The 111,866-nt window shown below is 63.0% G+C and carries 111 protein-coding genes and 1 pseudogene (2 of these 112 only partly in view); 55 read left to right on the top strand and 57 right to left on the bottom strand.

Annotation, left to right across the window (positions count from 1 at the left end; all coding sequences use genetic code 11):
• The 5 genes from ACG0Z6_RS01520 to ACG0Z6_RS01500 all read left to right on the top strand — a co-directional run.
• A protein-coding gene (locus ACG0Z6_RS01520) for a type II secretion system F family protein (protein ID WP_394458184.1) crosses the window boundary here: on the top strand, positions 1-1,136 show its 3' portion. The gene continues 97 nt to the left of window position 1, outside the view; only the last 1,136 of its 1,233 coding nucleotides appear in the window; its start codon lies off the left edge, out of view; its stop codon occupies positions 1,134-1,136.
• A gap of 2 nt (positions 1,137-1,138) precedes the next feature.
• Positions 1,139-2,065, top strand: a complete 927-nt coding sequence (locus ACG0Z6_RS01515) for a prepilin peptidase (protein ID WP_394458796.1) — start codon at positions 1,139-1,141, stop codon at positions 2,063-2,065.
• A 15-nt stretch (positions 2,066-2,080) separates the two neighbouring features.
• Positions 2,081-2,695, top strand: a complete 615-nt coding sequence (coaE, locus tag ACG0Z6_RS01510) for a dephospho-CoA kinase (RefSeq protein WP_394458182.1) — start codon at positions 2,081-2,083, stop codon at positions 2,693-2,695.
• Between the two features lie 97 nt (positions 2,696-2,792).
• Positions 2,793-3,548 (top strand): cell division protein ZapD, encoded by a 756-nt coding sequence (gene zapD, locus ACG0Z6_RS01505; protein WP_394458179.1) that lies wholly within the window; start codon positions 2,793-2,795, stop codon positions 3,546-3,548.
• Positions 3,545-3,760, top strand: a complete 216-nt coding sequence (locus ACG0Z6_RS01500) for a DNA gyrase inhibitor YacG (protein WP_394458176.1) — start codon at positions 3,545-3,547, stop codon at positions 3,758-3,760. The genes zapD and ACG0Z6_RS01500 overlap by 4 nt, the downstream gene beginning before the upstream one ends.
• 7 nt (positions 3,761-3,767) lie before the next feature.
• On the opposite strand, the gene ACG0Z6_RS01495 is transcribed toward ACG0Z6_RS01500, so the two are convergent.
• The 3 genes from ACG0Z6_RS01495 to tal are packed head-to-tail and all read right to left on the bottom strand — an operon-like array spanning position 3,768 to position 6,975.
• Complete coding sequence (locus tag ACG0Z6_RS01495) at positions 3,768-4,388, bottom strand: HAD family hydrolase (RefSeq protein WP_394458174.1); 621 nt, start codon at positions 4,386-4,388, stop codon at positions 3,768-3,770.
• Positions 4,385-6,028 (bottom strand): glucose-6-phosphate isomerase, encoded by a 1,644-nt coding sequence (gene pgi / locus ACG0Z6_RS01490; protein ID WP_394458171.1) that lies wholly within the window; start codon positions 6,026-6,028, stop codon positions 4,385-4,387. Before pgi ends, ACG0Z6_RS01495 begins: the two co-directional genes overlap by 4 nt.
• The gene (gene tal / locus ACG0Z6_RS01485; RefSeq protein WP_394458168.1) at positions 6,028-6,975 is read right to left on the bottom strand and encodes a transaldolase; all 948 of its coding nucleotides are present in this window, start codon (positions 6,973-6,975) and stop codon (positions 6,028-6,030) included. Before tal ends, pgi begins: the two co-directional genes overlap by 1 nt.
• A 174-nt stretch (positions 6,976-7,149) precedes the next feature.
• On the opposite strand from tal, the gene zwf reads away from it, so the two are divergent.
• Together zwf and ACG0Z6_RS01475 are read left to right on the top strand one after the other, a co-directional pair.
• Positions 7,150-8,595, top strand: coding sequence for a glucose-6-phosphate dehydrogenase (gene zwf, locus ACG0Z6_RS01480; RefSeq protein WP_394458165.1), 1,446 nt, complete (start codon positions 7,150-7,152; stop codon positions 8,593-8,595).
• Positions 8,596-8,600: 5 nt separating this feature from the next.
• Positions 8,601-9,461 (top strand): MurR/RpiR family transcriptional regulator, encoded by an 861-nt coding sequence (locus tag ACG0Z6_RS01475; RefSeq protein WP_394458795.1) that lies wholly within the window; start codon positions 8,601-8,603, stop codon positions 9,459-9,461.
• Between the two features lie 10 nt (positions 9,462-9,471).
• On the opposite strand, the gene ACG0Z6_RS01470 is transcribed toward ACG0Z6_RS01475, so the two are convergent.
• The 6 genes from ACG0Z6_RS01470 to ACG0Z6_RS01445 form a co-directional block, all read right to left on the bottom strand.
• Positions 9,472-9,777, bottom strand: coding sequence for an STAS domain-containing protein (locus ACG0Z6_RS01470; protein ID WP_394458163.1), 306 nt, complete (start codon positions 9,775-9,777; stop codon positions 9,472-9,474).
• Between the two features lie 4 nt (positions 9,778-9,781).
• The gene (locus ACG0Z6_RS01465; protein ID WP_394458160.1) at positions 9,782-10,414 is read right to left on the bottom strand and encodes an MlaC/ttg2D family ABC transporter substrate-binding protein; all 633 of its coding nucleotides are present in this window, start codon (positions 10,412-10,414) and stop codon (positions 9,782-9,784) included.
• Positions 10,415-10,524: 110 nt separating this feature from the next.
• A complete protein-coding gene (locus tag ACG0Z6_RS01460; RefSeq protein ID WP_394458157.1) occupies positions 10,525-11,370 on the bottom strand; it encodes an MlaA family lipoprotein in 846 nt (281 codons plus the stop codon).
• Between the two features lie 2 nt (positions 11,371-11,372).
• Positions 11,373-11,849 carry an outer membrane lipid asymmetry maintenance protein MlaD gene (gene mlaD, locus ACG0Z6_RS01455; protein WP_394458154.1) on the bottom strand — a complete coding sequence of 159 codons (477 nt, stop codon included), beginning with the start codon at positions 11,847-11,849 and terminating at the stop codon, positions 11,373-11,375.
• A 15-nt stretch (positions 11,850-11,864) separates the two neighbouring features.
• On the bottom strand, positions 11,865-12,647 hold the full coding sequence (gene mlaE, locus ACG0Z6_RS01450) for a lipid asymmetry maintenance ABC transporter permease subunit MlaE (RefSeq protein ID WP_394458151.1): 783 nt from the start codon (positions 12,645-12,647) through the stop codon (positions 11,865-11,867).
• A complete protein-coding gene (locus tag ACG0Z6_RS01445; protein ID WP_394458148.1) occupies positions 12,644-13,525 on the bottom strand; it encodes an ABC transporter ATP-binding protein in 882 nt (293 codons plus the stop codon). The genes mlaE and ACG0Z6_RS01445 overlap by 4 nt, the downstream gene beginning before the upstream one ends.
• Before the next feature lie 209 nt (positions 13,526-13,734).
• Here ACG0Z6_RS01445 and ACG0Z6_RS01440 point away from each other — a divergent pair, with 209 nt between their 5' ends.
• Genes ACG0Z6_RS01440 through ACG0Z6_RS01415 form a run of 6 tightly spaced genes read left to right on the top strand, consistent with a single transcriptional unit; the run spans position 13,735 to position 20,902 of the window.
• Entirely contained in the window at positions 13,735-14,196 is a 462-nt protein-coding gene (locus ACG0Z6_RS01440; protein ID WP_394458145.1) for a type IV pilin protein, read from the top strand.
• Complete coding sequence (locus tag ACG0Z6_RS01435) at positions 14,190-14,777, top strand: pilus assembly FimT family protein (protein ID WP_394458142.1); 588 nt, start codon at positions 14,190-14,192, stop codon at positions 14,775-14,777. Before ACG0Z6_RS01440 ends, ACG0Z6_RS01435 begins: the two co-directional genes overlap by 7 nt.
• A 50-nt stretch (positions 14,778-14,827) precedes the next feature.
• Complete coding sequence (locus ACG0Z6_RS01430; RefSeq protein WP_394458140.1) at positions 14,828-15,238, top strand: type IV pilus modification PilV family protein; 411 nt, start codon at positions 14,828-14,830, stop codon at positions 15,236-15,238.
• A gap of 8 nt (positions 15,239-15,246) precedes the next feature.
• Positions 15,247-16,407 (top strand): PilW family protein, encoded by a 1,161-nt coding sequence (locus tag ACG0Z6_RS01425; RefSeq protein WP_394458137.1) that lies wholly within the window; start codon positions 15,247-15,249, stop codon positions 16,405-16,407.
• Positions 16,404-17,033 (top strand): hypothetical protein, encoded by a 630-nt coding sequence (locus ACG0Z6_RS01420; RefSeq protein WP_394458134.1) that lies wholly within the window; start codon positions 16,404-16,406, stop codon positions 17,031-17,033. Before ACG0Z6_RS01425 ends, ACG0Z6_RS01420 begins: the two co-directional genes overlap by 4 nt.
• A gap of 29 nt (positions 17,034-17,062) precedes the next feature.
• A complete protein-coding gene (locus ACG0Z6_RS01415) occupies positions 17,063-20,902 on the top strand; it encodes a pilus assembly protein (protein ID WP_394458131.1) in 3,840 nt (1,279 codons plus the stop codon).
• Between the two features lie 64 nt (positions 20,903-20,966).
• Here ACG0Z6_RS01415 and ACG0Z6_RS01410 read toward each other — a convergent pair whose 3' ends face one another.
• The 12 genes from ACG0Z6_RS01410 to ACG0Z6_RS01355 all read right to left on the bottom strand — a co-directional run bounded on the left by ACG0Z6_RS01410 (position 20,967) and on the right by ACG0Z6_RS01355 (position 38,658).
• Complete coding sequence (locus ACG0Z6_RS01410) at positions 20,967-22,454, bottom strand: glutamate synthase subunit beta (protein WP_394458128.1); 1,488 nt, start codon at positions 22,452-22,454, stop codon at positions 20,967-20,969.
• A gap of 23 nt (positions 22,455-22,477) precedes the next feature.
• Positions 22,478-27,331, bottom strand: coding sequence for a glutamate synthase-related protein (locus ACG0Z6_RS01405; RefSeq protein ID WP_394458125.1), 4,854 nt, complete (start codon positions 27,329-27,331; stop codon positions 22,478-22,480).
• Positions 27,332-27,451: 120 nt separating this feature from the next.
• On the bottom strand, positions 27,452-28,153 hold the full coding sequence (locus tag ACG0Z6_RS01400) for a transposase (RefSeq protein WP_394458123.1): 702 nt from the start codon (positions 28,151-28,153) through the stop codon (positions 27,452-27,454).
• A gap of 46 nt (positions 28,154-28,199) precedes the next feature.
• The gene (locus tag ACG0Z6_RS01395) at positions 28,200-29,330 is read right to left on the bottom strand and encodes a deoxyguanosinetriphosphate triphosphohydrolase (RefSeq protein ID WP_394458121.1); all 1,131 of its coding nucleotides are present in this window, start codon (positions 29,328-29,330) and stop codon (positions 28,200-28,202) included.
• A 6-nt stretch (positions 29,331-29,336) separates the two neighbouring features.
• Complete coding sequence (gene aroB, locus ACG0Z6_RS01390; protein WP_394458119.1) at positions 29,337-30,440, bottom strand: 3-dehydroquinate synthase; 1,104 nt, start codon at positions 30,438-30,440, stop codon at positions 29,337-29,339.
• A gap of 34 nt (positions 30,441-30,474) precedes the next feature.
• Positions 30,475-31,047 carry a shikimate kinase gene (locus ACG0Z6_RS01385; protein WP_394458117.1) on the bottom strand — a complete coding sequence of 191 codons (573 nt, stop codon included), beginning with the start codon at positions 31,045-31,047 and terminating at the stop codon, positions 30,475-30,477.
• Between the two features lie 7 nt (positions 31,048-31,054).
• A complete protein-coding gene (locus ACG0Z6_RS01380; RefSeq protein WP_394458115.1) occupies positions 31,055-33,448 on the bottom strand; it encodes an Ig-like domain-containing protein in 2,394 nt (797 codons plus the stop codon).
• A 36-nt stretch (positions 33,449-33,484) separates the two neighbouring features.
• Positions 33,485-35,656 (bottom strand): type IV pilus secretin PilQ, encoded by a 2,172-nt coding sequence (locus ACG0Z6_RS01375; protein WP_394458113.1) that lies wholly within the window; start codon positions 35,654-35,656, stop codon positions 33,485-33,487.
• A complete protein-coding gene (locus tag ACG0Z6_RS01370) occupies positions 35,653-36,201 on the bottom strand; it encodes a pilus assembly protein PilP (RefSeq protein ID WP_394458111.1) in 549 nt (182 codons plus the stop codon). The genes ACG0Z6_RS01375 and ACG0Z6_RS01370 overlap by 4 nt, the downstream gene beginning before the upstream one ends.
• Positions 36,198-36,908, bottom strand: coding sequence for a type IV pilus inner membrane component PilO (locus ACG0Z6_RS01365; protein WP_394458109.1), 711 nt, complete (start codon positions 36,906-36,908; stop codon positions 36,198-36,200). The genes ACG0Z6_RS01370 and ACG0Z6_RS01365 overlap by 4 nt, the downstream gene beginning before the upstream one ends.
• A 2-nt stretch (positions 36,909-36,910) precedes the next feature.
• Positions 36,911-37,420 carry a PilN domain-containing protein gene (locus ACG0Z6_RS01360; protein WP_394458107.1) on the bottom strand — a complete coding sequence of 170 codons (510 nt, stop codon included), beginning with the start codon at positions 37,418-37,420 and terminating at the stop codon, positions 36,911-36,913.
• A gap of 161 nt (positions 37,421-37,581) precedes the next feature.
• Positions 37,582-38,658, bottom strand: a complete 1,077-nt coding sequence (locus ACG0Z6_RS01355; protein WP_394458105.1) for a pilus assembly protein PilM — start codon at positions 38,656-38,658, stop codon at positions 37,582-37,584.
• A gap of 315 nt (positions 38,659-38,973) precedes the next feature.
• Between ACG0Z6_RS01355 and ACG0Z6_RS01350 the strand changes: the two genes are divergently transcribed.
• The gene (locus ACG0Z6_RS01350; RefSeq protein WP_394458103.1) at positions 38,974-41,289 is read left to right on the top strand and encodes a penicillin-binding protein 1A; all 2,316 of its coding nucleotides are present in this window, start codon (positions 38,974-38,976) and stop codon (positions 41,287-41,289) included.
• 24 nt (positions 41,290-41,313) lie between these two features.
• On the opposite strand, the gene cyaY is transcribed toward ACG0Z6_RS01350, so the two are convergent.
• Entirely contained in the window at positions 41,314-41,667 is a 354-nt protein-coding gene (gene cyaY, locus ACG0Z6_RS01345; protein WP_394458101.1) for an iron donor protein CyaY, read from the bottom strand.
• Positions 41,668-41,698: 31 nt separating this feature from the next.
• On the opposite strand from cyaY, the gene lptM reads away from it, so the two are divergent.
• The gene (lptM, locus tag ACG0Z6_RS01340; RefSeq protein ID WP_394458099.1) at positions 41,699-41,905 is read left to right on the top strand and encodes an LPS translocon maturation chaperone LptM; all 207 of its coding nucleotides are present in this window, start codon (positions 41,699-41,701) and stop codon (positions 41,903-41,905) included.
• 32 nt (positions 41,906-41,937) lie between these two features.
• On the opposite strand, the gene ACG0Z6_RS01335 is transcribed toward lptM, so the two are convergent.
• From ACG0Z6_RS01335 to ACG0Z6_RS01305, 7 genes are all read right to left on the bottom strand, one after another.
• Positions 41,938-42,933, bottom strand: a complete 996-nt coding sequence (locus tag ACG0Z6_RS01335) for an ABC transporter ATP-binding protein (protein ID WP_394458097.1) — start codon at positions 42,931-42,933, stop codon at positions 41,938-41,940.
• Positions 42,930-43,898, bottom strand: coding sequence for an ABC transporter ATP-binding protein (locus ACG0Z6_RS01330; protein WP_394458095.1), 969 nt, complete (start codon positions 43,896-43,898; stop codon positions 42,930-42,932). The genes ACG0Z6_RS01335 and ACG0Z6_RS01330 overlap by 4 nt, the downstream gene beginning before the upstream one ends.
• An 18-nt stretch (positions 43,899-43,916) precedes the next feature.
• Positions 43,917-44,825, bottom strand: a complete 909-nt coding sequence (locus tag ACG0Z6_RS01325; RefSeq protein ID WP_394458794.1) for an ABC transporter permease — start codon at positions 44,823-44,825, stop codon at positions 43,917-43,919.
• A 117-nt stretch (positions 44,826-44,942) separates the two neighbouring features.
• Positions 44,943-45,920 carry an ABC transporter permease gene (locus tag ACG0Z6_RS01320; RefSeq protein WP_394458093.1) on the bottom strand — a complete coding sequence of 326 codons (978 nt, stop codon included), beginning with the start codon at positions 45,918-45,920 and terminating at the stop codon, positions 44,943-44,945.
• A 164-nt stretch (positions 45,921-46,084) separates the two neighbouring features.
• Positions 46,085-47,161: a porin gene (locus tag ACG0Z6_RS01315; RefSeq protein ID WP_394458091.1), complete on the bottom strand. Its 1,077-nt coding sequence runs from the start codon at positions 47,159-47,161 to the stop codon at positions 46,085-46,087.
• Between the two features lie 196 nt (positions 47,162-47,357).
• Positions 47,358-48,341 (bottom strand): porin, encoded by a 984-nt coding sequence (locus ACG0Z6_RS01310; RefSeq protein WP_394458088.1) that lies wholly within the window; start codon positions 48,339-48,341, stop codon positions 47,358-47,360.
• A gap of 376 nt (positions 48,342-48,717) precedes the next feature.
• Complete coding sequence (locus tag ACG0Z6_RS01305) at positions 48,718-49,140, bottom strand: OsmC family protein (RefSeq protein WP_394458793.1); 423 nt, start codon at positions 49,138-49,140, stop codon at positions 48,718-48,720.
• 240 nt (positions 49,141-49,380) lie between these two features.
• Between ACG0Z6_RS01305 and ilvA the strand changes: the two genes are divergently transcribed.
• Both ilvA and ACG0Z6_RS01295 read left to right on the top strand, forming a co-directional pair.
• On the top strand, positions 49,381-50,949 hold the full coding sequence (ilvA, locus tag ACG0Z6_RS01300) for a threonine ammonia-lyase, biosynthetic (RefSeq protein WP_394458086.1): 1,569 nt from the start codon (positions 49,381-49,383) through the stop codon (positions 50,947-50,949).
• 64 nt (positions 50,950-51,013) lie between these two features.
• Positions 51,014-52,108, top strand: coding sequence for a nicotinate-nucleotide--dimethylbenzimidazole phosphoribosyltransferase (locus tag ACG0Z6_RS01295; protein ID WP_394458084.1), 1,095 nt, complete (start codon positions 51,014-51,016; stop codon positions 52,106-52,108).
• 24 nt (positions 52,109-52,132) lie between these two features.
• Here the strand turns inward: ACG0Z6_RS01295 and ACG0Z6_RS01290 are convergent, their stop codons facing one another.
• Positions 52,133-52,609: a hypothetical protein gene (locus ACG0Z6_RS01290; RefSeq protein ID WP_394458082.1), complete on the bottom strand. Its 477-nt coding sequence runs from the start codon at positions 52,607-52,609 to the stop codon at positions 52,133-52,135.
• A gap of 174 nt (positions 52,610-52,783) precedes the next feature.
• Between ACG0Z6_RS01290 and gspG the strand changes: the two genes are divergently transcribed.
• From gspG to ACG0Z6_RS01225, 13 genes are all read left to right on the top strand, one after another.
• The gene (gene gspG / locus ACG0Z6_RS01285; protein ID WP_394458080.1) at positions 52,784-53,221 is read left to right on the top strand and encodes a type II secretion system major pseudopilin GspG; all 438 of its coding nucleotides are present in this window, start codon (positions 52,784-52,786) and stop codon (positions 53,219-53,221) included.
• Positions 53,222-53,240: 19 nt separating this feature from the next.
• Entirely contained in the window at positions 53,241-53,684 is a 444-nt protein-coding gene (locus tag ACG0Z6_RS01280) for a prepilin-type N-terminal cleavage/methylation domain-containing protein (RefSeq protein ID WP_394458077.1), read from the top strand.
• Positions 53,681-54,049 (top strand): type II secretion system minor pseudopilin GspI, encoded by a 369-nt coding sequence (gene gspI, locus ACG0Z6_RS01275; protein ID WP_394458075.1) that lies wholly within the window; start codon positions 53,681-53,683, stop codon positions 54,047-54,049. Before ACG0Z6_RS01280 ends, gspI begins: the two co-directional genes overlap by 4 nt.
• 1 nt (position 54,050) lies before the next feature.
• Positions 54,051-54,653 carry a prepilin-type N-terminal cleavage/methylation domain-containing protein gene (locus tag ACG0Z6_RS01270; RefSeq protein ID WP_394458073.1) on the top strand — a complete coding sequence of 201 codons (603 nt, stop codon included), beginning with the start codon at positions 54,051-54,053 and terminating at the stop codon, positions 54,651-54,653.
• A complete protein-coding gene (gene gspK, locus ACG0Z6_RS01265) occupies positions 54,650-55,690 on the top strand; it encodes a type II secretion system minor pseudopilin GspK (protein WP_394458071.1) in 1,041 nt (346 codons plus the stop codon). Before ACG0Z6_RS01270 ends, gspK begins: the two co-directional genes overlap by 4 nt.
• Positions 55,691-55,788: 98 nt before the next feature.
• Positions 55,789-57,012: a type II secretion system protein GspL gene (gene gspL, locus ACG0Z6_RS01260; RefSeq protein ID WP_394458069.1), complete on the top strand. Its 1,224-nt coding sequence runs from the start codon at positions 55,789-55,791 to the stop codon at positions 57,010-57,012.
• Complete coding sequence (gspM, locus tag ACG0Z6_RS01255; protein ID WP_394458067.1) at positions 57,009-57,530, top strand: type II secretion system protein GspM; 522 nt, start codon at positions 57,009-57,011, stop codon at positions 57,528-57,530. Before gspL ends, gspM begins: the two co-directional genes overlap by 4 nt.
• On the top strand, positions 57,527-58,351 hold the full coding sequence (gspN, locus tag ACG0Z6_RS01250) for a type II secretion system protein N (RefSeq protein ID WP_394458064.1): 825 nt from the start codon (positions 57,527-57,529) through the stop codon (positions 58,349-58,351). Before gspM ends, gspN begins: the two co-directional genes overlap by 4 nt.
• Position 58,352: 1 nt before the next feature.
• Positions 58,353-60,668, top strand: coding sequence for a type II secretion system secretin GspD (gene gspD, locus ACG0Z6_RS01245; RefSeq protein WP_394458062.1), 2,316 nt, complete (start codon positions 58,353-58,355; stop codon positions 60,666-60,668).
• Between the two features lie 9 nt (positions 60,669-60,677).
• Positions 60,678-62,114: a type II secretion system ATPase GspE gene (gene gspE / locus ACG0Z6_RS01240; protein WP_394458060.1), complete on the top strand. Its 1,437-nt coding sequence runs from the start codon at positions 60,678-60,680 to the stop codon at positions 62,112-62,114.
• Positions 62,115-62,140: 26 nt separating this feature from the next.
• Entirely contained in the window at positions 62,141-63,349 is a 1,209-nt protein-coding gene (gene gspF / locus ACG0Z6_RS01235) for a type II secretion system inner membrane protein GspF (RefSeq protein WP_394458058.1), read from the top strand.
• A gap of 21 nt (positions 63,350-63,370) precedes the next feature.
• Complete coding sequence (locus tag ACG0Z6_RS01230) at positions 63,371-64,270, top strand: 5'-nucleotidase (RefSeq protein WP_394458056.1); 900 nt, start codon at positions 63,371-63,373, stop codon at positions 64,268-64,270.
• Positions 64,271-64,307: 37 nt separating this feature from the next.
• Positions 64,308-67,673: a S41 family peptidase gene (locus ACG0Z6_RS01225; RefSeq protein ID WP_394458054.1), complete on the top strand. Its 3,366-nt coding sequence runs from the start codon at positions 64,308-64,310 to the stop codon at positions 67,671-67,673.
• 80 nt (positions 67,674-67,753) lie between these two features.
• Here ACG0Z6_RS01225 and ACG0Z6_RS01220 read toward each other — a convergent pair whose 3' ends face one another.
• Complete coding sequence (locus ACG0Z6_RS01220; RefSeq protein ID WP_394458053.1) at positions 67,754-68,839, bottom strand: LysR family transcriptional regulator; 1,086 nt, start codon at positions 68,837-68,839, stop codon at positions 67,754-67,756.
• Here ACG0Z6_RS01220 and ACG0Z6_RS01215 point away from each other — a divergent pair.
• The gene (locus ACG0Z6_RS01215) at positions 68,826-69,731 is read left to right on the top strand and encodes an SDR family oxidoreductase (RefSeq protein WP_394458051.1); all 906 of its coding nucleotides are present in this window, start codon (positions 68,826-68,828) and stop codon (positions 69,729-69,731) included. The two genes, ACG0Z6_RS01220 and ACG0Z6_RS01215, sit on opposite strands and share 14 nt — an antisense overlap.
• 65 nt (positions 69,732-69,796) lie before the next feature.
• Positions 69,797-69,964 carry a hypothetical protein gene (locus ACG0Z6_RS01210; protein WP_394458049.1) on the top strand — a complete coding sequence of 56 codons (168 nt, stop codon included), beginning with the start codon at positions 69,797-69,799 and terminating at the stop codon, positions 69,962-69,964.
• 234 nt (positions 69,965-70,198) lie between these two features.
• On the opposite strand, the gene ACG0Z6_RS01205 is transcribed toward ACG0Z6_RS01210, so the two are convergent.
• The 6 genes from ACG0Z6_RS01205 to ACG0Z6_RS01180 form a co-directional block, all read right to left on the bottom strand.
• Positions 70,199-70,543, bottom strand: a complete 345-nt coding sequence (locus tag ACG0Z6_RS01205) for a TehB family protein (protein ID WP_394458047.1) — start codon at positions 70,541-70,543, stop codon at positions 70,199-70,201.
• Positions 70,544-70,561: 18 nt separating this feature from the next.
• Entirely contained in the window at positions 70,562-71,878 is a 1,317-nt protein-coding gene (gene hisD / locus ACG0Z6_RS01200) for a histidinol dehydrogenase (protein ID WP_394458044.1), read from the bottom strand.
• Positions 71,879-71,904: 26 nt separating this feature from the next.
• Positions 71,905-72,555 carry an ATP phosphoribosyltransferase gene (gene hisG / locus ACG0Z6_RS01195; protein ID WP_394458041.1) on the bottom strand — a complete coding sequence of 217 codons (651 nt, stop codon included), beginning with the start codon at positions 72,553-72,555 and terminating at the stop codon, positions 71,905-71,907.
• A gap of 107 nt (positions 72,556-72,662) precedes the next feature.
• Positions 72,663-72,929 (bottom strand): BolA family protein, encoded by a 267-nt coding sequence (locus ACG0Z6_RS01190; protein ID WP_394458039.1) that lies wholly within the window; start codon positions 72,927-72,929, stop codon positions 72,663-72,665.
• Positions 72,930-72,946: 17 nt separating this feature from the next.
• Positions 72,947-73,705 (bottom strand): ABC transporter permease, encoded by a 759-nt coding sequence (locus tag ACG0Z6_RS01185; RefSeq protein ID WP_394458037.1) that lies wholly within the window; start codon positions 73,703-73,705, stop codon positions 72,947-72,949.
• Positions 73,705-74,649 (bottom strand): ABC transporter ATP-binding protein, encoded by a 945-nt coding sequence (locus ACG0Z6_RS01180; RefSeq protein WP_394458035.1) that lies wholly within the window; start codon positions 74,647-74,649, stop codon positions 73,705-73,707. Before ACG0Z6_RS01180 ends, ACG0Z6_RS01185 begins: the two co-directional genes overlap by 1 nt.
• An 86-nt stretch (positions 74,650-74,735) precedes the next feature.
• On the opposite strand from ACG0Z6_RS01180, the gene ACG0Z6_RS01175 reads away from it, so the two are divergent.
• Both ACG0Z6_RS01175 and ACG0Z6_RS01170 read left to right on the top strand, forming a co-directional pair.
• Complete coding sequence (locus ACG0Z6_RS01175) at positions 74,736-75,401, top strand: TetR/AcrR family transcriptional regulator (protein ID WP_394458033.1); 666 nt, start codon at positions 74,736-74,738, stop codon at positions 75,399-75,401.
• Positions 75,402-75,423: 22 nt separating this feature from the next.
• A complete protein-coding gene (locus tag ACG0Z6_RS01170) occupies positions 75,424-75,678 on the top strand; it encodes an acyl-CoA-binding protein (RefSeq protein ID WP_394458031.1) in 255 nt (84 codons plus the stop codon).
• 15 nt (positions 75,679-75,693) lie between these two features.
• Here the strand turns inward: ACG0Z6_RS01170 and ACG0Z6_RS01165 are convergent, their stop codons facing one another.
• On the bottom strand, positions 75,694-77,772 hold the full coding sequence (locus ACG0Z6_RS01165) for a molybdopterin-containing oxidoreductase family protein (RefSeq protein ID WP_394458028.1): 2,079 nt from the start codon (positions 77,770-77,772) through the stop codon (positions 75,694-75,696).
• 71 nt (positions 77,773-77,843) lie between these two features.
• Here ACG0Z6_RS01165 and ACG0Z6_RS01160 point away from each other — a divergent pair, with 71 nt between their 5' ends.
• The 14 genes from ACG0Z6_RS01160 to ACG0Z6_RS01095 all read left to right on the top strand — a co-directional run bounded on the left by ACG0Z6_RS01160 (position 77,844) and on the right by ACG0Z6_RS01095 (position 90,886).
• Entirely contained in the window at positions 77,844-79,040 is a 1,197-nt protein-coding gene (locus tag ACG0Z6_RS01160; protein ID WP_394458025.1) for a M20 aminoacylase family protein, read from the top strand.
• Positions 79,041-79,112: 72 nt separating this feature from the next.
• Positions 79,113-79,682, top strand: coding sequence for a DUF1415 domain-containing protein (locus ACG0Z6_RS01155; RefSeq protein WP_394458023.1), 570 nt, complete (start codon positions 79,113-79,115; stop codon positions 79,680-79,682).
• A gap of 110 nt (positions 79,683-79,792) precedes the next feature.
• Positions 79,793-79,987 (top strand): type II toxin-antitoxin system VapB family antitoxin, encoded by a 195-nt coding sequence (locus ACG0Z6_RS01150; protein WP_394458021.1) that lies wholly within the window; start codon positions 79,793-79,795, stop codon positions 79,985-79,987.
• Positions 79,984-80,385, top strand: a complete 402-nt coding sequence (gene vapC, locus ACG0Z6_RS01145) for a type II toxin-antitoxin system VapC family toxin (protein ID WP_394458019.1) — start codon at positions 79,984-79,986, stop codon at positions 80,383-80,385. The genes ACG0Z6_RS01150 and vapC overlap by 4 nt, the downstream gene beginning before the upstream one ends.
• A gap of 176 nt (positions 80,386-80,561) precedes the next feature.
• Positions 80,562-81,122 carry an isochorismatase family protein gene (locus tag ACG0Z6_RS01140; RefSeq protein ID WP_394458017.1) on the top strand — a complete coding sequence of 187 codons (561 nt, stop codon included), beginning with the start codon at positions 80,562-80,564 and terminating at the stop codon, positions 81,120-81,122.
• Positions 81,123-81,144: 22 nt separating this feature from the next.
• Complete coding sequence (locus tag ACG0Z6_RS01135) at positions 81,145-82,158, top strand: GlxA family transcriptional regulator (protein ID WP_394458014.1); 1,014 nt, start codon at positions 81,145-81,147, stop codon at positions 82,156-82,158.
• Positions 82,159-82,269: 111 nt separating this feature from the next.
• Complete coding sequence (locus ACG0Z6_RS01130; RefSeq protein ID WP_394458012.1) at positions 82,270-84,270, top strand: S41 family peptidase; 2,001 nt, start codon at positions 82,270-82,272, stop codon at positions 84,268-84,270.
• A gap of 218 nt (positions 84,271-84,488) precedes the next feature.
• Complete coding sequence (gshA, locus tag ACG0Z6_RS01125) at positions 84,489-86,009, top strand: glutamate--cysteine ligase (RefSeq protein WP_394458010.1); 1,521 nt, start codon at positions 84,489-84,491, stop codon at positions 86,007-86,009.
• A gap of 60 nt (positions 86,010-86,069) precedes the next feature.
• Positions 86,070-86,852 carry an SDR family oxidoreductase gene (locus ACG0Z6_RS01120; protein WP_394458008.1) on the top strand — a complete coding sequence of 261 codons (783 nt, stop codon included), beginning with the start codon at positions 86,070-86,072 and terminating at the stop codon, positions 86,850-86,852.
• Between the two features lie 3 nt (positions 86,853-86,855).
• Positions 86,856-87,251 carry a dihydroneopterin aldolase gene (locus ACG0Z6_RS01115; protein WP_394458005.1) on the top strand — a complete coding sequence of 132 codons (396 nt, stop codon included), beginning with the start codon at positions 86,856-86,858 and terminating at the stop codon, positions 87,249-87,251.
• A 22-nt stretch (positions 87,252-87,273) separates the two neighbouring features.
• Complete coding sequence (gene ttcA, locus ACG0Z6_RS01110) at positions 87,274-88,215, top strand: tRNA 2-thiocytidine(32) synthetase TtcA (protein WP_394458003.1); 942 nt, start codon at positions 87,274-87,276, stop codon at positions 88,213-88,215.
• A gap of 104 nt (positions 88,216-88,319) precedes the next feature.
• Positions 88,320-88,964: a DUF4136 domain-containing protein gene (locus ACG0Z6_RS01105; protein WP_394458001.1), complete on the top strand. Its 645-nt coding sequence runs from the start codon at positions 88,320-88,322 to the stop codon at positions 88,962-88,964.
• A gap of 33 nt (positions 88,965-88,997) precedes the next feature.
• Positions 88,998-90,371, top strand: coding sequence for a bifunctional UDP-N-acetylglucosamine diphosphorylase/glucosamine-1-phosphate N-acetyltransferase GlmU (gene glmU / locus ACG0Z6_RS01100; RefSeq protein WP_394457998.1), 1,374 nt, complete (start codon positions 88,998-89,000; stop codon positions 90,369-90,371).
• Positions 90,372-90,478: 107 nt separating this feature from the next.
• On the top strand, positions 90,479-90,886 hold the full coding sequence (locus ACG0Z6_RS01095) for a hypothetical protein (protein WP_394457995.1): 408 nt from the start codon (positions 90,479-90,481) through the stop codon (positions 90,884-90,886).
• 73 nt (positions 90,887-90,959) lie between these two features.
• Here ACG0Z6_RS01095 and ACG0Z6_RS01090 read toward each other — a convergent pair whose 3' ends face one another.
• Entirely contained in the window at positions 90,960-91,805 is an 846-nt protein-coding gene (locus ACG0Z6_RS01090; protein ID WP_394457993.1) for a transposase, read from the bottom strand.
• Positions 91,806-91,975: 170 nt separating this feature from the next.
• On the opposite strand from ACG0Z6_RS01090, the gene ACG0Z6_RS01085 reads away from it, so the two are divergent.
• The 4 genes from ACG0Z6_RS01085 (at position 91,976) to ACG0Z6_RS01070 (ending at position 97,472) form a co-directional block, all read left to right on the top strand.
• A complete protein-coding gene (locus ACG0Z6_RS01085; protein ID WP_394457991.1) occupies positions 91,976-92,908 on the top strand; it encodes a DUF808 domain-containing protein in 933 nt (310 codons plus the stop codon).
• Between the two features lie 63 nt (positions 92,909-92,971).
• Positions 92,972-93,574, top strand: a complete 603-nt coding sequence (locus ACG0Z6_RS01080) for a UPF0149 family protein (RefSeq protein WP_394457988.1) — start codon at positions 92,972-92,974, stop codon at positions 93,572-93,574.
• Between the two features lie 62 nt (positions 93,575-93,636).
• Positions 93,637-95,190: a M48 family metalloprotease gene (locus tag ACG0Z6_RS01075; RefSeq protein WP_394457985.1), complete on the top strand. Its 1,554-nt coding sequence runs from the start codon at positions 93,637-93,639 to the stop codon at positions 95,188-95,190.
• Between the two features lie 110 nt (positions 95,191-95,300).
• Positions 95,301-97,472, top strand: coding sequence for a C1 family peptidase (locus tag ACG0Z6_RS01070; RefSeq protein ID WP_394457983.1), 2,172 nt, complete (start codon positions 95,301-95,303; stop codon positions 97,470-97,472).
• Between the two features lie 158 nt (positions 97,473-97,630).
• Here ACG0Z6_RS01070 and ACG0Z6_RS01065 read toward each other — a convergent pair whose 3' ends face one another.
• The 3 genes from ACG0Z6_RS01065 to ACG0Z6_RS01055 form a co-directional block, all read right to left on the bottom strand.
• Positions 97,631-97,993, bottom strand: coding sequence for a DUF1304 domain-containing protein (locus ACG0Z6_RS01065; RefSeq protein WP_394457981.1), 363 nt, complete (start codon positions 97,991-97,993; stop codon positions 97,631-97,633).
• A gap of 205 nt (positions 97,994-98,198) precedes the next feature.
• The gene (locus tag ACG0Z6_RS01060; RefSeq protein ID WP_394457977.1) at positions 98,199-98,687 is read right to left on the bottom strand and encodes a GrpB family protein; all 489 of its coding nucleotides are present in this window, start codon (positions 98,685-98,687) and stop codon (positions 98,199-98,201) included.
• Between the two features lie 415 nt (positions 98,688-99,102).
• Positions 99,103-99,744 (bottom strand): DUF998 domain-containing protein, encoded by a 642-nt coding sequence (locus ACG0Z6_RS01055; protein WP_394457979.1) that lies wholly within the window; start codon positions 99,742-99,744, stop codon positions 99,103-99,105.
• Positions 99,745-99,864: 120 nt separating this feature from the next.
• Between ACG0Z6_RS01055 and ACG0Z6_RS01050 the strand changes: the two are divergent.
• Positions 99,865-100,008, top strand: a pseudogene (locus tag ACG0Z6_RS01050) (IS110 family transposase); the annotation flags it as partial.
• 147 nt (positions 100,009-100,155) lie between these two features.
• Here ACG0Z6_RS01050 and ACG0Z6_RS01045 read toward each other — a convergent pair.
• From ACG0Z6_RS01045 to ACG0Z6_RS00980, 14 genes are all read right to left on the bottom strand, one after another.
• Positions 100,156-100,644, bottom strand: a complete 489-nt coding sequence (locus ACG0Z6_RS01045) for a GrpB family protein (protein WP_394457977.1) — start codon at positions 100,642-100,644, stop codon at positions 100,156-100,158.
• A 430-nt stretch (positions 100,645-101,074) separates the two neighbouring features.
• A complete protein-coding gene (locus ACG0Z6_RS01040; protein WP_394457975.1) occupies positions 101,075-101,578 on the bottom strand; it encodes an ankyrin repeat domain-containing protein in 504 nt (167 codons plus the stop codon).
• 183 nt (positions 101,579-101,761) lie between these two features.
• Positions 101,762-102,532 carry a hypothetical protein gene (locus ACG0Z6_RS01035; protein ID WP_394457973.1) on the bottom strand — a complete coding sequence of 257 codons (771 nt, stop codon included), beginning with the start codon at positions 102,530-102,532 and terminating at the stop codon, positions 101,762-101,764.
• 198 nt (positions 102,533-102,730) lie between these two features.
• Positions 102,731-103,267 (bottom strand): GNAT family N-acetyltransferase, encoded by a 537-nt coding sequence (locus ACG0Z6_RS01030; RefSeq protein WP_394457971.1) that lies wholly within the window; start codon positions 103,265-103,267, stop codon positions 102,731-102,733.
• 66 nt (positions 103,268-103,333) lie between these two features.
• Positions 103,334-103,618, bottom strand: a complete 285-nt coding sequence (locus tag ACG0Z6_RS01025; RefSeq protein WP_394457969.1) for a hypothetical protein — start codon at positions 103,616-103,618, stop codon at positions 103,334-103,336.
• A gap of 68 nt (positions 103,619-103,686) precedes the next feature.
• The gene (locus ACG0Z6_RS01020) at positions 103,687-103,992 is read right to left on the bottom strand and encodes a hypothetical protein (protein ID WP_394457967.1); all 306 of its coding nucleotides are present in this window, start codon (positions 103,990-103,992) and stop codon (positions 103,687-103,689) included.
• Between the two features lie 54 nt (positions 103,993-104,046).
• Positions 104,047-104,601 (bottom strand): DUF6714 family protein, encoded by a 555-nt coding sequence (locus ACG0Z6_RS01015; protein WP_394457965.1) that lies wholly within the window; start codon positions 104,599-104,601, stop codon positions 104,047-104,049.
• Positions 104,602-104,674: 73 nt separating this feature from the next.
• Positions 104,675-105,220 carry a DUF2314 domain-containing protein gene (locus tag ACG0Z6_RS01010; protein WP_394457963.1) on the bottom strand — a complete coding sequence of 182 codons (546 nt, stop codon included), beginning with the start codon at positions 105,218-105,220 and terminating at the stop codon, positions 104,675-104,677.
• Positions 105,217-105,504, bottom strand: a complete 288-nt coding sequence (locus tag ACG0Z6_RS01005; protein WP_394457956.1) for a DUF2695 domain-containing protein — start codon at positions 105,502-105,504, stop codon at positions 105,217-105,219. The genes ACG0Z6_RS01010 and ACG0Z6_RS01005 overlap by 4 nt, the downstream gene beginning before the upstream one ends.
• 79 nt (positions 105,505-105,583) lie before the next feature.
• Positions 105,584-105,847 carry a hypothetical protein gene (locus ACG0Z6_RS01000; protein ID WP_394457961.1) on the bottom strand — a complete coding sequence of 88 codons (264 nt, stop codon included), beginning with the start codon at positions 105,845-105,847 and terminating at the stop codon, positions 105,584-105,586.
• Between the two features lie 45 nt (positions 105,848-105,892).
• The gene (locus ACG0Z6_RS00995) at positions 105,893-106,315 is read right to left on the bottom strand and encodes a hypothetical protein (protein ID WP_394457959.1); all 423 of its coding nucleotides are present in this window, start codon (positions 106,313-106,315) and stop codon (positions 105,893-105,895) included.
• Positions 106,316-106,383: 68 nt separating this feature from the next.
• Positions 106,384-106,692, bottom strand: a complete 309-nt coding sequence (locus tag ACG0Z6_RS00990; RefSeq protein ID WP_394457957.1) for a hypothetical protein — start codon at positions 106,690-106,692, stop codon at positions 106,384-106,386.
• A gap of 57 nt (positions 106,693-106,749) precedes the next feature.
• Positions 106,750-107,037 carry a DUF2695 domain-containing protein gene (locus ACG0Z6_RS00985; protein WP_394457956.1) on the bottom strand — a complete coding sequence of 96 codons (288 nt, stop codon included), beginning with the start codon at positions 107,035-107,037 and terminating at the stop codon, positions 106,750-106,752.
• A gap of 69 nt (positions 107,038-107,106) precedes the next feature.
• Positions 107,107-107,583 carry a hypothetical protein gene (locus ACG0Z6_RS00980; RefSeq protein WP_394457954.1) on the bottom strand — a complete coding sequence of 159 codons (477 nt, stop codon included), beginning with the start codon at positions 107,581-107,583 and terminating at the stop codon, positions 107,107-107,109.
• Between the two features lie 233 nt (positions 107,584-107,816).
• On the opposite strand from ACG0Z6_RS00980, the gene ACG0Z6_RS00975 reads away from it, so the two are divergent.
• Positions 107,817-108,860 carry an integron integrase gene (locus tag ACG0Z6_RS00975; protein WP_394457952.1) on the top strand — a complete coding sequence of 348 codons (1,044 nt, stop codon included), beginning with the start codon at positions 107,817-107,819 and terminating at the stop codon, positions 108,858-108,860.
• 78 nt (positions 108,861-108,938) lie between these two features.
• Here the strand turns inward: ACG0Z6_RS00975 and ACG0Z6_RS00970 are convergent, their stop codons facing one another.
• Entirely contained in the window at positions 108,939-111,608 is a 2,670-nt protein-coding gene (locus ACG0Z6_RS00970) for a S9 family peptidase (protein WP_394457950.1), read from the bottom strand.
• A gap of 141 nt (positions 111,609-111,749) precedes the next feature.
• On the opposite strand from ACG0Z6_RS00970, the gene ACG0Z6_RS00965 reads away from it, so the two are divergent.
• Positions 111,750-111,866 carry the 5' portion of a hypothetical protein gene (locus ACG0Z6_RS00965; protein ID WP_394457948.1) on the top strand. Its footprint extends 111 nt past the window's final position, so the window shows 117 of its 228 coding nt (coding positions 1-117); its start codon is at positions 111,750-111,752; its stop codon lies off the right edge, out of view.

Below are 111,866 nucleotides of genomic sequence, written 5' to 3'. Positions count from 1 at the left end.
GGGAGTTGCGCGCAGCCAGTGAGGCCGTGGTCAGCGCCACGCTCAGGCGCCAGGGCATTTTGGTCACCAAGATCAAAAAGCGGCGCGTCAGCGGTGGCAAATCCATCAAGCAAAAAGACATCGCCATCTTCACGCGCCAGCTCGCCACCATGATGCGCGCTGGCGTGCCCCTGCTCCAGGCTTTTGACATCGTGGGGCGCGGCAGCACCAACCCGCGCCTGACCCGCTTGCTGTCTGACATACGGCAGGACGTCGAGACCGGCACCAATTTGTCTGCCGCGTTTCGCAAGCACCCGATGTACTTTGACGCGCTTTACTGCAACTTGGTCGAAGCCGGTGAAACCGGCGGCATTTTGGAGACCCTGCTCGAGCGCTTGGCCATCTACCAAGAAAAGACCGTGGCCATCAAGGCCAAAATCAAATCCGCCCTGACCTACCCCATCGCCGTGCTGGTGGTGGCTTTTGTGGTCACGGCCGTGATCATGATCTTCGTCGTGCCCGCCTTCAAAGACGTGTTCACGTCCTTTGGCGCCGACTTGCCTGCGCCTACGTTGATGGTCATCGCCATCTCTGAGTTCTTCGTCAGCTACTGGCCCGTCATCTTCCTGGGTATTGGCGGGGGCTTGTATTTCTTCTTCCAGGCTTGGCGGCGCTCAGAGAAGATGCAAAAGGGCATGGACCGGCTGCTCTTGAAAGTCCCCGTGTTTGGCCAGCTCCTCTACAAATCGGCCGTGGCGCGCTGGACACGCACGCTGGCCACCATGTTTGCTGCGGGCGTGCCCCTGGTCGAGTCGCTGGACTCTGTGGGCGGGGCCGCGGGCAACGCCGTGTTCCTGGAAGCCACCGAGAAGATTCAGCGTGACGTCGCGACCGGGGCCACTCTGACCAACTCCATGCAAAACACCAACATCTTCCCCGCCATGGTGCTGCAGATGGCCTCCATTGGCGAAGAATCGGGCTCGCTGGACCACATGCTGAGCAAGGCGGCAGACTTCTATGAAGATGAAGTTGACGAGGCCGTGAAGTCGCTGTCTGCGCTGATGGAGCCCTTCATCATCGTCTTCCTCGGGGTTTTGATCGGCGGCATCGTGGTGTCCATGTACCTGCCCATCTTCAAGTTGGGACAAGTGGTTTGAGCATGGTTGCAGAACTCGATTTTTGGTTGTCGCCCTGGGTGCTGGGTTTGCTGGGCCTTTGCATTGGCAGCTTTTTGAACGTCGTCATTCATCGCCTGCCGCGCATGATGGAGCGACAGTGGCTGCACGATTGCGCCGCACAGCTGCAAGACGATGCGTCCTTGCAAAACACAGGCCTGTCCCCAGCCGCCTGCGCGGCACTCAAGACCCAGGCCGAGCAGTTGCAAACCGCGCTGGAAGGTCAGCCGCGACTGGGGCTGGCCATGCCGCCCTCGCGCTGCCCCCAATGCCAGCACCAGCTGCCGTGGTACCAGAACATTCCCGTGCTGTCTTGGCTGCAGCTCAGGGGCAAATGCGCCTCCTGCCGCACCCCTATCGGCATGCGCTACCCCTTGGTGGAACTGCTCACGGGAGCGCTGTTTGCCGCACTGGCCGTGCTCATGGGCCCCAAGCCCGAGCTGCTGCTGTGGTGCGGCTTTGTCACAGCTCTGGTCGCCCTGGCAGGTATTGACTGGGACACCACCTTGCTGCCGGACGACATCACCTTACCCTTGCTCTGGGCCGGGCTGCTGGCAGCCTGGGCAGGTTGGACCTTGCCTCTGAGTGAGGCCCTGCTGGGCGCTGTCGTGGGCTATCTGTCGCTGTGGACGGTGTTTTGGCTCTTCAAGCTGCTCACCGGCAAAGAAGGCATGGGCTATGGCGACTTCAAACTGCTGGCCGCGCTGGGCGCGTGGCTGGGCTGGCAGATGATTCTGCCCATCGTGCTCATGGCCTCCATCATCGGCGCTGTTGTGGGCTTGGTCATGAAGCTGCGCTCAAGCCTGCGTGAAGGCCGCTACGTGCCCTTCGGGCCTTTTTTGGCCGGTGGCGGCTTGGTCGTACTTTTGGCTGGCAACCAGCGCGTGCTGGGCTGGCTGGGCTGGGCCTGACACCGCGGTCGCGGCATGAGCAATTCAGCAAGACGCATCGGGCTGACCGGTGGCATTGGCAGCGGCAAAAGCACCGTGGCGCGCCTGCTGACGCAGCTCGGCGCCCTGCTCATCGACACCGACGCCATTGCCCGCAGCCTCACGCAAGCCGGAGGGGCGGCCATTGCACCGCTGCGCGAGCAGCTGGGTGAGCGCTTTATCGCGCCCGACGGCGCACTGGACCGCGCCGCCGTGCGTGAACGGGTGTTCCAAGATCCGCAAGCCAAGCGCCAACTCGAAGCGGTGTTGCACCCCCTCATCTTGGCCGAGTGCGATGCGCGCGCGGCTGCTGCGCCGGCCCATCAGCGCTTGGTGTTTGATGTGCCCCTGTTGGCCGAATCCGTGCAGCGCTGGCGTGCACGCGTAGACCGCATCGTGGTGGTGGACTGCAGCGAGGCCACCCAGGTGCAGCGGGTCATGGCGCGTTCAGGCTGGACTCAAGACGCTGTGCAGGCCGTGATCGCCCAGCAAGCCAGTCGTGCACAGCGGCTGGCCATCGCCGACGATGTGATTGCCAACGACGGCCTCAGCCTCGACGCTTTGCAGGCGCATGTCCTGGCGCTATGGCAGCGCTGGAATCTCAACAACTGAGTACATCACCGAAGGGCGCAATGCCGCGCGCCTGTGGAACAATTGAGCCCAGCGCGCACGCCCCTGGCGCGTCTCACTCGCACCTGGGATACCCCAATTGGTCCTGTACGAATACCCGTTCAACGAGAGCATACGCACGATGCTCCGCCTGGAGCACCTGTTTGACCGGCTGGGCCAGTTGATGGCCCGAGAGTCCGCGCTGGACCACCACTTCGCGCTGCTCACTGTTTTCGAGATCATGGACGTGGCCGCGCGGGCCGACCTCAAGTCCGACTTGCTCAAAGAGTTGGACCGCCACCGCACCCAGCTCAGCGGCTACCGGGGCAACCCCGCCATTGCTGAGGCCGTGCTGGATGAGGTGATTGGCCGCATCGACCACGCCTTCCAGCGCCTCAACAGTCTGGCGGGCAAGGCCGGGCAGTCGCTCACCGCCAATGAGTGGCTGATGAGCATACGCAGCCGCATCTCCATCCCAGGCGGCACCTGCGAATTCGACTTGCCCGCCTACTACCACTGGCAGCAACACCTGCCGGTGCGCCGACGCAATGACTTGGCTCAATGGACCCAACCCTTGATGCCCTTGGCTGAAGCCTTGAACGTGCTGCTGGGCTTGCTGCGCGACAGTGGTTCACCACAGAAAGTAGCGGCCGTGGCCGGGCACTTCCAGCTCAGCCTGCCGCAGCACCGCAGCTTTCAGCTGCTGCGCCTGCGCATCGACCCCAGCCTGGGTTTCATCCCGGAAATCACCGGCCACCGCCTGATGGTGTCGGTGCGCCTGATGCGCCAAGACGAAGATGGGCGCCTCAGACCCGCCCAACAAGACGCCAGCTTTGAGCTGACCCTGTGCTCATGACCTCCCCTGCCGCACCCCAACCGGCCGCTGGCGCGGCACGCCAAGTGCCCTGCCCCACCTGCGGCGGGCCCAGCCTGTTTGCGCCCACCAACACCTGGCGCCCTTTTTGCAGCCAGCGCTGCCGCCAGATCGATCTGGGCGCCTGGGCTGAAGAACGCTTTCGCGTGCCAGCGCCGCCGCCGGACCCCGACAGCGGCAACGACGGCCACTGAATAGGGCTCAGCCGCCGAGCAGCCCGCGCGCGCGCAGCAGGGGTCGCAGCGCATCAGCGCTGGTGAAGAGTTCGGCCTGCCAGCCCAAGGCACGTGCCGCCTCCACATTGGCCGGGTGATCGTCCAGAAACAAGCACTCCGCTGCCGGTGCGCCAATGCGGCGCAGGGCCTCGTCAAAAATCGGCTGCTGGGGTTTGGACTGCTTCACGCGGCTGGAAAACACACCGCTGACAAACCACTCCTGCAAGGGGTAGGCGCGCTCCAGGTGGTCGGCATAGGGCTGCGGCATGTTGGAGAGGTAGTGCAAACGATGGCCCGCCGCTTTGAGGTCCAACAGCAGCGCCACGGTTTGCGGCACGGCCTGCAGCTCTTCAGGCACCTCGGCCATCACCTGCTGCACTTCGGCCAGCGGCCAGCCGGTGCGCTCGGCGATGCGCCCAGCCGTTTCATCGGCGTCAGCCAAACCCTGGTCAAACGCCCCCCAGTCACCCGTGTAAGCCTGGAAGAACTCGCGCGCCACGGCCTCCGCCTCCTGGGCATTGCGCACGCGATGCGGCCAGACACGCGCCAAAAACGTGGGCGGGTGCCAGTGAAACAGCACTCCGCCAAAGTCAAAAACAATATTCATGCCTGTGAGTGGGAAGAATCCAGGAGATAGCGCATCAAGCCCGCCGTGGAGGCATCAAGCCCTGCCACGTCGACGCTGCCGAAGCGCGGCAACAGGCTGTTGCACAGGGCTTTGCCCAGTTCCACACCCCATTGGTCGAAGCTGTTGATGCCCCACAGTGCGCCGCTGACAAACACGCGGTGCTCGTACATGGCAATCAAGGCCCCCAGCGCACGCGGCGTGAGCTGATCCAACACCAGCGTGGTGCTGGGGCGGTTGCCTGGGAAGCTGCGGTGGCGCGCCAGCACGTCGGGGTCCAGCGTGGGCGAGGCCGTGGGCGCCGCTTCACCACGCGCCTGCGCGGTGGACTTGCCCTGCATCAGTGCTTGGGACTGCGCCAGGCAGTTGGCCAGCAACTTGCGGTGCTGGTCGTCCAGACGCTGGCGCAGCTCGCCCTGGGGCGCGTCGCCGTAATAGGGCTGGCGCACCGCGATGAACTCCACAGGGATCACATCCGTGCCCTGGTGCAGCATCTGGAAATAGGCGTGTTGGCCATTGGTACCGGCCTCGCCCCACACCACCGGGCTGGTGGCGTAAGACAGCTCATGGCCCTCACGGTCCACGCGCTTGCCATTGCTCTCCATCTCCAGCTGCTGCAGATAGGCCGGCAGGCGACGCAGCCCTTGGTGATAGGGCGCGACGGAGCGGCTGGTGTAGCCGTGGAAGTTGCGGTACCAAACATCGAGCAAACCCAGCAACACCGGCAGGTTGTGTCGCAGCGGCGTGCGCCGGAAATGCTCGTCCATGGCACGAGCACCAGCCAGCAGCTCCTCAAAGCGCTGCGCGCCAATGGCAATGGCAATGGGCAGGCCGATCACCGACCACAGCGAGTAGCGCCCGCCCACCCAGTCCCAAAAACCAAAGGTGGTACTGATGCCGAACTCGGCTGCAGCCGCCACATTGCTGGTGGTGGCCACAAAGTGGCGCGCCACATCGCTGCCACCACGCTGCACAAACCAGGCCCGCGCGGCCAGTGCATTGGCCAGGGTTTCTTGCGTGGTGAAGGTCTTCGAGGCAATCACGAACTGCGTGCTGTGCGGTCGCAGCTGGCGCAGCACCGCGAACAGGTCGTGCCCGTCGACGTTAGAGACAAAGTGCAAGCGCAAATGCGGCGCCACAAAAGGCTGCAGGGCTTGCACCGCCATGGCCGGGCCCAGGTCTGACCCTCCAATGCCGATGTGCACCACGTCGGTGATGCCGCTGCTGGGGTCGCGCAGCGCATCGGCATAAGCCAGCATGCGCTGCAGCGAGGCAGCCACCTCGGCGCCTACCGGGCTGGCCTGCGCAGGCGCACGCAGCGCCGTGTGCAAGACCGCGCGACCTTCGGTGAGGTTGATGGGCTCGCCCGTGAACATGGCCTCGCGCTGCGCTTCCAGCCCGCAGTCCCTGGCCAAGGCCAGGAGCAGCTCCAGCGTCGCATCGTCGATGCGATTCTTGGACAGATCCGCCAGCAGCTCAGGCGCTTTGAAAGACCAGCGCGCAAAACGCTGCTCGTCGTTAGCAAAGGCTTGGCGCACGTCAAATTGCGCGCCGTGGTTGCGGTAGTGGGTTTGCAGCGCAGCCCATACGGGGCTGGCGTCGCAACGCAGAGGCAGTGACATCAAAGGCTCTCGATCATCTGATCCAGCTTGCCCGAATCGACGGCAAACAGGCGGATGCCTTCGGCCAGTTTTTCAGTGGCCATGGCGTCCTGGTTGAGGGCAAAGCGGAAGGCCGCTTCGGTGAAGGTGACTGGGGGCAGATCCATGCGTCGGGCAGCGTCGGCGTCGAGCTGGCGCTGCAGGGGCGCCTCGCTGGCTTGCAGTTGGGCCAGCAAGTCGGGGCTGATGGTCAGCAAGTCACAACCGGCCAGAGCTTGGATTTGACCGATGTTGCGGAAGCTCGCACCCATCACCTCGGTGGCAATGCCGTGGCGCTTGAAGTAGTGGTAGATGGCCGTCACCGACTGCACGCCAGGGTCGTTCACGCCCGCACGCGCAGCCTCGTCCCAGGCGCTGCCTGCGGACTTTTTGTACCAGTCGTAGATGCGGCCCACAAAGGGCGAAATCAGCTGCACACCGGCCTCGCCGCAGGCCACGGCCTGGCAGAACGAGAACAGCAAGGTGAGGTTGCAATGGATGCCGTCGCGCTCGAGTTCGCGTGCGGCTTGAATGCCTTCCCAGGTAGCGGCAATCTTGATCAGCACGCGCTCGCGGCCAATGCCCGCAGCTTCGTACAAGGCCACCAGGCGCCGCGCGCGAGCCACAGTGGCTTGGCGATCAAAGCTCAGGCGTGCATCCACCTCGGTGGACACGCGGCCGGGCACCACCTTCAGGATTTCCAGACCAAAGCGCACCAGCACATGGTCGACGATGTCCGCCAGCGGCTGCCCGCGCTGGGCTTGCACGGTTTCTTTGAGCAAAGGCGCGTAGTCGGGCGACTGCACGGCCTTCAAGATCAGCGAGGGGTTGGTGGTGGCGTCGCGCGGCGTGAACTGCGCCAGCTGCAGGAAGTTGCCGGTGTCAGCAACCACCGTGGTCAGGGCCTTCAGTTGTTCGAGCTGGTTCATGAGAGACATCCGAAATAGGGAGAAATTGCAGCCCGTATTAGAACCGCGGTCACCGCACCAATGCCTCGAATCTGGATTGACCGGCCGAAGAAACTGATGCATCATAAATCCCGTAACTTCGTTACATCAAGAGATCAACCAACCTCACGCCTCCCCTGAAGAGGCCACAGCCGCATGTCCTTTGATCTGGTGTTTTTCGGTGGAACCGGCGACCTGACGTGGCGCAAGCTCATGCCCGCCCTCTTCCAGGCGTTTCGTCATGGCAAGTTGCCTGAAGGTGGCCGCATCCTGGCTGTCGCGCGCGACGAGATGCCCGACGAGCGCTACCGCGAGTGGCTCAAAGAACGCTTCCGCGAAGTCGATGGTTCCAAGCGTCCCAGCGACGAAGAGTTCGAGCGCTTCGCGGCCATGGTGTTCTACCGCCGCATGGACCTCTCCCAGCCCGAGCACTACCAGCGCCTCAAGGACTGGCTGCAAGAGCGCCAGGCCGACACCGTGGTGCTGTACCTGGCCACCAGCCCGCACCTATTCACGCAGATTTGCGAACAGCTCGGCGCCGCCGGGCTGAACGAAGCGCGTGTGCGCGTGGTGCTGGAAAAGCCGCTGGGGCACGACCTGCGCAGCGCCCAGCAAATCAACAAGGTGGTGCGCTCGGTATTCAGTGAGAGCCAGGCCTATCGCATCGACCACTACCTGGGCAAGCCCTCGGTTCAGAACCTCATGGCCCTGCGCTTTGGCAATGCCTTGTTCGAACCGCTGTGGCGGCGCGAGAGCATTGCCAACATTCAGATCACGCTGGCCGAGGGCCTGGGCGTGGGCACGCGCGGTCCGTTTTACGACGGCACGGGGGCCCTGCGCGACATGGTGCAAAACCACGCGCTGCAGCTGCTGACCATGATTGCCATGGAAGCCCCTTCGAGCAACGACGCCGACGCCATCCGCGACGAGAAGCTCAAGGTGCTGCGCGCACTCAAGCCCTTCACGCCCGAAAGCGTGGAGCGCGACGTGGTGCGCGGCCAATACCGTGCCGGCACGGTCGATGGCAAAGCCGTGGTGGGCTATTTGGACGAAGCCAAAGTACCCCAGGACAGCCGCACCGAAACCTTTGTGGCGCTGCGCACCGAGGTGCAGAACTGGCGCTGGGCAGGCGTGCCCTTCTATCTGCGCACAGGCAAACGGCTGGCGGCGCGCGACGCGCAAATCGTCGTCAACTTCCGCCCCGTGCCTCACCCCATCTTCCCTGGCGCCAACCGGCCCAACCAGCTCATCATCAAGCTGCAACCCGAGGACGGCCTGGAGCTGCGTCTGCAAGCCTCCAAAGGCAGCGCCACGGGCGAGGCGCTGTCTTCGGTGTCTTTGGATCTGGACTTCGACAAGGCCTTTGCCGCCAACCGCGTGGGCGCTTACGAGCGCCTATTGCTGGACGCCATTGCTGGGCGCTTGAACCTGTTCGTGCGCAGTGACGAGCAAGAGCAAGCCTGGCGCTGGGTGGAGCCCATCCTCGACGCCTGGGCGCAAGACGCAAGCGGGCCACGCACCTATGTGGCGGGCAGCTGGGGGCCACCCGCGGCCAGCGCATTGGTCGCGCGCGAAGGTTTTTCCTGGGCTGAGGAGAGCTGATGAGCATGCTTGAGCGCATCAAAGCAGCCCTGCCCGCGCTGCCGCCAGCCGAGCAGCGCGTGGCCAAGCTGCTGCTGGCCGATGCCCGCGCTTTTGCCAATTTGCCCGTGAGCGAGCTGGCCGACCGCGCCCATGTCAGCAAGCCCACGGTGGTGCGCTTTTGCCGCAGCGTGGGCTATGACGGCTTGGCCGACTTCAAGCTCAAGCTCGCAGGCAGCGTCAACGAAGGCGTGCCCTTTGTGCACCGCGCCGTGGACGAAGGCGACAAGCCCGCTGGCCTGATTGTGAAGGTGGTGGACAACGCCGTTGCGGCTCTGCTTCAGTACCGCAACGACGCCACCAGCCACGCTTTTGAGCGCGCCATCACGGCGCTGGCCGAGGCCTGTGCACAGAGCAAGCGCATTGAGTTTTACGGCGTGGGCAACTCAGGCATCGTGGCGCAAGATGCGCAACACAAATTCTTTCGCCTGGGCGTGAACACCATTGCCTGCAGCGACGGGCATGTGCAGCTCATGAGTGCCACCATGCTGGGGCCGGGCGACTGCGCGGTGGTGATCTCCAACTCCGGCCGCAGCCGCGACCTCATGGACGCCACCGAGATTGCGCGAAAAAAAGGGGCGACCACCATCATCATCACCACCAGCGGCTCGCCGCTGGCGCAGATGGGGCAACTGCCAGGCCAGGTGCTGCTCGCGGTGGACCACCCCGAGGACTACGACCGCTACAGCCCCATGGTGTCGCGCCTGCTGCACCTCACCACGGTGGACATTCTCACCACGGGTGTGGCGCTGCGCATGGGCCAGCAACTGCGCCCCATGCTGCAGGAAATCAAGCGCAATTTGCGCAGCAAGCGCTACACCAGCTGAGCGCCAATCATCAGGGCCACAGCAGCTGCTGCAGGCCGTAGACGCGCGCCAGCTCCTGCAAGCGCGGCGCGGCGTTGAGCAACAGCAGCTGACGCTGCTGTTGCTGGCACCAGCGCTGGGTCTGCAGCAAGAGGCTTAGGGCGCTGGAATCAAACTGCTGCAGCGGCGCCAAGTCCAGCACCACCGGGGTGGCGCTGACGGTCTGCGCTTGCAGATGCTGGCGCAGGCTGGCTTCCAGCGCCAGCCAAGCCTGGGGCTGGTCGTCCATCACCAGGCGGCTGGGCAGAGGCAGGGCAGCTGCAGTCACAGTCGTCATGGGTTCAGGACTTGGTCTGAGCGGCTTTTTGATTGCGCTCGGCCAAAGACTTGATCAAGCCATCAATGCCCTTGGCATTGATTTCCTGAGCAAAGCTGTTGCGGTACTGATCGGCCAGCCAGATGCCCAGCACGTTCATGTCGTAAATGCGCCAGCCCTGCTCGCTCTTTTCCAGGCGGTAGTCCAGCTGGATGGGTTCACCCTTGCCGCGCACTTCGGTCTTGACCACCACTTCCTTGTCCTCGGGGCTGGCACGCAAGGGCTTGAGCGCCACTTGCTGGTCCTTCACCTGCGCCAGTGCGCCAGAGTAGGTGCGCAACAGCAGGGTTTTGAATTCGTCCTGCAGGCGCTGGCGCTGCTCGGGCGTGGCCTGACGCCAGAAGCGCCCGACGGCAGAAGCCGTCATGCGCTGGAAGTTCACGTGGGGCATGACCTTGGCGTCGACCATGGTCATCACGCGACCAACGTCGCCAGCCTGGATGGCTTTGTCCGTCCGCACAGCGTCCAGGGTTTCTTGCGAGAGCTGGCGGATGAGCAGGTCTGGCGCGGAGTTGTCAGCTGCGTGTGCCGTGACCCAAGGCAGTGCCACTGCGGCGCTCAAGAGCGCTTGAATCAACCAACGTTTGCTTGCTTTCATTGCTTAGTCCTTAGATGGGGCCACATGCGGCGTGGCTCGAGCACGCCGACTTATGGCTGTGGCCTGCCACTACAACGCGGCAGATCAGGTTTTGGTTCACAACGCCAGCATCAGCGCGCTGGCGGGGGTGCGCTGGCCGGTGCCGAAGCAGCACTGGCCGCTACTGGTGCCGTTTCAACGAGTTCGTAGTCGTCTTCATCGTCAGCGGCCTGCACTTTACGGCGCTGCAAATAGGCATCACGCACAAAGGTGTATTTATCCAGTGCAATGCCGTCGAGCATGTCGGTGACCCGTAGCAAATTGGCCCGCACGTTGACCAACTGCAGTGAGAACACGCTGGCTTTGTAGGCGCCATCCTGATAAACAAAAGACGGCGAGACCGACAGATTCAACGGCAAGGCCACGGTATCGCGCAGCGTCGACGGACCCAGCAAGGGCAGCACCATATAGGGCCCGCCATCAAAGCCCCAGCGCCCCAGCGTCATGCCGAAGTCTTCGCTTTGCTTTTCGATACCGGCCGCCGATGAAATGTCGATCAAGCCGCCCAACCCCAATACGGTGTTAAACACCACGCGAGCTGACTGCTGCACACCGGCTTTGACGCGCCCTTGCAGCAGCAGGTTGACGGCTGACCATGCGTCCCCGAAGTTGCCAAAAAAATTGTCAACAGCCGTGCGCGCTGGGCTGGGAACAAAGCCGCTGTAGGCCTCAGCCACAGGCCTCAAAAGCGTGGCGTCGAGCTTTTCGTTGAAGCGAAACACCTTGCGGTTCCAACGCTCCCAAGGGTCTTGCTTGTGCCGGACGTTGGGCAATGGAAACTCATCCTCGACGCCCTCAGCCACTGATTCCTGGGCATGGGCCACGGACCCCACACTGGCCACACCCAACAGGAAGGCCAGCGCCCATACCTTGCCGCGCGAGGCAGTTGGCGCGCTTGGAGGCAATGTCCTGCCCATGCTCACTTCTCCGTGTTCGAGGCGTCAGCGGCCTTGTTGTAGAGGAATTGCCCAATCAGGTTTTCAAGCACCACGGCCGATTGCGTGCGGCTGATGCGGTCACCCTCGGTCAAGTTGTGCTCGTCAGCACCGGCCTCCAGGCCGATGTACTGCTCCCCCAACAAGCCCGAGGTGAGGATCTTGGCCGAGCTGTCTTTGGGGAAGGCCGCGGCGCTGTGCAGCTTCAGCACCACGTGGGCTTGATAGCTCTTGTCGTCGAAGCGGATGGACTCCACACGCCCCACCACCACACCGGCGCTTTTCACTGCGGCGCGCGGCTTGAGGCCACCGATGTTGTCGAACTGCGCGCTCACCGTGTAGGTGGGCTCACCCCAGTTCAGGCTTAGAAGATTGCCCGCCTTGAGTGCCAAAAACACCAAGGCTGCTGCACCCAGCAGCACAAAGGCACCGACCCATGTGTCATAACGGGAAGCTTGCATGCTCCACTCCAAATTTCAAATCGAAAACATCATGGCGGTGAGCACAAAGTCCAGGCCCAGCACCGCCAGAGAAGAAAGTACAACCGTGCGCGTTGTGGCTGCAGCCACGCCCTCGGGCGTGGGCTTGCAGGTCCAGCCCTGCAGCAGCGCGACGAAGTTCACCGTCAGGCCAAACACAACGCTTTTGACAACGCCGTTGCCGACATCGCCCCAAACGTCAACGCCGCCCTGCATTTGCGACCAGAAAGAGCCGCCGTCAACGCCGATGAGCGGCACTGCCACCAGCCAGCCGCCCAAAATGCCGACCGCCGAAAACACAGCGGCCAGCAGCGGCATGACCAAAGCGCCGCCCCAGAAGCGAGGAGCGAGCACGCGCCGCACGGGGTCCACAGCCATCATCTCCATGGCCGTGAGCTGCTCGCCCGCCTTCATCAGGCCGATCTCCGCCGTCAGCGACGTGCCCGCTCGCCCGGCATACAAGAGCGCGCACACCACGGGGCCGAGTTCGCGCACCAAGCTCAGCGCCACCAGCAGGCCCACAGCCTCGGCCGAGCCATAGCGCTGCAGCGTGTAATAGCCCTGCAGGGCCAGCACAAAGCCCACAAACAGGCCCGACACGCCGATCAAGGACAGCGAACGGTTGCCCAAGTAATACATCTGCTCGCGCACCAGCGCCATGCGCATCAGGGCGGCAGGCAGCAGCCCCAAGAGGCGCGCAAAGAGTCGCGCGGCGTAGCCGTAGTCGGCCAGTTTCAGGCGCAGATTGCGGCCCAGGGATGTGGCCAGGCGCTGCATCATGCCTGCCCTCCAGCAAAGCCAAAGTCATGGGCCACATCGGGTGCGGCCATGTGAAAGCGCACCGGGCCATCGGCCTGCGCGCCCACAAACTGCACCACCAGCGGGTCGGTGCTGTTGCGCAACTCATCGGGACTGCCCTGCGCCACGATGCGGCCATTGGCCACCATCACCACATGGTCGGCAATGGCAAAGGTTTCATGCAGATCATGCGACACCACCACGCTGGTCAAACCCAGTGCGTCGTTGAGGTCCCGAATCAAGCGTGCAGCCACCCCCAGCGAGATGGGGTCCAGGCCTGCGAAGGGCTCGTCATACAAGACCAGCTCGGGGTCCAGCGCAATGGCTCGCGCCAGCGCCACGCGCCGCGCCATGCCACCCGAAATCTCCGCCGGCATGAGGTCGCGCGCGCCGCGCAGGCCCACGGCGTTGAGCTTCATCAGCACCAAGTCGCGAATCATGGATTCCGGCAAGCGCGTGTGCTCGCGCAGCGGGAAGGCCACGTTTTCAAACACCGACAAATCGGTGAACAGCGCTCCGAACTGAAACAGCATGCCCATGCGGCGGCGCACGGCGTAGATGTCCCGCGCGTCCAGCACGCCGATGTCCTGCCCATCAAACAACACCGTACCGCGTGTGGGACGGATTTGGCGCGACATCAAACGCAGCAGCGTGGTCTTGCCCCCACCGGAAGACCCGATGAGTGCCACCACCTGACCGCGATGCACTTGCAGGTTCACACCTTCCAAGATGGTGCGCCCTGCGTAGCCGCACTCCACAGCTCGCACATCGATGAGCGGCGCGCGGCTTGAAGAGTCCAGTGAACTGGGGGATATGCCGATATAGGACATGCAAGCGGTGAGGCCAAAGGGGCCAATCATAGGGGAAGCCACTGGTGACAAGCTGGCAGGTATGCGTCAGCGCCATCCCCGCCACTAAGGGGGGGTAGGCAGCTATGGTGCAGCCCCACCCAAAGGCCAGACAGCGCGTGGACAAACGGCATGTCTTTCCCCGACAAGCGGCACGACACAGGCAGTTGAAGGATCCCAAAATGGCCATCAATCTTTTGAACAGACGCTGGCACGCAGGCATGGGTTCAACTCGTTTCAGAGCTGCCCTTCATGGCTTGGGCTTCACGCTCATGGAGGTGATGATCACGGTGGCCATTGTGGGCATCTTGGCTGCCATCGCCTTGCCCAGCTATCAGGACTACGTGCTGCGCGGCCATTTGGTGGATGCCAGCACCGGCCTGTCCACCGTGGCGGCGCAAATGGAGCGGCACTATCAAGACAACCGCAGCTATGCCACGGTCGGTGCCTTCACCAGCCCTTGCCAGGGCCGTACAGCGGAGCGCACCTTCAACCACTTCGTGGTGAGCTGCGCAGAGGACCCCACCGCCCTCACCTTCAGGCTGCAGGCCGTAGGCAGCGGGCCCACGGCGGGCTTTGTCTACACCCTCGATCAAGCGGGCGGGCGCTCCACCACCTCCGCGCGCACGGGATGGAATTCCTGTGCAAGCAAATGGATCTTGCGCAAGGGGGAGCCATGTTGAGTGCTCACGCCCGCCAAGGTTTCACCCTGATTGAGCTGATGGTGACGCTGGCCGTGTTGGCCACTCTGACGACATTGGCCACGCCCTCGTTCATGCGCTGGCTGGCCAACGCGCAAACACGCGCCATGGCCGACGAGCTGCAAAACGGGCTCAAGCTGGCGCAGGCCGAAGCCCTGCGGCTGCAGCGTCAAACTCTATTTTTTCGCAGCGCCGTCGTGGCCTGCGACGACCGCGCTCAGCCCGATAGCGCGGGCACGCACTGGGTGATTCGCACCATTCCCTTGTTGGCCGATGAGGCGGCACGCATCGTCCAATGTGGCGCCCTCAATGGGGCCAGCACCAATGTTCTTGTGGACGGTCCGGTCGCCCTGTGCTTCAACTCGATTGGACGACCGGTGGCCAACCCCGCCCCAGGGGTAGACGGGTTGCAGTGCGTGGTACCGAACAACGGACGGCTTCAATTCGACGCATCCAACGCCAAGGGCGATCGGGCCTTGCGCGTCACGGTCAGCGTCGGCGGAGGCATACGCATGTGCGACCCCAGCCGTGAGCGCAGCGTCGCGCCCGAAGGCTGCGAATGATGCCCAAGTGCACGAGCGCCCGGCGCTGCAGGCCTGCCAAGCAGCTGGGCATGTCGTTGATCGAGGTACTCACCGCGGTGCTGTTGATCTCCCTGAGCCTGTTGGGCTTGGTAGCGCTTTACGCCAGGGCAACACAGTACTCGGTCGAATCAGAAGACAGCTTGCGCGCCGCGTCGCTGGCCTCCGAGCTGGGCGCGCGCATGTGGGCCTGCAACACGGTCGAGCTCAGTGATGCGCAATTGCAAGCTTGGCAAGCGCGGGTGGCTGACGCACCCGCCGCCGGGCTGCCCCAGGGCACAGGCACGGTCACGCCAGGATCGGACAGGCAGAGTGCGCGCGTCACCATCAGTTGGCGCCCGCCCAGCGCCACCGCCGCAGCGGCAAACAGCCGCTATGAAACCGACATCGTGCTGGCGCAGCGGCCAGGCGCTGGCGCAGCTACGGCCTGCACCCTGCCGTAGAGAACACCATGCCGTACCTCCCCGCTTTGCAACACCGTCGGCGTGGCTTCTCGCTGGTTGAGTTGATGGTGGCCCTCACGATTGGGATCGTGTTGGTGTTGGTGGTTACCACCATGATGGCGCGCTACGAAGGCAGCCGCCGCACACTCACCAGCACCAACGACGCGGCCCAGACCGGCGCCTACCTGTCATACCTGCTGGACCAAGAATTGCGCAGCGCGGGCTCAGGCCTGACGCAAAACCGCGCGCAGGTCTGGGGCTGTGAAATCCTGGCCGCGCGCGCCGGTGTGCAAATCCTGCCGCACCCGGCCGCATTTGCGGCCCCTTTTGCTGCGTTGCCGCGTTCGGTGCGGCTGCTGCCCGTGCTCATTCATGCGGGCGCGGGCGCGGGCGGCTCGGACGTGCTGGCCATTGCATCGGGCGCGCATGGCATGGCCGAGGCCTCAATGGTGGTGGCCAACGCGGGCATCACTTCCAACAGCTTGCGCTTGGGCAACACGGTAGGGGTCTCGCCCAACGACTTGCTGCTGCTGAGCGGCAGCTTGGGCCGGTGCATGGTGCAGCATGTGTCTGAGGTGGAGCAAGCCGAGAATGCCGCCCCCAGCGTCGGCCTGGGTGGCACCTATCACGCCGAGACCATCAGTGGCACGCACCTGACGGACTTCAACCATACCCCTGTAGCGCGCATCTCGATGTTGGGCAGTGCAGCGCCCACAGCCAACCCGCCGCGCCTGCTGTTGCTCGGGCTGGGCAATGGCGGCCAGCTGATGAGCTTGGACCTGCTGCAAATCAACGGCAATGCGGTACCCACTTTGATGGCCGATGGCGTGGTGGCGCTGCGTGCCCTCTACGGGGTAGACGCCAATGGCGATGGGATGGTAGACGCCTGGGTGGCGCCGACCGCCGCCGGATTTGACGCTGCCACGCTGGCCGTAGCGCCCTTGCAGCGCTTGGAGCAAATCATGGCCGTGCGAGTGGACATGGTGCTGCGCAACGACTTGGTGGAGCGCGCTGCGGTCGCGCCCGCCTCGCTGACCCTGTTCGCCGACTTGGCGGCCGAGCAGCAGCAGGTCTACAACATCCCCGAGGCACAGCGACAGCAACGCCACCGCCTGGTGAGCGTGAGCGCGCCGCTGCGCAACGTCATGACCGCAGTGAGGGGTCTATGAAACAGCCCTTGCAGCGGCGCGCCCTCAGCGGCCCCCAACGCGGCGTTGTGCTGGTGTTCGCATTGATCGCACTCGTGCTGCTGCTGATTGGTGCCGGTGCCGTGGTGCGCTCCATGAATACCTCGCTGTTCAGCGCGGGCAACTACGGCTTCAAACGCGACCTGACCCACCAAAGCGACCGCGGCATGGTCGCGGTACTGAGCCACTTCACGGGTACGGGTGCGCTGGCCACGGAGGCGCCCCGGCGCACCTCTGCTCCGGCGCTGAACTACAGCGCCGCAATCTTGCCCACCAATGCCCAAGGCATTCCCAGGGCGTTGCTCAGCGAGGCCGACTTTGCCAACACAGGCAGCGCGGCCAACGACATCGTGGTGGCCGACATGGGGGTGAGCATCCGTTGGGTGGTCGATCGCCTGTGCAGCGCAAACGGACCGGCAGACCACGCGCATTGCGCCTCCGCCCTGGATATCCCCAAAGGCGGAAGCGCATCGCAGGAACAGCGCCCTGAGTTGTCTGGCGCTGGCGTGGCCGGTGCCGCGCCGGTTCAGATTGTTTACCGCGTCAGCATGCGCATCAGCGGCCCGCGCCATACGCAGGCGTTTGTGCAATCCACCTTCACACCTTGACGGCGCGCCCGCGTGCGCCCAATGCCGATATGAAGTCACCCCGCATCTCCCCTTGGCTTGGCTGCGTCGCGGCGCTGGGCGCTGGGCTGTCGCTGGGCGCCGCAGCGCAAACGGCGCTGGCCGATGGCCCGGTGTTCACATCCGTCAAAGTGCCCGGCAATGTCGCGTTGGCGCTGTCGGTGGAGTGGCCCACAGCCCTGAGCCCCGCCTACCCGGCGGCCTTGGGGGGCTACAACCCGGACAACGAATACATCGGCTACTTCGACGCCAACAAGTGCTACCGCTACAACTGGGGCGGCGACGCCAATTCGGCGGACAACTACTTCGACCCCGCCGGGCAAGCCAACAAGCACCGCTGCGCTGGCAAGTGGAGCGGCAACTTCCTCAACTGGGCCACGATGCACACCATCGACCCGTTTCGCCAGGCGCTCACTGGCGGAGCTCGGGTGCGGCAAGACAGCATCACGCTGCTGCAAAGAGCCTGGGCCTCCGGCCAGGGGGGCGGAAAGACCAGCTGGACCACCAACGGCGTCGCTGAGGCCACCCCCTTTGATGCATCAGGCATTCGCGTGCAGTCCGGAGGCTTGGGGTTCAAGTTCCGATTTAGCTTCACCAACGCTGCCATCAACACCGCGGTGGCCTACAACGGCAGCACGACTGCCGCCAACCAAAGCTATGAGGCCTTTGTGCGGGTGCGGGTGTGCAACCCCGCCGACAACGCTGGCGGCTTGGAGCGCAACTGCGTGCGCTACCCCTCGGGGGACTACCGGCCAGAGGGGCTGATTCAGGAGTACTCCGACCGCATGCGCTTCAGTGCCTTTGGCTACCTCAACGACAGTCGACTCGCGCGCGACGGCGGGGTGCTGCGCGCCAGCCAACGCTTTGTCGGCCCCAACCACCCCGTGCCCGGCGGGGTGGTCCAGGCCAATGCCTTGGCCGAGTGGAGCGCCTTTGACGGCAAGATTGTCTCCAACCCCTCGCCCGCGGATGTGGCCACCACCCAGGCCAACTTTGGTGTCACTGTAAGCAGCAGTGGTGTCATCAACTACCTGAACATGTTCGGGATGCTGAACACCGGCAACTACAAGTCCTTTGACCCGGTCTCGGAGCTCTACTACGCCGTGCTGCGCTATTTCCGCAACGTCGGCAATGTGGCGGCGTGGACGGACATGGGCGGGCAAAGTGCAGCGACAAAAGCCGCATGGCTTGACGGCTTCCCTGCCCAACGCCAATGGGACGACCCGATTCAATACGCCTGCCAGCGCAACTTCGTGTTGGGCATCGGGGATGTCAACACCCATGCCGACCGCAACCTGCCTGGCGCCACCGGCAGCAACGAACCAAGCAAGCCCTCGGAAGTCGCGAGTGACCGCTATTGGGACGACCGCACGCAAGCTTTTGTGCCACTCAATGCCGTGGCCTGGACCAACAAGGTGGGTGCCCTTCAGGGCTACACGGGTACAACCCTGGGCGAACGCTCGCCCCTGGGTTGCTGCAATGGCAACGGTGCTCTTATCGCAGGGCTGGCCTATTACGCCAACACCATGGATTTGCGCCCTAGCAAAAAGCCCGATGGCAGCGCCGACAACGTCGCCAAATCCAAAGGCCGCCAGTCGCTGCAGACCTATTGGATTGACGTCATGGAAAACGGCAGCCTCAAAAGCGCCACGGGCAACCACCAGTTTTATGCCGCAGCCAAATACGGTGGCTTCAATGTGCCCGACGGTTTTGACCCCCTGGCACGCAGCACCGACATCCCGCCTGAGTGGTGGCGCACCACCACCGAGCTGCTGCCCCTGACCAACGACCCCAAGCCGGACACCTTCTTTGTGGCGTCGCGTGCCGACTTGATGGTCAAGAGCCTGCACGACGCCTTTGAGCGCATGTCCCTGGCCATGAAGGCCTACACCACGTCCTTCTCGTTGTCAGCGCCTCAGGTGACGCAAAGCGGCACAGCCAGCTACAGCACGCAGTACGACGCTGAGAACTGGAGCAGCGAGCTCAGCGCCAGCAGCCTGTCCTTCGACCCCCAGTCTGGCGCCCCCACCAACGCCTTCCGTTGGAATTTCTCTGAACAGCTCAATGCATTGACCACCGCCGACGCTGGGCGTGGGTGGGATACGCGACGACGCCTCTTCAGCTACAACCCCCAACGACGCCAAGGCGTGCCGCTGCGGCTCAACCAACTCAGCAGCGCGCAGCAAGCAGCGCTGGACACCTCAGCCCGCGCGGGCAATGACGCAGCAGACTTCCTCAACTACCTGCGCGGCGACCGCAGCAAGGAAGCGTCGCGACTGCCCAGCACCGACAACGCGGGTGGCTACCGCAACCGCAACAAGCTGCTGGGCGATGTGGTCAACGCCAAGATTCGCGTCGTTGGCCCACCGCAAGCGCCCTATGACAACACCGCCAACCCTGGCTATTCGCAGTTCCGCGCCACATGGGCAGGGCGCAAAACCGTGGTCTATGTGGCCTCCAACGGCGGCATGCTGCACGCCATACAGGGTGATCTTGACGTTGCCAACGGCGGTGGCCGTGAACTCTTTGCCTACCTGCCATCGGCCGTGTTCAACGGCCCCAGCAACACACCTCAAATTGATGGCTTGGCCGCCTTGGCACGCACCGACTACACCCACCGCGCCTATGTGGACGCCACCCCGGTGGCCGTAGACCTTGACCTGGCCAACACCGTCAGCGGCGGGCGCAGCAGCGGAGATTGGCGCACCCTGCTGGTCGGCGGCTTGGGCAAGGGTGGGCGCAGCATCTATGCCCTGGACATCACCAACCCCACAGCCATCAGCAGCGAGGCCGATGCCGCCGCCCTGGCGCTGTGGGAATTCACCGACCCCGACTTGGGCTACACCTATGGCGAGCCCCTTGTGGTCAAAACCAAAGCGCATGGGTGGGTGGTGCTGCTGGGTTCGGGCCACAACAATCCGGATGGTCAGGGCTACCTCTACGTGCTGGACGCGCGCACCGGCGGGCTGCTGAAAAAGATTCAGGCCACCACCACAGGCAACACGCATGTGGTGGGCACCCCAGCCGCACCAGCGGCCATCTCCGCCGTGCAAGCCTACTTGCCTGACTTCGGCAGCCGTGAAGCCGAGACGGCCTATGTCGGCGACCTCAAAGGCAACCTCTGGCGCTTTGACCTCACCGATGCTGATGGCGACTACCCCAGCCCTGTGCACCTGGCGGCATTGGAAGACCAGGACGGCCGCCCCTTGCCCGTCACCAGCCGCCCTTTGGTGGTGCTGCTACCGGGCAGCAACCGCCGCTATGTCACCGTGGGTACAGGCAAGTTGCTGGACCCCAGCGACATGAACAGCACCCAACAGCAGCGCTTTTTTGCCATCTTCGATGGCTACGGGTCTTACTACGTCAAGGAGGACGAGCTTCCGCAGGGCATGAGCTATCCACTGCGCCCCAGAGACCTGCGCCACCTCAGCGATTTGACACAAAAACACATCTTCAACGACGCCACCGAGCGCGGCTGGTACATCGACTTGGACAGCTTTGGCCAAGGCAGCGGCTGGCGCTTGGTGTCAGACCCTGTGTCCTTCTTCGGCGCTGTCGCCTTCGCCCCCATGATGCCCAGCACGGCGGACGTCTGCCAGCCCTCGGGCAGCAGCCGCGTCTTTGCCATCGAGCTGGGCAGTGGGCAAACCGCCTTGTTGAGCGGGGCCTCCAGAGTGCCCTATGCCAGCGTGGACAGCGTGGTGACCGACCTGCACTTCTTGAGCGTAGAAGGCCTGGCCACCTTGATTGTGGGCAACGACCAGGGGCGAACCGGAACCATCTCCGGCACCTTCAACGAAACCCCGCCGCTGCGGCGTTTGAACTGGCGTCAGGTGCCCCTGCCGAACTGAGCGGGCGCAGCGGCGCGCGCGGCAGGTCAGCCCTTGTGGGCCCCACTGCCGCGCGTCGGCGCCTTCAGCGCGGCAGTTGGCTATGGCCCATCAGGAAGGCGTCCACCGCGCGCGCGGCTTGGCGGCCTTCACGAATGGCCCACACCACCAGCGACTGGCCACGGCGCATATCCCCCGCCGCAAAGACCTTGGGCACATCGGTGGCGTAGCCGCCCTGCTCGGCCGTGCTGGCGCGGGCATTGCCACGTGGGTCCTGGCTCACGCCAAAAGCCTGCAGCACCTGGCCCACGGGGGCCACAAATCCCATGGCCAGGAAGACCAGGTCGGCGGGGATGAGTTCCTCGCTGCCCTCGACCTCGCTCATCTTGCCCCCGCTCCACTGCACGCGCACCGTCTGCAGCGCAGCCACACGGTTTTTGTCTTTGCCCTTGCCGGGCAAAAAGGCCTTGGTGGCAATGCCAAAAGTGCGCTCACAACCTTCGTCGTGGCTGGAGGAGGTGCGCAGCTTCAACGGCCAGTAGGGCCAGGTCAGCGGTTTGTCTTCCTGCTCGGGCGGGCGTGGCATGAGTTCAAACTGCGTCACGCTCACAGCCCCGTGGCGGTTGCTGGTGCCCACGCAATCGCTGCCGGTGTCGCCACCGCCAATCACCACCACGCGCTTGCCATCGGCGCGAATCGGGGCTTTGAGCTTGTCGCCCGCATTGGCCTGGTTTTGCTGTGGCAACAACTCCATGGCGAAGTGCACGCCCTCAAGATCACGCCCGGGAATGGGCAAATCGCGTGACTGCTCGGCGCCACCGGCCAGCAGCACGGCGTCGAACTCCTGCAGCAGGGCCTGTGCCGACACCTGCTCCTGCGCGTGGTTGGTGACCTTGCTGTCGGCCGGCCATTCCCCCACCAGCACGCCGGTGCGAAACACCACACCCTCGGCCTGCATCTGCGCCACGCGCCGGTCGATGTGCGACTTCTCCAGCTTGAAGTCCGGAATGCCATAGCGCAGCAGCCCGCCCACGCGGCTGTTCTTCTCAAACACCGTCACCGCATGGCCAGCGCGCGCCAGCTGCTGCGCTGCCGCCAGGCCCGCAGGCCCTGAGCCGACCACGGCCACACGCTTGCCGCTGAGCTGAGCGGGCGGCTGCGGGCGCACCCAGCCCTCGGCCCAGCCGCGGTCGATGATGGCGTGCTCGATAGACTTGATGCCCACGGCGTCGTTGTTGATGTTGAGCGTGCAGGCCGCCTCGCACGGCGCGGGGCAGATGCGCCCGGTGAACTCCGGGAAGTTGTTGGTGCTGTGCAGCACCTGCAGCGCCAGCTCCCAGTCTTGGGCACTGCCGCGGTAGACCAAGTCGTTGAAGTCAGGAATGACGTTGTTGACCGGGCAGCCGTTGTTGCAAAACGGCGTGCCGCAGTCCATGCAGCGCGCGCCTTGTTGCTGGGCCTGTTCGGCATTGAGGCCGATGACGAACTCTTTGTAGTTCTTCACGCGCTTGGCGACCGGGGCATAGCCCTCTTCCAGCCGCTCGTACTCCATGAAGCCGGTGACTTTTCCCATGATGTGTAGGCTCCTTGATCGGGTCAGACGCGGGTGGTGGGCTTGGCTGCAGCGCGGGCGCTGTCGCTGGTGTGGGCGATGGCCTGTGCGGCCTCGCGTGCAGCGTGCAGCTCGCCCAGCGCGCGGCGGTACTCATGCGGGAACACCTTGACGAAGCGCGCACGCGATTCGGCCCAGTGGTCCAGGATGTGGCGCGCACGCGTGCTGCCAGTCCAGCGGTGGTGGTCTTCCACCAGCTTCTTGACGATGGCCTCATCGCTGAGCGCCTCGGCCTGTGGGCTGAGACGGTGCCAGGTCGAGCGGTCTTGCAGCGCTTCCTGTTCGGCCGCAGGCAGCAAGGGGCCCAGGGCCACCATGGACTTGTTGCAGCGTTTGGCGAAGTCGCCATCTTCGTCGTACACAAAGGCCAGGCCGCCGCTCATGCCCGCGGCAAAGTTGCGCCCGGTCTTGCCCAGCACCACCACCGTGCCGCCGGTCATGTACTCGCAGCCATGGTCGCCCGTACCCTCCACCACAGCGCTGGCGCCAGACAAGCGCACCGCAAAGCGCTCGCCCGCCACGCCACGGAAGAAGGCCTCGCCGCGCGTGGCGCCGTAAAGCACCGTGTTGCCGACGATGATGTTGTGCGTGGCCTCACCGCGGAACTCGATGGAGGGGCGCACCACCACCCGGCCGCCCGAGAGGCCCTTGCCGGTGTAGTCGTTGGCGTCGCCAATCAGGTAGAGCGTGAGCCCCTGCGCCAGGAAAGCACCAAAGCTCTGCCCGCCCGTGCCTTCCATCTGGATGAAGACGCTGTGGTCCGGCAAGCCTTGCGGCAGGCGGCGCACCAGCTCACCGCTGAGCATGGCGCCCACGGTGCGGCGCACATTGCTGACCTGCTCCATGAACTGCACCTTCTCGCCGCGCTCGAATGCAGGCAGGCACTTCTCGATGAGCTTCACGTCCAGCGCCCGCTCCAAGCCGTGGTCCTGGCGGTCCTGGTGGCGGCGGGCCACTTCCGCCGGCAGGGTCGGGCGGTGGAAGACGCGGCTGAAGTCCAAGCCCTTGGCCTTCCAGTGGCTGATGCCTTTTTTGGTGTCCAGCAAATCGGCGCGCCCCACCAAGTCTTCGAACTTGCGAATACCCAGCTGCGCCATGATTTGGCGCGCCTCTTCGGCCACGAAGAAGAAGTAGTTCACCACGTGTTCAGGCTTGCCTGCGAACTTGCGGCGCAGTTCGGGGTCCTGCGTGGCCACACCCACGGGGCAGGTGTTGAGGTGGCATTTGCGCATCATGATGCAGCCCTCCACCACCAGCGGCGCGGTGGCAAAGCCCACCTCGTCAGCCCCGAGCAAAGCGGCAATCACCACGTCGCGCCCGGTCTTCATCTGGCCATCGGCCTGCACGCGCACACGGCCGCGCAGGCGGTTGAGCACCAGGGTTTGTTGCGCCTCGGCCAAGCCCAGTTCCCAGGGCGTGCCCGCGTGCTTGATGGAGCTCCAGGGCGAGGCACCCGTGCCACCGTCGTGCCCGGCAATCACGATGTGGTCGGCCTTGGCCTTGGCCACGCCCGCAGCGATGGTGCCCACACCGACTTCGGACACCAGCTTGACCGAGATGTCGGCGCGCGGGTTGACGTTCTTCAGATCATGAATGAGCTGAGCCAGGTCTTCGATGGAGTAGATGTCGTGGTGCGGCGGCGGGCTGATCAAGCCCACGCCCGGCACCGAGTAGCGCAAAAAGCCGATGTACTCGGACACCTTGCCGCCAGGCAGCTGACCGCCCTCACCGGGCTTGGCGCCCTGGGCCATCTTGATCTGGATTTGATCGGCGCTCACGAGGTACTCGGCCGTGACGCCGAACCGCCCCGAAGCCACCTGCTTGATGCGCGAGCGCAGCGAGTCTCCGGCCTGCAGCTCGTAGTCGGCCTCCACCACATGGCTGCCCACCACGTCTGAGAGCTTGGTGCCGCTGTGGATGGGAATGCCCTTGAGTTCGTTGCGGTAGCGCGCTGGGTCCTCGCCGCCCTCGCCGGTGTTACTCTTGCCGCCGATGCGGTTCATGGCCACGGCCAGCGTGGCATGGGCCTCGGTGGAAATGGAGCCCAGCGACATGGCGCCCGTGGCAAAGCGTTTGACGATTTCTGCGGCCGGCTCGACCTCGTCCAGCGCGATCGCTTGCGAGGGGTCGAAGCGGAACTCAAACAAGCCGCGCAGCGTCATGTGGCGGCGGCTTTGGTCGTTGATGATTTGCGCGTATTCCTTGTAGGTCTCAAAGCGGTTGGAACGCGTGCTGTGCTGCAGCTTGGCAATGGCGTCGGGCGTCCACATATGCTCTTCGCCGCGCGTGCGCCAAGCGTATTCGCCCCCGGCGTCCAGCATGCTCTCCAGCACCGGGTCGCGCTGGCCTTGCGCGTTGCCAAACGCGGCTTCGTGCAGGCGAATGGCCTCTTGCGCTACCTCGAACACGCCAATACCGCCCACCTGCGTGGGTGTGCCGCGGAAGTACTTCTCGACAAACTCGCTGCGCAGCCCAATCGCTTCGAAGATCTGCGCGCCGCAGTACGACATATAGGTGGAGATGCCCATCTTGGACATGATCTTGGACAGCCCCTTGCCCACTGCCTTGATGTAGTTGGCAATGGCTTTTTGCGGCGTCAGGCCCCACTGCGCGGCAGCGTCGGCCAGGGTCTCCATGGTCAGATAGGGGTGCACGGCCTCAGCGCCAAAGCCCGCCAGCACGGCGAAGTGGTGCACCTCGCGCGCCGTGCCGGTTTCCACCACCAAGCCCGCCGTGGTGCGCAGGCCCTCGCGCACCAGGTGGTGATGCACGGCCGACAGCGCCAGCAGTGCCGGAATGGCCACGCGCTGCGCGGCCAGGGCGCGGTCACTCAAGATCAAGATGTTGTGGCCGGTCTTGATGGCGTCCACCGCTGAAGCGCACAGCGATGCAAGCTGTGCCTCCACGCCCTCACGCCCCCAGGGGCGCGGGTAGGTGATGTCCAGCTCATAGGCCTTGAACTTGCCACGGGTGTGGCCCTCAATGGCGCGCAGCCGCGCCATGTCGGCAAAGTCCAGCACCGGTTGCCCCACCTCCAGCCGCATGGGCGGGTTCACGGCGTTGATGTCCAGCAGATTGGGCTTGGGGCCCACAAAGCTGTTGAGCGACATCACGATGGCTTCGCGTATCGGGTCAATGGGCGGGTTGGTGACCTGCGCAAACAGCTGCTTGAAGTAGTTGTAGAGGGGCTTGTTTTTGTCGGACAACACGGCCAGGGGCGAGTCGTTGCCCATGGAGCCAATGGCCTCCTCACCCTGCTGTGCCATGGGCTGCAGCAGGAATTTCAAGTCTTCCTGCGTGAAGCCAAAGGCCTGCTGACGCTTGAGCAAATCAGCACCCACCCCTGGCGCCTGAGCGGGCTCGGCGCAGGCAATGGCGTCGAGCTTGACGCGCACGTTTTCAATCCACTGCCGGTAGGGCCGCGCGTTGGCGTATTGGTTCTTCAGCTCCTCGTCGTCGACGATGCGGCCTTGCTCCAAGTCGATGAGGAACATCTTGCCCGGCTGCAGGCGCCACTTCTTGACGATCTTGCTCTCAGCAAAGGGCAAGACGCCGGATTCGGAGGCCAGCACCACGAGGTCGTCGTCCGTCACGCAATAGCGCGCCGGGCGTAGGCCGTTACGGTCCAGCGCCGCGCAGACTTGGCGCCCATCGGTAAAGACCATGGCGGCCGGCCCGTCCCAGGGCTCCATCATGGCGGCGTGGTATTCGTAGAAGGCACGGCGGCGCTCGTCCATGCCCTCGTGCTGCTCCCAGGCCTCGGGGATCATCATCATGGCGGCATGGGCCAACGGATAGCCCGCCATGGTCAGCAGCTCCAGGGCGTTGTCAAAAGTCGCGGTGTCGGACTGGTGCTCAAAGCTGATGGGGTAGAGCTTCTTCAGGTCTTCACCCAGCACGGGCGACTTCATCACGCCCTCACGGGCACGCATCCAGTTGAAGTTGCCCTTGACGGTGTTGATCTCGCCGTTGTGCGCCACCATGCGGTAGGGGTGGGCCAACGGCCACTCGGGGAAGGTGTTGGTGGAAAAACGCTGGTGCACCAAGGCGATGGCCGAGACGGCGCGCGGGTCGGCCAAATCACGGTAATAGCTGCCCACCTGGTCGGCCAGCAGCAGGCCTTTGTAGATGACTGTGCGGCAACTCATGCTGGGCACGTAGTACTCGCGGCTGTGCGTCAGGTGCAGCGCCTGGATGGCGCTGGAAGCCGTTTTGCGGATGACGTAGAGCTTGCGCTCCAGCGCATCGGGCACGATGACATCGGGCCCCCGCCCGATGAAGATCTGGCGAATCACCGGCTCCTTGTCCCGCACCAGCGGGCTCATGGGCATGTCCCGGTCCACCGGCACATCGCGCCAACCCAGCAACACCTGGCCTTCAGCACGCACCGCCCGCGCCAGCTCCTGCTCGCAAGCCAGGCGCGAGGCGTGTTCCTTGGGCAGGAAAATCATGCCCACGCCATACTCCCCCAAGGGCGGCAGCGCCACGCCCAGGCTGCCATCGGGCGCCACGCCGTTGCGTGCCATGTCCTCGCGGTAGAGCGCGTCGGGGATTTGGATCAGGATGCCCGCCCCATCGCCCATCAAGGGGTCCGCGCCCACGGCGCCGCGGTGGTCCAGGTTCTCCAGAATCTTCAGGCCCTGCTCAATGATGGAGTGGGACTTGACCCCCTTGATATGCGCCACAAAGCCCAGACCGCAGGCGTCTTTTTCTGACTGCGCTTGGTAGAGCCCATCGCGCCCCAGCGCAGCCCGCTCGGCGGCTGTGGCCTGGGTGGACGCCAATACTTCCAGCTCCTGCTTTGCGGCCTGATGGCCCTGGGGAATCGCTGCCGACATGGGTAGCCTCCGACACACTGAGTTCTGAATAAACCCAATTTAGTGCAGCGCACCATGAGCAGCAAGACAAATTAATTGGGGTCAGACCCTTTGTGTTTGCAAGTCAACTTTAAGCAGAAGTTATTTAGGGACAGACTCATCCTTGCGCGGTCGTCCCCTAGGCCTGGGCTGTAGAGGGCGACCTCCCGTCAAGGCCAGCTGCGTCAGAAAGGGCTCGGTTCCCAGCGCCCAGCCTTTGAGCGCAGCCTCCACATGCCGCTGCCGCTGGGCGCTGGACTCGCCCTCTTGCAGCCACTGCTGCCACGCCAGCTCGCGCTCAAAAGGCGTGTTGCCCAGGGCCCAAAATTCCGCGGCATCGGTGACTAAAGGGTCGCGCTGGCGCCCCAGATGGTGTGCGCAGGAGGACCAGCCATAGTGCTCAGGAGCCGCCACCAAGCCCTCCCACACTGGGCAGAGCTCGATGCTGCGCATCACCGCCAGGGCGTAATGACGCGCATCGATGGGCGCGGCACGAAAGCGGCCGTCCCACAAAGTACCCCGTCGCCCGTGTTTGCCGTTGAAATAGGCCACATAGCGGCGCCCCAATGCTTGCATCCAGCCACTGAGACCCTCTGCTGTGTCCGGTGTGGCCAAGATGTGCAGTTGCTTTGGTAGCACGGCATAGGCATGCACAGTGACGGCATGCAGCTGAGCTGTGTCACGCAACACGGCCATCAGCTGCTGTGCGTCTTGTTCGTCCCGAACAATCTCAGCGCCGTTGTGACCGCGGTGAATCAAGTAGTGGCAGTGTTTGGCAAAAGCCAAGCGGGGCAATCGGGCCATGGGGAATCCTGCGATTGGAATCTGTCCCCATTATGCGAGCGCGCCGTTAACCCAAAAGCCGCTTGCCCGTGAGCCGCTCGTGTTCCCGCAGCGCGTAGCGGTCGGTCATGCCCGCGATGTAGTCGGCACAAGCACGCGGGTGATCAACGGCACCTTGCACATCCAGCTTGAGCTGGTCGGGGTGTGCAAGATAGTGCTCGAACAACTCACGCAGCACCTGCTCGGCGCGCAGGCGCTTGTCGTGCACCTGCGGGTTTCGGTAGAGGTTGGCAAACAAAAAGCGCTTCAATTCGGCGCTGGCGGTGCGCATGGATTCGCTGAAGCGAACCAAGCGCGGCAGTTTGCGCACAGCATCGGCGTCCGCTGGCGCGGCGTGGGCCAGGGCTGCACGCGTGGTGTCAATCACGTCATAGACCTGTTGCGACAGCATTCTGCGAATGGTTTCGCTGAGCAATCGACGCCCTTGCAAGGCCGGGTATTCGGCCAGCGTTTCACGCAAGTAGTGCTGGACCAAGGGCACGTCTTCCAGCTGCTCCAAGGTCAGCAAGCCCGAGCGCACACCGTCGTCCACATCATGCGCGCTGTAAGCCAGCTCGTCCGCCAAATTGCAAAGCTGGGCTTCCAAGCTGGGCTGACCACCGTGCAAAAACCGGTGCGCCACACCCTGGGGCTCCTGGGCCTCAAGGCGCAAAGCGTCCGCCTTTGAGCAATGCTTCAAGATGCCTTCGCGGCTTTCAAAGCAAAGGTTGAGCCCGTCAAAAGCCGCGTAGCGTTGCTCCAGGGAATCCACCACGCGCAAGGACTGCAAATTGTGCTCAAACCCTCCGTAGGGCTTCATGCAGTCATTCAACACATCTTGGCCAGCATGACCAAACGGCGTATGCCCCAAATCATGGGCCAGCGCGATGGTTTCGATGAGATCTTCGTCCAGACCCAGGCTGCGCCCGATAGAGCGCCCGAGCTGCGCCACCTCCAGGGAATGCGTGAGCCGGGTCCGAAACAGGTCCCCTTCGTGGTTCAGGAAGACCTGGGTTTTGTACACCAGCCGCCGAAATGCCGTGCTGTGGACGATGCGGTCACGGTCACGTTGAAATTCGCTACGTGTGGGCGCCGGGGGTTCGGCCACACGCCGCCCTGCGCTGCGATAGGGGTCGGACGCGTAAGGGGCGCGCTGCATGGCGCGTCAGGCCTCGGTGTGCGCGGCAATCACCTCTCGCACCAAGGGCTCGGGAGCACTGCGCAGCACGGCCTTGCCAAGCTGCTCAATCAACACAAAGCGAATATCCCCGGCCTCAGCCTTCTTGTCCAAGCGCATCAGCTCGACAAATCTGTCCAACCCAATATTGGGCGCACGCACAGGCAGGCCGGCACGTTCAATCAATGAGCGAAGTTTGGTCACAAACTGCTCGGGCATCAGGCCCAGGCGAACCGAAAGGTCAGCCGCCATCACCATGCCGCATGCCACGGCTTCCCCGTGCAACCATTGGCCATAGCCAACGCCAGTTTCGATCGCATGCCCAAAGGTGTGCCCGAAATTCAAAATAGCGCGCAAGTCGGACTCACGCTCATCTTTGGCCACCACATCGGCCTTGATTTCGCAGCTTCGCTTCACCGCATGAGCCAGTGCCTCTGCATCGCGTCGCATCAAAGCTTCGATATTTCCGTCGAGCCATTCAAAGAACTGCGCATCAGCAATGGGGCCGTACTTGATGACTTCGGCAAGACCTGCCGAAAACTCGCGCGCAGACAGGGTCTCGAAACAAGACAGATCCGATATCACCCTCACTGGCTGGTGAAAGGCTCCCACCATATTCTTGCCAGAAGGGTGGTTGATCGCCGTCTTGCCTCCGACTGAAGAATCAACCTGAGCCAAAAGTGTCGTAGGCACCTGCACAAAGGCAAGGCCACGCATGTACACAGCCGCAGCGAAACCAGTCAGATCACCGATGACCCCTCCACCGAGTGCCACCAACACCGTCTTACGGTCGGCCCCTCTGGCAATCAAAAAGTCGATCACCTTCTGAAGGGACTCCCAACTCTTGAACGCCTCACCATCCGGCAGCGCAATGGTCTCGATACGTCGAAAGTGCGGAGCCAGCCCACGAACACATTGCTCCAAATACAAAGGCCCGACGGTCTCATTGGTCACAACAACAGCCATGGCGGCAGCGGGAACACCGCGCCACGACTGCACATCACCCAATAAACCCGACCCAATGTGAATATCGTATTCACGGCCAGGAAGATCAATACTTACCAGGGCGATTGACCCTTCAAGTCCAGCCATTGCTCAAGACTTCCAAAATATGGAAAAAAACCGATCAACCCAGCACACCAACCGTAGCAGGAACACGGGAGGAAGAAATAGAGCCGTCCAACTCCAATTGCATCAAAATCATATTGCAAAGGGTGTGAACCGCAGGACGACCCGTTTCCACAGCGTAGTGCGAGCATCGTCTGTAGAACGGATCTCTTTGGGCATACAGGTCCCGCAATTTCTGCTGGGGATTGGGCACTTGCAGCAAAGGACGCTGTGTATCACCTCGCAGGCGACGAAATATCTCATCTGGTGACGAGCGCAGATAGATCACCGTACTGTGGGTACGTAACAGCTCGCGATTTCGCTCCCGCAAAACCGCCCCTCCTCCTGTCGCAAGCACCCACTCGCCACCTCGGCCGACCAATTCGGCCAAAACTTCACTTTCAAGATCCCGAAATGCCTCTTCGCCGCAACGTGAAAAGAACTGTTTGATGGTTTCGCCGCATAAACGCTGTTCTATCACAGCATCGCTATCAAAGAACTGAACCTTAAGCTGCTTGGCCAACATCCTTCCTGCGGTCGACTTCCCGACACCCGGCATGCCAACCAAGCAAAGCCTAATTTCATTGATCATTGGTCGATCAATTTGGATTCGTGCAGTCCGATAGAAGCCCATATGGACTCAGCATGAATGGGGGCGTGGCCTCATTCTTGATGACATCCAAAGGAACACCAAGGAATCTTGGGGTGCCCACTAAGCCACTGACCGTCTTGATAGAAACTTTAGCTTGCCGACCCCAAATTGCAGGCGGACTGACAACACCCGAAGCCGTGACGCGAAGAGAATACTCAACCCAACTTCCCAAGCTCATCGGGTATTCAATCCGCAGGGTCGCGAGCCCGCTGGCGTTGGTCCTGGTGGAGCCAACAAAGCTGATCGAGACATCAGACTTCCGCGGATCAAGCGCACCGTTTCCGTTCACATCCTCAGAAACACCATTCACTGTTTCAATCGTGTTGTTTCTGAATCCAGAGTCGCTATTGTCTTCGTTGATGCATTGCGCAGCCGCATTCCGCACCCAAGCGGTACCGGCATACACATAGCGACCTTTTTCGTAACTTGGCAGATCCAACACAGCCGACAGCTGAACGTCCGCTTTGGGCTGTCCGGCAGCATCAACCACCAAAACAGTAAATTCTTGGATGTAAGTAAGTTTCGAAGAGCCAATACCAATCAATTCATTTGTACCGATAGAAATGGAAACCGGCTCCTCAACCACCGTCAATGCAGTGCTCCTCAGCCTATCGGCAGGGCAGGTCTTCACTGACTCAACAGCATCATCCTTTCCAAAGCACATGCTAATCAGCACTTGATTGGTAGGGCTAGATCGCTGCCCAGGCACGAAGCTGGAGAGCGCAACGCCCAAGCTATCTGCGACAACGATCTCGTCCTCGCCGGAGCTCACAACACCATCAGAACCCGACAGATTTGCGCCAAGTCCAAATCGCGCCCTAACGTTCGGGATAGGAACGTTATTAGCATCTTTGAACAGAGCCCGCAACTCAACCCTGTTCTCTGAGGAGCCAGGCGAGTTCACCTTCACAACAACAGGACTAGCGGTAAATGTTGCCGACGCAATTGACACAGTGTCCGGAACTACTGCAACCGCAGCATCGACTTGAACCGTACTCTGTATCGATACATTTCCTGGTGCCGCGGCAGAAATCAGCTGCGGACCACTGCCTTTTGCAATATATCTGTAAGTATATTTACCTTGAGAATCAGATACACCCTGCGCAGAATCCCCAGCGGGCCCATTGACGGAAATACCGACTCCCGGTATGGGATTGCGGGCCGCATCCACCACCTGGTACTCCACAACACCGGGTGCTCCGGACTTGACTTTTGCCGGCAACAGAGTGCCCGTCAGCTTGGTCCCTGTGATCATGAAGGACGCACTAGAAGGATCGGGCAGACTTGCTGTGGACGCTGTCACAGTAACCATTCGGTCAGTTTTATCCGCACCGATGCGAATTATTGCTTTTGCCTTACCACTAGCATCAGTCTTGGCGTTGACAACTTCCATTTCCGTCTGGTTACTGGCAGAGAACCGAACATCAATACCTGCAACAACTTGGCTATAGCCATCGACAGCTGTCGCAACTGCCTCAACAAATTCACTTCCAGTATTCTGGATACTAGTCTTGCTCAATACCAAAGTTAAGCGCTTGATATTTGGAGCGCCCTTGATTGGGTCGGACGTCCTCAACGTCAATTGCTTGGTCACAGTCCCACTTTTGGCCTCAAGCACGATGTCGCGATTGACTCCCGTGGCGCCGACTTTCACAACGCCGGTCAACACACCTGTAGTCGGATCAGTCACCAACGCTGCAGGAACCACATATGCAGCAGACTGCGAATCCGTTACCGAAAACTTAACACCAGCGCCACCAACGGCGATTCTTTGCGAGTCCAGGCTCGTCACCGAAAGGACTGCTTGCTCGCTTCCGTCATTGGCGACACTCAGTTTGTCCAAACTCATGACAAGGTCAGCAACCTTGCCTCCAGTGAGGCTATCGACCACATTGAACGATGCTTCTGACGTCACATTTCCGCTTGCCGCACGAATCTTTACGGTCCGATTTGTTCTATCGACCAATTGCACTGTAGCGGTCATGCGTCCTGTGGCCTTGTCGGTAACACCTTTGCTGGCGGTAATCACTGCGCCGTCGTCGACCCGCAATTGCACCGGAACCTCAACATTGGTCAACGCCGAATTGCCGCTCCCCAACGCCGTAACGGTAACCGTCACAAGGTCAGAAGAATTGTTTGCCACCGAAGCCCGATCCGTGACAACACTCAAGGCCACCAAGCCCGTGGGCGCAGTACCTCCATTGCCCCCGCCGAAACCAGACGTGCCACTACCCGAACCACCCGCACCACACGCCACCATCGCGCCTGCAAAAATTGCGACAAGCAAACGCCCTGAGTTTTTGAGCCAGCCATCAAGGCGGCCATTGCATAAATTTTTCACCCTACCTCCGCCTGCATTGATCTAGGCAAATGCCACTCACTTCTTTACAGCCAATTTTTCCGAAATCACTTTGGGTGTCAAAAACACAAGCAACTCTGTCTTATCCATAGAACGCACTGTGTTTTTAAACAAATTCCCCACCACAGGAATATCACCAAGAAATGGCACTTTATTTATGGTCTCGCCCTCAGTCTGAGTAAATATTCCACCAATCACCACAGTACCACCATTCTCAACCAATACCTGTGTTTTTATACGCTTGGTGTTGATTGCAGGGCCCGCCGGCGTCAGATCACCGCGACTATCCTTCGTGATAAAAACATCAAGGATGATGTTCCCTTCAGGCGTAATCTGTGGCGTCACCTCTAGGCGCATGCTAGCCTTTTTGAATGAAATTGAAGTCGCGCCTGACGAAGTAGACTGCTGGTAGGGAATTTCCTCCCCTTGCTCAATCTCTGACTTTGCCTGATCAGTTGCAATGATGCGAGGACTGGAGACGATCTTTCCTTTTCCGTCGGCCTCAAGAGCAGACAACTCCAAATTCAAAAATCTGTTTGCGCTGGCACTGAATAGGGTAAGTGCCAAGTTCGCCGGCGCGACAGCACCCAAGGCTGCAGCGGGCAAGTTGACAAACTGGGTATCGTTATACTTCATATCTTCGGGCTTCATCTGCAATGTCTGCCCGCCAACAGCATTGTAGTTCCCCCCCAAGGTAAGGTAGTTACCCCCACCCACCCCATACCCAGGAATTCCGGACCGCAAGCCGCGCATATCAGAGCCGCCCAACTTCACGCCAAGGCTTCTCCCGAATTTGTCGTCAGCCTCAACGATACGCGCCTCAATCAATACCTGCCTGATAGGAATATCAAACTTACCAACCATTGCACTGATTTCCTCCAGCTTGGAAGGTGTATCAGTAATAAACAGCTGGTTCGTTCTCGCTTCAAACACCACACTGCCCCGTGGCGAGAGCAATCGAGTCGCATGATGACCGTTGCCAGAAGTTCCCTCCACGTTGCCAACAAGTCCCTTCGCAACCTCTTCAGCTTTCGTGTAGTTCAACTGAATTGCCTGGGTACGCAATGGTTCAATTTGGGCAATCTGGGCCTTCGCCTCCAGATCGGCCTTTTCCTTTGCATTGATTTCATCCTTGGGTGCTATCCAAAGGACATTTCCGGCCTTGCGCAGACCCAAACCTTTGGCCTGCATGATGATGTCGAGGGCTTGGTCCCATGGCACATCTTTCAAACGCAAGGTGATTGAACCAGTCACCGTATCGCTGGTGACAACGTTAAATTTTGTGAAATCGGCAATTACCTGCAGTAGCGCCCTGACCTCGATACTTTGAAAATTCAGGCTGAGCTTTTCCCCAGAAAATCCAGGCCCTTGAACCAGTTTATTGGGATCCACCTTTTGGGGGCGGACCTCGAGCACGAACTGGCTGTCACTCTGATATGCGGAGTGCTCCCATGAACCTTTCGGCTCAACAACAATCCTCACCTTTTCGCCAACTTGAGAGACCGAAAGACTTTGCACCGGACTCCCGAAGTCACTCACGTCCATACGACGCTTCAAATTCGCGGGGAGCAACACACGGGAAAACTCCATCACCAGCTTTTGACCTTGCTGCTGGATGTCGACACCAACTTGGCTGCTAGGGAGCCCAACAATCACCCGACCCGCACCATCTTGGCCTTTTCGAAAATCAATGTCTTGAATAGGCTTCCACTTTGCTCCAGTCACCCCTGGCAGGGACGCTTCAGATGAGGCCCCCGCAACCTCTGTCGCATCAAAGATGAGCAGCAGGGTGTTTCCCTCAAGCACAGACCGGTACGACGCTGCCTGACGCAGGCTAAGCACCAATCGAGTTCTCTCATCGTTTTGGGCAACCGTTGCAGTCCTTAAATTTCCTAAGCCAAACTCAACAACACCTTTTCCCATAGAATTTGCGACACCGGGCAAATCTATGGCAACCCTGGGCGGATTCTGAACCACAAAGCCCTTCGGGACATCCTTGACGGGCTGCGAGAATTCGACTCGGACGACGTCAGCACCGCCGGCTTGCGAGGCCGATATTGAACGGATTTGGTTCTGAGCTAGCGCCTCTTGTGAAATAAAAATAGCCACCAACAAAAATAGCGGAAGCATTCGCCAAACGCTTAATTTATTTCGCACAAGTTGCCCTATATTGATGTAGTTAAAGCTCATTGCCCCTTCTCCTGTAGCTGCAATGTGGCATTACGCTCAATCCACTCCCCAGCAGCATCCTGCACTATTTCACGCAGAGACAATTCAGCTTCGCGAATAGTCGTAATTTTCCCGAAATTCTGCCCCAAGTAGTCACCTACTTTTACCTGATAAAGCAGCCCTTCAACTTTCAGGAGAGCATAGTATTTGCCATTCTTTACCAGGCTACCTACCATTTGAACCCCATCTAAAGGATGTGCCTCCAAAGGCTCTCGGCGCCTTTTCATCTCGGAAGCCAGAAGCGAATTCGGATGAACCGTATCGTTCTTATAGGCAACTGCAAGCTTTTGGACACTGAAGGGGTCGACCAAGCTTTGGACCTCGTAAGCCACAGGTTTGTAAGTTTTTGGAGCTTCAAGGGGGTGGACTGCGGACTTCACGTTGGAGCGTTGCTGCTCCACCCAATGCCTGAAATCGCCATCATCGGCCGAACAAGCTGTTAACACCAAAATTAGTGCGAAGGCTGTAGCCTTTGCGAATTTGGAATGCAAGAAAGCCTTTTTCATTTCTTCTTCCCAGCCAGACTTTCGCGGACCAAGCGCTTTTGCTCTTCAACCTCCGAAGCGTCCAAATACCGATAGGTGCGCGCAACAGCAGCCATCGTTAGCACTCCGGGATTTCCGACGGCTCGGCCGGAACCGTCTTTGGTCGCTACCTGGGAGACCTGTATGTCGTGCAAAGTCACAATTCTGGACAAATTCGCCATATCTGAAGCGAATGCGCCCAAATCATGATACCGACCGGTCACCTTGAGTTCAATTGGTTGCTCTGCGTAATAGTCTTTCACCACCACAGGACCGGGCTTGAATAGGTCTATTTGCAAACCGCGCCCCAGACCGGCCTGGTTGATATCCGAGAGTAACGAGTCCATTTCCGCCTTGCCAGGAAGCTGCTTTTCCAGCTGCTGGACATACTCTTCCACCTGGCTCTTTTGCTTTCGCAGATCTGACAAACTCGCCGCTTGGCTCAATTTCGCGACAAATTCATTTTTTAGTATGGGCTCCTTGGTGGCTTCCGCACTGAGCAACTCATACTGGGAAGCAAGCAAGAGAAACCACCCGAATATCAAAGCCACGACGCCGGCCACAATGCAGGCTGCGAATTTCGGAGCAGGCGGCCACTGCCCTGGCTCTTTGGGATTTAGCCCTTGGAATTGGGCAGCCACACCTTCCAGGTATTGACTTATTCCAGGCTTGTCTGCACCGGTCAACATATCTATTTCTTTTGTGTATTTAAATGACTTTTTTCAGCAGCTTTCCCAGAAGCCTTCTGACGAGTTTGATGGTATTTGTTTCCATCTTTTTTTCCGCCAACACCAGCATCAGGCAGAGGTGAGTTCGCCTTAATACGAACCTTCATATGAAAGTCAAAAAGCCGCCTTTGATCTCTAACATTGGCACTCACATTTCCCACTTTAATTTCTGTCAAATCGGGCGCATCTATTGAATCCGCCCCCCCAACAGCGCGAAGAAACTCCGAAACACGTTCCGTGCTGGTCGCAACGCCTGCGATGACAACTTGTTCAGAACTCTGCTTTACAGATGTCAAGTAGACGCCATCCGGCGTGGATTTTGCCAAGTCATTCAACAGCCTAACCGGTGTATTTCTATCCGACTGCAAACTTTCCACAGCCTTTTGTCGAGCCTTTAGCGCTTCTAAATCTCGACTCAGCGTTGATATGTCTTTTATTTTTGCATCCAGACCGGAAATTTCTTCTTTCAACATGCGATTTTTCGCCGTCTGCGACTCGATCATGTGTTGGGTGGCAACATATATCACCCCAACAAGCACAACGCCGAGTACAAACGAAAAACCCACAGTCGCATAAAATGCAGACTGCTTTTGCTTTTTTATTTCCTCACGATGGGGCAGTAAGTTTATTAGTATCACCGGAAATATCTCCGCATTGCCAGCCCACAGGCCGTAAGGTATGAGGAGGCTTCTTTCTTCAGCTTTGCCTCCCGAACCGCCGCACCCATTTTCATTCCATCAAATGGATTCACCACCGAGCAAGCAAAACCAGTCAAATCCTTGACCTTCTCATGCAAACCAGGGAGAGACGCAGTACCTCCGGCCAGCATTACATAGTTCACCTTGTGGTGTGGCGTGCTGGTAAAGAAATACTGCAATGCTCTGCCAATCTCCTGAGACAATGTCTCCACAAATGGCTTCAGTACCGTGGACGGGTAGTCCTCAGGAAGTCCTCCGGAAATTTTCTTAATCTCTGCTTCCTCGTATGAATATCCGAAGACTTTGGATATTTGATGCGTCAACTGAGAGCCACCAAAGGCCTGATCACGGTCGTAAATTAACTCATCGCCACGCAATACTTTCAGACTGGTGGTTTCTGCGCCAATTTCGAACAAGGCAAGCAGCGCATCCGCCGCCCCTGTCTTGCTTGATGTCAGCCGCCCAATTGCCATTCTTGAGGCATAGGACTCGACATCCAGGATCACTGGCTTCAGTCCAGCAGCCTCAGCCAACCCTTGCCGGTCTTGCACACGGTCCTTGCGGGAGGCGGCGATCAACACATCGACATCGTCGGTCGAGCCGGAGGAAGGGCCGATGACACAGAAGTCCAGCGCCACTTCGTCCAATGAAAATGGAATGTATTGGTTGGCCTCAGCCTCGACTTGAAGCTCCAACTCCTCATCCCTCAGTCCACCAGGCAGAACGATCTTCTTCGTGATCACGGCTGACTGCGGCATGGCCAAGGCAACGTCTCGTGTCTTGGTTCCACTCTTTGCCACCGCGCGGCGGACAGCATCGACGACAGCTTCGAAATTCTCAATTTGCCCGTCGGTGATCCAGCCGCGGTCGAAGTTTTCCGAAGCGAAGCGCTCCAGGACGAAGTCGCCGCTCGCGTTTTGCCCCAACTCAACCAGCTTCACGCCAGAAGAGCTGACGTCCAAGCCGATCAACGGCGAGTGACGGCGCCCACGTACCAGGTCCAATATCCCCACTGATTTCCCCCAAGAATTCTTTGCCCAAGCATTTACGCATTCCGTGTCAGGGCTTGCGGATGCTAGCAGTTCACCTCACCCGCCCTCACGGCAGCGAGTCACAGCAGGTAACGCGTCGTTGCGAAACATACACGGGCCTCATGCAAAGTTGCTCAATTGGACTGCATGTTTTTGACCACTATGAGCAAAGAAGCACAGCTTTGCGGGCCAATTTCCCGCCTCACCGTCCACTAAGATGGGGGACAAGTGCAGCCCATCGTGCTCAGTCGGCCCTCGGCTCGCTGACCGCACCGCCCCTTTCTCACCCACAAGTACATGTACGCAAAACAGCCCCTGCTGCGCGTTTTCGCCTGGCTCTTTGGTTTGACTTTAGCCTCGGCGCTTGTCGTCATTGCGCTTTTGTCCATCGCATTGACCTTTGCTTACGCCAATGTGCCGGATGTCAAAGGCCTTCTGGACTACCGTCCCAAGCTGCCGCTGCGCGTGCTGTCGTCCGATGGGGTTCTGCTGGCAGAGTACGGGGAGGAGCGGCGCAGCTACGTCAGCATCCAACACATCCCCAAGGTCATGAAGGATGCGGTGCTTGCGATAGAAGACGCGCGCTTCTATCAGCACAGCGGTGTGGACTACATGGGCGTCATCCGTGCAGGATTGGCCAATGTCGGCGAATCCCGCAGTCAGGGCGCATCGACCATCACAATGCAGGTGGCGCGCAATTTCTATTTGTCTACTGAAAAGACTTTCACGCGCAAGATTTACGAAATCCTCTTGGCGCTCAAGATTGAAAACACCTTGAGCAAAGACAGGATCCTCGAGATCTACATGAATCACATTTTCCTTGGTCACCGCGCCTACGGCTTTGCCGCAGCCAGTGACGTCTATTACGGCAAAAGTCTTAAGGACTTGACGGTCGCCGAGGCTGCCATGCTTGCTGGCCTGCCCAAAGCCCCTTCCGCCTACAACCCGCTCAACAACCCCAAACGGGCCACCATTCGGCAGCAGTACATCATCGACCGCATGCTCGACATGGGCTTCATCACGCCAGACCAGCACGCGCAAGCCAAAGCTGAACCCTTGAAGCTGCGGGCTGTTTCGGGGCCGTCCACTCACGGCGAGTTCGCTGCCGAAACCGCGCGTCAGCTCATCTACTCCCAATACGGGGACGAGGCTTACACCCGGGGTTTGAACGTCTATCTGAGCCTCGAATCTGAGGAACAAGAGCGCGCTTACCGGGCGTTGCGTCGAGGTATCTTGGACTATGAGCGGCGTCAGAACTATCGTGGACCTGAGGGCTTTGTTGACCTCCCCGCAAGCCCCAAGGAGGTTGACGTTCGCATTGCGGAGGCACTGGCTGACCACCCCGCCAATGACGAATTGCTCCCGGCCGTGGTTTTGAGCGCAGACGCTAAGCAAGTGGACGCCGTGTTGCCCAGCGGCGAGGCCATCACGGTGCTTGGCGAAGGTCTGCGCCCAGTTGCCTCAGGCTTGACTGACAAGGGCAACCCAAAATCCCGCATACGCCGTGGCTCCATTGTGCGCGTCGTCAAGCTGCCCGGCGCCAAGCCGCAGTGGAGCCTGACTCAGCTGCCCGAGGTCGAGGGAGCCCTGGTGTCGATAGACCCGCGCGATGGCCGCATCCGCGCCCTGGTTGGGGGCTTCGACTACGCCAAGAATAAGTTCAACCATGTCACCCAAGCTTGGCGGCAACCTGGCTCGGCCTTCAAGCCTTTCATCTACTCGGCCGCACTCGAAAAAGGGCTCACCCCCAGCACGGTGGTGAATGACGCACCGCTGTTTTTTGATGCAGGCACCACTGGCAGCCAGCCTTGGGAGCCCAAAAACTATGACGGCACCTTTGAAGGTCCCATGACCCTGCGCAGGGCCTTGGCAAAGTCCAAGAACATGGTGTCCATCAGGGTGTTGCAATCCGTCGGGGTGCATGAGGCTCAGCGGTGGATTGCCCGTTTTGGTTTTGAAGCAGAGAAGCACCCGCCCTACCTCACCATGGCGCTGGGGGCTGGGTCTGTCACCCCCATGCAGATGGCTCAGGCCTACAGCGTGTTTGCCAACGGCGGTCGGCTGCCAACACCCCAGCTCATCTCCCGCGTCACGGACCATCAAGGGCGATTGCTGTATCAGGCGCAGGCGCAGCCCCTGGAGGCCCTTCCCCAGGTGATTGATGCCCGAAATGCATTTCTCATGAGCCAGCTGCTCCAGGAAGTCACGCGTAGCGGTACAGCAGCCAAGGCACAGTCCACCCTCAAGCGCCCGGACCTGTACGGCAAAACAGGCACCACCAACGACTCTATGGATGCATGGTTTGCGGGCTATCAACCCGAGGCCGTGGGCGTCGTGTGGATCGGCTACGACCAACCGCGCAAACTGGGCTCGCGGGAAACCGGTGGCGGGCTGTCACTGCCAGTGTGGATTGACTACATGAGCTATGCCCTGCGCAATGCAGCCGTGGCAGAAATTCAGCCGCCGGAAGGTGTCATTCACGTCAACGGCGAGTGGTACTTCGACGAATACCAAGGCGCCCAAGGGGTCAAGGAGCTGGGGCAGAACGACAAGCTGCCTCCGCCGGCAACGGAGGAGGAGCGCAAGAGCATCCTGGACCTGTTCAAGCGCTAAGGATGCGCCGCTCGGCGGCGGCGCTCAACTTTCCGTCGAGCGGAACACCAAGGCTCGGCCGCACTGGGCCGAGGCCTCCTCAGACAAGCGCGAGAAAAACTCTGCGCCGTCGCGCGTGTCGCGCCAAGCGCCGTCGGTATAGCGGAAGTGAAATCCACCGCGGCGTGATGCCAGCCAAATTTCCTGCAGCGGAGGCTGAGTGTTGACGACCAGCTTGCTGCGGTCGGGGCATTCCAACTCCAGCAAGCCGCCCGTGCGCCGTTGATCCATGTCCACCACATCGGCATCGAGCCAAGCGTCGACCTGGCTTTCGATGGAGCGCAACACGGCTTCTGTCAGGCGTTCGTATTCAGCGTCGGTCAGTGGCAAGTCGGACATAGGAGCTGGGGGACCCGATAGACTGCGGGCCATGAAATCTAGCAAGTCCGCGAGTGTAGGTCTGCTGGCCGCTTTGTCCCTGAGCAAGCGCCCTATTCCCCTGTTGTGTGCAGTGCTGTGCGCCAGCAGCCTGCTGGTGGCCTGTGGGCAGAAACGGCCGCTGCGCCTGCCAGAGAGCACCAGCAAGTCCGCGCCGGCCAGTCCCGAGCGGGCCGCCAGTGCCGCTGATCAACCCTGAGCTCGCGTTCAACGACGGCTGAGCTTCACCTCTCAGCCACGGCCTTCTTGAACGGCGTGGCAGGCCACCCAACTGCCCTCAGACTCCAGCAGTGCGGGACGCTCACGACGGCAGCGCTCCTGGGCCAGTGGGCAGCGAGGATTGAAGCTGCAGCCACTGGGCGGATGGAGCGGATTGGGCACCTCGCCTTGCACCGGCGTGCGCGCACGGCCCGTCATGTGGATGTCCGGGATGGCATCGAGCAGCATGCGGGTGTAGGGGTGCCGAGGCCGCGCGAAAAGGGTGCGCTTGTCGGCCTGCTCCACCAAGCGGCCCAGATACATCACACCCACGTCGTCTGCCACATGCCGCACCACGGCCAAGTTGTGTGAGATGAACAAATAGGTCAGTCCATGGTCGCGCTGCAAGTCTTTCATGATGTTGAGCACTTGCGCCTGCACCGACACATCCAGGGCCGAAGTGGGCTCATCACAGACCAGGAAGTCGGGCTTGCTGGCCAAAGCCCGCGCTATCGAGATGCGTTGGCGCTGACCACCTGAGAACTGGTGCGGAAACTTGACGCAGTCGGCGGGCGACAGCCCCACGGCTGAGAGTAGGCCTCCCACCCTGGCGCGAACATCTTCCCCCTCCCCCAGCAACCCATGCTCGCGCAGCGGCTCTGCGACGATGTCCTGCACCTTCCAGCGCGAGTTCAAGCTGGCATAGGGGTCTTGGAAAATCATCTGCACGCGCCGCCGCAAAGCGGCTCCGGACTTGAAGCGCAGCTGCTGCCCCATGTCCTGCCCGTCGAAATTCACCACGCCGCGTGTGGCTGGGTACAAGCCCACCAGCAAGCGCGCCACCGTGCTCTTGCCGCAACCAGACTCGCCCACCAGCGCCAGTGTCTTGCCGCGGCGAATGCTGAAACTGACCCCATCGACGGCATGCACAAACTGGCGTGGTTTGCGCTCGATCACGCGGTTCAGCCAAGGTGCCGAAACCTCAAAGGTTTTGGCCAGATCTCGAACCTCTACCAACACCTCGCTCATGCCGCCACTCCATGCAACCAACAAGCCGCCTGCGTACGCCCCGCGGGCAAAAGATCGGGCCGCTGCCTTGTGCAGGTTTCATGCACACGCGGGCAGCGCGGATGAAATGCGCAGCCCGAGGGCGTGGACCCGAGCCTGGGCATGGAGCCGTCGATTTGCGCCAGGCGATCGCGGTCTTCGTCCATCACCGGAATCGAACCCATCAGCCCGACCGTGTAAGGGTGGCCGGGGCGATGAATCACGTCCTGCACGGGCCCAAGCTCAGCCACGCGCCCGGCATACATGACCGCAACCCGATCGCAGGTCTCTGCAATCACACCCATATCGTGGGTGACAAGCATGACGGCTGAACCCTGCTCTTTGCAGACCTTTTTGAGCAAGCCAATGATCTGCGCTTGAATCGAAACATCCAAAGCCGTGGTGGGCTCATCGGCCACGATCAGCTTGGGCTGTGCGGCCAGGGCCAACGCAATCACCACGCGCTGGCGCATGCCGCCAGAAAAGTGGTGGGGGTATTGGTCCACCCGCAACTCCGGCGCTGGAATGCCGGTGGCTGCCAGCAGCTCGATGGCCCGCTCGCGCGCTTGGCGTCGATTGAGGTCCAGGTGCGTGACGATGGTTTCGATGAGCTGCTCGCCCACCGTATAGAGCGGATTGAGCGAGGTCAACGGGTCTTGGAAGATGGCTCCAATCTGCTTGCCCCGCACCTTGCGCATCTGCTCGGGGCTCAAGTTGTCGATGCGCCGCCCCTCCAACAAGATCTGCCCCGCCGCAACCCGTCCGGGCGGCTCCAGCAACCCAATGATGGCTGCCCCCGTGAGCGACTTACCGGCACCCGATTCGCCCACCACACCGAGGATCTCGCCAGGTGCAATCTCGAAACTCACATCATCGAGCGCCAGCAACGTGCCGCGCCGCGTGGGGAATTCCACGCGCAGATGCTTCACCTCCAACAAGGCCGTCATAAGACTCCCTCTCCCACTTCAGCGCAAACGAGGATTGAGCGCATCTCGCAGCCAATCACCGAGCAAATTCACCGACAACGCAATCGTCACCAACATCGCCCCGGGCCAGATGGTGATCCACCACTCCCCAGAGAACAAAAAGTCGTTGCCAACGCGAATCAAGGTCCCCAGCGACGGACTGGTGGGCGGCACCCCGACACCCAGGAAGGACAGCGTCGCCTCCGTCAAGATGGCCGAAGCCACCTGGATGGTGCCCAGCACCAGCACTGGACCCAGCACATTGGGCAAGACATGGCGCCACATGATGCGCAGTGGTCGCACCCCAATGACACGCGCGGCCTGGACGTACTCCTTGTTGCGCTCCACCAGCGTGGCAGCACGCACCGTGCGGGCGTAACGCACCCAGCCCGTCAAGGCGATAGCTAGCACCAAGACCGCAAACGCCAGCACGCCGTGGGCATCGGGAAACAAGGCACGCCCAACGCCATCAATCAGCAGAGCCACCAAGATCGAAGGGAAGGACAGCATCACGTCGCAGACGCGCATGATGAATGCATCCAGGCGCCCCCCCACAAAGCCCGCCAACAGCCCCAAACCCACGCCAATCAGCATCGACAAGAGCACCGAGGCCAACCCGACCAGCAAGGAAATTCGCGCGCCGTACATCAGCGCCGACAAGATGTCGCGCCCCTGGTCATCCGTCCCCAGCAGATAGGTGGCACGCCCGCCCTCCAGCCAGGCGGGCGGCAAGCGTGAATCCATCAATTCCAGCGAGGCCAAGTCAAAGGGGTCATGGGGCGCCAGCCAGGGCGCAAAAGCCGCACCGATCACGCAAATCAAGGCCACGACTGCGGCACCCACCGCTACGGGCGATTGAGTGAAGGAGTACCAAATATCGCCATCGAAAAAGCGCCGCCACGCGCCCATGGGCGCGTCCGGTGCTGACTGCGAAGAAGAGCTCATCGTTTCTCAATCCTGGGGAAAGGTGGCGCAGATCAGCGCCATCACAGCTGCCAAAGAGCCCCGTCAGACGGGGCTGCCTCATCAATGCCCGCTCGGCTGCACCCGCAAGCGTGGGTCCACAGCGAAGTACAGCAAATCAACGGCCAGATTGATCACCACAAAGATGAAGGAGATCAGGCACAGATAGGCCGCCATCACGGGGATATCTGCGAACTGCACGGCCTGGATGAACAGCAAGCCCATGCCCGGCCACTGGAACACCGTCTCGGTGATGATGGCAAAGGCAATCAAGGAGCCCAGCTCCAAGCCCGTGATGGTGATCACCGGCACCAAGGTGTTTTTCAAGGCATGCCCGAAATACACCGCCTGGTCGCTCAAGCCGCGCGCACGGGCGAACTTGATGTAGTCGGTACGCAGCACCTCCAGCATCTCAGCCCGCACCAAGCGCATGATCAAAGTGAGCTGAAACACCGACAGGGTCACCGCAGGCAAAAGCAAGTGCTTGATCCCGTCCCAGGTCAGCAACCCTGTGCTCCAGCTGCCCAACATGACCACGTCGCCGCGCCCAAAACTTGGCAGCCACTTGAGCTGCACTGCAAAGATCAGGATGAGCAAGATGCCGATCAGAAAGGTCGGCAAGGACACGCCCAAGAGCGACAGCGCCATGAGCAGCTGGGAGAAAAATCGCCCACGCCTCAAGGCCGCATACACGCCCAAAGGAATGCCCAGCGCCAGCGCAATCAGCGCCGCCACACTGGCCAGCTCCAGCGTGGCCGGAAACCGTTCAGCAATCAGCACCGAGACCTCACGGCCTTGGCGCAAGCTGATGCCGAATTCGCCGCGGACTGCGTTTCCAACGAAGTGGGAAAACTGAACAATGAAGGATTGGTCCAGCCCCAAGTCCTTGCGCAACTGCTCGCGCTGTTCGGGCGTTGCATCCTGCCCTAGCAGGTTGGCGACAGGATCGCCGACATATTGAAACAGCATGAAGGCGATCAGTGCCACCGCCAACATCACCACCAGCGCTTGCACCAGGCGGCGCAGGATATATACGAGCATCGTCTTAGGCCCAGACTTCGAAATTCAAGAAATCCGAGTCTTCATATCAACAAAACTCCATCTTCGTGGAGCACCCTGCACAAGGCAAAAGGGTTAGCCCTGAGACAAAAGCACAAGACCGCCCTTGAGGGCGGTCTTGTGCTCAGTGCAGACGCGGGGTCAAGTCAAAACCGGTGACGGACACCCGTCATCAAGCCCAGACGACTGGTACGCCCGTTGTCGTACGTCAGACTCCCCCCCAATCGCGAGTAGTCCATCTCAGCATACAAATCGGTCCGCTTGGACAGGGCGTAGTCCGCCACCACCGCGCCAAATGCGGCCGTACTGTTCCCACTCACCAAATGGTGAGTTTGCTTGGCGTACCAGCCCTGCACACCCAAATTCAATTCATTGGTCAGCTGATAGGTCAACCCAGCAGAGAACATGTCCCGATGACGCACATCCAGAGCGCGACCACCGAGCTTGCTGCCTGGACTGACGGTGTAGTTGGCTGTAAACAAGGCCTGAAGGGTGACCGCAGCCCTATCAAAGTCGTTGCGTCCCCACGCCGCGTTGACGTACAGCGGGCCAGCGGCATAACCCACACCTACCGTCATAGCCTTGGCCTTGGCACCACTCACTTCAGAGGCTTCCAAATAGCCCCCACCGACAGCCAAGCCGCTGTCCTCATAGCGCAAATAGCCACCTAAGGATTTATCAACCGACGTCCCCTCACCAGCACTAGCTTGGGCGGCAAAACGCAAACCGCCGGTTTGGCCGACGTACTTGACCATATTGCTCTGACGCCCCCCCAAAACCATCACGGTCTCGGGACGGAAGGCTTCGATATATGGCGAGTACTTGAATGAGGAATAGGTGCCGGTGTAGAGATCAAACAGCACGTTGTACTGACGACCCAGCGCCACACGACCGAAGTCTGAGGACTCCACCCCTACCCAGGCTTGACGCCAAAACTCCCCAGCAGCCTGAGCGCCGGTGTCAGAGTTCAATCGATGCTCCAAATTCACCAGAGCCTTGAGCCCTCCCCCCAAGTCTTCAGCCACATTGACCCCCAAGCGGCTGTTAGACATGCCACCGGGCACAACCTGTTTGAGTGAGGCCCCTGGGTCTGAGGCGCTGCCAGAGTTGGTCGTGAATCGAAGCCCAACATCGACGATACCGTACAGCGTCACGCTGGACTGAGCCCAAGAAGCTGTCGAGTGTGCTGCAAGAATTGCCAGAGCGATAGTTGCCAGTTTCATTCCGAATCTCCGGAAGTTGAGGGGTGGAAACATGTGCTGACCGATTCTGTGGCAGCTTGAGAATCAAGAACATACTGTGTTGCCCACAACATACACAGTGTCAATAGGACGAATTTCTATCGAAATCAAGTAATTCCGAGCAAAAAAAATGCCGCCCGAAGGCGGCAATTCATGTTCACACGAAGGTGAATTTTGATCAGAAGCTGTGCTTCACGCCCACATCGATGGCGCCAGAACGGCCACCAGCGTTAGGCTTCAGATCCACGCTGAAAGCGGCAGGGCTGTCGTTGTCAATAACCGATGCCGTGGTGTAGAACGCCGTGCGCTTAGACAGGTTGTGTTGGTAGCCCACGGTGAAGTGCTTGGCGTCGCCGACCTTGGCGCTGCCATTGGCAAACGACACCTGAGCCGAGACAGCGCCACTGCCGAACACGGGAGCCACAGCACCCAGAGTCCACACATCGATGCTATTCGCGCCAGACTTGTTCTGCGTGAACAGGCCGTTCAGTGCCACAGTGCCAAAGTCATAAGACGTACCAACGCTGAGGTGCTTGAACTTGTTGCTCACGCCAGACTCGGAATAGCCGCCGGCGATCTTAAAGCCACCGACCTTGTAGCCCAGACGGCCACCGATGGACTTGTTCAGCGGGTCGGTACCTTCACCTGCAGAGACATCCACCGAGCCGTACAGACCACCCAGCTCAGGCAGCACGTACTTGACTTGATTGTCAAAGCGATTGATGAACGAGGCACCAGGCAAGCCGTAGACCTTGTTCACAGCGCCGTTACCCACGGTGCTGTAGATGTCGAATTCGTCCACAACCAGACGCGACGAACCCTTGTCACGACCCAGGCGAATTTCACCGAACTCACCAGTCAGGCTGATGGTAGCGCGGCGGTTCCAGAACTTGCCGTCAGCTCCAGCGGAACCAGCATCCGTGCCCAGTTCGCTTTCCAGCCAGAAGCCAGCCTTCAGACCACCACCCAGGTCCTCAACACCACGCACGCCAAAGCGAGCCGTGCTGCTGCCGCCCGAAATCAGGCTCTTTTTGTCTTGGCCGCTGGCCTTGGAGTAGCGCGCAGCCGCGTCCACCACACCAAACAGGGTTACCGACGATTGAGCTGCAGCGGAGCCAGCGATACCGGCCAGAGCTGCCAGCGCGACGAGAGATTTCTTCATTAGGTCACTCCTATATCTTCAGTGAGGCCCGCCCCCGAGGGGATTGCACCCCAGGATGGACCAACCTCCTCGACGGAAGTTGTCCGTATTGCAACAGACGCCCATGACACTTGCCAGCAAGGACCCCGCATTTGCCCCAATTTCGTTGCTGAGCTGCAACGGACCCACCTCGTCATCAAAGGGACATCTGACGGGGGCAGGCCTATTGAGGCTACGGGCTTGGCGCCAAACACGGGCAGTAAGTTCAGCGCAAATCACAGGCTCGAGTCACCTGGCCTACGCGTACGCATGCCGCACACAGCCGCACTTACAGCTCAAGTAGCCATCCGCTCCAGCTTGCAGACAACACCACACAAAATTCAAACAACATCATTCATCAGCCCTCAAGAACGTCGATTGACGTCGAAATTTTTGCCGTTTTGGCAAGCATTGCTGTGGCCGAGCAGTACTTTTCGTGCGACAGGGCCACGGCGCGCTCAACAGCAGCCGGAGGCAAGGCCTTGCCCGTCACCAAGAAATGCAGGTGAATGGCTGTAAACACTTTGGGATCCGTTGACGCCCGTTCTGCTTTAAGTTGGACGCGGCAGTCAGTCACCTCATGGCGCCCACGCGTGAGGATGAGAACCACGTCGTAGGCCGCACAACCGCCAGCGCCAGCCAGCAGGGTTTCCATGGGACGCGGCGCCAAATTGCGACCGCCCCCCTCTGGGGCACCATCCATGGCCAACATGTGGCCGCTGCCCGTCTCGGCTACAAAACTCATGCCACCGCGGCCCGTCCATTGAACTGTGCACTCCATCGCCATCCATCCTTTCCAATACAGCCCCCCCCGCATGGCCCCAGCGCACAACCAAGTGCAAAGGCTGGGCGAAGCAGCCTTGCGCGCATTGTCTCTTGCCCAGCCAGAAAGCTTGAATTGACCCTTGTATGAGCGTTTTTGCCCGGCGCCCAGCTCGGGGCAAAAAGATGCTGCAAAAGAAGCATTGGCCAGCTCTCTTATCATGCTTGCCCCGCCCCTTTGTAAATTCACCCACCCAACATGGCCACCAATCGCCCACGCCGCCCTACACGCTCCCCAGATTTGGTGCCTGCAGGCTCCACCTATTTGCAGCGCATCTTGAGTGCGCGCGTGTACGACGTCGCCCGCGAGAGCCCACTGGATGAGGCCAAGGCACTGTCCCGGCGCCTCAACAACAAAGTCTGGCTGAAGCGGGAAGACACGCAAGCGGTGTTCAGCTTCAAGATTAGAGGTGCGTACAACAAGATGGCGCATCTCAGCCAGCAGCGGCTGGCTCGCGGGGTGATTTGCGCTTCAGCAGGAAACCATGCTCAGGGTGTGGCTTTGTCTGCACGCAAGCTTGGGTGCAGAGCGGTGATCGTGATGCCCACGACCACACCAAAGGTCAAAGTCGATGCCGTCCAGCAGCTCGGCGGCGAGGTGGTGCTGTTCGGCGAGTCGTATTCGGACGCCTATGTGCACGCCAAAGCAATGGAAGTCCAGCAGGGCTTGTGTTTTGTGCATCCGTTCGACGACCCAGATGTAATTGCGGGGCAAGGGACGATTGGCATGGAACTCCTGCGGCAACACCCGGGCCCCATTGACGCCGTGTTTGTCGCCATTGGCGGAGGCGGATTGATCTCGGGTGTCGCGGCCTATCTGAAAGCCGTGCGTCCTGAGATCAAAGTCATTGGCGTCCAAACCAAAGATTCCGACGCCATGCTCCGTTCGGTAAAAGCTGGCCGAAGAATAACCCTACCAGAAGTGGGTTTGTTCGCTGATGGCACGGCGGTCAAGCAAGTTGGCGAAGAAACTTTCCGTATCTGCCGGGAGTTGGTTGACGACTACGTTGTGGTCGACACCGATGCGGTCTGTGCTGCCATCAAAGACGTCTTTGCCGACACGCGCAGCATATTGGAGCCTTCTGGTGCACTTGGTGTGGCGGCGATGAAGAAGTACTGCGCCGAAAACGCCATCAAAGGCCAGACCCTGATCGCTATCACCTGCGGCGCGAACATGAATTTTGACCGCCTGCGTTTTGTCTCCGAGCGTGCCGAAGTGGGCGAAGAGCGCGAAGCCCTTTTTGCGGTCGAGATCCCAGAAGAACGCGGCAGCTTCAAGAGGTTTTGCGAGGTCATCGGGCCGCGCAGCGTCACGGAATTCAACTACCGCATTTCAGATTCCCAAAAGGCCCAAGTCTTTGTGGGCGTCGCCATCTCCAAAAAAGACGAGGCACAAAAACTGATCCGTCAGCTCTCACGCCAGGGCTTTTCTGCTTTGGATTTAAGCGCTGACGAACTTGCCAAGCAGCATTTACGACACATGATTGGTGGGCGCAGTGAATTGGCTCACCATGAGCGGCTATTTAGATTTATTTTCCCCGAAAGACCGGGGGCCCTCATGAGATTTCTATCCAACATGAGCCCAAACTGGAACATCAGCCTCTTCCATTACCGCAACCAGGGGGGGGATACAGGCAACATTTTGGTTGGCATACAGGTTCCTCGCGGCGATAGTACTGCCTTTAGAGAATTCCTCCAGACCTTGAACTACCCGTGCATTGAAGAGAGTAACAATCCCTCTTACAAGCTATTTCTTTCCCGCACTTAGCCTCTTGCGTGCGACCTTTCGTCATTAGCTGAGGGGCGTCCCCCAACCCGTTCGATTTGCCCCTGTGCAGACCCTGATCCAATTCATCACCAATCCTGAACTCGAAGTCAAAGTACAGGCTGCGCTGGAACGCCTGACTCCCGTTGGCGGTCATTTGGGCGCTCTCAATGCGTTGTGCAGCAAACTTGCGCTGATTCAAAATTCGGTTGCACCCACGTTTCATCAGCCCAGCTTGGTTGTCTTTGCTGCAGACCATGGCATGGCCGTTGAGGGTTTACCTTTGGTCGACGGACTCAGCACTCATGCTCATGCACTGCGCATGCTGACTGGGGACTCAGCAGCGCGAGCCATGGCTCGCGCTGTGGGTTTGTCGTTTCGTTTAGTGGATTGCGGTATTGCCGAACCATTGCCCAAGCATCCGCGATTGCTATCGCGCAAGATTGCACATGGCACGCGCAACGTCTGTCTCGGGGCAGCAATGAGTTTGGATCAAACCCAGGCCGCATTGCGCGTGGGCATGGAGGTTTCAGACCGTCTCCGAGGCAACGTGCTGGCTTGCGCAGGCCTAGGCCAAGGTGCCTATGAATCGGCAGCGTTAATTCTTTCTCGCTTATCGCAATTACCGGTCCGCAATTTTTTGGTCTCGGGGCCCAATATGCCCCAGGAATTGCTGACCCAAACCTTGCCGTCCCTGCATAACGCACTCAATCGCCATCGGGCAGCCATTTTGCCAATTGACGTTTTGGCGACATTGGGGGGGTTTGAAATCGCGGTCATGGCAGGCGCCATGATGGTGGCAGCATCCAAGCGGCATTTGATCTTGGCAGATGGTCTGCCTGCCTATGCAGCCCTCTTGGTTGCCAGCCGCATTGCCCCAGCCGTCCTGGACTACGCACTGCTATGCCGCAGCCACACGCACCGCGGTCTGGAAGAAGCTCAAGAGCTTTTGCAATGCCCAGCCATTCCCAATCCTGGGCTGGAATGCACACTCGACGGCGCTGGCGCAGCCGCGGCCTGGCCGACAATCCAAGTCTGCATGGGACTGCTCGGTCAGGTGAACCTGGAGCGCAACGACAGCAATGACAGCGGTGCGCAAGACTCCGGATTTGTCAACTCTGCGCCCCTGGGCGTGACTTCACGCTCCGCCGCAGAGCACTGAGTACGGCCTCTCCGCCATAGCGGCTCAGTGACGGATTGGCAGACGCGGGCCACCAGCGTTGGCTGGATCTGCCGGGGCTGAGCGTGCAGGGGTCGTGCTGTCGTTTTCAGTCTGAACGGTCTCGGCCTGATTTGGCGGCGGCACGAAGCGCGGGGCCATGGCCTGGGCATCAGGCGACAGCATCGGCGCGCTGGTATCGAGTTGAAGCGAGAGAGACGCGCCGTCCTTGGTCTTGATGTTTGCGCTATGCCGAGCCACCGACAGCAGATGGACGCCGTCCTCGATGCGTGCACCTACCTTGACTGCCTTGGGTGGCGCGCCGTCTACCGAGATCAGCGCAACGCCGCCACTGGAGACTGCAATGGAGGCACCTTTGGGTGCCACCACACCCAACAGACGGAAACGCGAGGCGCCACTGACACTGGTCGGCTCAGCTTTGAGCTCTGATTGGCCAAACAGCCGCGCCCAATCCCCCGCAGTCGGCGCCGTGGACTCGACCATCACCGCGCCCGGTGGCAGCGGCACAGACCCCGCACCGGCCGTGCGCAGGCCCCAAAAAGTCAGGGACGCCGCCACCAAGGCCCAGAGGGCAAATGCAGTCACTCGTTGCAACATGCGCCGATTATGATTGACCGCACTCGTCTGCGCGCATGCTCGCTCATGAAAGAACAGCTAATGAAAATCACAATGGCCAACACCACCCACAAACATCGGGGCTTCACTTTGATTGAGTTGATGGTGGTGCTGGTCATCATCGGCGTGCTGGCCGCTTTGATTGCGCCCAACGTGATGCAACGGGCCGACGAAGCCCGCGTCACTGCAGCCAAGACCGACATCAATGTGCTGATGCAAGCGCTCAAGCTCTACAAGCTCGACAACATGCGCTACCCCACGGCCGAACAGGGTTTGGACGCGCTGTTGCGCAAGCCCACGGCAGGCCCGATTCCTCAGGCCTGGAAACCCTATGTCGAGAAGTTGCCCCTGGACCCCTGGAAACAGCCCTACCAATACGCCAACCCTGGGGTGAAAGGTGAGATCGATGTCTTCAGTTTCGGCTCCGACGGCAAACCCGGAGGCGAAGGCGACGCCGCTGACATCGGCTCCTGGCAATAGTCGACCGCCTTCACATCTGATGCGCCCACAGGGCTTCAGCCTGCTGGAACTGCTGGTGGTGCTGGCCTTGTTTGCTTTGGCCAGTGCGGGTGTGGTCATGGCCATGCGCGACCCGCAGTCCCAACAACTGGAGCGTGAAGCCCAGCGCCTGACCACGCTGCTGGAAGTGGCACGTGCCGAATCACGCGCCAGCGGCATGGCTGTCACATGGCGCCCCGTACGCGACGACGGCTCGGCCGACCAGTTTCGTTTTCAGGGCCTGCCCGTCACCCGCACCATGCCCACACGCTGGCTGGCTGAGGCACCGCAAGTGCGCATCGAAGCGCCCGACCGCACGGCCCTGCATCTCGGCCCCGAGCCCGTGGTGGGAGCGCAGCGCCTACAACTGAGCCTGGGGGATTCCAGCGTGTGGATAGGCACCGACGGCATGGCCCCCTTCTCCTTGCAAAGTCCCCCGCCATGAAACCCTCAGGCTTCACGCTGTTGGAAGTGCTGGTGGCGCTGGCCGTGGTGGCCATCACGCTGGGTGCGGGGCTGCGCGCTTCGGCGGCACTGACGCAAAACGCGCAGCGCATGGTCGACGTCAGCGCGGCGCAGTGGTGCGCCGAAAACGAGCTGGCCGAGCTGCGCCTGCAAAGCCGTGCGGGCAGTGCGCTGCCGGGCCTGGGCGAAATCGAGTTCCCCTGCAAGCAGCTGGGCATGAGCTATGCCGGCAAGGTGCTGGTGGGCAGTACCCCCAACCCCAACTTCCGCCGCCTCGACGTGGTGGTGCGTGACGAGCAAGGCCAGATCGTCACGCAGCTGACCTCGGTCATGGGGCGCTACTGAGATGCGTGCGCGGCCGCTGCAGAGGCTCCGTCACAAGGGCTTCACCTTGATTGAAGTGATGGTGGCGCTGGTGGTCATGGCCACCCTCGCCGCCATGGCCTGGCAGGGCGTAGATGCCCTGGTGCGCACGCGCGACAGCACCTACGGGCGGCTCGACCAAATCGAGCAACTGCAAGCCGTGGTGCAGCAGTGGGAGCTGGACATGCGCGAGCTGCAAAGCAGCCAGCTGCTGCCGCCCCTGAGCTTTGACGGCGCCAGCCTGCAGCTGACACGCCGCCGCCCCGATGGGCTGCAACTGGTGGTGTGGAGGCTGGATCGCGGCCAGCTCAGCCGCTGGGAAGATACACCCGTGCGCAGCCGCCAAGCCCTGCTGGAGAGCGTGCAGCGCAATCAACGCATCCAGGCCCAGCCCAAAGGCGAGCCCACGCCCATGCTGAAAGGCATCAGCGCTTGGCAGATGTATTTCTACCGTGACAACGCCTGGAGCAATGCCATGTCGGCGGGCGACAAGATCGACGGCGTGCGCATGGTGCTGCAGTTTGAAGACAGCAGCGGCATGTCGGGCGAACTGACACGCCAAATCATCCTGGACGCCTCGCCATGATGCGCGCACAAACACCACCGCCCCGCCGCCAGACGGGCGCCGCATTGCTGCTGGCCATGCTGATCGTCACGCTGGTGGCCACCATGGCCGGGGCCATGATGTGGCGTCAGTACCGGGCCGTGCATATAGAAGCGGCCGAGCGTGCGCGCGCTCAAGCCGCTTGGGTGTTGCGCGGCTCACTGGATTGGGCCCGCATGATTCTGCGTGAAGACGCGCTGAACAACCGCCGCGAAAACATGGACCACCTGGGCGAGGTGTGGGCCGTGCCGCTGGCCGAAGCCCGCCTCTCAACCTTTTTGGCCGGTCCCGAAGCCAACACCGAGGCCGGCGCACCCGAGGCCTTTTTGTCCGGCAGCATTGAAGATGCGCAAAGCCGCTACAACCTGCGCAATCTCATGGCGCCTGGCGAGAACGCGGAGCAGGAGCTGCGCATCTTCACGCGGCTTTGCGAACTCGCCGGGCTGCCTGGCAGCCTCGCGCAGCAGGTGAGCACGCAGCTGCGGGCAACGGACATCTCGACGCCACGTCCATCGGGCAAGGGTGACACCCCCGCCGAGGCCACCGCCCCCCCTGCCAGCCTGGAGACCCTGCGCGCCGCCGCGCAGCTCAATCCTGAAGCGCCTCTGCTGCCTCAACGTCTAGAGCAGCTGCGCTGGCTGGGAGCGCCAGAGGCACAAATCCGCCGCCTCGCCGCCTGGGTGACGTTGCTGCCCCAAGCCACGCCGGTCAACATCAATACAGCACCACGTGAGGTCCTGGCGGCCCTGTTTGAAGGCATGGACTTATCCAGCGCTGAGCGCCTCGTGCAAACGCGCCTGCGTCAACCCTTCAAGAACCTGGAGGAGGTCAGCGCATTGCTGCCCAACATCACCCTCAAGCCCGAGCGGGCCGCGGTGAACTCCTCTTTCTTTTTCGTAGCGGGTCGACTTCGGCTGGAGCAGCGCGTGATCGAGGAGCGGTCCCTGATACAGCGAAGAAATCTGGACATCGTGGTCGTGCAGCGCGAGCGCATCAGTCATGCACCCCACGCCCCCTGAGTAAGGACAGACCCATGATTCACTGCTGCGCTAGGGTGAATTGGGGTTCAAATCCGCACGTTCCTACACTGGCGCACTCCTAGAATGCGCCTCCACGCATGAGCACGCTCCTAATCTTCCTGCCACCGCCGCACAAAGACCATCCAAGCCAGCGTGGTGAGGCTGCGCCGTTGCCTGCGACGGACTATGCCTTCATGCTCAGCGCCGACGAGCAGCATGTGACCCAGCGTGGCCGCGCCGCGCCGCAGGACTTGCCCTCAGCCCAGCAATGCGTGCTGGTGCTGCCCGATGGTGCCCTGAGCTGGCTGCGCGTGCAGCTGCCCAAAGTACCGAAGGCGCGGCTGCGTGCCGCCCTGGAAGGAGCGCTGGAAGAACAGCTGCTCACGCCCAGCGAGCAGTTGCACATGGCCGTGGCCGCCGAGCCCGACGCCGCGCACCCCAGCTGGGTGGCGGTGTGCCTCAAAGCCTATTTGCAGCAACACTTGGCGGCGTTTGAACAAGCCCATGTGCATGTGCAACGAGCCATTGCGCTGGCCTGGCCCGAGACCCCTGGCACCGGACACTTTCACACCGCTCCTGGCCACACCGCGCCCACGCTGAGCTGGGCCAGCCCAGAGGGCGTGGTGGAGCTGCCCCTCAACCCAGGCAGCCGCGCCCTGATCAGCGACGAGCTGGTGCAAACCTGCCAATGGAGCGCCGAACCTGAATCTGTGGCCCAAGCCGAAGCTTGGTTGGGCCGCAATGTGCTGAGCCTGGTGGCAGCCGACCGCGCCTTGCGCGCGCTGCGCGACGGCGCCAACCTGTTGCAGTTCGACCTCACACCGCGCACCCAAGGCCTGCAGCAAATCCAGCAGTGGCTGCGCGATTTCCGCCAACCCGCTTGGCGCCCCACGCGCTGGGCCCTGGCTGGCCTGGTGGCCGTGCAGCTGCTGGGTCTGAACCTCTACGCCTGGCAACAAAACCGCCTGCTGCAAGAGCGCAAAACCACGCGCGACGCGCTGCTGACGCAAACCTTCCCGCAGGTCAAAGTCGTGCTGGATGGCCCGGTGCAAATGCAAAAGGAATTGGCCCTGCTGCGCCAGCGCACCGGCCAGCTGAGCCAGGCCGACTTCGAGCAACAGCTCGCCGCGCTGGCCAATGCCTGGCCCCCGGGCCAAGCCGCGCCACAGGGGTTGGACTACCAGACCGGCAAGCTCACAGCACAAACACCGGCACTGGGGCCGCAAGACATTGAGTCCATACGCCAGCTTTTGAGCCCAAGCGGCTGGCACTTGGAGGCCGAAGCGGGCCGCCTGACCCTGAGCCCCAACACCGCACCATGAACCCAGACACCCCCACCGCTGCCGACACCCCGGCGTCCCAGCCGGAAATCCTGCAGGCTGCACGGGCACGCTGGGCTGCGCTGGCGCAGCGCGAACGCCAGGCCTTGCAAGCCCTGGCCTGGCTGCTCGGTGCGGCCCTGCTGTGGGCCGTGGCCCTGGCCCCGGCCTGGCGCACACTGCAGCAAGCCCCAGCGCAGCAGTTGGCACTGGATGAACAGATCTTGCGCATGCAAGCCATGGCTCGCGAAGCCCAGCAGCTGCGCGAGCTGCCCCAAGTCAGCGCGGCGCAGACCCAAGCGGCCCTGAGTGCCGCCGTGGCCCGCTTGGGCGACGCCGCACAGCTGCAGGTGCAGGGCGAGCGCGCCGTGCTGCGCGTGCAAGACCTGCCCGGCACAGAGCTGCTAAGGTGGCTGCAAGAGGTAAGGCTGGCCGCCAAGGCACGACCCGTCCAGGTGCAGCTGCAGCGCAGCGCCAACGGCTACTCCGGCACCCTGACACTGAGCTGGGAGCAACCATGAAATTCGCGGCGCGCCGCACCACCCCGGCCCTGCCCTCGCACAGCCGCAGTCCCTGGGGCTGGGCTGTGGCCGGGTTGCTGTGCGGCAGCCTGCTGGCCACCCTGGTGTGGGCACCGGCGCGCTGGCTGGCCCAAGCCGTGGCCAGCCTGACCCATGAGCAAGTGCTGCTGGCGCAGGCCCAGGGCACGGTCTGGAATGGCAGTGCCACGCTGGTGCTCAGCGCCGGGCAAGGTGCGGCCGATGCCAGCCTGCTGCCGCAGCGCCTGAGCTGGGCCCTGCGGCCCACACTGCGCGGGTTGCGCCTGGACCTCTCCCACCCCGGCCACCTCAATGCCGTGCAAAGCCTTGAGGTGCAGCTGGGCTGGCAAAAGCTGCGCCTGAGCGTGCCCGACGCCCAGCCCTGGCTGGGCCAATGGCCTGCAGCACTGCTGACGGGCTTGGGCACGCCCTGGAACACCTTGCAGTTGCAAGGGCAGCTGCAGCTCAGCACCCAGCAATTTGCGCTGGAGCGCGTGGCCGGGCGCTGGCAGCTGCAGGGCCAGCTGAACCTGGAGTTGCTGAACATAGCCTCCCGCGTGAGCACCCTCGCGCCGCTGGGAAGCTACCGGCTGCAACTCACGGGCGACGGGCAAGGCGGCGGGCAATTGCAGCTCAGCACCCTGGGCGGTGCGCTGCTGTTGAATGGTCAAGGTCAGGTGGGCGAACGCCTGCAGTTTCAAGGTGAGGCCTCAGCGGCCCCCGGCACCGAGGCGGTGCTGGCCAATGTTTTGAACATCATCGGGCGGCGCCAAGGCGCTCGCTCCGTCATTTCGGTGGGATGAGATGAGCACAAGGCGCAAACTTCTGGGGCGGCGGGTCATGGCCCTCACGCTGTCGTTGACCACGCTGACCCAGCCCCTTTGGGTGCAGGCCGCACCGGCGGCCAAAGACACGCAGTGGCGCAACCCGGTGACGCTGAACTTCGTCAACACCGATATCGAAGCGGTGACGCGCGCCATCAGCGCCATGATCAACCGCAACATCCTCGTGGACCCCCGCGTCAAGGGCACCCTGACCCTGAACAACGAGCAGCCGCTGACGGTGCGCGAGGCCTACCTGAACTACCTCGCCGCGCTGCGCGGTCTGGGCTTCACGGCCGTGGAAGTGGGCGGGCTGATCAAGATCGTGCCCGAGGCCGACGCCAAGCTGCAAACCGGCAGTGTTTCGGTGGGCGATGCCTCCGCGCGTGGCGACCAGGTGGTGACGCAAATCTTCAAGCTCACGCACGAGAACGCCAACAACCTCGTGGGCGTGTTGCGGCCGTTGATCAGCCCCAACAACATGATCAACGCCAACCCGGGCAACAACAGCCTGGTGATCACCGACTACGCCGATAACCTGCAGCGCATTGCCCGCATCATCGCGGCCATGGACACCGCGGCCAGCACCGACATCGAGGTGCTGCAGCTCAAACATGCGGTGGCCTCGGACATTGCGCCGCTGCTGCAGCGCTTGCTCGATGCTGCGCCTGCCGGCCCAGGTATGGCACCCACCCCCAGCGGCGTGACAGTCATGCCCGACCCGCGCAGCAACGCCCTGATTCTGCGTGCCAGCAACGCCGCCAAGCTCGCCAGCGCGCGCGCCATGGTGAGCAAGCTGGACCAGCCCGCATCCGAGCCCGGCCAGAGCATTCGCGTGGTGTATCTGCGCAATGCCGACGCCACCAAACTCGCCACCGTGTTGCGTGCGGCCTTTGCGGCCCAATCCAGCGGCCAAGGTGGTGGCGCAAGCAGCAGCGGTGGCCTCAGCGCTGCCTCGCCGCTGACCCAGCCCAGCAGCACAGCAGCACAGAACAGCGGCGCAACGGGCGGCATGTCGGCCGCGGCCACAGCACCCTTGGCGCCCTCGCCCAGCCCGAGTACGGGCGGCTTCATCCAGGCCGACCCCTCCACCAACTCGCTCATCATCACCGCCGCCGAGCCGCTGTACCGGCAAATTCGCGGCGTCATCGACCAGCTCGACACGCGTCGCGCCCAGATCTATGTGGAGTCCATGATCGTCAAGGTCGACGCCAGCAAGGTCGCGCAGTTTGGCGTGCAGTGGCAAAACCTCTGGGGCCAAAAGGGCGACGCCACGCTGGTGGGGGCGGGTACGAACTTCGGCGGTGGCGCCAACAACATCGTCACCCTCGGCGCTGCGGTCACCCAGGGCCGCTCGGGGATCAAAGAGGCTCTGGCCGCAGGCATCAGCACCGGCTTCAATATCGGCGTGCTGCGCAAGATCAGCGACTTCTACACCCTGGGCGCCATTGCCCAGATGCTGGAGCAGCAAACCGGCGCCAACATCCTGTCCACACCCAATTTGATTGCGCTTGACAACGAAGAAGCCAAGATCGTCATCGGTCAAAACGTGCCCTTCATCACCGGCTCTTACTCCAGCACCGGTGGCGGCTCGGGCAACAACCTGGCCAACCCCTTCCAGACCATTGAGCGCAAGGACGTGGGCCTGACACTGAAGGTGCGCAGCCAAGTGGGCGAAGGTGGCACGGTGCGCATGACCGTCTACCAGGAGAACTCCTCCGTGGTGCCGGGCGCCACCACCACCGCAGGCCCCACCACCGACAAGAGCGCCATTGAAACCACCGTGGTGGTGGACGATGGCCAGATCATGGTGCTGGGCGGCCTGCTCAAAGACGAATACACCGACGGCGAGGACAAAGTGCCGGGCCTGGGCAGCATTCCCCTCCTGGGCCACCTCTTCAAGAGCGAAAACCGCAAGCGCATCAAGACCAATCTGATGGTGTTCCTGCGCCCGGTGGTGATTCGCGACCAGGCCGGTGCCGACCAACTCACGCTGGACCGATACGACACCATCCGCGCCTTCCAGGGCCAAGCCCAGCCCAAGAGCAGCCTGGTGCTGCCCGACACCGGCGCCCCGCAGCTGCCCGAGCAACCCGCGCCCACGCCACTCTCACCCCGCACCGAGCCCAAGGCGGCTCCCGGCGGTGCAGCCCCCAGCTCCGCAGCGCCAGCCAGTGCGCCTCCGCCCAAGAGCAACCCCGGCAGCGCGGCAGCGCCCGAGCAAGGCCTGATGCTGCGCTTGAGCAACTCGGTCGACGGCGACGCGCTGGCCACGCGCACCCGCACGGCTTCGCGCTGAGGCACCGCCATGCCCGCCCGCTTTCCCCTGCCTTACTCTTTTGCCAAGGCCCAGCACCTGTTGCTGGAGGACGATGGCGAACAGTTCACGCTGTGGAGCCACGGCGCACCAGCGCTGAGTGCCCTCAGCGAGGTGCAGCGCCTCTACCGCGTGGACCGGCTCGAAACGCTGGCCGACGCCGAGCTGCAGCGCCGCATCCAGCACGCCTATGCCGACGCCGAGAGCAGTGCGGCCACCGTGGTGGGTGAGGTGGAGAGCGCTGTTGACCTCTCGCGCCTGCTGCAAGACCTGCCTGCGGTGGAAGACTTGCTGGAAGCCGCCAACGACGCGCCCATCATCCGCATGCTCAATGCGCTCCTGACGCAGGCAGCCAAAGACGGCGCCAGCGACATCCACATCGAGCCCTTTGAGCGCGAATCCAGCGTGCGCTTTCGCGTCGACGGCACGCTCATCGAGGTGGTGCGCCCCAACCGCGCGCTGCACGCGGCACTGATCTCGCGCCTGAAAATCATGGCCGAGCTGGACATCGCCGAAAAGCGCCTGCCGCAAGACGGGCGCATCTCGCTGCGCATTGGCGGGCGCGCGGTGGACGTGCGCGTCTCCACCCTGCCCTCGGCCCATGGCGAGCGCGCCGTGCTGCGCCTCTTGGACAAGAGCGAATCCAAGCTCTCGCTGCAAAGCCTGGGCATGGAAGGGCAGATGCTGACGCGCTTTGGCCATCTGGTGCAGCAGCCCCACGGCATCGTGCTGGTGACCGGCCCCACGGGCTCGGGCAAAACCACCACGCTCTATGCCGCGCTGCAGACGCTGGACACCAGCACCGCCAATGTGCTGACGGTCGAAGACCCCATCGAATACGAGCTGGCGGGCGTGGGGCAAACCCAGGTCAACGCCAAGATCGACCTGAGCTTTGCCAAGGCCTTGCGCGCCATCCTGCGCCAAGATCCGGACGTGATCATGATCGGCGAGATCCGCGACTTTGAAACCGCGCAGATCGCCATCCAGGCTTCGCTCACCGGCCACTTGGTGCTGGCCACGCTGCACACCAACGACTCGGTCAGCGCCGTCACGCGCCTCACCGACATGGGTGTGGAGCCCTTCTTGCTCAGCTCCAGCTTGCTGGGCGTGCTGGCTCAGCGCCTGGTGCGCAAGCTCTGCCCGCATTGCAAGCAGCCTGAGGCCCACGCCACGGGCGGCGCGACGCGCTACCGCCCGGTGGGCTGCGCGCAGTGCAACCACACCGGCTACAAAGGCCGCACGGGCGTGTACGAACTGATGGTCTGCAACGAGATGGTGCGCGGCCTGGTGCATGAGCGCGCGGCCGAGAGCGAAGTGCTGGCCGCCGCGCGCGCCAATGGCCTGAGCACCATGCGCGAGGACGGCGCCCGGCTCGTGGCCCAGGGCGTGACCTCCGAAGAAGAAGTGCTGCGCGTCACGCGCGACTGACACCGCCCCCCCCGGAGTAGCCCCCCATGCCTGCATTCAAGTACGAAGCGGTTGACGCGCAAGGGCGCACCCAGCGCGGGCTGCTCGAGGCCGACAACCCACGCACCGCGCGCGCGCAGCTGCGCGCACAGGCCCTGGTGCCCCTGCTGGTGGAGCAAGTGCAGCAAGCGGCCAAGCGGCCCGGGCTGTTTGTGCGCCGCCGCCTCAGCGCCACCGAGCTGGCGGTGTGGACGCGCCAAATGGCCGGGCTCATCGTCGCCGGTCTGCCCCTGGAGCGCGCCCTGGCCGCCCTGGTGGAAGAAGCGGAAGACGAGCGCCAGCGCGAGCTCATGGCGCAGCTGCGTGCCGAGGTCAACGCCGGTGCGCCGTTTGCGCAAGCCCTGGCCCACGCGCCCCTGGAGTTTGACGAGGTCTACCGCGCCGTGGTCGCCGCAGGCGAGCAAAGCGGCGCGCTGGGTCAGGTGATGGAGCGCTTGGCCGACGACCTGGAAGACCGCCACGCCCTGCGCTCTGAAGTGATTGGCGCCCTGGCCTACCCGGCGGTGGTGTCGGTGGTGTCGGTGCTCATTGTGGTGTTTTTGGTCACCTATGTGGTGCCCCAAGTTGCCAGCGTGTTTGAAGGCGGCAAGCGCTCGCTGCCCTTTTTGACCGTGGCCATGATGGGCATTTCGGGCTTCATCCGGCACTGGGGTTGGCTGCTGCTCTTGCTCTTGGTGGGTGCGGCGCTGCTGCTGCGCCACGCCTTGCAGCAAGAGGCCTTTCGGCTGCGCTTTGACGCCGCCTGGCTGCGCCTGCCGCTCTTGGGCAAGCTTTCGCGCGGCTACAACGCCGCGCGCTTTGCGGGCACCCTGGCCATGCTGGCCGCGGCGGGTGTGCCGATTTTGAAAGCCCTGCAAGCCGCCGCCGAAACCCTGGCCAACCGCGCCATGCGCGCCGACGCGCTGGATGCGCTGGTGCAGGTGCGCGAGGGCGCGCCCTTGGGCGCCGCGCTGGCGGGCAAGAAGCGCTTCCCCGGCATCCTGGCCATGTTCGCGCGGCTGGGCGAGCAAACCGGCCAGCTCTCGCCCATGCTCTCCCGCGCCGCGCGGCAGCTCAGTCAGGAAGTCAAACGCCGTGCGTTGGCTGCGGCCACCATGCTGGAGCCCCTGCTCATCGTGGGCATGGGCGGCGTGGTCATGCTCATCGTGCTGGCCGTGCTGTTGCCCATCATCCAGCTCAACAGCTGGTTCAAGTAAACCTCACACCACCCCACCGCCATGCCAGCCACTTTGGACGGACAGTTGGTTGTCGCCATTTCCTCGCGCGCCCTGTTTGACTTTGAAGAGGAAAACCAGCACTTTGAGGCCACGGACGACCACGCCTACATGGCGCTGCAACAAGACCGCCTGGAGCAGCCCGCCGGGCGCGGTGTGGCCTTCTCGCTGGTGCAAAAGCTGCTGGCTTTCAACACGCCGCAGCACCAGCAGGTGGAGGTGGTGGTGGTCTCGCGCAACGACCCCATCTCGGGCCTGCGCGTGTTCCGCTCCGCCCAGCACTACGGGCTGCCGATTGCCCGGGGCGTGTTCACGCGCGGGCGCAGTGCCTGGCAGTATTTGCGCCCCTTCAACGCCGGGCTGTTTTTGTCGGCCTATGAGTCCGACGTGCGCGGCGCGCTGGAAGCAGGCGTGGCCGCAGCGCGCGTCTACCCGCAGTCGGCCCACGCCTCGGCCCACCACCCGCACGAGCTGCGCATTGCCTTTGACGGCGACGCCGTGCTGTTCTCCGACCAAGCCGAGCAGGTCTACCAGCGCGAGGGGCTGGACGCCTTCCAGCAGCACGAGCGCCAACACATGCTCACACCGCTGCCACCGGGCCCCTTCAAACCGCTATTGGCCGCATTGCAGCGGCTGCAGCAGACCCAAGCAGGCAATATGCGCGTGCGCACGGCGTTGGTGACGGCACGCAGCGCACCGGCTCATGAGCGCGCCATTCGCACGCTCATGAATTGGAAGATCGAAGTCGACGAGGCTCTGTTCCTGGGCGGCTTGCCCAAGGGCGAATTTCTGCGTGAATTTGAGCCCGATTTCTTCTTCGACGACCAAACAGGCCATGTGCAAAGTGCTGCCGCTCACGTGCCCGCTGGCCATGTCAGCATGGGCGTGACCAACGCTGGTTGACGATTTCATCACCGCTCACATCTCTAGCGAAAACACCATGTCTCGATTGACCTCTCTGACTGGCCTGAGCGCCATCGGTCTGGCCTGCGCACTGGCCAGCCACGGCGCGCATGCGCAAGCCTCCGGCTACTACCGCTACCCCGCGCTGCAGGGCGAGCAACTTGTTTTCGTGGCCGAGGGCGACCTCTGGCGCAGCGCCAGCGGCGGCGGCACGGCCCAGCGCCTGACCACCCACCCTGGCACCGAGAGCTTCCCGGCCCTGTCGGGCGACGGGCGCTGGCTGGGCTTTGTGGGCCAGTACGACGGCAGCGCGGGCGACATCTACGTCATGCCCGCTGCCGGTGGCGTGCCCAAGCGCCTGAGCTGGGAGAGTTCCAACCAGCTGCGCGTGTGGGGCTTTAGCGCCCAGGGCGAGCTCATCTACAGCGGCCCCACGCTCAGCGGCCAGCCCGGCACGCAGCTGTTTGCCGTGAACATCACCAGCGGTCAACGCCGCGCCCTGCCCGTGGGCCAGGCCAGCGACGGTGCTTTGAGCGCCGATGGCAAGACGCTTTACTTCACCCGCAACGGCCTGCGCGGCGACAACGCCCGGCTCTACCGCGGCGGCGCGCTGGCGCGGCTGTGGCAGCTGGACCTGAGCGGCCAGGCCGAGGCACGCCCGCTGCTGGACGACGGCCACAACAACCGCCTGCCCCTGCTTTGGCGCCAAGCCAATGGGCAGCAGCGCGTGGCCTTTTTGTCCGACCGCGACGGGCGCTTCAACATCTGGTCTGTCAATGCACAAGGGCAAGACCTGCGCCAGCACACCCATCACAAAGACTGGGATGTGCGCCACGCCAGCCTGGACGGGCAGGCACTGGTCTACGCCCTGGGCGCAGACCTCTACCGCCTGGACCTGAGCAAGGGCAGCGAGCAAAAGCTCGCCATCGCGCTGGGCGGCGACTTTGACCAGCAGCGCCAGCGCTGGGTCACCAAGCCGCAAGACTTCCTCACCCACAGCGCGCTGTCGCCCGACGGCGAGCGCGTGGTGCTGACCGCACGTGGCCGCCTCGCCACCCAAGGCGTGGGCGCCCTGCGCCGCGCCGAGCTGCCCGCCCCCGCCCAAGCCCCCGACGCGGGACGCTGCCGCGAGGCCAGCTTCAGCGCCGACAGCAAGAGCGTTTTTGCGCTGTGCGACTACAGCGGCGAGGTGGAGGTCTGGCGCTTTGCCGCCAATGGCCTGAGCGCGCCGCAGCAAATCACGCGCGACGCCAAAGCCATGCGCATGCGCCTGGCGCCATCGCCTGACGGGCGCTGGCTGGCGCTGGCCGACAAAGAGGGCCGCATTCAGCTCACCGATCTGCAGGCCAAAGACCCGGCATCGGCCACGCGCGAGATCGACCGCGACCGCATTGACAACAGCTGGGACGCGCTGCGCTGGTCGCCCGACAGCAAGGCCCTGGCCTATGTGCGCAACACCAGCAACCCCTGGCGCAAGCAGCTCATGCTCTACACCTTGGGCGACGGCCAAGTGCAGCAGCTCAGCAGCGACCGCTACGACGCCCAGCAACCGGCCTTCAGCCCCGATGGGCAGTGGCTGTACTTCCTCTCGCGCCGCCACTTTGCGGTGAGTGCGGACTCCAGCGTCTGGGCCGACCGCAATATGGGCCCGCACTTCCCCAAGGGCTGGAAGGTCTACGCCCTGGCCCTGCAGCCCGGCCTGCGCTCGCCCTTTGCCGTACCGGATGAACTCGCCCGCGGCGAGGACAAGGCCGAGAGCAAAGCCCCGGCCAAAACAGAGGCCAAAACAGATACCAAAGCGGACGGCAAGGCCGACGCCAAAGCCGCCAGCAGCAAGCCCGCGCTGCCCGCCATCGTCAGCGCTGGTGTGAGCCAGCGGCTCTACGAACTGCCCGTGCCCGCCAGCAACTGGCAGCAACTGCAAGTCAGCGCCAAACGCCTGTGGCTGCTGGACCATGAAGGCCGCAGCAACAGCCTCAAAACCGTGGCCATCGACCCGCTGGACAACAAGCCCGAGACGGTGGCCGAACAGGTGCAGGACTTCGAGCTCAGCGCCGACGGCAAAAAGCTCATGCTGCGCCGTGGCGCCGCCACGCCTGAAATCCTCATCGTCGAAGCCGCGCCCAAGCTGCCCGCCGACACCGCCAAGCAGCAGGTGCGCTGGGCCGACTGGCACATCCGCACCGAGCCCAAGGCCGAATGGCGCCAGCTCTTTGCCGACGCATGGCGCATGCAGCGCGACTACTTCTACGACAAAGACATGCACGGCGTTGACTGGGTCGCACAGCGGCGCAAGTACGAGCCCCTGGTCGAGCGCGTGACCGAGCGCGGCGAACTCACCGACTTGATGCAGCAAATGGTGGGCGAGCTCAGCCTGCTGCACAGCCAGGTGGTTGCGCGCGATGTGCGCAAAGCCCCCGACGAACCCGGCCTGGCCGGTCTGGGCGCGCAGCTGGAACGCGACCCCAAAGGCTGGCGCATCGAGCGCATCTACCGCCACGACCCCGAGCTGCCCAGCGAAGCCGGGCCTCTGGGCGCAACCGGCCTGAACATCGCGCCGGGCAGCGTCATCACCGCCATCAACGGCCAAGCCGCGGCCAATGCGCCGCACCCGGCAGAGCTGCTGCGCGGCCACGCGGGCAAGCAGGTGCTGCTGCAGCTCAGCGAGCCCAACGGCAAAAGCCGCAGCGTGGTCGTGACCCCGGTGGACGGTGCGCGTGAAGGTCAGCTGCGCCTGCAAGACTGGCGCCGCAGCCGCGCCGAGCTGGTGGAGAAGGCCGGTCAGGGCCGCATTGGCTACCTGCACCTGCGCGCCATGACGGCCGAGGACATTGCCGACTTCGCGCGTGAGTTCTACGCCCAAGTCGACCGCGAAGGCCTCATCATCGACGTGCGCCACAACGGCGGCGGCAACATCGACAGCTGGATTCTGGAGAAGCTGCTGCGCCGCGCCTGGGTGTTCTGGCAACCGCGCTCGCCCGAAGGCGCTGCGCCCTACCCCAATATGCAGCAAGCCTTTATGGGCAAGGTGGTGGTGCTGGCCAACGAGGACACCTACTCCGACGGCGAAACCTTCACCGAAGGCTTCAAGCGCCTGCAACTGGGCCCAGTGATTGGCAAAACCACCTCCGGCGCGGGCGTGTGGCTGTCTGACCAAAACCGCCTGCTGGACAACGGCATCATGCGGGCCGCCGAAACCGGCCAGATGCTGATCGACGGCCGTTTCGTCGTCGAAGGCCTGGGCGTGACCCCGACCATCGAGGTCGACAATCCACCGCGCGCCCACGCCCAGGGCCGCGACGCCCAGCTCGAAGCTGCCCTGGCCTGGCTCAAAGACGCCAGCGCCCAGCAAGCCCGCCAGCTGCCCAAGCCCGGCCCCTATATGCGGCCGCTCCAGCGCTGAGCGCAGGCAGCACACCCACCAAGCACAAGGGCCCCTCGGGGCCCTTGTTGTTTACTTCTTGGCATGACCTGGCTGTTGCCCTAGACACGCGGCATATCTGAATCGCGACAAGCACTCATGCCGCCTTCGACCTGGTACAGGGGGTGCCCTTGCACCTGGGCTCGCGTGCTCAGGAAATCGACAAAGGCCTTCACCTTTGCACTGGCCAGTCTGCGCGATGCATGCAGCACCCACAGTTCTGCAGGGCGGTCGGAGGCCGGCCCCCAACTGACCAGCCGTCCCGAGGCCAGATCTTCGCAGACTGCCAGCTGCGGGAGCCTGGCGATACCCAGGCCGGTGAGGGCTGCGTCGCGCATCATCAGCAGCGTGGGCAATTCCAGCACCGTTTGGACCGCGAACTCCCGCGCACCCGCACCGCCCAGGCGCCACTGCGCCAAGGGCCGAATCCCGCTGCGGGCGATCACCGGCACGGTCAGTGCGGTGCCACTCCCTTCCTGGCCGGCGCGAGCGTAGCGGCGCTTGAGCTCCGGGGTGGAAACAACGAGCACCGGGTCCTTCCGGAAGCAACGCCCGACCAGCGCCGAGTCCGGCTCCGGGTTGACGCGGATGACCACGTCATAGCCTTCGCTCACGAGGTCCACCGGCCGGTCTTCCAGCGTGATGGCCAGTTGCACCTGCGGATAGGCCTGGGTGAATTCGGCTGCCACGCGCCCCATCACCAGTTGGCCGGTGAGCACCGGCGTGTTGACGCGCAGCAACCCATGCGCCTCGGTGCGGCCTTCGCGCAGCGCCTCGGCTGCCTCAGCAATTTCCCGCAGGGGCCCACCCGTGCGTGCCAGCAGCATCTGGCCTTCTTCCGTCAGCCGAACCGCTCGTGCGGTGCGCTCCAGAAGCCGCACCCCCAACGCTGATTCCAGCTCCATGACGCGGCGTGACAGGCTGGCCTTGGGCCGACCGCTGAGGCGACTGGCCTGCGCAAAGCCGCCATGCTTGGCCACGAGAAGGAAGTCTGTCAGTTCATCCAGATTCATATTGATCCAAATTCGAGACGTAGCGTCTTGATCAATGGTATGTCGACTCGAATTTGGGTTCCTATCATTTCTTCGCCCTGAACCGCGCCGCCGCGCACCAACACTCCACGGATACATCGCCATGACCATGCTCATCACCGGTGCCACCGGCTCCATCGGCAGCCTGCTGCTGCAGCAGCTGACCGATGCCAGGACCTCATCTGCACGCCCTGCCGAAGGGCTCACGATCCGCGCCCTGACGCGCGACCCATCGAAAGCCCGGCTGCCGCAGGGCGTGGTGCCAGTGGCCGGCGACATGCTGAACGTGTCGGCCATGCGCGAGGCCCTGCAGGGCGTCAAGACACTCTTCCTGCTCAACAGCGTGGCCACCGACGAGTTCACACAGGCCGCGCTGACGCTCAACCTGGCCCACGAAGCTGGCGTGACACGCATCGTGTACTTCTCGGTCTTCAACGGCCAGCGCTTTAGCAATGTGCCGCACTTCGCCGCCAAGGCCAGCATCGAGCGACTGATTGCAGACCTGGGCCTGCAGGCCACCATCCTGCGCCCCAACTGCTTCATGCAAAACGACGCGGCCTACTTCCAGCAGGTCCTGCTGGGCCCGGGCCTGTACCCCTTCCCGATCGGCGACCAAGGCGTCTCCATGGTGGACACGCGCGACATTGCCGAGGTGGCAGCCAAGGCCTTGCTGCAACGGCACCAGTCTGCTGACCTTCTTCCCACCGAGGTGATTCCTCTGGTCGGACCCGATGCCCTCACTGGCGCGGGCATTGCCGCCATTTGGTCGAGCCTGATGGGCAAGACCATCACCTACACCGGCCCCCACACCACGACCTTTGAGGCCAACCTGGCCCAACACCTGCCGAGCTGGATGGCCATGGACATGCGCCTGATGCTCGACCGCTTCTGCCACGACGGCATGGCCGCTTCGGCCGATGACTTGGCCCGGATGACCCACTGGCTGGGCCGCGCGCCACGCAGTTACGCCGCGTTTGCCGCCGAAACGCTGGCGCAGTGGCAGGCCTGATCACGCGTAGCCCAAAGGGACTGGCCTCTGCACGAGTCGTTTAGCTGAATCTGACAGAACATTGCATGAATCACACGCCCTCCGTCTGCGCGCCGACCGTCATCGGCATACCCGCCAAGATCGGCGCTTGGCTGTTCGTGCTGTGGGGCGTGCTGCATGTGTGGGTGGGTGCTGAGGGCTTGCGCCAGGTCCGCTGCTCACGTCATTTCTTTTTCTTCTTCCCCTGGTCGTAGTGCCACTTGATCGCGAAGAACATGCCCGTGCCGAACACGAGGACCTTGAACGCGAGGAGGAAGATGGGGATCAATTCCATGATTTTTGTAGGTCCGGTCTGTGACTGACAGGGTCAGTTTTGAATGGATGGATCGCAAAACGCAGCCCTTGCATCGTAAGCCCGCAAGGACTGAGCAGCAGGCAATGCCGCGGGGCAGATTCCGGGCTCATGCGGTCATCCGGCACGCCCAGGCTCAGAGCAAACCGGTGCTGGGGCGTTCGTGCTGCGCACCCACCTCGGGCTGGGTGAGGAACTCCACATAGAAGCGCACCTCGCCCTCAGGGGCCACGCTGTGGAGTTCTTCAGGGCGAATCACACCCGGGGCGGACTCAGGCGTGAGCAGCTCTTGCCACGCGATGCCCGGCACGCGGTACCAGAGCTGGCCTTGCAGCACGTGGATCAGGGCCCAGGTGCCAGCGCGCGTGTGGTGGTCGCGCAGCAGGCCTGCGGGCAGGCTGTCCCGGGTGAATTCGGGCGTTCGGCGGTAGGCCTGCAGCCCTGCGGGCAAGGTGGGTGCGTGGGGCGGACGGGGCGTCATGGCAGTGTGTCTCCAGGGTCAGGAACCATGGCACAGCCGCAACTCCGCGGCACGGGCATGCGCCTGCAAGCCCTCGCCATAGGCCAGCGTGGCGGCAATCGGGCCCAGCACCTGGGCGGCAGCCGCACTGACCTCGATGAGGCTGCTGCGTTTTTGGAAGTCCATGACGCCCAGCGGCGACGAGAAGCGCGCCGTGCCGCTGGTGGGCAGCACGTGGTTGGGGCCCGCGCAGTAGTCGCCCAGGCTCTCGCTGGTGAAGGCGCCCAGAAAAATGGCCCCGGCGTGGCGCAGCAGGGGCTCCCAGCGGTGCGGGTCGGCGCAGCTGATTTCCAGGTGCTCGGGCGCCACGCGGTTGGACAGCGCGCAGGCCTCTTCCATGCTGCGCGTTTGGATGAGCGCACCGCGCCCTTGCAAGGAGGCGCGGATGACGGCCTCGCGCGGCAGCGTGGGCAGCAGGCGCTCCATGGCCTGGGCCACGGCGTCGAGGTAGGCGGCGTCCGGGCACAGCAGCAGGCTTTGCGCGAGCTCGTCGTGCTCGGCCTGGCTGAACAAGTCCATGGCCACCCAGTCCGGCGGCGTGCTGCCGTCGGCCAGCACGAGGATTTCGCTGGGGCCGGCAATCATGTCGATGCCGACTTGGCCGAACACATGCTTTTTGGCGCTGGCCACATAGGCATTGCCCGGGCCGGTGATTTTGTCCACGCGCGGCACGGTGGCTGTGCCGTAGGCCAGCGCGGCCACGGCTTGTGCCCCCCCGATGGTGAAGGCGCGGTGCACGCCCGCCACGTGCGCAGCGGCCAGCACCAGGGGGTTTTTCTCGCCCCCTGGCGTGGGCACAACCATGACGATATCGCCCACGCCCGCGACCTGCGCGGGAATGGCGTTCATGAGCACGCTGCTGGGGTAGGCCGCTTTGCCGCCGGGCACGTAGATGCCCACGCGGTCCAGCGGCGTGACTTTTTGGCCCAGCAAAGTGCCGTCTTCATCGCGGTAGCTCCAACTCTGGCCGCAGGCCTGCAGCTGGCGCTCGTGGTAGCGGCGCACGCGCGCGGCGGCGGCCTGCAGGGCTTCGCGCTGGACGCTGCCCAGGCTCTCAAACGCCGCGCGCAGCTCGGCGCTGGAGAGCTCCAGCGCCGCAGCGTGATCGAGGTGCAGACGGTCCCAGCGCGCCGTGTATTCCAGCAAGGCGGCGTCGCCGCGGCTGCGCACATCGGCCAGGATGGCCTGCACGCCCTGCTCGATAGCGTCGTCGGTCTCGCCGGACCAGTGCAGCACGCGCGCAAAGCGGGCCTCGAAGTCAGCGTCCTGGGTGTTGAGGCGGTGCATCAAGCTCATGGGGGGCTCCTTATTGCGGTCGGGGCTCAGGCGGCGGGTGCGGCAGACACGGCGCTGGCAAAAGCGTCCAGCATGGGCCGCAGGCGGGCGCGCTTGAGCTTGAGGGCAGCCTGGTTCACCACCAGGCGCGAGCTGATGGCGCAGATCTGCTCCACCTCCACGAGCCGGTTGGCGCGCAGCGTGGCGCCGGAGGACACCAGGTCGACGATGGCATCAGCCAAGCCGGTGAGCGGGGCCAGCTCCATGGAGCCGTAGAGCTTGATCAAGTCCACGTGCACGCCTTTGTCGGCAAAGTGCTGGCGCGCGATGTGTGTGTACTTGGTGGCCACGCGGATGCGCGAGCCCTGCTGCACGGCGCGGGTGTAGTCGAAGTCGGCACGCACGGCCACGCTCATGCGGCAAGCGGCAATGCGCAGGTCCAGGGGTTGGAACAGGCCCTGGCCACCGTGCTCGATGAGCACATCCAGGCCCGCCACGCCCAGGTCGGCACCGCCATGCTGCACATAGGTGGGCACATCGGTGGCGCGCACCAGCACCACGCGCACGTCCTCGTGGTTGGTGCTCAGAATGAGGCTGCGCGAGTGCTCGGGGTCGTCCCGCACCTCAATGCCAGCGGCGGCCAGCAGGGGCAGGGTCTCGTCAAAGATACGGCCTTTGGAGAGGGCCAGGGTGATCATGTCGCGGGTCCTTCGTGCGTGAAAAGTGGTTCACGGCGGGAGGACGGCGACGGGGCGAGCTGACTGCGCTGACCGCGCCGCCACCCGCCACGTGTTGCGGGAGGCGGCTAGCCGTGATGGTGGTGGGAGCTGGGCGCAGCGGCGTGCTCGGCCGGCGTCAGCGTCTTCATCGACAGCGCGTGGATCTGCTCGCGCATGCGTTCGCCCAGTGCCTGGTACACGCGCTGGTGGCGGCGCACACGGCTCAGGCCTTCGAATTCGGCGGAAACAATGGTGGCAAAGAAATGGCGTCCATCACCCTGCACTTGCAACTCGGTGCAAGGCAGTCCATCGGCGATGTATTGCTGAACTTCGGTAGGGGTAGGGTCGGCCATAGTGGGAGGGATTCTACTCAGCCCCGGATCTTGTAGCCGCGCGCCAGCAAGACCAGGGTCAGGCTGGAGACCGCCACAAACGCCGTGCCCACCACGCTCAGGCTCAGCCAGGGCGAGACATCGCTGACGCCAAAAAAGCCGTGGCGAAAGCCGTCGATCAAATAGAAGATGGGGTTGAAGTGGCTCAGCCCCTGCCAAAACGGCGGCAGCGAGTGCACCGAATAGAACACGCCGGACAAAAAGGTCATGGGCATGATGACGAAGTTCTGGAACGCCGCGAGCTGGTCGAACTTCTCAGCCCACAGCCCCGCCACCACGCCCAGGCCACCCAGCGTGGCCGCGCCCAGCAGCGCAAAAACAAGCACCCACAGCGGCTGCACCAGCGGCAGCGGCGCCATCCAGAAGGTCACCAGCAGCACGCCCAAACCCACGCACAGACCACGCACCACCGCCGCCCCCACATAGGCCGCAAACCAGGCCCAGTGCGACAGCGGCGTGACCAGCAGGAACACCAGATTGCCGGTGATCTTGCTCTGGATGAGGCTGGAGCTGCTGTTGGCCACGGCGTTTTGCAGCACCGTCATCATCACCAGCCCGGGGATGAGAAAGCTGGTGTAGGGCACGCCGCCCCACACCGTGACGTGGTCTTCCAGCACATGGCCAAAGATCAGCAGGTACAGCAGCGAGGTCAGCACCGGGGCCGCCACGGTCTGGAAGCTGACCTTCCAAAAGCGCAGCACTTCTTTGCGAAACAGGGGCAGAGCGCCAGCGAGCATCACAGCCCTCCTTGTGCGGGCGCGGGGGCCTGCATGATGTCCAAGAACACGTCCTCCAAATCGGCGCGGCCGATCTCCAGGTCCTCCACCCCCACCTGGGCTTGGCGCAACTGCGCCAGCAGCTGCTCCACCTCGGTCGCGTGGTGGGCTTTGATTTGCACCAGGCGCCCCGTCACCCGCGCCTGCGCGGCCAGCGCGGGCGGCAGCGCCGCGTCGGTCTTGAAGCGCAGCATGGTTTGCGCCGTGCCTGCCAGCAGCTCGGAGGTGGCCTTGAGCGCCACCAGGCGCCCACCCTTGAGCATGGCAATGCGCTGGCACAGGGCCTCGGCCTCTTCCAGGTAATGCGTGGTCAGCAGCACGGTGTGGCCCTCTTTGTTGAGCCGCGCAATGAAAGCCCACAGCGTCTGGCGCAGCTCCACATCCACGCCAGCCGTGGGCTCGTCCAGCACGATCACCGGCGGGCGGTGGACCAGGGCCTGCGCCACCAGCACGCGGCGCTTCATGCCGCCCGAGAGCTGGCGCATATTGGCCTTGGCCTTGTCCGCCAGGCCCAGGTTTTCCAGCAGCTCGTCGATCCAGGCGCCGTTGTTCTTCACGCCGAAATAGCCGCTTTGGATCTCCAGGGTTTCACGCACATTGAAGAAGGGGTCGAACACCAGCTCCTGCGGCACCAAGCCCAGCGCGCGGCGCGCGGCGGCGTAGTCGCGCTGCACATCGTGGCCCAGCACCGTGACGCGGCCCGCACTGGGCTGCGAGAGCCCAGCCAGGATGCTGATCAAGCTCGTCTTGCCCGCGCCGTTGGGCCCCAGCAGGCCGAAGAACTCGCCGGGGCGGATGTCAAAGCTGACATCCTGCAAGGCCTGCACTTGGCCGGATCGGTAAGTCTTGCTGACGTGTTCAAAGCGCACAGCGGCGCTGGGTGCGGAGGGCGGGGACTGGGTCATAGCGGGCCATTCTAGGGAGCAAAGCGGCGCCCTCCTGCACAAAGGCGCAGTGGTGCCAGAATGACCGTGCACCGCAACCCACACCCATGGTCACCAAGAAGCCGCGCCGTACCGCCGAACGCATCCTTGAAGTCACGCTGGACTTGTTCAACCGCTTTGGCGAGCCCAATGTGTCGACCACGCTGATCTCGTCGGAGCTGGGCATCAGCCCGGGCAACCTCTACTACCACTACCCGGCCAAGGACGAGCTGATCAACGCACTGTGCGGCCGCTACGAGGCCGAGCTCAATGCGCTGCTGGAAGCGGCCGACAACGTGCAGCATGTGGAAGACGCCTGGCTCTTCCTGCACATGCTTTTTGAGCTAATCTGGCGCCACCGCTTTCTCTACCGTGACCTCAACGACCTGCTCTCCAAAAACCGCATGCTGGAGACCCGCTTTCAGTCCGTGCTGCGCAACAAAACCGACGCCATGCACCACCTGCTGCATGGGCTGCAGCGCAGCGGTGCGCTGACCATGCAGCCGCGTGAGCTGCCGCCCACGGCGCACGCCATGGTGGTGCTCTTGAGCTACTGGATGAGCTACGAGTACGTGCGCGCGCCGCGCGATGCGCTCGAACCCAGCGCCGCAGCCAGCGGCATGATGCGTGGCGCCTTTCACGTGCTAGGCCTCTTGCTGCCCTATCTGGAGCCCAGCTCCAAGCAATATCTCTTCACCCTGGCCGCGCAGTACAAGGCTGACGCGCCGTTTTAAGCCCTGCCCACCGGAGTTCTTCATGGACTTGCAAGCTCAGTTCGAAGCCGCTGCGGCCGCTTCGCAAACCCTGGAACAGCGCCCCGACAACATGACGCTGCTGCGCCTCTACGCGCTCTACAAGCAAGGCAGCCAGGGCGACGCCAGCGGCGAGCGCCCGGGCATGACGGACTTTGTGGCGCGCGCCAAATTCGACGCCTGGGCCATGCTCAAGGGCACGGCACAGGACGAGGCCAAACGCGCCTATATCGAGCTGGTCAACGAGCTGCGCGGCTGAGGGCGGCGCAGCCCCTCAGGTCGGCGCCGCCTCGACCTGCACCAGGCAGTCGTAAAACGTCGCACCGGCGGCGATGTCGGTGAGGCCCTGGTGCGTCACGGCGTTGACGTTGCGCCCGCCCGGCGAGAGCTTGTGCCACCAGATGCCCAGGCCGTTGACCACGCCGGGGCGAGCGCGGGCGTTGAGCGCCAAGCGGCACACCAGGCTGCCGCGCTCATTGAAGATGCGCACCATGCTGCCGTCGGCCAGGCCGCGCGCAGCGGCGTCTTGCTCGTGCATTTCCAGGCGCGGCTCGGCCTCGATGTCGCGCAGGCTCTTCACGTTCACAAAGCTGCTGTTGAGGAAGTTGCGCGCAGGCGGGGAAATCATGGCCAGCGGGTAGCGCTGCGCCAGCTCGGGGCTGCTGCGGGCGCTTTCGTAGTTGGGCACATGGTCGGGCAGGCCCCATTGCGGGCTGAGGCATTGCACCTTGCCGTTGGCAGTGGGAAAGCCGCCTTGGGCAAAGGGCGCGTCCGGCAGAGGAATGCTCCAAAAGCCCTGCTCGCGCAAGGCCGCCTGGTCCACCTCGGCGGTGAAGGCCTGGGCGGCCAGGGCTTCGTCACTTTCTTGCAGCAAGGGGTCGTCCAGGCCCATGGCGCGGGCCAGCTCGCGAAAGATCTGGGTGTTGGGCTTGGCCTCGCCCAGCGGTGCGATGGCCGGGTTGTTGCGCAGCAAATCGGTGTGGCCGTAGCTGGTGTGCACGTCCAGGTGCTCCAGCTGCGTGGTGGCGGGCAGCACGTAGTCGGCGCAATCGGCGGTGTCGGTCATGAAGTGCTCCAACACCACCGTGAAAAGGTCGCTGCGCTGAAAGCCCGCCACGACCCGGCTGCTGTCGGGTGCGACGGCCACGGGGTTGCTGTTGTAGACCACCACGGCCTCGATGCGCGGGCCAAAGCTGCCACCGCCGCTGTGCAGCAGGGCGTCGCCCACGGCGCTCATATTGATCAGGCGGGGCTGGCGGCCACGCAGCAGCTCGGGCCGGTTCAGGGCCTGACTGTTTTTGAACGGCGCGGCCCAGCCCGATGCTGACAGCAAGAGCCCGCCCGCAGGGTGCTTCCAGGCCCCGATCAAGCAGGGCAGCAGCGCAATCAGGCGCACGGCATTGCCGCCGCCGCGCACGCGCTGCATGCCGTAGTTGAGCCGGATGGCCGCCGGCGCGCTGTGGGCGTAGTCGTGGGCCAGCTGGCGCACCTCCTCGGGCGTGAGGCCGCACACCTCGGCGGTGCGCTCAGGCGGCCACTGCAAGGCGCGTTCGCGCAGCAGCGGCCAATCGTCCACATGTGCTTCGATGTAGGCGTGGTCCAGCCAGTCGTGGGTGATGAGCTGGTGCATCAAGCCCAGCGCCAGCGCCCCATCGGTGCCGGGCAGCAGGGCCAGGTGCTGGTGGCATTTCTCGGCCGTTTCGGTGCGGCGCGGGTCGATGCAAATCAGCCGCGCTCCGGCGCGCTTGGCCTGGTTGGCGTAGGTCCAGAAATGCAGATTCGACGCAATGCTGTTGCTGCCCCAGATGAGGATGAGCCGGCTCTGCGCGAAATGGCGCAGGTGCATGCCCACGCGGCTGCCGTAGGTGGCGTTGAGCGCCTCGGCACCCGCGCTGGCGCAGATGGTCTCGTCCAGGATGGATGCACCCAGGGTGTGGAAGAAGCGGTTGGCGATGGAGCCGCCCTGAATCAAGCCCATGGTGCCCGCGTAGTGGTAGGGCAAGATGGCCTCGGGCGCGCGCGCCGCGATGTCTTTGAGCCGCGCAGCAATGTCTTGCAGCGCCTCGTCCCAACTCACGCGCACGAAACGCGGCGCCTCGTGCTTGGCGCTGACGCGCTTCATGGGGTGCAGCAAACGCTCGGGGTGGTAGGTGCGCTCGGTGTAGCGCGACACCTTGGTGCACAGCGCGCCGTGGGTGCTGGCGTGCTCGCTGCGGCCCTGCACTTTGATGGCCACACCGTCTTGCACGGTGATTTGCAAAGCGCAGGTGTCGGGGCAATCGTGGGGGCAGGCACCGTACACGGTGCGCACGGTGGCGGGCGGCAAAGTGGGGGTTGCGTCAGCGGTGCTCATGCGCCGCATGATGGCATAGCGCAGGCGCCGAGCCTACACTGCCCTCTCCCCAAACGCCCGTGCCTGACACCATGAAGTTGATCGAACCCATCGTGCGTGAAGCCGACGCGCTGGCCGCCCTGCGCCGAGACCTGCATGCCCACCCCGAGCTGTGCTACGAGGAGCTGCGCACTTCGGAGCTGATTGCCAACACCCTGGAGCAATGGGGCATTGAGGTGCACCGTGGCCTGGGCAAAACAGGCGTGGTGGGTGTGGTGCGCGGGCACAGCGCGCCCGAGCGCTTGCTGGGTCTGCGTGCCGACATCGACGCCCTGCCCATGACCGAGGTGAACCGCTTTGCGCACGCCAGCCGCCATGCCGGCAAGATGCACGCCTGCGGCCACGACGGCCACACCGCCATGCTGCTGGCCGCGGCCCAGCACCTGGCCGCGTCGCGCGACTTCGCGGGCACCGTGGTGCTGGTGTTCCAGCCCGCCGAGGAAGGCGGCGGCGGCGCGCGCGCCATGATCGAAGACGGATTGCTGCAGCGCTTCCCGGTCGAGGCCATGTTTGGCATCCACAACTGGCCGGGCTTGGCTGAAGGGCAATTCGCCGTCAGCCCCGGCCCGGTGTTTGCCTCCAGCAATGAATTCAAAATCACCGTGCACGGCAAGGGCGCGCACGGCGCCATGCCGCATCTGGGCGTGGACCCCGTGCTGGCGGCCTGCCACATGGTGCTGGGCTTTCAGAGCATCGTCAGCCGCAATCTGCGGCCCATCGACACCGGCGTGATCTCCGTCACCATGGTGCAAGCGGGTGAAGCCACCAACGTCATTCCCGACCACTGCGAGCTGCAAGGCACGGTGCGCGCCTTCCGCCCCGAGGTGCTGGACCTGCTGGAGAGCCGTATGCGCCAGCTCGCCGACAGCACCGCCACCGCCTTTGGCGCGCGCTGCGACTTCCACTTCCACCGCAACTACCCGCCCACCATCAACCACGCCCGCGAAACCGCCTTTGTGCAGGCAGCGCTCAGCGACTGGCTGGGCCCCCAACAGGTGCTGCCCTTTGAACCCACCATGGGCGCGGAAGACTTCAGCTACTACCTGCAGCAGGTGCCGGGCTGCTACTTCCTCATCGGCAACGGCGAAGGCCAACACCGCCACGCCGGCCACGGCCTGGGCCCCTGCATGCTGCACAACCCCAGCTACGACTTCAACGACGCCCTCATCCCCCTGGGCGGCTCCATGTGGGTGGAGCTGGTGCAGCGCTGGTTTGCGCAGCCCCGCTGAGTGCCCCAGCGCGCGACAATTGCAGCCTCCCCCGCCAGCCAGCGGCCCGGCCACGGGCCCCGACGTATTGCCATGCCCATCACCCTCAGCCCCGAGCAAGAAGCCCAAATCCAGCAAGACACCCAAACCTGGCTGGAGCGCGCTGTCATTGGCCTGAACCTCTGCCCCTTTGCCAAAAGCGTGCATGTCAACGGGCGGCTGCGCACCGTGGTGAGCCTGGCCGACACGCCTGAAGACCTGCTGCGCGACCTCGCCCGCGAACTGCTGGCGCTGCGCCGCGCCGACCCCGAGGAACTGGAAACCACCCTGCTCGTGCACCCGGGCGTGCTCACTGACTTCCTGGACTTCAACGACTTCCTGGATGCCGCCGACGGCCTCATCGACGAACTCGAACTCGGCGGCGAGCTGCAAGTCGCCAGCTTCCACCCCGACTACCAATTCGCAGGCACCGAGCTGGACGACATCAGCAACTTCAGCAACCGCTCGCCCTACCCCACGCTGCACCTGCTGCGCGAAGACAGCATCGAACGCGCCGCAGCCTCCATGCCCGACACCGACGCCATCTACGAAGCCAATATCGCCACGCTCGAAAAACTCGGCCTGGAAGGCTGGCAGGCCTTGGGATTGAAAACCCGCGGCTAGCGAGCCGTCAGATTTGACGTCGCGCAGTCCCTGGCTCAAGGCCAGCGCGCCAGCAGGCGCCACCCGCACGGCAGATAGAATGTGTAGCAAAATCAAATTTTGTACACACAATGCGAACCAATATCGAAATTGACGACAAGTTGATGAGCGACACCCTGCGCGCCACAGGCTTGAAGACCAAGCGTGAGGCCGTGGAGCTGGGGCTGCGCACGCTGCTTCTCTTGCGCCAGCAGGAAAAGATTCGACAGCTGCGCGGCAAGTTGGCGTGGCAAGGCGACTTGAACGCGATGAGGACTGACAAGTGATTCTTGTCGACTCCAGCGTCTGGATCGACTACTTCCGTGGCGCCGCAACGGCGCAGACCGAAAAGCTCGACAGCCTGCTCGGGCGTGAGCCGCTGGCCATAGGAGATTTGATCCTGGCGGAGGTCTTGCAAGGGTTCGCCAGTGATCGCGAGTTCAACCAGGCCCGAAAGCTACTCGACGCCCTGGAAGTTGTTGAACTCGGGGGCAAGGACATCGCCATCCAGGCCGCCAAAAATTTCAGGCTGCTGCGCGCGCGTGGCGTCACCGTGCGCAAAACGATAGACACGATCATTGCCACGCGCTGCATCGAAAGCGGATACACGCTGCTGCACGCTGACCGCGACTTCGAACCGTTTGTGCAGCATCTGGGCCTGCGCAGCGTGGTTCAAGGCGTCTAGCGCAGGCATTGAGCTGTCGGCTGCTGCGGGCTGCGCAGAGCGGGCTGGCCACAGCCCCAGGACCATGGCCCCCAAAAGATGTCCTGATTTGCCCCAACTGGGTCGGCATGTGGCGCGACACGGTGGGTGCGTGGCGGCACCATGAGCGTGTTCTTTCTTCCGCACCGGACCACGCCATGAACACCGCTTTGCTTTTGATTGACGTTCAAGAATCCTTCCGCCACCGCCCGTATTGGAACGAGGCCGAGTTGCCCGCTTTTCTGGACCGCTGCAATGCGCTGGTGGCGGGCGCACAGGCGGCGGGCATTCCCGTCGTGCGCGTGCTGCACAGTGATGGACCGGAGAGTGTCGACAACCCCTTCGCGCTGAAGTCGGGGCAGGTGCGGCCGCTGGAAGGCCTTGTGCCCTATGAGGCAGCGGCCGAATTCATCAAACACCGGCACAGCGCGCTGGTGGGCACGGGCTTGTCGGTGTGGCTGCATCAGCAGGGCATCAAGCGGCTCATCGTGGCGGGCATACGCACCGAACAGTGCTGCGAGACCACCACGCGCCACGCCAGTGATGAAGGCTGGGAGGTGGACTACGTCACCGAGGCCACGCTGACCTTTGCCATGCGCCACGACAGCGGCGTGTGGCTGAACCCAGCTGACATCAAGCTGCGCACCGAGACCGTGCTCAAAGACCGCTTTGCCCGCATCTGCACGGTGGCGCAGGCTTTGCAGCAAGCCGTGTCCTGATTTGACAGGCACACTGGCCGGCATGAGCACCACCCCTGAGCTGACTGAGGCGGTATTCCTGCTGGAACCGCACACCCTGCTGCTGGATGTGGCCGGGCCGGCCGAGGCGCTGCGCCTGGCCAACCAGGCTTTGCAACGGCAGGGGCGCCCGCCCGCCTTCAGGCTGCGCTATGTGGCGGCGCAGCCTGATGTGTTGAGCTCGGTGGGGCTGAGCTTGGGCCCGCTGGAGCCGCTGCCGCAGGCCTTGCAAGCCCAGAGCTGGCTCTTCCTGCTGGGCTGCCGCCACGCCCAGCCGGGTGAGCCCGCACCGGGCAGCGCGCAGCGCGCCGATGCCCTGCGCACCCAGCGCTGGCTGCATGGGGTGGGCCAGCAGCTGCTGCAGCAAAAGCAAGGCCGCTTGGTGGGCATTTGCTCGGGCACTTTGCTGGCGGCCCAAGCCGGCTTGCTCAGCGGGCGGCGCTGCACCACCCATCATGAGTTGCTGGACGCGCTGCGCCGGCACGCACCGCAGGCCGAGGTGGTGGACAACCGCGTGTTCGTGCTGGATGGCGCGCTGGCCAGCAGCGCGGGCGTGACGGCGGGCATCGACCTCACGCTGCATTTGATTCAGCTGCGCTGCGGCGATGCCATTGCTGCCAGTGTGGCGCAGACCATGGTGGTGTACCTGCGGCGCAGCCCGCAGGACCCACAGCTCTCGCCCCTGCTGGCGCACCGCCACCACCTGCACCCGGCGGTGCACCGCGTACAAGACGCGCTGTGCGCGCAGCCGGGCAAACCTTGGTCGCTGCAGAGCATGGCCGAGGTGGCCCATGTCACACCGCGTCACCTCGGGCGCTTGTTTGGCGAGCACGCGGACACCACGCCGCTGCGCTATTTGCAAGCCATACGTCTGGAGCTGGCACGGCGTGCCCGCCAACAGGGCCAGAGCCTGGCCGATGCAGCCGCGCTGGCGGGCTTCAGCTCCGAGCAGCAGTGGCGGCGTACCCAGCGCGCCCACGCGGCGCTGGGTGTAAACACCGCCCCTCGCAAACCCTAGTTTGAACGGCTATCGCCCAGTCCCCAAGAACGGCTTCATAGACTGGACTGGCGCCTGCATTGAGGCCACGCCCTATGCAGGCGTTCCTATTCGTCGTTCATTCAAGAAGTCATGTCCTACACGTCCGCTTTCAAGCTCAGCCTGCTGAGCGCCGCTTTGCTCTCCACCGTGGCCCAGGCTGAAGTCCGCACCGACTACCTCAGCAAGGTTCGCCCTCAAATCAAGTTCAATGAACTGACCCGCCAGGACAAGCAGGTGCTGGCCGAAGAGGCGCAAAAACTGCTGCGCGACCTCTACGTCAACCGCTACGACAAAGACCTCTACTACGGCACCAGCCCGAATTTCAAAGGCCACGTCAATCCGGCGCTAGCGGTGCAACAGGTGGTCAACCGCCTGGACAGCATCAGCACCGCCCAGCTGCACGCACAGCTGAGCCAGATTTTTGTGAATCAGCGTGACCTGCACCTGAACTACAACTTCCCCGCACCGCACTCGGCCTTCATCACCTTCTTGCCCTTCCAGCTGACACGCACCAGCTCGGCAGCTGATGCCAACGAGGTGCGCATTGGTTCGCTGTTCCGCGGCTTCTTCGAGGCCTTCTACCCCGGCCAGCGCAAGCCCGCCGTGGGCGACCAGGTGCTGGAGTACAACGGCCTGCCCATCGCTCAGGCGGTGCAAAACGCCGTCATCTCGGGCAATGGCGCCAACCTGTACGCGGGCTTTTCGCGCGCACTGCAGCACCTGACTTTTGTGTCGCAAGCCTCGGCCCTGCCGCCCAGCAGCGATGCCGTGAGCCTGAAGCTGCGCTCGGCCCAGACCGGTGAGGTCTACAGCGTCAACCTGCCCTGGCTGACCCAGTACGACGACGCCGACCTGGCGCCCTCCACGCAGACCGCCGCCGCCAGCCAGGACGCCCTGGTGCAAGCTACGGCACTGAGCCAAGACAACTACCAGGACCGCTACAACGCCTTTGTGGCGCGCAACAGCCAGATCAGCGACACCGAGCTGGGCGCCATCACCAAGCTCGCCACGCCCGAGCCCAGCATCAAATACGCGGTGGTGAACAAGGGCGACAAGAAGGTGGGCTACATCAGCATCGGCAGCTTTGTGCCGCAGCTGGGCGACAACAATGCGCTGGCCATCATCAGCACCTTGCTGCGCAACCAACTCGCCGCCACCGACGCGCTGGTGATCGATGTGCGCAACAACGGCGGCGGCAGCATCGTCTACGCCGACAAGCTGCCCCAGCTCTTCATCCCGGGCAATGCCAAGACCAACTCGGCACGCTTCCTCAACACCAAGCTGAACTTTGATTTCCTCAACCAGGACATCTTCAAGTACTACTGGCCCAACTGGGTGAAGGTCATCACCGAGGCCCAAGGCACGGGCCAGCGCTTCAGCAAGACCGAGGTCTTCACCTCGCCCACCGACGCCAACTTGCTGGGCCAGGCCTATTACAAGCCCGTGGGCGTGCTGGCCAACGCACGCAGCTACTCGGCCACCGACTTGTTCACCTGCGCCATGCGCGACAACGGCGCAGCCACCATCTTTGGCGAAGACGCCAAGACCGGTGCAGGCGGCGCCAACGTGCTCACGCAAGACTTCTTTGCCGCCCTGGCCCCGCAGTACTTCAAGCCCCTGCCCGGTGGCGTGAGCATGCGCGTGTCCTGGCGCCAGAGCGTGCGCAACAACTACAACAACGACATCATCGAAGACCACGGCTGCGATGCCCAAGTGCAGGTGCCGCGTACCCTCAGCGACCTGAGCAACGGCGACCAAACCCAGTTCGACAAAGTGGCCGCCACCCTGCTGGCCCAGCCCGCGCCCAAGTCCACGCACCGCGTGAGCCTGCCCGCCACCAGCACCGTCACGCTGCCCGCAGCCACGCGCAGCCTGTCGCTGGAGGTGAACAACACCGAGCACGTGCTGGTCTACGTCAACGGCGCGCTGCTCAAGCGCAGCTACGTGGGTGTTTATGGCGGTGCGCGCACCGTGGCCGTGGACTTGCCCGCCAAGGTCGCCGGTGAGCGCTACCACCTGGCCATCGTGGGTGTAGACGGCGGCCAGCGGCCGCTGTGGAACACCAAGCGGGTCGTTGTGGTCGGCAACTAAACCAGACTGAGCCCCGCCAGCGCCTTGTGCCGCCGCACAAGGCGCTTTTTCTTTGGGCGTTTGCACCACAGCGCACCGCGCCGGGTCACAACAGTGCAGCAGCCGTGATGGGCGCCGCAGCCCTGCAAGTTCAAAACAAAGGCGGACATGTCCCCTGTCAAGCAGCCTCCACGGACTTCTGTTACCTTGCCGGGAAATCAAGATTCGAGGAGCCCAATTTGAGCAACTGGCAGCAGCGACTGAACGCGCTGGACCGCACACGACTGCAAGGCATGCGCCGCGGCGTCGAAAAAGAAAGCCTGCGCGCGCTGGCCGATGGCTCATTGGCGCTCACCCCTCACCCGCGTGCGCTGGGCTCGGCGCTCACCCACCCCAAGGTCACCACCGATTTCAGCGAGTCGCAGCTGGAGCTCATCACTGGCGTGCACGCCAGCGCTCAAGACTGTGTGCAAGAGCTCATCGAGATCCATCAAGCCGTCTACCACTGCCTGGACGACAGCGAGTGGATGTGGGCCTCCTCCATGCCCTGTCGGCTGCCTACGGACGAAACCATTCCGCTGGGCCGCTACGGGCACTCCAACATCGGGCGCGCCAAAAGCATTTACCGCATGGGCCTGGGCCACCGCTACGGCCGACGCATGCAAACCATCTCGGGCATTCACTACAACTGGTCGCTGCCGGGCTTGAGCAATGCCGAGTATTTCGGGCTCATCCGCAACTTCCGCCGCCACAGCTTTTTGCTGCTGACGCTGTTTGGCGCCTCGCCCGCACTGTGCGGCAGCTTTGTGCAAGGGCGCCAGCACGAGCTGCAGCCCCTGAGCCCCGGCACACTGCACATGCCCTGGGGCACCTCGCTGCGCATGGGGCGGCTGGGCTATCAAAGCGATGCACAGGCCGAGCTGGCCGTGAGCTACAACTGCCTGGACGGCTATGCCGCCTCGCTGCACGGCGCCATGACCCAGCCCTACCCGACCTACGAACAGGTGGGCGTGCGCAACCCCGGCGGGGACTACAACCAGCTCAGCACCGCGCTGCTGCAAATCGAAAACGAGTTCTACGGCACGATCCGCCCCAAGCGCACCATACGCCCGGGCGAACGCCCGCTGCACGCCCTGCGCGAGCGCGGTGTGGAGTACGTGGAAGTGCGCTGCATGGACCTCGATCCCTTCGAGCCCGTTGGCATTTCAGCCGACACCATGCGCGTGCTGGACCTCTTTTTGCTGCACTGCCTGCTGCACGACAGCCCGCCCGACACGCCTGAGGAAATCGCCCGGCTGGGGCGCAACCAGCTGCGCACCGCCAACCAGGGCCGCCAGCCCGGGCTGGAGCTCGAAGGCCCGCAGGGCCCGGTCACGCTGGCCGCCTGGGGGGCCGCGCTCTTGCAAGAGTTGCAACCCATTGCCCAGTGGCTGGACACCCAGCTGGAGCACAGCGACTACAGCCGCGCCCTGGCCCAGGCCACCCAGCAGTGGCAGCAGCCCGAGCAACTGCCCTCGGCGCGCGTGCTGGCGCAAATGCTCTCGCACCACGAAGGTGCTCACCTGAGCTTTGTGCGCACGCAGTCCGAACGTGCGCGCGATTGGGTGCGCGCCCAAAGCGCCCCGGCTGACCTGGCCGCGCGCTTTGCCCAGACCGCCATGCAGTCCCTGGCCGAGCAAGCACGCATCGAAGCCGCGGACCACCTCAGCTTCGAAGAGTTCCGCCAGCGCTATATGGACCCAGCACAGCTGGGGGTGTGAGGGTGGAGACGGAGCAAGGCTGAGATAATCGCCCGCCTCCCACTGCCCAAAACCCTGCTCATGACCGCAGCTCCTGTCGTCCTTGTCACTGGCGCGGCGCGCCGTATCGGACGCCAGATCGCCCAAACCCTGGCTGCCCGCGGCTGGCGGCTGGCCCTGCACTGCCACACCTCGCTGGACGACGCGCAGGCGCTGCAGGCCCAATTGCAAAGCCAAGGCTGTGAGGCCGCCGTGTTCCAGGCCGACCTCGGCGACGAGGCCGCCTGCCTGGGCCTGGGTGCGGCCGTGCTGGCGCAGTTCGGGCGCTGGGACGCGGTGGTGAACAACGCCTCGCTGTTCGAGCACGACACCGTGTTCAGCGCCAGCGCCGCGTCGCTGGACCGGCATTGGCGGGCCAACACCCTGCCCGCGCTGCTGCTGTCGCGCCAGTTGCATGCGCATTGCCAGGGCGCCCAGCGCCAGGGCTGCGTGGTCAACATCTCGGACCAAAAGCTCTGGAACCCAAACCCAGACCACCTCTCCTACACCCTCTCCAAGGCCGCGCTCGAAGCGGCCACCACGCTGCTGGCCCAAGGGCTGGCGCCGTGGGTGCGTGTGTGCGGTGTTGCACCCGGGGTGAGCCTGCCTTCGGGCCCCATGACTGCGGCGCAATTCCAGGCCGCGCACCAACTCACGCCGCTGGGCCGTTCTTCAACCCCCGAGGACATCGCGCGTGCGGTGGCCTTCATGCTGGAATCTCCGGCCATCACCGGCAGCACGCTGCTGGTCGACGGTGGGCAACACCTCGCTGCCCAGCCCCGTGATGTGCTGTTTCTGACCCCTGACCCTCAACCCACCTCCTGATTTATGCCAGCCGCACTCTCCCATCCCGCCCTGATCGACTGCCGGCGGCTCTTTTTGCGCAACTACGAGGTGTGGATCAACATCGGCGTGCACGACTTCGAAAAGCGCGGAGAGCAACGCATCCTGATCAACGTCGACCTCTACATCCCTCTGTCCAGCTCCACGCCGCAGCGCGATGAGCTCGACGAGGTGGTGGACTACGACTTCATCCGCCGCACCATTGCCGAGCGCGTCAGCCAGGGGCATATCCACCTGCAAGAAACCCTGTGCGACGACGTGCTGCGCCTGATGCTGGCCCACCCGCGGGTCAAAGCTGCCAAGGTTTCCACCGAAAAGCCCGATGTCTACCCGGACTGCGAGTCGGTCGGTGTTGAAGTGTTTGCCCTCAAGTCCACCTGAGCCCCAGGTCTGCCGTATTGCCATGAACGCCACGCCTCCCGCCGACGCCCTGAGCCCCGCAGCCGCCGCTGACGCCGCCGAAAAGAAACACCAGCACGAGATGAACAAACTCTCCAAGCGGCTGCACCGCTTGGTGGGACAAGCGATTGCCGACTTCAACATGATCGAAGACGGCGACAAGGTCATGGTGTGCCTCTCCGGGGGCAAGGACAGCTACTCGCTGCTGGACGTGCTGCGCAATCTGCAGCAGCGCGCGCCCATCAAGTTCGAGATCGTGGCGGTCAATCTGGACCAGAAGCAGCCGGGCTTTCCTGACCATGTGCTGCCTGAGTACCTCAAGAGCATCGGCGTGGATTTCCACATCGAGACGCAGGACACCTACTCCATCGTCAAGCGCCTGGTGCCCGAGGGCAAGACCACCTGCAGCCTGTGCTCGCGCCTGCGCCGCGGCATCCTCTACCGCGTGGCCAAGGAGCTGGGCGCGACCAAGATTGCGCTGGGCCACCACCGCGACGACATCGTCACCACGCTGCTGCTGAACATGTTCTTTGGCAGCCGCATGAAGGGCATGCCGCCCAAGCTCGTCAGCGACGATGGGCAAAACGTGGTGATCCGCCCGCTGGCCTATGTGCGCGAGAGCGATCTGGCGCAATGGGCCCAGCACCGCGAGTTCCCCATCATTCCCTGCAATCTGTGCGGCAGCCAGGAAAACCTGCAACGCGCCACCGTCAAGGCCATGCTGCAGGACTGGGACAAGAAGTTCCCCGGCCGTGTCGACAATATGTTCACGGCCATGGGCAATATCGTGACCTCGCACATGATGGACCGCAAGCTCTTCCCCTTCGAAACCATTCGCGCCACGGGTGCGCCAGTGGCCGATGGCGATATCGCCTTTGACGAAGAAGAGCACTGCGGCGAGCCCGCACCCAGCAGCGTGATCCGCATGGTGCGAGAAGGCGACTGAGCCCTATCGCTGCGTCCTCGCGCCAGGGGGTCCATGCGTTACGCTAGGCGGCACCTCGGCGGCCCGTTTTGGGCCACTTGCTGTTGCCCCATTGGAGTTACACCATGTCCATGAACCGCCGTCACAGTCTTTTGGCTTTGGCCAGCGCCGCTGCGGTGCTGAGCCTGGGTGGCTGCGCCACCTTGTCGCAAATCAGTGTCGATGCGCAAAGCTTTGGCAGCTGGCCCAGTGGGCGCTCGCCCGGGCGCTACGCGTTTGATCGTCTGCCCTCGCAGCAAAACCCCGACAGCAACCAGCAAGCGCTGGAGCAGGCCGCCAGCGTTGCACTGGAGCGCGCGGGCTTCAAGCCCGTGGCCGACGCCAAGGAGGCCGACGTGCTGGTCTCGGTCGGCGCGCGCGTCTCACGCACCGACCCTGCCCCTTGGGATGACCCGCTGTGGTGGCGCGGCCGCAGCTCCTATTACGAATGGCGCCGCGGCTACTGGCAACCCTACTACCCGCGGCGTACACCCTATGGCTGGGACCCCATGCTGGACAGCCGCTATGAGCGCTCCGTAGCCCTGCTGCTGCGCGACCGCACCACCAGCGAGCCGCTCTATGAAGCACGCGCCAGCAGCGATGGCTTCAACCCCGGCGACAGCGAGCTGCTGCGCACACTCTTGGTGGCCGCGCTCTCAGACTTCCCGCGCACCCGGCCCGACGTTCACCGCGTGCGCCTGCCCCTGGTTGCGGCACCGGCGCAGCCCTAACCCGACACCACCTCTACTCGTTTGAACCTCCATATGGCGCTGAACATCGTTGTCATGGCCGCGGGCAAAGGCACCCGCATGAAATCGGCCCTGCCCAAAGTGCTGCAAAAACTGGCCGGGCGCAGCCTGGTGCAGCATGTACTGGACCGCACGGCCGCTCTGGCCGCGCAGCAGCGCATCATCATCACCGGCCATGGCGCCGAGCAGGTGGAAGCGGCGCTGAGCAGCAGCGGCGCGAGCTTTGTGCGCCAGATGCCGCAGCTGGGCACGGGCCACGCCATCCAGCAGGCCGTGCCGGTGTTGAACGACGAGGGCAGCACCCTCATCCTCAGCGGCGACACGCCCCTCATCACCGCCGAGACCACCGCGCGCCTGGTGCAGGCCTGCGACGGCCGCGCGCTGGTGCTCTTGACCATCGACTACAGCGACCCCAGCGGCTATGGCCGCATCGTGCGTGAAGGCCAGGCCGTGCAGGCCATCGTCGAGCACAAAGACGCCAGCCCCGCCCAGCGCGAGATCCGCGAGTGCTACACCGGCGTCATGGCCGCGCCCACAGCCTTGCTCAAGCGCTGGGTCATGGCCCTGAACAATCAAAACGCCCAGCAGGAGTACTACCTGACCGACATCGTGGCCATGGCCGTGGCCGAGGGTGTGCCCGTTTTGGGGCTCAAGACCGAGCGCGAAAGCGAGGTCCTGGGCGTCAACAGCCCCAGCCAGCTCGCCGCGCTGGAGCGGCTGTTCCAGGCCGAGCAAGCCCAGCAGCTCATGGAAGCCGGCGTGCGCCTGGCCGACCCCGCGCGCTTTGACCTGCGCGGCCAGCTGCGCTGCGCCCAGGATGTGGAGATCGACGTCAACTGCGTGTTCGAAGGCCAGGTCGAGCTGGGCGAGGGTGTGCGCATCGGCGCCAACTGCGTCATCCGCAACGCCCGCATTGCCGCAGGCGCGCGCATTCACGAGTTCACCCACATCGACGGTGAGGCCGCAGGCGTCACCGTGGGCGAAGGCGCGCTCATCGGCCCCTTCGCGCGGCTGCGCCCGGGTGCCCAGCTCGGCGCCGAGGTGCACATTGGCAACTTCGTGGAAGTGAAGAACGCCACCCTGGCGCGCGGCGCCAAAGCCAACCACCTGGCCTATCTGGGTGACGCCAGCGTGGGCGAGCGGGTGAACTACGGCGCGGGCTCGATCACCGCCAACTACGACGGCGCCAACAAGCACCGCACCACCATTGGCGACGATGTGCACGTGGGCTCCAACTGCGTGCTGGTGGCACCCGTCACCCTGGGGGCGGGCGCCACGGTGGGCGGCGGCTCCACCATCACCAAAGACGTTGCCCCCGGCGATTTGGCCGTGGCGCGCGGCAAACAAGTGGCCTTGAGCGGCTGGCAACGGCCCAGCAAAAAGCGCTGAAGGCTCCGGCCAAGCCCAGGAAATACCCTCAAATCCGCCCACCACCCGCGTGGGCGTGTGAGAAGAAACACTGGGCTTGCGCCCTGAAGCGTGCCACACTGAGTCCCGTGTCCAAGCCTTTGCCGTACGCCAACGACCCGCAATCCAGCCCCAGCACTGGGGAGGAGCGGGCCGACACTGCCGCCTCCACACAGGTTGCGGCCAATGCCTCCTTGCCTTGCGAGGACGCGGCGCAGGCCTGCTGGTATTTGTGCCGCAGCCTGGGGCTGGCCCGCCAACAACGCAGCGAAACCACGGACCTGGGCTTTCTCTTCGACTTGCTGGGCGCCATGGCCGACCTGCCACCAGACCTGAGCGTGGACGAGGTCAGCGCCGCCGGCACCGACGCCGCCCACCTGCATCAGCTGTGCGAGCAGCTGCAAAGCGCGCGCAGCCGCGTGGAAGCCGTGTGGGACGAGCAAAGCGACCGCGACAACCCAGCACCACCGGCGCAGGCGCCGCGCTCGCTGCACTGACACCCTGCCTTCAACAAGGCGCTGTCAGGCAAGCCGTGAGGGCGCGCATGACGCGCACCCCCAAGGTGCGATATCAGGTCACCAGCTCTTGCTTGCGCTCGTAGGCCGAGATCAAACGGCTGACGCGCGAGATGGACAAGTCCAGCTCCTGCGCCAAGTCCGACATCGACACCCCACCCACAGTGTGGGCGTTGTAGAGCGCGCGTTCACGGTCGCCCTGGGCTTCCTTGAGCCAGTCCTTCCAAGGGCGGCTCGAGGGCGCACGCGGCTGCGTACGGCCCAGGTCGCGCAATTCCTGGATGAACTCATCGCTGCCCAAAAACACCTGGTGGCGGATGCGCGGCAAGATGTTGAGCTCAGGGTCTGAGTGCACCAAGCGCGTGTAGCGCTGTGCCGCGCGGCGCCGCTCAGCAGCGCTTTGCACATGGACGTCGGCGACGTAGGACCACAAGCCCTCGCAATCCAGCCAAGGCGGCGCCTCATCCAAGCCCGCATGGGCACGGAAGCTCGACCACATCCAGTTGGCAGGCGCATCCACCTCGCCCCAGCGCGCCGCACCCATGTCGATGTAGCGGCAAGCGTCCAGCAGCTGCGTCTCACGCTCCACCACCACCGCTTTGAAGCGGCCATGGAAAAGTTGCCCAGCGCGAGATTGGCGACGGTTGAAGGCCTGCGTGTACACCCCGTTGAGGTGGCGCATCAGGCGCGAGAGGTTGGCATGCCGCGTGAACAGCAGCAGCTCGTAGTGCTCGTGTCCTAAGCAATAGGCCAGGACCTGCGCATCAAAGCGCTGCGCCGCCTGCGCCATAAGGTTGAGCAAAGTGCTCCGGTCTTGGTCGTCTGCAAAGACAGGGAAATCTGCCTTCGAGCTGACGAAGTACACGGCGCCCGGGTATTCAATTCTGAGTGGCCTCACCATGAGAACCAAGTTAGGTCAGACGCATCCGAAATACAAGGGAGGTCAATGCGTGGCCCCTCGGCTAGGGGGAGTATTCAAATTGCAACAAGGGATGCCCTGCCCCTTGACAAGACCACAAACCAACAAGCGTATTGATGTAAAACCCACCCCTTTTGCACCTCCGCACGCCCATGGCCACCAGCTTGCTTGCTCTGCTCGACGACATCACCACCGTCCTGGACGATGTGGCCCTGCTCTCCAAAGCCGCCGCCAAAAAAACCAGCGGTGTGCTGGGCGACGATCTGGCGCTCAACGCCCAACAAGTCAGCGGTGTGGCCGCCGACCGCGAACTGCCCGTGGTGTGGGCCGTGGCCAAGGGTTCACTGCTGAACAAGGCCATTCTGGTGCCCCTGGCCCTGGTCATCAGCGCTATTGCACCCTGGGCGGTGACGCCACTTCTCATGCTGGGCGGGGCCTATTTGTGCTTTGAGGGCGCCGAAAAACTCGTGCATCGCTGGTTTTCGCACGAAGCGCCACCCCCCCAAAAGTCGGAAGCCAGCACCAACCCGCCCGATCAAGGGGGAGGGGATGGGGTCGAAACCGAGCGCGACAAGATCCGCGGCGCCATTCGCACCGATTTCATCCTCTCCGCCGAAATCATCGCCATCACCCTGGGAACGGTGGCCGACGCGCCCTTCATGACCCGCGTGATGGTGCTGTGCGGCATGGCTGTGGTGATGACGATTGGGGTCTACGGCCTGGTCGGCGGCATTGTGAAACTCGACGACGCGGGCCTGGCCCTGAGCCGCCGCGCCAGCCGCCTGGCCCAGGGCTTTGGGCGCGCCATCCTGGCCGCAGCGCCACTGCTCATGCGCACCCTGTCTGTGGCGGGCACGGTGGCCATGTTCCTGGTCGGCGGCGGCATCCTGACGCACGGCCTGCCCGCCCTGCACCATGCCTTGGTGGCCCTCAGCGCGGGCCTGCCCGGCTGGGCGCAAGGTGTGAGTGGCATGGCACTGGACGGCCTGGTGGGCCTGGCGGCCGGTGTGCTGCTTGTGGCCCTGCTGGCTCTGGGCCACAAGCTCAAGACCGCCCTGAATCGGCCCGCAGGACGGGCCGCATAGCGCCAAGGGCGGCCGAAGCTGCTACGCTTGCCGCCCTTTGTGCTCCTTCTGCCGCAGTCCGCCATGAATTTCCCTGCTTACACCCCCGAGTCCGCCGACGATTTGCCCCTGAGCGAGGCCGAATTGCAGGAGCTGGACGCGATCTTGGCGGCGCTGCCCGACGGCGCCATGAACATCGAGGCCATGGACGGCTACCTCTGCGCCCTGCTGCTGTCGCCCCAGGCCCTGGCCGGGCGCGCGGGTGCGGACTGGATTCCCGCCGTCTGGGGCGGTGGCGACCCCTTCCCCAGCGGCAAGCAGCGCAAGCGCGTGGTGCTCTTGGTGCTGCGCCACGTGCACAGCCTGGCCGTGCAACTGACGCAGCGCGCGCAGGAGTGGGAACCCATCTTCAGCGTGGCGCAGGAAGAGGCCCTGCAGCTGGTGGACGCCGAGGACTGGTGCATCGGCTTCATGCTGGGCGTGGACCTGGACGGTGACGCCTGGGTGCCCCTGTTCGAGCGCACCAAAACAGCCGCCGCCCTGGCCCCCATCGCCCTCTTGGGCGGCGACGACAGCGGGCTCGATGCCGAGCAGCGCGCGCAGCTCGAAGACCTGCACTACCGCGACGCCCTCAGCCGCGAAGTGCCCGAGAGCGTGCTCACCCTGTGGGCCCTGCGCGGCCAGTGAGCCCCTTCCGCCCCCCGCAAGACGGGGGGCCTGCCAACCCAAAACCATGACGCTGCGTTGACATGAGCATGCGCCGCTCCCGCCCCACCTCCGCCTTCGTCCAACGCCTGCCGCTGTGGCTGGCGCTGTCCGTCACGCTGCTGCTAGGCGGCTGCGGCACCACGGTGTTCAACCCCGTCACCGGCCAGGCCGAGCGCAGCGCCATGAGCGAGGCGCAAGAAGTGCAGACCGGGCGCCAGGCCCATGCCGAGGTGCTCAAAGAAACCCCGCGCCTGGCCAACGAGCCGCTGCAGGCCTATGTGCAGGCCCTGGGCAAAAAGCTTGCAGCGCAGTCCCACCGGCCGGAGCTGGACTGGCACTTCACCGTGCTGGACAGCGCCGAGGTCAACGCCTTTGCCCTGCCCGGCGGCTATGTGTATGTGACGCGCGGCATCCTCGCCCACCTCAACAGCGAGGCCGAACTGGCCGGCGTGCTGGGGCACGAGATCGGCCACGTCACCGCCCGCCACGGCGCACAGCGCGCCACCCGCCAGCAAGACGCTGGCCTGGGCGTGCTGGCCGCCACGGTGCTGGGCGCTGTGCTTGAAGCCAGAGGTGTGGGCGGCGCCACCGAAATGCTGGGCCAGACCGCACAAGGTGTGGCCGCTGGCCATGTGGCCAACTACAGCCGCGAGCAGGAACTGCAGGCCGACGCCCTGGGCGCCGAATACCTGGCCAAAAGCCGCTACGACGCGGTGCACATGGTGGACGTGATCCAGGTGCTCAAAGACCAGGAGCGCTACGCCGCCGACCAGGCCCGCGCGCAAGGCCAAACCCCACCCCCAGCGCCCGGCTGGCTGTCCAGCCACCCCAGCAACGACGAGCGCCTGGCGCGCATCCACACCGAAGCCGCGCTGCGCCGCCTGCCTCCAGACGAAGCGCGCAAAGCCGACGACGGCCAACAGCGCTTTTTGCAAGCCACCCAGGGCTTGATCTATGGTGACAGCGCCGAACAAGGCCTGGTGCGCGGCCGCCACTTCATCCACCCCGAGCTGAAGCTGGCGCTCACCGCACCGCAGGGCTGGCACATCGTCAACGGCGCCGAGCAGCTGCAAATCGTTGCCCCCGACCGCCAAGCAGCACTCATCCTGCAAGCCGTGCCACCCCAGGCAGGCCGCCAGCACGACGACATCCTGCGCCGCTGGGTGCGCGCCGAACAAGGCCGCAGCCAAGCCCTGCAGTTCAACGGCCTGGCGGCCACACGCTTTTCTGGCATGCGCCGCGATGCCCAGGGGCAGCTCAGCCCCGTGGCCCTGACCCTGGTGAGCAGCCCCACCGGCGCGGTCTACGCCCTGGCCCGCAGCGGCCGCGCTGCCCAAGGCCCCTGGCGCGCCGCACTGGACGACGCCGAACAAAGCTTGCGTCCCCCCAGTGCCGTCGACCTGGACCTGGCCAAGCCCTGGCGCCTGGCCCTGCGCCGCCACCCCAGCGGAGGCTTTGCCGAGCTGGCTCGCAGCGCCCCGCAAGGCGTCACCCCCGAGCTGCTGCGCCTGATCAATGGCCGCTACGGCCACACCGACCCCCAAGCCGAACCCAAGCCCGGCGAGTGGGTGAAGACCCTGCAAGCCCTGCAGTAGCCGCCCCTCGCGGCACGCCCCCACAAACAGCCTCCCCCTAATTTGCCAGTGTCCTGGGCGGCCCCGGCGCTCTAGCATGCAGGGCATAAAGACTGCTCAGGGGGACTTTCATGCCACGCTTACAACTGCAGGCCGGTACTGCCCGTTTGACCTTGGACGCGCGGCCGGATCGGCTGGATTTGCGTGACCGGCCCTACCGGCCGCGCTTGGGGAATTTGGGCTCGCAATTTCCCAGCGACGAGGAAATCCAGCTCTGGTTCGGCGCCTATGCCCAAGCCGGCATGGTGCTGAACCAGGGCGAGGAAGGGGCCTGCACCGGCTTTGGTTTGGCCTCGGTGGTGAACTACCTGCGCTTTGTGCAAGACCTGGTGGCGCACGGCGCGCCGCAAAACACCGATCGGGTGAGCCCGGCCATGCTCTACCAGCTGGCGCGTGTCTACGACGAGTGGCCGGGTGAGGACTACGAGGGCTCGAGCTGCCGCGGCGCCCTCAAAGGCTGGCACCGCCACGGCGTGTGCCGCGAAGTGCTGTGGCCCGACAAGATCGACAAGCACAACAAGCGCGTGCCCTGCGCACCGCTGGAAGACCCCGCTCGGCCCAACGACCCCCAGCACAACTGGGATGTAGACGCGCTGCGCTGCACCCTGGGCGTGTACTACCGGGTGGACGCCCGCTCGGTGGTGGACATGCAGGCCGCCATACGCGAGTGCGGCGCCATTTATGTGAGCGCCACGGTGCATGAGGGCTGGTGGCTGCCGCGCGTCAAACACCCGCTCAACGGCCATGCGGATCTGCCAGTCATCCCGGCCATTGACAAACCCCAAAGCCCCGGCGGCCACGCCTTTGCGCTGGTGGGCTACAACGAAACCGGCTTTGTGGTGCAGAACTCCTGGGGCCCGAAATGGGGCTGCTGCGGCTTTGCCGTGCTGCCCTACGAAGACTGGGCGCGCAACGGCCAGGACGCCTGGGCCTTCACCCTGGGCGTGCCGCGCCCGCAGCGCGGGGGTGCAGCACGCTCGCCGCGCTTCAGCCTGCCCAGCGCGGACCACAGCACGGGGGGTGGCACGCCGCAAAACAGCGGCATCACCCTGCTGGGCCAGGCCGATGCGGTGGACCAGCGCTACCGCAACGTGCGCAGCGCCGTGCAGCCGCTGGATGTGGACGGCGCCTACCGCCACACCCTGCTGCTGGACCGGGGCTTTCCGGTGCGCAACGACATCACCGCCGAAACCGCGCTGCAGGCCGTGGAAGCCGCCTGCTACACCCGCCCCAAAGCCTGGCTGAAGGCCAACAGCTGCCGCAAGCTGCTGCTCTACGCACACGGCGGGCTCAACAGCGAGAGCGCCTCCATCGCGCGCATCCGCGCGGTAGCGCCCTACGCGCTGAACAACGGGCTCTACCCGCTCTTCGTGACCTGGCGCTCAGGTGCGCTGGAGACACTGTCGGACATGGTCGAGGAGCAGTTCTCAAGCCGCGGGCTGGAACGCGCCGAAGGCCTGCCCTCGGGCTCCTGGCTGGACCGCATCACCGACAAGACCGACCGCCTGCTCGAACCCCTGCTGCGCGGCCCGGGTGGCGCCATGTGGTCGCAGATGAAGCTCAACGCCGTGCGCGCCGCCCAGGACGGTGGCGGCACGCGCATGCTGGTGCAGCAGCTGGCCCGCCTGGCGCAAGACCTGCCCGATCTGGAGCTGCATTTGATCGGCCATTCGGCCGGCGCCATCTTGCTGGGCGCCATGCTGGGTGAACTCACCCAGGTCAAGCTCAAGGTCAGCACCCTGCGCCACTTTGCACCAGCTTGCACGCTGCGCTTTGCCCTCGACACCTACGCCCCGGCCGTGGCCAAGGGCACGCTCGATGCGCGGCGCTGGCAGCTGCATGTCCTGTCAGACGCCAACGAGCTGGACGACAGCGTGGGCCCCTACCGCAAGTCCCTGCTCTACCTGGTGAGCCGCAGCTTTGAAGACCAGCACAAAACCCCGCTGCTGGGGCTGGACAAAGCCTTCGATCCCAGCACCGCCAAGCCCGAGGCGGCCGATGCGCTGTGGAACAGCGCCAGCATGGACGATGTGCGCCGCTGGCAGCAGTTCTGGGCCCAGCAAGAAGCAGCCGGGGCCAGCCGACTGGTGCTGCGCGAGCGCGAGGTGAGCACCGGCGCGCGCAGCATCCGCGCCAGCCACGGCTGCTTTGACAACGCCGTGGACCTGGTAGGCGACGCGCTGGGCTATGCCCTGGACCCAGACAAACCCAAGCGCATCAAGATCGCGCAGCTCGACTATTGAGGCGACGACACATCCCCAAGACTCACCGCCTGATTGGCTACAAATTCCGTACGCAGGTCACCCTCATCTCAGTCTTACCGGGCTTGTCCAACCAACAGCTCAGGTCGCAGCTTCGCGCGACCTAGCCTTATCCGTTGAGGCCGCACTCTTGGTCTTGCTTACCGCCCTGCAACCACAAGAAGCAGGCCAATTGCAGCAGGTAGGGCCTGAATAAACAAGATCCGCCTGCTCGCGGTGGCGGCACCGTACAGCCCGGCTACGAGGACGCAGCTCAAAAAGAAGACATTGAAGCTGTAGCCCTGCGGACCACCGAGCAGGAGACCCCAGAACAGACCTGCCGCGAGAAAGCCGTTGTAAAGCCCTTGGTTCGCTCCAAGTACTTTGGTCTCTGCTGCCTTCTGGGGAGTGAGGCCGAATGCCTTCATTCCCTGCGGCTTGTCCCACAGAAACATTTCAAGGACAAGGATGTACAGGTGAATCAGGCCGACGAGTGCTACGACGATATTGCCTGCAGTTGCCACGGTGTTCTTGTCCTTGTATTGAGATGGTGAGAGAAAGTGCGAGCGACGGCAGGTTGTGCTGACCTGCCCCTTCCACGGCGGCGGGTTTTGAAGGGGAAGCCCTTGTAGTTTGAGTTAACCGGCTTGCGACAGAGAGACGAAGCAGGCCGAGAATGAAATGACGGCCTGCGCACGAACGCAGCTGCAAGTCCGGCTGAACGAACGGCTAGGTTTTTGCGTTAATAGATGCCAGAACGGTGGCAATAAATGCAGATTTAGCCGCCCTATAGCCGTCGGCGCCAAGGTGTGAAGACTGTGACTTGACCGCGTTGTATTCCTCAACAAGTGCGGGATTTGCAAGCAAAGCGTCTCTGAACTGGACGAACCCTTCGAATTCGGAGCCTGCCGCCACCAGTTGAATGGCGTGCTCGGCCGCGGATGCTGGGGAATTGAGCATGCAAAGCTCTGGAGTGCGAAGCGTGTCCTGCTGCTCCTGGTAGCCCTGGGTGATAAGCCGTGAAACGATGCCTGCATGAGCGGATAGCGGAACGATGAGGCAAATGTCCAGGTCGCCTTTGGAGACTGCGCCTGGAATGGCTGAAGACCCAATATGCTCGACTCGACCCTCTGGAACCCATGTGCTGATTACAGCGCGCACGTCTTCGAAGCGTGCCGCAATTTCAGCTTGGTATTCGCTGGGCTTTAAAAGGAGCATGAAAACCTCTCAAGAAACTTCCACCGCCCATGCGGCTCTGACGCTGAGAGCGTTCATGTGATGGCGGCGGGGGCGGGGGCGGGGGTAAGTTCGAAGCCCATCTGACGGGCACATTGAGTCAAGTTTTGTACCACGCGCTGGCAGCACTTCTGCTCGTAGGCGCCCTGTCCAGCCTCGACATAGCTCCAACAAGCCCGACACCAGAAATGCTGTCTGTCTGATTCAGTGCCACCACCGCACGCGAACGCCCGAATTCTGTTCAGAGCTGATGCCTGGTGAACTCGGTAACCCGTTTGTGCCATAAGGGCCTGTTGTGCGAATGGAGCCCATGCGTCCGCTCGCCTTTGGCGTGGGGGACGGAATGCCCAAAGAATTCAATGACGGCTTGATTTATTGGGGAGTCCCACTAGAGGGGTTAGGCCCCACTCGCGACTTGGCTGGACAGGTACCTGCCGCAGTACACCGCCCACCCGAGTACAGCGAACTCCAGCAGGCGCTGGCTCAAGCCCGCGGTGGATGAGGTTGGCGAGAGAGTGAGCAGGCCGACTAGTGCGAGCCCGGCCGCCGCGTACCCAGCCACGGCCAGGTGACCTGCGCCCGGCCAGGTACGGGCAGCGCGTGCGAAGGTGAGCAGGAACGCTGGCGCGAGCAAGTACCCAAGCAGGCCAGCTGCGTTGTGGATGAGTTGCGAGGCAGTAGGCTTGTCCGGACGACAACCAAGGTCGCAGGGATACGCGGCGGCGACGAGGTAGCCGGCTGCATACAAGGCGAGGCCGACTAGAGCCAGAGTGGTGCCAGAAGATCGTGGGAGTGCGGCATAGGCAAACGAACAGAACGCCAGCAGGAGAATGCCCGCTGGTAGAAACCCGGCAAGTCGGACGCCCCACTCCTGCGGCGCACCGCGAGCACCAAGCTCGCTGATGTACTGCGACACGTGGCTGTACCCTGGCGTGAGGGCGCCTGCCACGACGACCGTGAGCGCCATGACGACGAAGCACGCCAGGGCTGTGACGGCGCTGAGTTTTGCTGCACGTTGAGAGAGCCAGGGCTGGGCCATGTGGGGGCTAACGAATGAAAGGGACTTCCCCGTCCCGAGCGGGCCGCATTGCGGCAAACGGCAACGGAGTGCCACGATGGGAAGTACGGTATCTCATCAACTGACTCGGAAGGGGAAATCATGGCCATTTTGACTGTGGGTATCGACCTCGCCAAGAACGTATTTGCCCTGCACGGGGTGAACGAGGCAGGCAAGGCGCAGCTGCTGCGCACAGCCGTACCACGCAAGAAGCTGCACACGCTGGTCGCTGCCCTGTTGACCTGCCCCTTCCACCCCTTCCACGGCGGCGGGTTTTGAAGGGGAAGCCCTTGTAGTTTGAGTTAACCGGCTTGCAACAGAGGGACGAAACAGGTCGAGAATGAAATGACCGCCTGCGCAGGAACGCAGCTGCAAGTCCGGCTGAACGAACGGCTAGGTTTTTGCGTTAATAGATGCCAGAACGGTGGCAATAAATGCAGATTTAGCCGCCCTATAGCCGTCGGCGCCAAGGTGTGAAGACTGTGACTTGACCGCGTTGTATTCCTCAACAAGTGCGGGATTTGCAAGCAAAGCGTCTCTGAACTGGACGAACCCTTCGAATTCGGAGCCTGCCGCCACCAGTTGAATGGCGTGCTCGGCCGCGGATGCTGGGGAATTGAGCATGCAAAGCTCTGGAGTGCGAAGCGTGTCCTGCTGCTCCTGGTACCCCTGGGTGATAAGCCGTGAAACGATGCCTGCATGAGCGGATAGCGGAACGATGAGGCAAATGTCCAGGTCGCCTTTGGAGACTGCGCCTGGGATGGCTGAAGACCCAATATGCTCGACTCGACCCTCTGGAACCCATGTGCTGATTACAGCGCGCACGTCTTCGAAGCGCGCCGCAATTTCAGCTTGGTATTCGCTGGGCTTTAAAAGGAGCATGAAAACCTCTCAAGAAACTTCCACCGCCCATGCGGCTCTGACGCTGAGAGCGTTCATGTGATGGCGGCGGGGGTGGGGGTGAGTTCGAAGCCCATCTGACGGGCACATTGAGTCAAGTTTTGTACCACGCGCTGGCAGCACTTCTGCTCGTAGGCGCCCTGTCCAGCCTCGACATAGCTCCAACAAGCCCGACACTAGAAATGCAGTCTGTCTGATTCAGCGCCACCACCGCACGCCTACGCCCCAATTCCATTCAGAGCCGATGCCTGGAGAACTCGGTAACCCGTCTGTGCCACGACGGCCCGTTGAGCGAATGGAGCCCATGCATCGGCTCGCCTTTGGCGTGGGGAACGGAATGCCCAAAGAATTCAATGACGGCTTGATTTATTGGGGAGTCCCACTAGATGGGTTAGGCAACTGGCTACACATGCTAACCCGGCAATGATTTCAGGTACTCAGCGATGGTTGTTTGACCACGTTCATTCGCGAACTCGATAGCACTCATTGACTTCATATGACGCCCTGAATACTTGATTCTGTAGTCAATCCCATGCCGAACGAGAAGCTCTACAATTGAGCCGTGACCACCAAAAATTGCTGCGAATAGTGGATTTCTCTCGGGCTCTGTTACGTCGAGTTCGGCCCCGCTATTGAGCAAGAAAACTACTATATCGTAGTGACCTGATGACGCTGCAAGGTTAATTGCGGTTCCATCAAAGGTTCCACCTCTGCGGTTTACCTCAATACCTGCAGCAACTAGATTCTTTGTGAGAACTAGGTCTCCCGACGAAGCGGCTACGTGTAGCCAGGAACCGAAGGGGGTTTCTATCTGCAAGCAATCAGGATTACGATGCAGTAGATCAAGCGCCTCGTCGGTTTTGCAAGATCTAACCGCGGTGAGGAGACTGCGACGAACTTCGATGTCGGTCGACATAGGCTGCCTAACGTTCGAGGTAACCGGGCGCCAACGGCGGGACGCCAGGCCCGGACTGGCGAAAATGTGCCGCGTACCGCCAGGCCGGGCCTGGTGGTCCGCCGTTGGTGCTCCGGTTGACCGAGGTGTTAGGCGTCACTCGGATGGGATCTACTTGAAAGTCCGATGCGCTAATTCGCGTGCCTATCTCTGAATGCTCACGGACTCCAGCCTGTAGCGGCTGGTGGTACGGGAATTTGTGTACTCGGTCTGAAATGCAACGCCAAGGTCGGATATCCACATCAACTTAGTCTTGCCGACAACGACACCATTCGCGCCCGTCATGGTGCATTCGAGCGGAATTGCGGTTCCGGAAAGGCTTGCGTGGACAGACGCTGCTTGCACCGCCTGGCTCGCAGTACAAACATGCTTCTCGTCGGAGAAGTTCATTAGTTGAGGTGCGTTCCCGGTTTTTGCGTCGATGCCATAGGTCTGCCCCGCCTGCGGTTTGCCAAGACCTCGATCGAACTTCGACATTTCCTTGGTGTCAAGTGGATAAAGCGCATTCGAGCGATCGACGAATGTGGTCTGTGTCTTCAGTCGATATATGCCTGCGAATGTCAGCGCGAGGTTAATTCGGTAGGGTACGCCATTGCGGGAGTACTCTGTCTTGTTCTGAATATATCCATTACCCAGATTGATGAACGTACTTGCGGAAGTGATTTGGTAGATCTTGCCTTCCTCGTCGAGGTCCGCAATTGTCTTGTATTCGATTCGATTGAACTGCTTGGGCAATTGCTCACCCTTTTCCACTAGCGTTCGCACTGGCTGCGCCAATTGGTCCGGCGTGAAATTGCTCGCCAAGTATGCGTCGCTGTTCGAGACAACTGTCTTGGTGTCAACAGTACCGCATCCAGCGAGCACTCCAACGAGGGAGAGTGCGATTGCCTTGGTGAGTTGAGCGATTTGAGTCATGAGTAAATGTTGCGTTTTGTGAATGGTCTCTTGATCTACTGCGTAAATGAAGTGTCTCTTTTGGTCGCAGATCCTCCTTATTGATCGGTGTGCGCGGCATTGGGGTCTATGTTCACATGATTTGCGACCGATGCGTTTGGTGACGCCTAACGTTCGACGTAAGGGGCCTGCCGCAGGCAGGTCCCCTTGACGGAGGGGTTAGGCGTCAGGCGTGACATACGGCAGCGAGCGGGTACGGAACAGCCCATGACGCTTCTCGGAGAAGTGAAAGGTCAACTCGACAAGTGTGCCCATTTGCGCCGACTGGGATAACCCGGAGACGTGAAAGCCCGCTTGCAGCTTGGCGATGATGACTGGATTGTTTAGTACCGAGTGCTGGGAACGAATGGCCACTGCGCCGTTGGCACTAGCGTACTCACGAATGGCCGACAGGAGAGATGAATAGACGCCCCTGCGCCGATGAGTGGACACAACGCCGCTATTCGCCATGTAGAAGACATTACCTCGTTCCATCCAGCCGCACGACCACCCAACCAACTCCTCCTCCAAGTAGGCGCCAAGGCGATACATTGGCGGATGGGCAAGACCACCAGAGGTGCTAGTAGAGGATTCGGCGGCAAGGGTCGACGCGAGCTCCACCGATGACTGTTGAATGTCGGCGAAGACTTCTCGACTCAGGCGTGAAAAGTCGGGCTCAGGGAACTTCTCGACATGACGAATGGCAACCGAATTCATGACGCTTAACGTTGGAATTCAGCCGACCAGCCAGCGAAGCTGGCGCAGGTCGGCTGCAATGAAAGGTTAAGCCGCATCACCAACACCTTGCGAATAGTCATTGGACAGCTCTACATGCTGGCCGACGCTGAGCTTGGGTAGGTCATTTGCCGTGACAAGCGTGAAGGCGAATACCGTCAAGTCAGGACTGCCGTCGGGCTTCAACGTTCGCGGCTGAGACAGATGCTGCCTGATCGGAACACCTCCAAGGCAGCTCGACGGTGAAAGCTGGATATTCCCCGCCTCAATCTGTCTTGCAAAGAGAAACGCCGGGCGCGCCTTCTGCGCGATGTACTCGATCCTGAAGAGCATTTGCGGCTTAACGTTGGAATTCAGCCGACCAGCCAGCGAAGCTGGCGCAGGTCGGCTGCAATGAAAGGTTAAGCCGCATCACCAACACCTTGCGAATAGTCATTGGACAGCTCTACATGCTGGCCGACGCTGAGCTTGGGTAGGTCATTTGCCGTGACAAGCGTGAAGGCGAATACCGTCAAGTCAGGACTGCCGTCGGGCTTCAACGTTCGCGGCTGAGACAGATGCTGCCTGATCGGAACACCTCCAAGGCAGCTCGACGGTGAAAGCTGGATATTCCCCGCCTCAATCTGTCTTGCAAAGAGAAACGCCGGGCGCGCCTTCTGCGCGATGTACTCGATCCTGAAGAGCATTTGCGGCTTAACGATAACCATCAGCCGCGTGCGTCTTCGCACGTCGGCTGCATGGTTTTGTTAGGACGCTCCCGCTCATTGATGCCAATACTCTGCGAGCGCCCGAAGGATGTTGGGCCTATCGAACAGATAGTCATCCTCTTCTGAAATGTACTCCAAGAAAGCCCGCACCGCGTCGCGCTGCTTTGGCGAGAGCAGCGCGAACTGCTCGGTGCGCAAATCTCCGATGTCAGTCAGACAGAAGGCCATACCGAACTCATAGGAACCACTCAGATCGGCGAGCAGGTACGCTGGCAGATGGAACCGCATCCCCTCTGCATCAAAGAAGCTCAAGCTGCTATTGCATTCGTTTAGCGCTGAGGACGGGATACGCGACCAATCGACTTTCTCATCTGACACTCGATAGGCGGCTAGTTCCTCCTCTTCTTCGTAGCCATCAATACCCTGCGCCTGTCGAAGGCCTACTCCTTGGCCAAGCTGCACTGCGAAGAAGGCTTCACGTATCTGAGCTTCGATCGCCTGGGCAAGATGCCAACGCTTCGACTCTTGTTCAGCCTTCTCAATAGTCGACGCTTCGTATCCTCGCGCTCGCATTTCCTCGATGTCTTTCGGGGATGGATACTTCTTCATAGAGTCCTAACGTGAAGGTGAGCGGACGCCGAAGGCGGTCCGCTCCACAGGCAGGTTATGCCTCCGGCCGCGATTACTGTTGGCCATCACAAGAAACTCCCCAATATTGCTTCTGCTCGTCTGCCTGCTCGACCGGCAGGGCTGCCCATTCGGCGCAGAGAAAGAAGTGGCCCGAAATCTTCCGGGTCTTTGGGTGCTCGTATGTCCAGTCCAATATCTGCTCTGGCCGGACCGCCACACGCTGGCCCAAACGAACACCTTCCGCGACGCGCGGAACCGAAGAGACAAGGCCCGAGTACCCGTCAGCATCCTCCCGAAAGTCATTGAGCCAGAAGGGCTCCCTACGAGCTCCAGTACCAAGCTCCACGTAGACGCGAAACCTTGATGCCCAATCCGGCTTGTCGTGGACTGCGGCCAGGAACTTAGGCAGGGCTCGTTGTGCAGACGCGCTGGGATTTGCCGAAGCTGCATCGGATGCGACGCTAAGGCTGGCAAATACGGCAGCGGCTAGTGAGACAGCGACGAACTTCATTGCAGAGGCATAACGTTTGAAATCACCGGCCTGCGCGGCTTTTCGCGCAGGTCCGGTGGAATGATGGGTTGGGCGGCAATCGATCATCGGTTCTGCTCCCAGTTATCTGCGGAGTTTGAGAGAACTTCGCAGTCGCAAAACCCACCGTGCTCGCGTAACCAAGCAAGAATTTCCGCCTCCGGTTGCTTGTGTTCTGCAATCCATGACTGAGTGAATCGCAATGTGTGGTCGCAGCCCGAGTTCTCAACTTGAGCATCCACAGCCTTGAACAGCGACTCCAGCAGCGCATCGGAGATTGGAAACGCGTCCTGCGCAAGCTTCCGCTGTTGCAGCTTCCAGGCCTTCTTTCGATCTCGGTCACTTGCGTCCATCAGCTTTCGCTCCTTGCCGCCCAACGTGCAAGCTCAGCGGGCGGCGGAGCCGTCCGCTGGAGCGTAGGGTTGAAGCGCATCAGCACGGCATGCTCCAAAGACAGTCGCGAACACGGTCCGCTTGCCCGTCGGCAATCAATCTGGCTGGCACTTGGTCGCCCAGTGCCGGAACGACGCGCTGAAGCCAGGCGAGGCTTTCACTCCGAAGATGGAAGAACAACACCCTAGCAATGTCCTCGCTGCCGCCGCAACTGATCACTAGCTCTTCCTTAAACGAGCATCCCGAAAAGTCGCGGCCGCAGATCTCCGCGAACGTGTACCAACGGATGTCCATGCGCTTCAACGTGTGAGCTCAGCGGGCGGCGAAGCCGTCCGCTGCAGTGAAAGGTTAGATGGCGGCTTCGCGACCATAGCCAACCCACCGACCGCCGCTGGAATTTACTCGGACAGCTTTGAAGCGAGGACTCCAGCACCATTGGACGATGCGCTCGACCGTAGCTGCATTTGGCTCATCGGGCGCGAGGCTCACAAGCTTTGGGCGCAGCGCAAGCATGTTGCCAACTGGAACGGCGTGCTGCTCGGCAGGAAACTCGCTGCCTACGACCAGCAAAGGCCCCAGATACCGATGAGTGCCATCGGAGTACTGCCCCGTAAGCACGCGGATAGCGACATCAAATCCAGTACCCGGCAGCGAAATGCGGAGCACGTCTACCCCCGCAGAATCACCAAAACGCTCCAATGGCTTGAACTCATTCGTGTTGGTCACGAACGACCACTCGAACGTTCTTCCCGCAATGATGGCTGTAGCCATACGCCGTCTAACGTTGGAATTCAGCCGACCAGCCAGCGAAGCTGGCGCAGGTCGGCTGCAATGAAAGGTTAAGCCGCATCACCAACACCTTGCGAATAGTCATTGGACAGCTCTACATGCTGGCCGACGCTGAGCTTGGGTAGGTCATTTGCCGTGACAAGCGTGAAGGCGAATACCGTCAAGTCAGGACTGCCGTCGGGCTTCAACGTTCGCGGCTGAGACAGATGCTGCCTGATCGGAACACCTCCAAGGCAGCTCGACGGTGAAAGCTGGATATTCCCCGCCTCAATCTGTCTTGCAAAGAGAAACGCCGGGCGCGCCTTCTGCGCGATGTACTCGATCCTGAAGAGCATTTGCGGCTTAACGTTTGAAATCACCGGCCTGCGCGGCTTTTCGCGCAGGTCCGGTGGAATGATGGGTTGGGCGGCAATCGATCATCGGTTCTGCTCCCAGTTATCTGCGGAGTTTGAGAGAACTTCGCAGTCGCAAAACCCACCGTGCTCGCGTAACCAAGCAAGAATTTCCGCCTCCGGTTGCTTGTGTTCTGCAATCCATGACTGAGTGAATCGCAATGTGTGGTCGCAGCCCGAGTTCTCAACTTGAGCATCCACAGCCTTGAACAGCGACTCCAGCAGCGCATCGGAGATTGGAAACGCGTCCTGCGCAAGCTTCCGCTGTTGCAGCTTCCAGGCCTTCTTTCGATCTCGGTCACTTGCGTCCATCAGCTTTCGCTCCTTGCCGCCCAACGTTCAAGCTCAGCGGGCGGCGAAGCCGTCCGCTGCAGCGAAGGGTTAAACAGCAATTTCGCCTCCCGCACGCCCCAAAGCCACTTCGAGGATTTCCTCAGCCGACAGGTCTTTGGAAACCGGTCTTCCAAAGTACTCGTCGGGCCAAAAGATCAAATCGCAGAGGCGTGCATCACCTGTGTTGACGCGCAGGCATTCCACCCAGTACTCGATTTGGAACTCTGAGCCCTTGGCAAGACAGACCAACTGAAGCATTTCAAGCATCTCGGCCTCTGTTGCATCAGTGGGAAGTGCATGCCAATCAACCAAAGACTTCTGGGCGAAGGTTTCTGGCCCGATAGACCCGAAGGCACCCATGACCTGCTGCAGCGAAATGATTCGCCCGGCCAATAAACCCAATTCGCGAAGTTCCGCGGTGTAGGTCGCACCTGCCTCGTGGAGGGCATAGATATCTCGGGCAAGCTTCTGCGCGGCCGGCAGGCTTGGATTTGCAGCGACGGGATCGAAGAGGTGCGGTCGCATCTTGCTGTTTAACGTGATATGGGGAGACAGGCGCTGCGCCCTAACGTCGGCGTGTGCTGCATAACTTCGGGCGCTGTTCTGATCCCAAGTCTTTGATACAAAACGGATCCTTCGCGATTGACTGTATGTTCATACAGTACTAAATTTGCCTGCAAATCCGGCAGCTTGTTACATCTGCCTTGGTACTTGCCGACGTGCAGGAGCATTGCATGTTGCCACCAAATTCCAGCGGAATGTCATCGCGTAGCGCCTTGCGTGCTGCCACTGCAACCACGGTCAATCTGCCGCCGCTGAAGGCCGTCCGGCTGCTCGATCAGCTGCGTGAACGCATTCGCTATTTGCACTACAGCCGCCGCACTGAAGAGGCCTATGTCTTCTGGTGCCGTGCCTTTATTCGCTGGCATGGTCTGCGCCACCCGGCCGACATGGGTGGGCCGGAGGTCGAGGCATTCCTGTCCTATCTGGCCGCCGAGCGCGGGCTGGCGCCCTCCACCCACAAGCAGGCGTTGTCGGCCCTGCTCTTTCTCTATGGCAAGGTGCTGTGCGTCAATCTGCCCTGGATGCAGGAGATCGGCCGACCCCGGACCTTGCAGCGACTGCCCGTGGTGCTGTCGATCGAGGAGGTGGGGCAACTGCTGGCGCAGATGCCACCGGGCGAGCACAGCTTGTTGGCACGTTTGCTCTACGGCACAGGCCTGCGCATCAGCGAGGCCTTGCAGCTGCGGGTCAAAGATCTGGACTTTGCGCAGCGCGCCCTCATCGTTCGGGCGGGCAAGGGCGGAAAGGACCGCGTGGTGATGCTGCCGCAGGCTTTGCATACAGAACTGCGTGAGCAACTGAGCCGGGCGCGCTGCATCTGGGCGGCCGATATTGACTCAAACCAGGCGGGTGTGGAACTGCCCCATGCGCTGGAGCGCAAGTACCCACGTGCTGCAAGCGCCTGGACTTGGTTCTGGGTTTTTCCGCAAGACCATCTCTCCACAGACCCGCGCAGCGGCATCATCCGACGTCACCATCTTTACGACCAGACTTTCCAGCGTGCCTTCAAGCGAGCGCTGTCGGCGGCAGGCATTGCCAAGCCCGCCACACCACACACCCTGCGCCACTGCTTCGCCACGCACCTGCTGCAAAGCGGCAGCGACATCCGCACGGTGCAAGAGCTGCTCGGGCATGCCGATGTGGCCACCACCATGATCTACACCCATGTGCTAAAGCTTGGCGGTGCAGCAGTTCGCAGCCCGCTGGATGCGCTGCCGACCCGATCCGCCGGAAACTGACTCGCCGCAGGCTGCCCCATTGCGGGGCAGCTTTCAGCCACTGAGCTGGGTGGGTAACCAGCGGTTGCCACTCAACACTTAGCGCGCGGCAGCAGGCTCCGCGGGGCCGAGGTGTTGCAGCCAGAAGGCCTCGTACTTGCGGTGCCAGTTCAGGGTTTTGACCGCGCCGCCCATGGCGTGGCCGCCTTCAGGGTCGAGGAAGAGTTCCACCAGCCCTTCTTTGCCGGACTCCAGCAGCGCGCGGTAGACGTTGACGGTGTCTTGGTAGAGCACGTTGTCGTCCTGCATGCCGTGCACCAGCATCAGCGGCTTGCGCAGCCCGCGTGCCAGCGGCAGCAGCGAGTACTTGCGCAGCACGGGCTTGCTGCGGTCCACCTTGCCGATGGTGCGCCCGCTGTACCAGCTGTTGTAGTTCTCCCATTCGGTGGGGCCCGCACCGGCAATGCCGGCGGCGAACAGCTCGGGCTTGGTGAACATGGTGAACTGGGTTTGGAAACCGCCAAAGCTCCAGCCGTTGAGGCCCACGCGCGCCGGGTCCACGCCCAGGTTTTTGCTCATATAGGCCAGCAGGTCTTCCAGGTCCTCGGTCTGAGGCTGGCCCGGCTGCTCCCAGTTGGCGTCGGCAAAGCGGCGGCCGTAGTTGGAGTGGCCGCGCGTGTCCACGCTCACCGTCACATAGCCATGGCGCGCGGCCATGTACATGTTGAAGAGGTAGCCACTGGGCTGGAAGCTGTCGGTCTCCACGGTGTGGCGGTCGTGCAGCGGGCCGCCGTAGACGTAGACCACGGCGGGGCGGCGGTCGCTGGCGCGCCAGTTTTGCGGTTTGAAGACGTAGGCGTGCAGCGTGTCGCCATGGCGGTTGGTGAAGGCGATGCGCTCGGGGCGCAGCGCGTCGACCTCGGCCCAGGCGGGGTCGTGGCTTTGCGTGAGGGTCTGCACCTGGGGCGTGTTGGTTTGCGCCTTCAGCAGCTTGAGCTCAGGGCGCGAACCCCAGTGCCCAGCCACCGCGGCAGCCCACTGGCCGTCGCGTGACACTGCCGCGTTGCGGTGGTAGTCCAGCGCCTGGCCCAGCGCCGTCATGGCACCGCTGGCCATGTCCACGCGCCAGAGGTTCATGGCGCCCAGGTCGTCCTTGTTGGCCAGCACAAACATCTGGCGGCTGTCGGGGCTGAAGCCCAGCACTTGGTGGGCCTCGAACTGGCCTTGCAGCAAGGGTTTCACGCTGCGGCTGTTGAGGTCCATGGCGAAAGGCTGGCGCCAGCCGTCTTGGTCCAGCACCACCACGAGGTGGTGGCCATCGGGCGTGAACTGTGGGCGCAGCGCGCTGACCAGCTCATGGTGGATGGGGCCGCGGCGCTCCAGCACCAGCTCGGGCTTGGCCTTTTCGTCGGCGCGACCGAGGTAGACGCGCAGGCGGCTGATTTCGCGCTCCCAGGTGGCGAAGGCGTAATGGCTGCCTTGGCGTGTCCAGGCCAGGGGCGAGACCTCGAACCAGGTGTCGCCGCCGGGGTGGGTGAACACGGGCTGGGGCTGGGCCGCAGCGCCCTGGCCTTGGCTGGGCACGGGGCGGATGTAGAGCGCCAGGGGCTGCAGCATGCGCTTGTCGTCAGAGACTTCGCGGTCCACTTTGCGCGCGGTGGCAAAACGCTCTTCGTAGCCCATGATCTCCACCTGGCGGCCCGGCTTGGGCGCAGGCTTGCCCTCGCCCGCGCTCAGCGGCGCGCGCGCCAGCAAGCTCATCCAGCGCCCGTCTTCGCTCACCGTGGTGGCTTCGATGCGGTATTTGCGGTCCTCGTCCTCGGGGTGTTGCAGCTCGGGGTTGAGGTGGACGATGCCCGGGCGGTCAAAGCGCATGGCCATGAGGCGGGTTTCATCCTGGAACCAGAAGCCCTCGTCGCGCGGCATATAGCTCACCACCGTCAGGCGGCGGCCCAGCTGCACCAGACCTTGGGCGGCGCTGTCGCCCGCGCGCCAGCGCAGCAGCTGGCCACGGTATTGGAAGATCAGCTCATCGGCGCGCTGGCCCCACACAAACTGGGCCACGCCGGGGTAGAGGTCCTCGGGCTTGAGCTTCTCGCGGCGCTGCTTTTTCTTCAGCTCATCGCGCAGCTCCCACAGCTCCAACTCCTTCTTCTTGGCTTCGGCTTTGGCTTCAGCCTTGGCGTCAGCGGGGGCGGAGGCTGCGGTGTCGGCCAGGGCGGCCTTGTCGGCGGCTTTGCGGGCTTCGTCGCGCTGGCGCTTGGCTTCGAGCTCGCTGCGCAGGGCCTCGAGCTCGGCGTGCTCCCATTGCGAGAGGTCTGCGGCCTCGCCACGCAGGTAGGCGGCTTGGGCCTCCTCGCGTGCCTGGCGCTGCGCCCACTCGTTGTTGCGCTGCTGGAGCTTGCGCTCAAAGCGCGCCATGGCCTCGGGGGTGTCAAAGGCCGCCATCAGCGCGGGCGAACTCAGGCGCAGCTGCTTGCCGCTTTGCAAGTCGCGCACATACAAGTCCTGCCCGGGCTCGCCCGCGGGGTTCCACAAAAACGCCATGTAGCGGCCGCTGCGGCTGAAGGCCACTGACTTGGCGGCCTCGCCCCGGTAGGGCTGGGCGCGGTAGAGGCGCTCCAGGGTGAGGGCTTGCTGCGCGCTGGGCACAGCGGGGCTGCTGGGGTTGGCCGCCTGCAGACCCACGGGCAGGGCCAAAGCGCCAGCCAGCGCCAACAGGGGCAGCCAGCCCCGGCGGGGTTGAGAAAGGGTTTGGAAATTGCTCAAGTCGAGTCTCCCAGGCCTGCTACGGGCCGCTCGCGAAAGGGCGGATTCTAGGCAGCAAGGCACGGCGCAAAAGCCAGTTTGCTGCTAACCTCGCCCACCCGCATTCCCGCATGTGAGCGCGCGCTCGCGGCGGCAGTCCCCATGAAGACCCACCAGATCGAAATCCAGAAGTTCAAAGCCGCCACCAACTCCAGCCACGGCACGGTCAGTTTCAAAGTGGACTGCCTGCTGAGCCCACGCGCCGTACCCGACGGCCTG

The sequence above is a fragment of the Roseateles rivi genome (genome assembly GCF_043555845.1).
Classification (GTDB): Bacteria; Pseudomonadota; Gammaproteobacteria; order Burkholderiales; family Burkholderiaceae_C; genus Roseateles; species Roseateles rivi.
Note: the sequence above shows the minus strand (reverse complement) of the source record. Positions and strands in the feature narration are given on the sequence as shown.

Coding starts and splice junctions, on each gene's coding strand:
- ACG0Z6_RS01330 (WP_394458095.1), bottom strand. CDS start 43,898: ATGACGGCCTTGTTGGAGGTGAAGCATCTGCGCGTGGAATTCCCCACG.
- ACG0Z6_RS00985 (WP_394457956.1), bottom strand. CDS start 107,037: ATGGACGCAAGTGACCGAGATCGAAAGAAGGCCTGGAAGCTGCAACAG.
- lptM (WP_394458099.1), top strand. CDS start 41,699: ATGAAATCTAGCAAGTCCGCGAGTGTAGGTCTGCTGGCCGCTTTGTCC.
- ACG0Z6_RS01010 (WP_394457963.1), bottom strand. CDS start 105,220: ATGATCGATTGCCGCCCAACCCATCATTCCACCGGACCTGCGCGAAAA.
- ACG0Z6_RS01320 (WP_394458093.1), bottom strand. CDS start 45,920: ATGCTCGTATATATCCTGCGCCGCCTGGTGCAAGCGCTGGTGGTGATG.
- ACG0Z6_RS01405 (WP_394458125.1), bottom strand. CDS start 27,331: ATGTCGGCAGCGATTCCCCAGGGCCATCAGGCCGCAAAGCAGGAGCTG.
- ACG0Z6_RS01015 (WP_394457965.1), bottom strand. CDS start 104,601: ATGAAGAAGTATCCATCCCCGAAAGACATCGAGGAAATGCGAGCGCGA.
- ACG0Z6_RS01225 (WP_394458054.1), top strand. CDS start 64,308: ATGTCTCGATTGACCTCTCTGACTGGCCTGAGCGCCATCGGTCTGGCC.
- gspG (WP_394458080.1), top strand. CDS start 52,784: ATGAAAATCACAATGGCCAACACCACCCACAAACATCGGGGCTTCACT.
- gspL (WP_394458069.1), top strand. CDS start 55,789: ATGAGCACGCTCCTAATCTTCCTGCCACCGCCGCACAAAGACCATCCA.
- tal (WP_394458168.1), bottom strand. CDS start 6,975: ATGAACCAGCTCGAACAACTGAAGGCCCTGACCACGGTGGTTGCTGAC.
- ACG0Z6_RS01280 (WP_394458077.1), top strand. CDS start 53,241: ATGCGCCCACAGGGCTTCAGCCTGCTGGAACTGCTGGTGGTGCTGGCC.
- ACG0Z6_RS01400 (WP_394458123.1), bottom strand. CDS start 28,153: ATGGCCCGATTGCCCCGCTTGGCTTTTGCCAAACACTGCCACTACTTG.
- hisG (WP_394458041.1), bottom strand. CDS start 72,555: ATGATCACCCTGGCCCTCTCCAAAGGCCGTATCTTTGACGAGACCCTG.
- ACG0Z6_RS01140 (WP_394458017.1), top strand. CDS start 80,562: ATGAACACCGCTTTGCTTTTGATTGACGTTCAAGAATCCTTCCGCCAC.
- ACG0Z6_RS01325 (WP_394458794.1), bottom strand. CDS start 44,825: ATGGGCGCGTGGCGGCGCTTTTTCGATGGCGATATTTGGTACTCCTTC.
- ACG0Z6_RS01185 (WP_394458037.1), bottom strand. CDS start 73,705: ATGCTCGCTGGCGCTCTGCCCCTGTTTCGCAAAGAAGTGCTGCGCTTT.
- ACG0Z6_RS01090 (WP_394457993.1), bottom strand. CDS start 91,805: ATGGTGAGGCCACTCAGAATTGAATACCCGGGCGCCGTGTACTTCGTC.
- ACG0Z6_RS01155 (WP_394458023.1), top strand. CDS start 79,113: ATGCCCATCACCCTCAGCCCCGAGCAAGAAGCCCAAATCCAGCAAGAC.
- ACG0Z6_RS01365 (WP_394458109.1), bottom strand. CDS start 36,908: ATGTTGACCGGTGCAGACAAGCCTGGAATAAGTCAATACCTGGAAGGT.
- gspI (WP_394458075.1), top strand. CDS start 53,681: ATGAAACCCTCAGGCTTCACGCTGTTGGAAGTGCTGGTGGCGCTGGCC.
- ACG0Z6_RS01375 (WP_394458113.1), bottom strand. CDS start 35,656: ATGAGCTTTAACTACATCAATATAGGGCAACTTGTGCGAAATAAATTA.
- ACG0Z6_RS01290 (WP_394458082.1), bottom strand. CDS start 52,609: ATGGTCGAGTCCACGGCGCCGACTGCGGGGGATTGGGCGCGGCTGTTT.
- ACG0Z6_RS01020 (WP_394457967.1), bottom strand. CDS start 103,992: ATGGTTATCGTTAAGCCGCAAATGCTCTTCAGGATCGAGTACATCGCG.
- ACG0Z6_RS01080 (WP_394457988.1), top strand. CDS start 92,972: ATGAATTTCCCTGCTTACACCCCCGAGTCCGCCGACGATTTGCCCCTG.
- ACG0Z6_RS01055 (WP_394457979.1), bottom strand. CDS start 99,744: ATGGCCCAGCCCTGGCTCTCTCAACGTGCAGCAAAACTCAGCGCCGTC.
- ACG0Z6_RS01230 (WP_394458056.1), top strand. CDS start 63,371: ATGCCAGCCACTTTGGACGGACAGTTGGTTGTCGCCATTTCCTCGCGC.
- hisD (WP_394458044.1), bottom strand. CDS start 71,878: ATGAGCTTGATGCACCGCCTCAACACCCAGGACGCTGACTTCGAGGCC.
- ACG0Z6_RS01495 (WP_394458174.1), bottom strand. CDS start 4,388: ATGAATATTGTTTTTGACTTTGGCGGAGTGCTGTTTCACTGGCACCCG.
- ACG0Z6_RS01085 (WP_394457991.1), top strand. CDS start 91,976: ATGGCCACCAGCTTGCTTGCTCTGCTCGACGACATCACCACCGTCCTG.
- ACG0Z6_RS00980 (WP_394457954.1), bottom strand. CDS start 107,583: ATGCGACCGCACCTCTTCGATCCCGTCGCTGCAAATCCAAGCCTGCCG.
- ACG0Z6_RS01370 (WP_394458111.1), bottom strand. CDS start 36,201: ATGAAAAAGGCTTTCTTGCATTCCAAATTCGCAAAGGCTACAGCCTTC.
- gspN (WP_394458064.1), top strand. CDS start 57,527: ATGAAATTCGCGGCGCGCCGCACCACCCCGGCCCTGCCCTCGCACAGC.
- ACG0Z6_RS01180 (WP_394458035.1), bottom strand. CDS start 74,649: ATGACCCAGTCCCCGCCCTCCGCACCCAGCGCCGCTGTGCGCTTTGAA.
- cyaY (WP_394458101.1), bottom strand. CDS start 41,667: ATGTCCGACTTGCCACTGACCGACGCTGAATACGAACGCCTGACAGAA.
- ACG0Z6_RS01120 (WP_394458008.1), top strand. CDS start 86,070: ATGACCGCAGCTCCTGTCGTCCTTGTCACTGGCGCGGCGCGCCGTATC.
- ACG0Z6_RS01435 (WP_394458142.1), top strand. CDS start 14,190: ATGTTGAGTGCTCACGCCCGCCAAGGTTTCACCCTGATTGAGCTGATG.
- ACG0Z6_RS01420 (WP_394458134.1), top strand. CDS start 16,404: ATGAAACAGCCCTTGCAGCGGCGCGCCCTCAGCGGCCCCCAACGCGGC.
- ACG0Z6_RS01190 (WP_394458039.1), bottom strand. CDS start 72,929: ATGGCCGACCCTACCCCTACCGAAGTTCAGCAATACATCGCCGATGGA.
- ttcA (WP_394458003.1), top strand. CDS start 87,274: ATGAACGCCACGCCTCCCGCCGACGCCCTGAGCCCCGCAGCCGCCGCT.
- ACG0Z6_RS01415 (WP_394458131.1), top strand. CDS start 17,063: ATGAAGTCACCCCGCATCTCCCCTTGGCTTGGCTGCGTCGCGGCGCTG.
- glmU (WP_394457998.1), top strand. CDS start 88,998: ATGGCGCTGAACATCGTTGTCATGGCCGCGGGCAAAGGCACCCGCATG.
- ACG0Z6_RS01500 (WP_394458176.1), top strand. CDS start 3,545: ATGACCTCCCCTGCCGCACCCCAACCGGCCGCTGGCGCGGCACGCCAA.
- ACG0Z6_RS01115 (WP_394458005.1), top strand. CDS start 86,856: ATGCCAGCCGCACTCTCCCATCCCGCCCTGATCGACTGCCGGCGGCTC.
- ACG0Z6_RS01105 (WP_394458001.1), top strand. CDS start 88,320: ATGTCCATGAACCGCCGTCACAGTCTTTTGGCTTTGGCCAGCGCCGCT.
- ACG0Z6_RS01270 (WP_394458073.1), top strand. CDS start 54,051: ATGCGTGCGCGGCCGCTGCAGAGGCTCCGTCACAAGGGCTTCACCTTG.
- ACG0Z6_RS01040 (WP_394457975.1), bottom strand. CDS start 101,578: ATGTCGACCGACATCGAAGTTCGTCGCAGTCTCCTCACCGCGGTTAGA.
- ACG0Z6_RS01045 (WP_394457977.1), bottom strand. CDS start 100,644: ATGCTCCTTTTAAAGCCCAGCGAATACCAAGCTGAAATTGCGGCGCGC.
- ACG0Z6_RS01150 (WP_394458021.1), top strand. CDS start 79,793: ATGCGAACCAATATCGAAATTGACGACAAGTTGATGAGCGACACCCTG.
- ACG0Z6_RS01165 (WP_394458028.1), bottom strand. CDS start 77,772: ATGAGCACCGCTGACGCAACCCCCACTTTGCCGCCCGCCACCGTGCGC.
- ACG0Z6_RS01075 (WP_394457985.1), top strand. CDS start 93,637: ATGAGCATGCGCCGCTCCCGCCCCACCTCCGCCTTCGTCCAACGCCTG.
- gspK (WP_394458071.1), top strand. CDS start 54,650: ATGATGCGCGCACAAACACCACCGCCCCGCCGCCAGACGGGCGCCGCA.
- ACG0Z6_RS01465 (WP_394458160.1), bottom strand. CDS start 10,414: ATGAAAGCAAGCAAACGTTGGTTGATTCAAGCGCTCTTGAGCGCCGCA.
- ACG0Z6_RS01440 (WP_394458145.1), top strand. CDS start 13,735: ATGGGTTCAACTCGTTTCAGAGCTGCCCTTCATGGCTTGGGCTTCACG.
- ACG0Z6_RS01175 (WP_394458033.1), top strand. CDS start 74,736: ATGGTCACCAAGAAGCCGCGCCGTACCGCCGAACGCATCCTTGAAGTC.
- ACG0Z6_RS01070 (WP_394457983.1), top strand. CDS start 95,301: ATGCCACGCTTACAACTGCAGGCCGGTACTGCCCGTTTGACCTTGGAC.
- mlaD (WP_394458154.1), bottom strand. CDS start 11,849: ATGCAAGCTTCCCGTTATGACACATGGGTCGGTGCCTTTGTGCTGCTG.
- ACG0Z6_RS01025 (WP_394457969.1), bottom strand. CDS start 103,618: ATGCTCTTCAGGATCGAGTACATCGCGCAGAAGGCGCGCCCGGCGTTT.
- ACG0Z6_RS01385 (WP_394458117.1), bottom strand. CDS start 31,047: ATGATCAATGAAATTAGGCTTTGCTTGGTTGGCATGCCGGGTGTCGGG.
- gspM (WP_394458067.1), top strand. CDS start 57,009: ATGAACCCAGACACCCCCACCGCTGCCGACACCCCGGCGTCCCAGCCG.
- ACG0Z6_RS00975 (WP_394457952.1), top strand. CDS start 107,817: ATGTCATCGCGTAGCGCCTTGCGTGCTGCCACTGCAACCACGGTCAAT.
- ACG0Z6_RS01315 (WP_394458091.1), bottom strand. CDS start 47,161: ATGAAACTGGCAACTATCGCTCTGGCAATTCTTGCAGCACACTCGACA.
- gspE (WP_394458060.1), top strand. CDS start 60,678: ATGCCCGCCCGCTTTCCCCTGCCTTACTCTTTTGCCAAGGCCCAGCAC.
- ACG0Z6_RS01060 (WP_394457977.1), bottom strand. CDS start 98,687: ATGCTCCTTTTAAAGCCCAGCGAATACCAAGCTGAAATTGCGGCACGC.
- coaE (WP_394458182.1), top strand. CDS start 2,081: ATGAGCAATTCAGCAAGACGCATCGGGCTGACCGGTGGCATTGGCAGC.
- ACG0Z6_RS01005 (WP_394457956.1), bottom strand. CDS start 105,504: ATGGACGCAAGTGACCGAGATCGAAAGAAGGCCTGGAAGCTGCAACAG.
- ACG0Z6_RS01475 (WP_394458795.1), top strand. CDS start 8,601: ATGCTTGAGCGCATCAAAGCAGCCCTGCCCGCGCTGCCGCCAGCCGAG.
- ACG0Z6_RS01410 (WP_394458128.1), bottom strand. CDS start 22,454: ATGGGAAAAGTCACCGGCTTCATGGAGTACGAGCGGCTGGAAGAGGGC.
- ACG0Z6_RS01215 (WP_394458051.1), top strand. CDS start 68,826: ATGACCATGCTCATCACCGGTGCCACCGGCTCCATCGGCAGCCTGCTG.
- ACG0Z6_RS01205 (WP_394458047.1), bottom strand. CDS start 70,543: ATGACGCCCCGTCCGCCCCACGCACCCACCTTGCCCGCAGGGCTGCAG.
- ACG0Z6_RS01460 (WP_394458157.1), bottom strand. CDS start 11,370: ATGGGCAGGACATTGCCTCCAAGCGCGCCAACTGCCTCGCGCGGCAAG.
- ACG0Z6_RS01210 (WP_394458049.1), top strand. CDS start 69,797: ATGAATCACACGCCCTCCGTCTGCGCGCCGACCGTCATCGGCATACCC.
- aroB (WP_394458119.1), bottom strand. CDS start 30,440: ATGGCTGGACTTGAAGGGTCAATCGCCCTGGTAAGTATTGATCTTCCT.
- ACG0Z6_RS01130 (WP_394458012.1), top strand. CDS start 82,270: ATGTCCTACACGTCCGCTTTCAAGCTCAGCCTGCTGAGCGCCGCTTTG.
- ACG0Z6_RS01305 (WP_394458793.1), bottom strand. CDS start 49,140: ATGGAGTGCACAGTTCAATGGACGGGCCGCGGTGGCATGAGTTTTGTA.
- ACG0Z6_RS01035 (WP_394457973.1), bottom strand. CDS start 102,532: ATGACTCAAATCGCTCAACTCACCAAGGCAATCGCACTCTCCCTCGTT.
- ACG0Z6_RS01220 (WP_394458053.1), bottom strand. CDS start 68,839: ATGAGCATGGTCATGGCGATGTATCCGTGGAGTGTTGGTGCGCGGCGG.
- ACG0Z6_RS01445 (WP_394458148.1), bottom strand. CDS start 13,525: ATGATTGGCCCCTTTGGCCTCACCGCTTGCATGTCCTATATCGGCATA.
- gspD (WP_394458062.1), top strand. CDS start 58,353: ATGAGCACAAGGCGCAAACTTCTGGGGCGGCGGGTCATGGCCCTCACG.
- ACG0Z6_RS01135 (WP_394458014.1), top strand. CDS start 81,145: ATGAGCACCACCCCTGAGCTGACTGAGGCGGTATTCCTGCTGGAACCG.
- ACG0Z6_RS01360 (WP_394458107.1), bottom strand. CDS start 37,420: ATGTTGAAAGAAGAAATTTCCGGTCTGGATGCAAAAATAAAAGACATA.
- ACG0Z6_RS01170 (WP_394458031.1), top strand. CDS start 75,424: ATGGACTTGCAAGCTCAGTTCGAAGCCGCTGCGGCCGCTTCGCAAACC.
- gspF (WP_394458058.1), top strand. CDS start 62,141: ATGCCTGCATTCAAGTACGAAGCGGTTGACGCGCAAGGGCGCACCCAG.
- ACG0Z6_RS01470 (WP_394458163.1), bottom strand. CDS start 9,777: ATGACGACTGTGACTGCAGCTGCCCTGCCTCTGCCCAGCCGCCTGGTG.
- ACG0Z6_RS01430 (WP_394458140.1), top strand. CDS start 14,828: ATGTCGTTGATCGAGGTACTCACCGCGGTGCTGTTGATCTCCCTGAGC.
- mlaE (WP_394458151.1), bottom strand. CDS start 12,647: ATGATGCAGCGCCTGGCCACATCCCTGGGCCGCAATCTGCGCCTGAAA.
- ACG0Z6_RS01350 (WP_394458103.1), top strand. CDS start 38,974: ATGTACGCAAAACAGCCCCTGCTGCGCGTTTTCGCCTGGCTCTTTGGT.
- ACG0Z6_RS01160 (WP_394458025.1), top strand. CDS start 77,844: ATGAAGTTGATCGAACCCATCGTGCGTGAAGCCGACGCGCTGGCCGCC.
- ACG0Z6_RS01425 (WP_394458137.1), top strand. CDS start 15,247: ATGCCGTACCTCCCCGCTTTGCAACACCGTCGGCGTGGCTTCTCGCTG.
- ACG0Z6_RS01515 (WP_394458796.1), top strand. CDS start 1,139: ATGGTTGCAGAACTCGATTTTTGGTTGTCGCCCTGGGTGCTGGGTTTG.
- ACG0Z6_RS01395 (WP_394458121.1), bottom strand. CDS start 29,330: ATGCAGCGCGCCCCTTACGCGTCCGACCCCTATCGCAGCGCAGGGCGG.
- ACG0Z6_RS00995 (WP_394457959.1), bottom strand. CDS start 106,315: ATGGCTACAGCCATCATTGCGGGAAGAACGTTCGAGTGGTCGTTCGTG.
- zwf (WP_394458165.1), top strand. CDS start 7,150: ATGTCCTTTGATCTGGTGTTTTTCGGTGGAACCGGCGACCTGACGTGG.
- ACG0Z6_RS01030 (WP_394457971.1), bottom strand. CDS start 103,267: ATGAATTCGGTTGCCATTCGTCATGTCGAGAAGTTCCCTGAGCCCGAC.
- ACG0Z6_RS01310 (WP_394458088.1), bottom strand. CDS start 48,341: ATGAAGAAATCTCTCGTCGCGCTGGCAGCTCTGGCCGGTATCGCTGGC.
- pgi (WP_394458171.1), bottom strand. CDS start 6,028: ATGTCACTGCCTCTGCGTTGCGACGCCAGCCCCGTATGGGCTGCGCTG.
- ilvA (WP_394458086.1), top strand. CDS start 49,381: ATGGCCACCAATCGCCCACGCCGCCCTACACGCTCCCCAGATTTGGTG.
- ACG0Z6_RS01335 (WP_394458097.1), bottom strand. CDS start 42,933: ATGAGCGAGGTGTTGGTAGAGGTTCGAGATCTGGCCAAAACCTTTGAG.